Below are 115,343 nucleotides of genomic sequence, written 5' to 3'. Positions count from 1 at the left end.
GGAAGAAATGCGCGGTCAGGCGTCGGATTGAGTTTGGATGCACACCGAAGCGGCTTTGCACAGCAAAACTGCCCAACGAGTATGCAACCGATCTTTAACGGCAACTAATCTACTCCGATGGCCAGTCCGCATTTGCCTGGAACGTTGACCCAACCAATCATGGGGGCAGCGCTTCCAACCGAATGGGGATGAACATGGTCCGCCAAGTCCGATCACTCTCGATAGCGACCTCCGCTGCCTCTGTGGCCTTGGCGCTCGCCGAGCCGGCCTTCGGCGAAACAATCAAAATTGGTATCGGTACCCAGGACACCACGACCAACACCGTGACGACCGGGATCGTCATCCGCCAACTGCGCCTGCTGGAGAAGTTCCTTCCGACGGACGGCAAGTATGCCAACGTCAGGTTCGAACTCGAATGGCAAAACTTCACCTCTGGTCCACCCGTCACCAACGGCATGATGGCGAACAAGCTGCAATTCGGCGCCATGGGAGACTATCCGCTGGTCGTCAACGGGTTCACATTCCAGAACAATCCTGAAAGCAAGAGTCGCCTGATCGCGGTCGCGGCTTATAGCCTGTCCGGTTCCGGCAATGGCCTCGTCGTCCATAAGGACTCCCCGTATTACGAGCTCGCGGATCTCAAGGGTAAGCTGGTCAGCGTTCCCTTCGGATCGGCCGCCCATGGCATGGTTCTGAAGGCGATGCAGGACCGGGGGTATCCGGCGGACTTCTTCCAGCTGGTCAGTCAAAGTCCCGAAGTCGGTTCGACCAACCTCCAGGAGAAGAAGATCGACGGCCACGCCGACTTTGTCCCGTTCGCCGAGCTGCTGCCGTTTCGCGGATTTGCCCGCAAGATTTTCGACGGCGTGGAGACCAACCTGCCGACCTGGCACGGCGTCGTCGTCCGCACCGACTTCGCCGAAAAGTATCCCGAGGTCGTCCTCGCCTACACGAAAGCAATCATTGCCGCCAACCAGTGGCTTCGGGCCGATCCCAAACTGGCGGCAGAGAAGATCGCGGAGTGGACCGGCATCAACAAGGAAGTCGTCTACATCTTCCTCGGTCCGAGCGGCAACATGACGACCGATCCGACCATCAAGCCAGCCCTGATCGATGCGGCGGAAGTCGATGTCAAGGTGCTACAGAATCTTGGACGGATGAAGGAATTTGATCCGAAGAAATGGGTCGACGATTCCTTCATCCGCAAAGCCTATGCCGACATGAAACTGGACTACGACGCCCAGCTCGCCAGCACCACGAACTATGAGATTTCCGGCGACGACAAGTTCTGCAAGAAGCCGATTTCGGATCCGCGCAAGTCCGGCGAAGTGTGGGTCGAGGGTGAAGGCATCCTTCCGTTCAGCAGCGCCACCTGCACACTCGGCGCTTATGCCGAATTCAAGACCAAGGGAAAGAAGATCAACGTCGCCTACGTCTTCGACACGGCGCGCGGCATCAAATTGTTCGCCGACCAAGCCTTCTTTGCAGTCGCCGGCGGCGACATCACCCCATTCTTGCTGAAGAAGGACGCCGAGGCTTACGCAGCCAAGAACAGCGGCAAGGTCCTTAGTTTCGAAGAGGCGGTGAAGTCTGCCGTGAGCGGAGGCAGGACATGAGCAGCAGTCCTGCGCATGCGCTGCATCCAAAAGAGCACGAAGCACCCAAGGTTGCCGCCGAACCGCCGCCCGCCGCCGCGGCCGTCCGCGAGCCCGCAACCGTCGCGATCATCGCGCGCTGGTACCGGCTCAACAAGGGCCGCCTGCGGGCTGCGCTGATCGGGGCCGTATCCCTGGTCGCATTTCTGGTGGTCTGGCACCTCCTGACAAAATACCGAGTGGTGTTCTTCGTGCGCTTCACCAACGTGCCCTCGCCGCTCGATGTCTACAACAGTTCTACGAAGGCAATGCGCGACCCCAAGTTCCTGATGCACGTCCTCTTGAGCTGTCGCCGGATCATCTTCGGCTTCGCGTTGGCGAGCCTTATCGCGGTGCCGCTCGGTCTGATCATGGGCCGCTTCAAGCTGATCCATGAAGTGGTGTTTCCGGTTTCCGAAGTGCTTCGTCCGATCCCCGCCATCGCCTGGGTGCCGATGGCGATCATGCTGTGGCCAACAAACGAACAGAGCATCGTCTTCATTACCTTCCTCGGCTCGTTCTTTCCGATCCTGGTCAACACCCTGCACGGCATGGCGCTGGTCGATCCGGTTCTTGTTCGCGCCGCGCGATGCCTCGGGGCTAGGGAAACCTCGATCTTTCGCGAGGTGTATTTTCCCGCCTCGCTTCCGCACATCTTCACCGGGCTTACTGTCGGGATGGGCGTTGCGTGGGTTTCGCTGATCGCGGCCGAGATGATCTCCGGCCAATACGGGATCGGCTATTTCACCTGGGAGGCCTATTCGCTGGTCCAGTATGCCGACATCGCGCTCGGCATGATCGCGATCGGCGTACTCGGCCTGACGTCCAGCCTGCTGATCCGCTCCGCCGGAAGGCTTGCGATGCCGTGGGGACGCACATGAGTGTGATTGAGGCGACGGCCGCGGCCGGCCGCATTGAGGTCAAGAACTTCGCACTGAGCTACGAGACCATCGACGGGTCCGTGGCCGCCGTTACCGATACGCAGATCTACGTCAAGCCGGGCGAATTCGTCTCGATCGTCGGCCCGTCCGGCTGCGGCAAATCCACGTTGTTAAACGCGGTAGCGGGCTTCCTGAAGCCAACCGCGGGGATGGTCACGGTCGATGGCGAAGAGGTAAAGAGCCCGAGCGCCGAGCGTGGGATGGTCTTTCAACAATATTCGCTTTTTCCCTGGAAGACGGTCCGGGAAAACGTCGAATTCGGACTGAAGATGCGCGGCATGGATCGGTCCCGTCGCGAGAGAGCCGCGCGCACCTTGCTCGGACTCGCCGGCCTCGAAGCGTTCGAAAAGCACTATCCCGACCGTCTTTCCGGCGGCATGAAGCAACGCGTCGGCATTGTGCGCGCCCTAGCCACAGGGCCGAAAGTGCTTCTGCTCGATGAGCCCTTCGGCGCCCTGGATGCGCAGACTCGGGTCATCATGCAGCAAATCCTCACCAACATGTGGCAACGGCTGAAAATCTCGGTCTTGTTCGTGACCCACGACATCGACGAGGCGATTTTCCTTTCCGACCGCGTCTACTGCATGACAGCCCGGCCCGGCTCAATCAAAGCGGAAATTCCCATTCCGCTTGAGCGCCCTCGCCAGCAATCGATGATGATGTCGTCAGAATTCCTTGCTCTGAGACGCGGTCTGATGTCGTTGATCCGCGAGGAAAGCCTGAAAGCAATGGGAGGCGAAATCAGCGACCAAGGCTTGCAGGGGCTCAACATAAACCTGCACGGCCAATCCTTGGCCGACGTGCTTTGACCAACCAATTCTGAAAGGAAAACAGTCAGCGGAAGCGCGATATTCGTCCTTGCGCGGCGCTAGGGACGTCGGGATGTATGGCGCGCTGGCTCAAGCGTCAGACCAAATAGCGGTCCCCTTTTTCGATCGCGGCAGCCTCGAGAATCGCGGTGAACTTTGCGCAATAGTTTCATCGAGCGGCGTGTCGATGACGTCACCGTATGTACCCAAGAAGTCGCGGATTGGCTGATGGGATAGATTCTTGATCGCCTTGGCGATGTCCTCCTACCGACCGATTTTTTCCTAGTATTCTTCCTCGCACCAATTGTCTGGGTCTCGGCTCATGGAACGCTCGCTGGAGCGTGTAACCGGCTACAGTAGCACGTTACCCAGAGAGCAGCATCCCGATCGGCCACAGCGCCGGAGCCGGAAGCGAAGGTTCATGCAGAGACCGACGTCGTCCCGGAAAGGGAAACTGGGTAACCACACCAGTTTCGCACCAGAAACAACCTGAACGAACCAAGACAAACGCGATCGAAACCAAACAAAAGCACAGAAAAACCAACAAAGCTGATCGATATTCTGCCGCTCATAACGGTCTGGTTGCAGCTTCGAGTCCTGCCGGTGCGGGAGGGCGCTTAGTTGCTTTTATTGTGGGGCAGCGGCTTCATATTTGTGGGGTCATGCCCCTCAGGAGTTTATTCCGTGCCGCAAGCTATCTTATCCGCGCAGAGTCGACCTCTACGTTCGGCTGCCGAGTTAGCCTCCATCATCACAACCGTCTATGAGCGCATCGAAGGGGACCGGCACCGCAACTGTTGGATCTATGTGCGGCCCATAGAAGAAGCGCTGGCCGAGGCTGATGCCCTCCTACAGCGAGCGGAGGAGGGTGAAGTCCTGCCGCTCCTTGGCGTGCCATTCGGCGTCAAGGACAATATTGACGTTGAGGACATGCCGACGACAGCAGCCTGTCCGTCATTCGAATATGTGGCTGCGCAATCGGCTAGATGCGTCGAGAGATTAACGGCCGCAGGTGCGATCTGTCTTGGCAAAACCAACCTGGATCAATTCGCAACCGGACTGTCCGGCACCCGCTCCCCCTATGGCACCTGTTCCAGCGCTGCTAACGATCTGTACATTGCCGGCGGTTCGAGTTCCGGCTCGGCTGCTGCTGTAGCATCCGGCCATATTGCCTTCGCTCTCGGCACGGATACCGGCGGCTCGGGCCGGATTCCCGCAGGCTTCAATGGGATCGTTGGGATCAAGCCGACCGTCGGCCTCGTCTCATCCCGCGGGCTTGTGCCGAACTGTCCGACGCTCGATTGCCCCTCCATTTTCTGCAATTCCATTGCCGAAGGTCGAATTCTGCTCGAGCTGATCGAAGGATTCGACGACACCGATCCTTTTAGCCGCCAACGGATTGCCTCGTCCTCCCCATCTCCTCGCAAATTCCAGTTCGGCCAGGTCTCAGCTGGTCATCTGAATTCATTCGGCATGCCGGAATGCAATGACCTTTACACGCAGGCCTGCATGAGGCTTTCGGGACTGGGAGGCCAAGCCAGGCAAATTGACTTCTCGCCTTTCGCCGAAGCCGGTGAAATGCTCTTTTCAGGGCCTTGGATTGCCGAACGTCATGCGGCGATCAGCAAGCTCCTGGACATCGATCATGGCGAACTGCTTGACGTCATCCGCAACGTGCTGAGCGCAGCTGCCCGGTTTTCCGCAATAGATGCGTTCGCCGCGCAACATCGGCTTTTGAAGCTGCGACGCCAGATCCGATCGCTTTTCGAGGAGATCGATGTCCTGGTGGTACCGACCGCGCCACGCCCCTTCACGATCTCGGAGATGATGGAAGATCCCATCACGCTCAACAGCCGCCTCGGTTACTACTCCTATTTTGCCAATCTCGTGGACTTGTGCGCGGTGGCAGTTCCCAACGCAACGCTCGGCAACGGTATGCCGATGGGCATCACTTTGCTGGCGCCTGCGTGGCGTGACCATGCCCTTCTCGACCTTGCCGAGCGATGGCTGCCCGATGCGAAGGCCGGACTGTTCGATCTAAAAGTATATCCGCAGGCCGCGTCCTAGACGACTTCGAGATCGAGAGCGCGCAGATTGAGGATCACAATCAGGCCCCGGTGATAACGGATGACGCCCCTTGCTTGCATGCGGGAAAGCTGCACCGTCACCCATTGGCGGGTTGAGCCGATCAGATTGGCGAGATCACCATGCGTGAACGGGATCCCGATCACGATCTCGCGGCCCTGCTGCGAACCGTAGATTTTCGAGAGGAAGACCAACAGACGATGCAACCGCTCGGTCACCGAGCGGGTCCCCAGCATTTGCGCCATGGCCGAGTAGCATCGTGCTTTGAAGGCGAGCGCATCCAGCAGCGCGACCGCGATACTGGCCGATTGGAGCGCCAGCGCGCGCAGGGCCGCGCCGGGCAAGAACGTCACCTGGCTCCGCTCCACCGCAACCGAAGACCATACGTGGGCACCAGTACCGAACAGATCCGGGCCGCCGACGAAATTGCCGGCGAACCAGTAGGCCAGCGTCACCTCGCGTCCGGAAGGGGCCGCGTAGTAGCTGCGAATACGCCCCTCTTCGATCAGATAAATGCCGTTCTGCAGATCGCCCTGCCGCCAGACATGCTTGCCTGCCTGCAGGACCTCCTCGCGGCCGATCGCGAGGACACGACGCCGGTCAGCCTCACACAGCGGATCCAACAAGCTGGGTAGCGACCCGACCAGAGCATCCGATCCCGCCAGCATGATGCCGGTCGTATTCCTGAGGCTTGCCGCTGACATCTGCTCGCTCCCTTGCCGCCGCAAGGGAAAACCATTCAAGAGTCATGCCAGACCTGTCGTCAGGCGCTTATGTCCTGATCTCCATTTGCTCGAAGGCCCTGCGGCCTTCCGAGCGGATCAGATCGAGGCAATCTCGCTTGAGGGCGAGATAGGCAGCCTCCGCAACGATGGCGCTGGAGCGCGGTCGCGGCAGGCTCACCTGAAGATCTTTGAGGATGCGGCCTGGTCCCGCGCTCATGATCAGCACACGGTCAGAGAGAAGGATCGCTTCATCGATGTCGTGTGTGACGAAGACGATTGTTGCGTTTATCCGCTCGCGGAGCTCGAGCAGGTTGTCCTGCATGACCGCCCGGGTCTGCGCATCCAGCGCTCCGAAAGGCTCGTCCATCAACAGTACGCGCGGCTGATTAGCTAGGGCACGGGCAATCGCAACCCGCTGCTGCATGCCTCCCGATAGCGTGTGCGGATATGCCGACGCAAATTTGGTAAGTCCGATCATCGCGATGAGGTCGTCGGCAATCCGCAGCGCCTCCGCTTTCGACTTGCCTAGGGCGCGCGGCCCGTGCGCGATGTTCCGGCGCACCGATTTCCACGGAAACAGATGTGGCTGCTGGAAGACCATCCCGATCTCGGGCCGTGGCGCGAGCATTGCTTCGCCGGCTATCAGCACCTGGCCTTCGAACGGCCGCTCGAGGCCGGCCATCGCATTCAGGAGCGTGGACTTGCCGCAGCCGGATGGACCGACGATCGAGACGAATTCCCCCTGAGTTACCGCCAGGGATACGCGGTCGACCGCGATGACGTGTCCGCTCGGCACATCGAAGACGATGCTCAAATCCTCGACCCGGATGATCGCCTGACGCGCCGAGGCGGAAGGCGAGTGCGTATCCACGAGCCTGAGCGGCTGGTCTGGACAAAGCAAGCTCGGGATCATCGCCACCACACGGCACGTTCGGCAAGAATCGCGAAGGAACGGTCGGCGACGAAGGAAAGCAGCCCGAGAGCCGCCAACCCGCCCATGACCTGACCCGTTTGCATGTTCTGTTGCGCAATTTCGATACGGTAGACGATACCGGCGAACGATCCCGCCAACTCGGCGGCGACCAGCGTGTAGAAAGAGATACTCACCGCCGTCCGAAGACCGACTGTGACATAGGGCAGCGCGCCAAGAAGGACGATCTCCCACAGCATCTGCGGCTGCGGCGTGCCGAGCATCTGGGCGGCACGGATAAGTCCATGGTCGACTTTCTGCACCCCTATGTGGGTCGCGAGCCATACCGTGAAGAACACGCCCCATACGACCAGGAAAAGCTTGCCTGTCTCCGAGAGGCCAAACCAAAGGATGACGATCGGCACGAAGGCGATGGGAGGAATTGGACGCAGGATGTGAAACAAGGGTGAAAGCAGGCTAGACACCAGCCGGACCCGGCCAGTCAGGACGCCGAGCACGATCCCGCCCGCGGCCCCGACCGCAAATCCCCCGGCCACGCGCGAGAGGCTCGCCATCAGGTCTCCGAAAAATTGTCCGGTGCGGATCCATTCGAGAATGGCGACAGCGACGGTCGATGGCGGCGGAAACAGCACGGCGTTCACGATGCCGGAGCGCGCAATCAGCTCCCACACGCCTGTGAAGGCGGGCACGGAGAGGACGGCGACCAGTACGCTCAGCCGTGCGGTCGCGCTCGCACTGCTGCGTCCCCCAACGCTCACGGGCGCGAATCCAGTATGACGCGAGCTGGATCGAGCGCCTTCAGCGGCGCCGTCACCAAGACTTTCGAGAAATCGGGCATGCTCGCTCCAGGGGGATGATTGCCGGTCTCGAGCCGCCAGCCGGCATGGGTTTTAAGAGTCACGAGAAGCTTGTCGTCGAGGCGCACATGGTAAACATAGTCCGGCCAGATCGCAGCCAATTCATCGCGTTTCATTCCGGTCGCTGCGGCGATGACGTCGATCGCTTCATCCGGATGCGCCTTGAGCCAACCCTCGGCTTCGATGAGGGACGCCAGGAACTTACTGACGATCGCCGGGTTGGCCGCGAGGTAAGACTGCGTAACAACAATATTGAAGGTCTCTGAGTAGAGACCTTTGGTCTCAAGCGGGATCGCGCCTTCGCCAAGAGCCTTCTTCGCGTTCGCGACATGCGGCTCCCAGGTATCGAACGCGTCGATGCTGCCGGCCGCCATGGCGGGAAGCATCTCCTGCGGTCGTAGGTTGACGAGCGTCACGTCCTTCGACGTCAGGCCCGCCGCTTTCAACAGAACCGACGTGTAAACTTCGCTGCCGGTTCCGGCCGTAAAGCCGATTCGCTTTCCACGCAGATCGGCCTTCGTCTTGATCCCGGCAGAAGCCGCGGTCATGGTCTTGAGATCCGAATATTCCATCCCCGCCACGAAGGCGATTGGCTGTTGCGCCATCGCGGCCGCCGTGACCGGCGCCTCGGCGGTTGTCGCGATATCCGCCCCTCCCCCAAGCACCGTATCGAGGCACTGCTTCCCGCTGGTGAAATTGGAGACCGAGATGTCGAGCCCCTGCTTGGCGAAAATGCCCTTCGCACTGGCGACGATCGCCAGTCCGGAGATCGGCCCAAGATTCTGGGCGAGCCGCGCCTTCAGCAATTCTTCGGCTGTCGCGCGCTCAGGCGTCGCAAACAGAAAGCACGCAGATAGCACGAACACGGCAGAGCGAAGAGCGGTTGTTGATCGCATGCCAAACCCCTGTGTTGCGGGCGATCGGAGTGATCGACCGTGACGAGAGGGTCGTCTGAAGACCGGAGACAGTGAAGCAATTAATCGACAAGGCCCGTCGCTGACCAATTTTTGCGCAAGCAGACCAGCTTCTGACTGAGACGGGCCAATAAGTTCATCAAGCTGCCCACACCTTGGGCGCATCGCAACTGAGGCTGATTTATTCGGGCCCAGAACGGCCTCCGAAGAAATCGGTCTATTACACGTTGGCCTGCGGATGAGATCAAACACTCCCCGGACATCGATTTGAATCGCGCCGTAGTCCCAGCCATCGCGGTAGCAGTTGCCGGCTGCGGCAACGGCACCCTGCTGGCTTTCGTCGAGCCCTGATCCCGATTCAATCAGAACCGATCGGGCTTTCGATGCCGTTGCGTGCGCGGCGAAACCAGGCCCACGTCTGCCGCGTCACTGCGATGTAGCCCGGGCCTCGGTAGACGATCTGATCGGCGACGATCCGGTTCAGTTTCGGCAGCGCATGGAACGGAATCGAAGGATAGGCATGGTGCTCGACATGATAGGGCATGTTCCATGCAAACCAGCGCACGAACATGGCGGTATATGTGGTGCGCGTATTTTGGAAGGCGCTGCGCGTGCGATCGCAACCGGTGTGTTCGGCAAGGAGATACGGACGCAGAAACAATTGACCGACGATCACGGGGACGACCCAGATCCACAACAGGGTCAAGGTTTGCAGCGCGACCGATGCCAGCAGCAGCACGATGTAGCCCGCGAGATAGAGGCGCGCTTCCCTCACGACAATGTGGCGTTTGCTTTCCGGAATCCAGGGCGACGTGGCGTTGCCGGTCAACGCATGGCGAAGCATCAGCCGCGCCCGGAATGCTACCTGCCGCAAGCCGCTGTAGACGATCACCAGTTGCGCGTCCGAGGTCGGGATCGGAACTGACAGCAGTTCCGGATCCCTCTTTGGATCCTGCGTATAGCGATGATGATCCCAGTGGAACAAGCAGTAATATTCGTAAGGCAAGCCGACCGCGAACGAGGAGAGATGACCGAAGGCGAGATTAAGCGCGCGACTGCGAAACGCCGTCTTGTGGGCGGTCTCGTGTACCACCATGAACAGGAATGCGACAAAGTAACCTTGGACGACGACCAGCGGCAACGCCCAGACGATTCCGTATCGCCACGAGACCAGCCAGATCAGCGCGCCGACAACAACAATGACGCCGTAGTGGCTGGCCGCACGGACCAGACCTTGCCAATCGGACCGCACCGACAACTCGCGCAGCATGGCCGGAGTCAGCGGCTTCTCTCCGGTGGCAGTGATGGCATTGCTCATGATCGTAGTCGCCTCTTTCCGGGATCACGCACTTCACCGTGCTCGTGCGGACGCTGGAATTCGTCAAGCACAGACCGATCCTAGGGAGCGACGCCGCAATGCAGAAGCAATTAATTTACGCAACGAACGCGATCGAAATCAAACGAAAGCGCTGCAAAATCAACGAACGCGTCCTTTATCCTCCCGCTCATAACGGTCTGGTTGCAGGTTCAAGTCCCGCCGGGCCCTTAACCCACCCCCTCGCGCAAACGGCGGTTGTGCCGCCGCACACTTTAACGAAGGCGAACAGGCGCCGTTTCGAGGGCGTCGCGTCCCAGCGTGGAGTCTTTCAGTTCAACTGCTCACGATGGTCGTTCCTAGATTCTCTTTGATCTCTCAGTGCACACACCGTGCACACGCGATCATCCAACTATTTGAAATACTTCGACTCTCGCTCCAATCCATCATAGGCGCGACGGAAAATCGGTGATCCAACATATTGATTCTGCTGATTTTTCCTGCTGAGCCTGTATTCGGCTGATAAGGTCGTGTCTTGAATCTGATCTACAGCTTATTTGCCCATCATTCAAATGGCCGCGCCGATCCGATAGCCTCAGTCTGCCTCGGCTTTCGCGTTTGACAGGGATCTCGGCATTTATCTGATCCGAACCCAGGCGCCATTGCTTGCGGATGAGTTCACCGCGGCTTCGATGAACTTCACACCGGCAAGGCCATCCTCGACGGTCGGGAAGATCACCGCCGGATCCGGAGCCTGGCCGGCCTGTACTGCGCGGATGGCGCGTGCTGCCTCAGCATAGATCGTTGCGAAACCCTCGAGATAACCCTCGGGATGCCCCGATGGCACGCGGGTGATGCGGCCCGCCTCGACCAAGGCGCCGGCACCCCCGCGGGTCAGGAGTTGCTTGGGCTGCCCATAGCGGGTGAACCAGAGACAGTTCGGATTTTCCTGTACCCATTCGAGACCGCCCTTGGTCCCATAGACGCGCAGCGTCAGGCCGTTCTCATTGCCGACTGCGACCTGGCTCGCCCAAAGCATGCCTTTGGCACCTCCCTTCCACTTGAGGAGGATCTGGACGTCGTCATCGAGACGCCGACCGCTGACGAAGGTCGAGAGCTGGGCGAGCAGTTCATCAAGCTGAAGTCCAGTGACAAAGCAGGCGAGATTGTAGGCGTGTGTGCCGATGTCGCCGATGCATCCACCAGGGCCGGATCGGGTCGGGTCCGTGCGCCACGCAGCCTGCTTATGCCCGCTTGCTTCCAACCGCTCCGTCAACCAATCCTGCAGGTATTCGGCCTGGACGAGCCGGATCTCGCCGAGCTCGCCGTTCGCGACCATGGCGCGGGCCTGTCGGACCATGGGATAGCCCGTGTAGTTGTAGGTCACGGCGAAGACCTTGCCCGTCTTCCTGACCAGTTCGACCAATTCCTCTGCCTCGGCGACGGTCGTCGTCAGCGGTTTGTCGCAGATGACGTGGATGCCGGCTTCAAGGAAGGCCCTGGCGACCAGGCCGTGCAGGTGGTTGGGGGTCACGATCGAGACCACCTCGATGCCGTCGGGACGCGCGGCTTCCGCCTTCGCCATCTCTTCGAAGGAGCTATAGGCGCGGTCGTTGGCGATACCGAACTCCCTCGCCGAGGCCTTGGCTCGGACCGAATCCGACGCCAACGCGCCGGCCGTCAGCTCGAACTGATCGTCGATACGCGCAGCAGTGCGGTGGACGGCGCCAATGAAAGATCCTTGGCCGCCGCCAACCATCCCTAGCCGGATACGACCATGACCACCAGCTTCCCTGCTTGCCTCGATCGCCATTCTTCTTCCTCGCTCAGGAGATGCCAAGCATCTTGCGATTCATCTGCTCGTCGGTCCCGGAACCTGCGAAATCGTCGAAGGCTTTCTCCGTGATCCGAATGATATGTCTTTTGATGAACTCGGCGCCCTCGCGCGCGCCTTGCTCAGGATGCTTCAGCGCGCATTCCCATTCCATCACCGCCCAGCCGCCGTAACCGTACTGGGTAAGCTTGGAGAAGATCGCGCCGAAATCTACCTGACCATCGCCCAGTGAGCGGAAGCGGCCGGCACGATCGACCCAGCTCTGGAACCCGCCATAGACACCCTGGCGGCCCGTCGGGTTGAACTCCGCGTCCTTGACGTGGAAGGCCTTGATGCGTTGGTGATAGATATCGATGTAGTCGAGATAGTCGAGCTGCTGCAGCAGGAAGTGCGACGGGTCGTAGAGCAAGTTCGCCCGCGTGTGGCCATTCACCCGCTCGAGAAACATCTCATAGGAGACGCCGTCGTGCAGGTCCTCGCCCGGATGGATCTCATAAGCGAGATCAACGCCGTGCTCATCCGCATAGTCAAGGATCGGCCGCCAGCGTCTGGCGAGCTCGTCGAAGGCGGCCTCGATGAGGCCGGCCGGACGCTGCGGCCAGGGATAGACGTAGGGCCAGGCCAATGCGCCGGAGAAGGTCGCCTGCGCCGCGAGCCCGAGGCGTCTTGAGGCGCGGATTGCGCGCCTGATCTGGTCGACGGCCCACTCGGTGCGCGCCCTGGGATTGTCCCGCACCTCCGGCACGGCGAAGCCGTCGAATGCTGCGTCATAGGCCGGGTGAACCGCGACGAGCTGGCCCTGGAGATGGGTCGAGAGTTCGGTGATGGAAAGGCCGTGACCGGCTGCAATCCCCGTCACCTCATCGGCATAGTCCTGGGACTCCGAGGCCTTGTTGAGGTCGAAGAGTCGCCCGTCCCAGCTCGGGATCTGAATCCCCTTGTAGCCGAGCGAAGCGGCCCATGCACAGATCGTGCCGAAGGAGTTGAACGGCGCGGTGTCGGCAGCGAACTGAGCGAGGAATATCGCGGGTCCCTTGATCATCTTCATGAAATGCTCCTTCTCCCCTGGATGCTCCCGCAGCGCGTGCCTGCTGAGCTCGGATCTACCAACTCGAAAACCGCTCCGCGCACACATCGTGCGCACGCTGCCGTCTAGAGCATTGCGCTCCCGCTCCAATCCATCATGGGCTCAATTTGAGCTGGTTTCCGTCGAACAGCAACAACCGAGGCGCGCTCAATATGGATTCCAACCAAACGCCTGATCCCGGAATATTCTCGCGAAAAATGATCTCGCTGCGCGGTGTCGCCGGGCTTGGTCGCGCACTCGACGGCATCCTGCAAGCGACCCGCCTGCAGCGGGCGGTGCTGGCCGGCGGCGATACTTCCGGCCACGCGCTCCAGGCCATGGCCGTCTATGCTCTCAGTGCGATCGCGCCGCTGGTTTCCGGGGCGCCGCTTTGCCGTGCCGCATCGGACCGCGAGCACGCAAACCTCGAGATCGCGCTCAAGGGCGGACAGGCCGGCGGCGACGACCTGTTCTGCCTGGCGAGAGACGGCATGGCGATTTGAGCGGCTAGCTTGCGCCGGAAGCCGCCACTGACAGGAAGACTGCTTCTGACTCCATCGGTCAGTGCCTCTGCAGAAAGTCGGCACGAACCGGTGCAGCGCCTAACGGGGGCACGTCAAGACGCACCGCAATGCCCTCCAGCGCCGGGCTCGGCGCCGGATAAAGCTTCATCACCAGCGGGTCGTGCCCCGGAACGATATGGCTTTCGTCCGGCGCGAGCGCGATCAGTTTTTCGAAACCCTCCAGCATCTCTCCGATATGCAGAGCGGTCGTAAACGGCCGCCCGCTCGCCATGTTCTCGTAGAAATGGCTGACGTCGGAGGCAAGCACGACGAAGCCGCGGCGGGTCCTGACACGGACAAACTGAAGTCCGGCCGAATGGCCGCCTGCCGCGTGAATCGTCAGACCGGGAGCGATCTCGGCATCGCCATTGTAGAACAACACCCTGCGGGCATAGTTGAGACGCACAATCCCGCAGATATCCTCGACCTCGAAGGAATGCGACAGCCTTGGGTATCGCATGAAGCGACCGGTGGCGTAAGCCAGCTCGCGTTCCTGAAGATGGAAGCGCGCATTCGGAAACCGGTCGAAATTGCCAGCGTGGTCGTAATGCAAATGCGTGAGGATCACGTCCTGAACCGCGCCTGCATCAATACCGAACGCGCCGAGCGTCGCTACTGGACAACGCAGGAACGTTCGCTTTCGCCTCGCCGATACTTCCGCATTGAAGCCCGTGTCGATGACAAATGTGCGTCCCCCTGCTCTCGCCAGCCACATGAAGTAGTCCATCGGCATCGGGCCGTCGTGCGGGTCGCCGCCGATGAAATGATCGCTGCGCCGCGCATCGCGGGTCGCATAGCGGATGGCGAACAGTTCGTATTCCTGCTCAGCCATGCGTTCTCCCGATCTTTCGGCGCTTCATCACTTTGCGTCTACTTCATTGAATGCCTCGCGCGCGTTGCGGAAGGCGTCAATGCCGGCAGGCACGCCGCAATAAACCGCTACCTGCAGCAGAATTTCCTTGATCTCATCCTTGGTAAGGCCGTTCTTCAGCGCGCCCTTGACATGAAGCTTCAGCTCATGTGGCCGGTTCAGCGCGCCGAGCATGGCTAGATTGACAATGCTGCGGGTTCTCCGGTCCATTCCCGGCCGCGTCCACAGTGCGCCCCAGCAGAACTCGGTCGACCATTCGGCCATCGTGCGCGTGAATTCGTCCGCGCCCGCGATCGACCTGTTGACATAGTCCTCGCCGAGAACTTCCTTGCGGACCTTGAGGCCCTTTTCGAACAGTTCGCTTTTGCTCATGGATTGTCCTTTCGGGTTTGTAGGCACTACTGCTTGATGGATAGCGCGAGGCTTTCGTTGCGCGCACTTTGCAACAGACCGGTGATATCGTCGCATGTGTCGAGCTGCCAGACCGCCTCTATGATGCGTTCGGCATCCCAACTGCTGCCGCCAGTGCGCGCACCGTCACGCAGCTTGGCTTCGATGTCGCAATCTTCCAGCGGGTCGGCAAGGCCGCCTCGCGGAGACATCACGGTTTCGGAAATCGTCTCTCCCGACGCCAGACGGATGCTGACGCGCGCAGCACCATCAGGCATGGAGCTGTCGAGCTCCGCCCTCGCCTTCTCACGGAATTTTGCAATGTCCGGTCGGAACACCGCTTCTCGCGCAAATTCAGAGACCCCGGCGGCACCGATCAACAGCGCGCAGGCAACGCAATGATGAATGCTCACGCGCGCATCGCGCTCGTTCCGGACCGGCCGATCTCCGCGCGCAAGTAGCAGCGCAGACCCATGTACCGTCACTGCCTCGATCTGATCGATACGCTCGATGCGGCTACGGAGCGCAAGACAGGCGTCGATGACGGCATGAAACACGATGCCCGCCGGATAAGGTTTGTAGGTATTCATGGAGATTTGCCAAGTCTGACCGAGGCCGCCAAGCAGGCGTTCGAGATCGGGCTCATCACCCATCACCCGCGCCCAACCGAGCGGTCCCTCGATCGCCCGCGGCGCCGCCTCATATCCCTGCTGAGCGAGCAATGCCGCAAATAGCCCGTTGCGCGCTGCATTGCCAACGCTGACATTCTTCGCTGCGGTCGGAAGATTCTCGACAATGCCCGCCGATTGGCTCGCGGCAATGCCGATTGCATTGGCAATGCCGTCCACAGACAATCCGAGTAGTTTCGCACAGGCCGCCGCCGCGCCGAATATCCCGCACGTTGAGGTAATGTGCCAGCCGCGCGCATAATGGTGCGGAGACACCGCGTTGCCGATGCGGCACTCGACCTCCACTCCCAGGATGAACGCCGTCAATACCTCGCGGCCGGACAGCTTGCGTGCTTCCGCAAGAGCGAGTGCAGGAGCCGCAACCGGCGCTGCGGGATGGATGATGGTCTCGGGATGAGTGTCGTCGAAATCGAGCAGGTTCGCCGAGACCGCATTCACGAACGCCGCGCCCATCGCATCGAGCCGTTCGGTCCGGCCGATGATTGCCGAGGTCGCAGAGCCGCTGAATGGCGATAAGGTTCGCAAGGCGATGGTGACCGTCGGATCATAGGCCGAGCCGAGGGCCGTTGCGAAAAAATTCAGAATCGATCGCTTGGCCTCATGTTGCAGTGCCGCGACATCTGCCCATGACGTGGCAGCAACCAAGTCAGCCAGCGTCCGGCTGACGCTTGAAACTTCGCTTTGCGGCACTGGACGCATTCCTCGTTTTTCCGAACCTTAAGCCGACCTCCAGCCAACTGTCGACTCAAAATCTTCAGCTTGACAGATTGACTGACAATCTGAACAAATGTGACGGGTGGCGCCGAACCGGTGCTGCGACAGCAACGATCGAACAGCGACGACAAGTCGAACAACAACAGCGCGCTCGCCTTGAGAGACGCGCGACAGGGAGCAAACGATGGCGGGAGAGACGCTCGGCGTAATCGGCACGGGCCGCATGGGCGGACCTATGGCAGGGCGGCTGCTGGATGCCGGCTATTCGCTGGTCATCTACGATACCCAGAGCGAGGCGATGCAGCCGCTGCTCAGGCGCGGCGCGCAACAGGCCAAATCTCCCGCCGACGTCGCTTCGCGCGCAGAGATCGTGCTCGCCAGCCTGCCGACACCTGACATCGTGAAGGCGGTTGCACTCGGTGCCGACGGCATCAGCAGCGGCAATAGGGCGCGCATCGTGGTCGATTTGTCGACCACCGGCCCCGGCGCGGCCAAGCTGGTGGCGGAAGGCCTGAAGGCGCGGGGCATGACGCTGGTCGATGCGCCTGTCAGCGGCGGAATCAAGGGCGCTATCAACGGCACGCTCGCCGTGATGGTGTCATGCCCGCAGGGCACCTACGACACCGTGCAGCCGATCCTGAAGAATTTCGGCAAGCTGTTCTATACCGGCGACAAGCCCGGCGTGGCGCAGACGGCCAAGCTTGCCAACAATCTGATGGCGGCCGCCGCGCTGGTGATCACCTCGGAAGCGGTGGCGATGGGCGTCAAGGGCGGCGTCAACGCCAAGGTCCTGATCGACATCATCAATGCGAGCAGCGGCCGCAACAGCGCGTCCGAGGACAAATTTCCGCGCGCAGTGCTGCCCGGCACCTTCGATTTCGGATTTGCGACCGGGCTTTCCTACAAGGATGTGCGGCTGTGTGTCGACGAGGCCGAGGCGATGGGTGTGCCGATGGTCTGCGGCGCGGTGGTGCGCCAGATGCTTGCGATCACCAATGCCAAATATGGCGCGGCATCCGATTTCACATCGATCGCCAAGGTCGTCGAGGAATGGGCCGGCGTGCAAATGCGCGGCTGATCGGGAGCAGCGGGTGCGATGGTGATCGGCGTGACGGGATCCGGCAATGAACCGTTGGCACGGCGAATGGCGCATTCGGCGCTTGCCGTCGAGTTCGCGGATTTCAGTCCGGATGTGGTCGCGAAGGCCAAACTCTGCCTGATCGATTTCCTCTCCTGCGCATTTGAGGCCGGAGATCGTCCCTGGAGCCGACAGGCCATTGCTGCGGCCTGTCCTGTCAGCAGTGGCGCAACCATGATCGGAACCTCACTGCTTGCTTCCCCCGCGGATACGGCCTTTGCCAACGCGGTGATGGGGCACGGCCTGGTGCGCGAGGACATGCATGCGGCCAGCATCTCGCACCATGGTGTCGTGATCTGGCCGACCCTGCTCGCGCTCTCCGAACAGGCTCCCTTGCGCGGCACCACCCTGCTTGCCGCTGCGATCATCGGCTACGAGGCCGGCGCGCGCATTGGCCGCGCCTTGTTCAACTCCGACCTCGCCCGCCTGCACCGGCCAACCGGACTGGTGGCGCCGCTCGGTGCGGCGCTCGCTGGAAGCTTCGCGATTGGACTTTCCGAACAAGGCGCGACCAGCGCAATCGCGATCGCCGCCAACACCTCCAGCGGTCTCAACGAGTGGCCGCATGGCGGCGGCTCGGAAATGTACTTTCATCCCGGCTTCGCAGCCGCCAATGCGTTGAAAGCCATCGCCCTTGCGGCCGGCGGCGCTACTGCCTCGGAGACCATCCTGGAAGGCGAAGCCGGCCTGTTTGCCGCCTACCGGCGGCAACGCGCGCCTGACGATATTCAACTGTTCGCGGGCGGCGAGGCCGAGATCATGGCCGTCTACAACAAGCCGGCGCCGGCCTGCAATTTCGCGCAGACCGCATCGCAAGCCGCGCTCCGTGTCACGCATGAGCTTGCTGAAAGCCGATCGGTCGAGCGCATCATCATTCGCGCGCCTGATGCGGCGATTCGCTATCCCGGCTGCGATGCCAAAGGGCCCTACCGGAATGCGTTGCAGGCAAAGATGAGCATTCCGTTCAGTGTGGCGGCCACAATTGCCCGGGGCGAGATTGACGAAGAGAATTACGCATCCCTCGAGGATCCGGAAATTCTCCGCCTCATCGCCGCAACCGATCTTGAGAGTGACGCCGCCTTCACGGCCGCCTTCCCTGCCAAACAAGGCGCTGATGTCACCGTCCACCTGCGTGATGGCAAGACGATCCGGCACAGCCTTGCCGACGTCGTCGCCGCGAGCCCGGCGGAAATCCGCACCCGCTTTCGCGCCGCGGCGGCGCACGTGATCGGCGAGAATCGCGCACGTCGGCTGGAAGAGGCCATTGATGGTTGCGAGTGGCTTGGCGATGCCGGCGTCATCGCCGCGGCATGCCGACTGGAGCCGCCGGAGCTGATTTTGCGAACAGCGCCTTAAGCGAATGTCGGGGGAATCGTGAACCAGGAAACCAGCGTGGCAAGAACCGGGAGCGGCTGCTGATGGAGGGCTTTCTGCAAGCACTCACCGCCGGCCTGTTGATCGGGGCGGTCTATGGCCTGATGTGCGTAGGCCTTGGTCTGATCTTCGGCGTCATGCGCGTGATCAACTTCGCCCATGGCGACTTCATGATGCTCGGCATGTATGTCGCCTTCTATCTGTTCACCGCCGCCGGTGTTCAGGCGTTCTTCGGCAACGCCGTTGGACCATTTGTCGCAATCCTGCTCGCCGGCCCGGCCCTCGCGCTCTTCGGCTACTTCGTCCACCTCACCCTGATCTCCCACGTATCGGGCACGCGCACCGCCTCGCTCGAGGGCGAGGGCCATTATGCCCAGCTCATTCTCACGCTCGGCATCGCGCTGATCCTGCAGAACGGCGGCCTCATCATCTTCGGATCCGTGCTGGCCTCGATCCGCACGCCGCTCTCGAGTTCGGCCTGGGAGCTCGCTCTATTCTCCGACGTCAGCGTGTTCATCAACAAGGCGCGCGGCGTCGACGCCATCGTCTCGCTCGTGATCATGACATTACTCAGCCTTCTGATCACGCATTCGCGGATCGGCAAGTCGCTCCGCGCCGCCGCCGACAATCCGACCGCCGCGACCTATATGGGGATCGACGTCGACCGCGCGCACCGTGTCGCCTTTGCGCTCGGCTGCGGCATCACCGCGATCGCAGGCGGCCTGCTTGCCACCAACTACCCGTTCCATCCCTTCGTCGGCCTTGAGTATGTGATCGTGATGTATGCCGGCGTCGTGCTTGGCGGCATGGGCAGCATCATCGGCGCTTTCTGGGGCGGCATGACGATCGGCTTGGTCCAGCAGATGTCGACGCTGATCCTCCCCACGCAGCTTCAGAACGCGGCGATCTTTGTCGTCTTTCTCCTGATCATCTTCTTCCGCCCGCAGGGATTCTTCGGGCGCATGGTCGAGAGGACGTGACATGCACAAGTTCCGCTCGCTGCTGCCTGCAGTTCTCTTCACCATGGCCTATGCGCTGGTCTCGCTCAGCGTCACCAATTCCTATTACCAGTTGGTATTGACGCTGGTGCCGGTATGGGCCGTGTTCGGCCTGTCCTGGAATTTGCTCAGCGGCTACACCGGCCTGATCTCATTCGGCCACGCGGCCTTCTTCGGAATCGGCGCCTACACGACCGCCCTCGGCCAGATCTATTTCGATCTGTCCCCCTGGCTCTTGATTCCGGTCGCAGCGATGCTCGGCGGCATTGCCGGGCTTCTGATCGGCTTTCCGACTTTTCGGCTGCAGGGCCACTACTTCGCGTTGGCGATGCTCGCCTATCCGCTCGCCATCCTCTACGTCTTCGAGTGGCTCGGTTTCCAGGAAGTCACGCTTCCGATGAAACGCGATGCGCCAATCGCCTATATGCAGTTCGGCGATCCCCGGATCTACACGCTGTTGGCGCTGACCATCATGCTGGCCACGATCGTCCTGACGCGGATCATCGAGCAATCCCGCTTCGGCATGGCGCTGCTCGCCATCAAGCAGAACGAGGCGGCCGCCGAGGCCGCTGGCATCAATACGCTCGCCTGGAAGCTGCGGGCGATCACGCTGAGCGGCGCTATCGCTGCCGCGATTGGCGCCTTCTACGCGCAGGTCCTTCTGGTCGTGACCCCACAATCCGTGTTCGGCATGCTGGTGTCGGCACAGGCGCTCACCGTCGCCATGTTCGGCGGCGTCGGCACGGTATGGGGGCCGGTGATCGGTTCGGTCATCCTGATCCCGCTCGCCGAAACCCTGCACGCGGAGGCCGGTGCACGCTTTCCTGGCATCCAGGGCGTGATCTTCGGCTTCGCGATCATCTGCGTAATCCTGGTTGCCCCGGAGGGGCTGTTCTGGAAGCTGCGCGATCTCCTGCGCAAGCGGTTTGCAAGAGCGACGACCACAGAAGTAACTGCTGCGCCGCATACTGAGCAGCCGGGCACTGCTATTGTAACTCCCTTACCCGTCGCTCGGAAGCGCGCCACGTCCGAAGTCGTGCTCGAGGTACGCAATCTGTCACGCTCGTTCGGCGGCCTGAAGGCTGTTCAGAATGTCAGCTTCAAGCTGCACAAGAACGAGATTCTCGGCATCATCGGTCCAAACGGCGCCGGCAAGACGACACTGTTCAATCTCCTGAACGGTTTCCTGCGGCCTGACCAGGGCGAAGTACTGATCGACGGCCGCAACATGTCCGGCGAGCGGCCGCATACGATCTGCGAGGCCGGGATCGGTCGTACTTTCCAGGTCATGCGCCCGTTCCTACGTATGTCAATTCTCGACAATGTCGTGGTCGGCGCCTATGTGCGCGCGAAGACCGAGGACGAAGCGCGGAAGCTCGCTGCCGACGCCGTCGCACGCGTCGGCCTGTCTGACGTGGCCGATCGCGTCGCCGGCGAACTGTCGACCAAGGAATTGCGTCTAATGGAGCTCGCGCGCGCCCTTGCCGGCCAGCCGCGAATTTTGCTGCTCGATGAGACGCTCGCCGGCCTTGGCCATGGTGAGGCGGACGAAGTCGTCGCTGTCATTCAGCAGCTCGCCCGCGACGGTATCACGATCGCAATCATCGAGCATACGATGCAGGCGATGGTCCGTCTCGTCGACAGTTTTGTTGTTCTCGACCATGGCGCCGTCATCACAGAAGGAGAGCCGGAGGTGGTCACGCGCGATAACCGCGTAATCGAGGCCTATCTCGGCAAGAAGTGGGTGGCCCATGCTCCGCATTGACGGATTGAGCGCGGGCTACTCGGCCAAGCCCGTTCTGAACGGCATCTCGATCAATGTCGAGGCAGGCCAGTTCGTCGCGATCGTCGGGCCGAACGGCGCCGGCAAGACGACGCTGTTCAAGACCATTTCCGGCATCCTGCAGCCGAGCGGCGGCCAGATCGTGTTCGGCGAGGCCGACCTGCTGACGGTGCCGCCGGCGCAGCGCGCCCACCTCGGCATCGCCCATGTGCCCGAAGGCCGCCAGGTTTTTCCGTCGCTTACGGTGATGGAAAACCTGGAAATGGGCGCGATGACCGAAAGCGGCCGGCGCGACTGGAAACAGAATATCGAGCGCATCTTCGAATGGCTGCCGGTGCTTGCCGAGCGGCGCGGCCAGTTCGCCGGCACGCTGTCTGGCGGTCAACAGCAGATGCTGGCGATCGGCCGCGGCCTCGCCTCCTCGCCCAAGCTACTGATGCTGGACGAGCCATCGATGGGGCTCGCGCCGTCGACCGCGGACTTCATCTTTGAGCGGCTGATCGATATCCGCAAGCAATCTGGATTGACCATGTTGCTGGTCGAGCAACGCGTCGCGGAAGCGCTGGAATCCGCCGATCACGGCTACGTCCTCGAAGCCGGGCGGGTTGTGCTCGAGGGCAACAATGAAACGCTGCGCGCCGACGATCGAGTCCGCAAGGCCTATCTCGGCATGTGACAAGTTCCAAAAACAAGAAACAGGGAGAAGCAGGATGACCAAAAACACCCAAGGATTGACGCGCCGCACCGTGCTTTCGGGTGCCGCCGCTGTCGGCTTCTCAGGACTGGCCCATGCGCAGCAGCCGGCCGAGGTCAAAGTCGGACTGATCGTGCCGCTGTCCGGCATTTACACCCGTCCCGGCCAGGTGATGAAGATGGGCGCCGAGATGGGCATCGATCACATCAACAAGCAGGGCGGCATCAAGGCGCTCGGCGGCGCCAGGATGAAGCTCGTGGTGATCGATTGCGGCGACACCACCGAAAAGGCGAAGAACGCGGCACAGCGAATGGTGGCGCAAGAGACCGACCTCGTTGCCGCAACCGGTGCCTATCTCTCCTCCTTCACGCTTGCGGTGACCGAAGTCACCGAGCGCGCCGAATTGCCGGTGCTGACGCTTTCCTATTCGGACCTCCTGACCGAGCGTGGCTTCAAGTGCATTTTCCAGACCGCGGCTCCTGCTAGCCGGCAGTCCGAGCTCGGCTTGCCGACGCTGATGAAGCTTGCCGAATCCGCATCCGGCAAGCGGCCGAAGACCGTGGCGATGCTGATGGATAACACGGCGACTTCGATCGCGACAGCGAAGGCGCTGAAGGAAAAGCTGTTCGCGCAGGAAGGGCTGCAGCTCGTCGTCGAAGAAATCTGGACGCCGCCGCTATCGGATGCCACCCCGCTGATCCAGAAAGTCCGCTCCGCGCGGCCCGATCTGCTGCTGTTCATGCCGAACGCCGTATCCGACGCCAAGCTCGGGCTGGAGAAGATCAACGAGTTCGGCCTCGGCCAGGGCAAAATCCCGACCGTCTCCTTCAGCATCACGATCGCCGAGCCCGACATGCTGCAAAGCGTCAGCACCGAGGCCGTGCAGGGCATCATGACGATCGTCGCCAACTGGGGCTCGAAAGGCCAGGAAGAGCTGATCGCGGAGCTGAAGGCGAAGTACAAGGAGCCCTGGGCGACACAGAATGTCGTGTCGACCTATGGCGACATGTGGCTGATGAAGGAGGCGCTGGAGAAGGCCGGCAAGGCGGACCGCCTTGCCGTCGCGCAGGCATTCCGCACCATGGATGCCGGACTGTCGAAATATTACCCAGGCGGCCAGCTCAAGTTCGACGAGAAAGGTCGCCGCGTCGGCGCCGGCGTCGTCATCGTGCAATGGCAAAACGGCGTGCCGGTCACCGTTTATCCGCCCGAACTCGCACAGGCCGCACCGTTCTGGCCCAAGAAATCCTGACGAGAACATTTCATCACAATCGAGGGAGGATCGTCATGACTGGGGATATCTCGACCAAGGTGACCAGGCGAACATTGCTCGCAGGCGCATCCAGCGCACTGATTGCATCCCGCGCCTGGGCGCAGCAGCCTTCTGAGGTCAAGGTCGGCCTGTTAGTGCCGATATCAGGCATGTATGCGCGCCCCGGAACCGTGATGCGGCACGGTGCCGAAATGGCGATCGATCACATCAACGCCCAGGGCGGCATCAAAGCACTCGGCGGCGCCAAGATGAAGCTGGTGGTGCTCGACTCCGGCGACAGCACCGAGAAGGCCAAGAATGCCGCGCAGCGCATGGTCGCGCAGGAGGCAGATCTGGTGGCGGCGAGCGGAGCCTATCTCTCTTCCTTCACGCTCGCGGTTACCGAAGTTACCGAACGCGCCAATCTGCCCATCCTCACCCTCTCCTATTCCGATCTCATTACCGACCGCGGTTTCAAATACGTATTCCAGACCTCGGCGACCGCGGGCTCCCAGGCACGGCAGGCTCTGCCGCAGATTGTCAAGCTTGCCGAGAGCGCTTCCGGCAAGCGACCGAAAACGGTCGCGATCCTGACCGACAATACCGCTGCTTCGGTTGCCTCGGCCAAATCGATGCGCGAGGGCCTTCTGGCAGAGAACCAGCTCCAACTGATCGTCGACGAGACCTTTACACCTCCGCTCGCCGACGCCACGTCGCTAGTGCAGAAGATCCGCTCGGCCAAGCCCGACCTGCTGTTCTTCCTGCCGACCGTGATCTCCGATGCGAAACTGCTGCTCGAGAAGATGAACGAGTTCGGCCTCGGCCAAGGGAAGATCCCCACCATCTCCTTCGGAATCGCAATCGCCGAGCCAGACATGTTGCAGACCGTCAGCCCTGAGCTGCTGCAGGGCGTGTTGACCTGCGTCGCAAGCTGGGGCGCGAAAGGACATGAGGTTCTCATCACGGAACTCAAGGCACGCTACAAGGAGCCGTGGATGACACAGAATGCGATCTCCACCTATGGCGACATGTGGGTGATCAAGGAAGCGCTCGAGAAGGCCGGCAAGGCCGACCGCGTTGCGGTTGCCGAGGCGTTGCGCAGCATGGATGCCGGGCCCTCCAAGTACTACCCGCTCGGCGAGATCAAGTTTGACGAGAAGGGACGCCGCGTCGGTGCCGGCATGACCATCGTGCAGTGGCAATCGGGCGTGCCGGTCACGGTGTTCCCGCCGCAACTGGCGCTGGCGCAACCATTCTGGCCGAAGAGCTGACATCGCCGCAAGAAACGGAGAACAACATGGACAAGGCGACTTATGACCGCGGTCTCGAAATCCGCAAGAGCGTGCTCGGCAGCGAGTTCGTCGACCAGGCATTGGCATCGGCGGATGACTTCAACCGGCCGATGCAGGATCTGACGACAGAATATTGCTGGGGTTACGTCTGGAGCCGCGACGGCCTGACGCGAAAGACCCGCAGCTTTCTCAATCTCGCAATGCTCTGTGCACTCAATCGCCCGCACGAACTCAAGACGCATGTCCGCGGCGCGCTTGCTAATGGTGCTACCCGCGAGGAAATCCGCGAGGTCTTCATGCAGGTGGCGATCTATTGCGGCGTGCCCGCCGGCGTGGACGCGTTCCGCAACGCCAAGGAAGTCTTCGCCGAGCTTGACAAGAAGTAACCGGAATCGCAGCGCGATGTTGAAGGACAAATGGGCCCTCGTTACCGGAGCAGCCGCCGGCCTCGGTTTGGCCGTGGCGGAGAACCTGGCCGGCGCCGGGGCCAATATTGTCCTGCATGATCTTGTCGCGCCCAACGAGGCCGCCGATCGCCTCGTCGCGCGCTTTGGTGTCACCGTCATTGCCGCCGAAGCGGACTTGTCGCAGCGGCCCGTCATCGAGGCCATGATGGCGGACCTGCTCGGCCGCTGCGGCGCCATCGATATCCTCGTCAACAATGCCGTGGTCCGGCATTTCGCCGCCGTGGAGCATTTTCCGCCGGAGGAATGGGACCGCGCGCTGGCAGTGAACCTGTCCGCGCCCTTTCACCTGATCCGCCTTGCGCTGCCCGCCATGAAGCACCGCGGCTGGGGCCGCATCATCAACATGGCTTCGATCTATTCGACCCGAGCCGTCGAGGATCGCATCGACTATGTCACCACCAAAACGGCGATCCTTGGCATTACCCGCGCCGTCGCGCTGGAGACCGCGCGCACGGGGATCACCTGCAACGCGGTGGCGCCGGGCACGCTGCCGACACCCGCCATCCAGGGCAAGATCGCGTCCATCGCTACAAAGGCCGGCGAGAGCCTGGAAAGCGCCACCGAAAGCTATCTGGCCGAGCGCCAGCCGTCGCGCCGGTTCATCGGAATGGAGGCTGTCGGCGCCCTGGTGGCTTTCCTCTGCAGCGCCGCCGCGCAAGACATCACCGGGGCCAACCTGCCCATCGACGGAGGCTGGTCGATCACATGAGCAAACCTGTTTTTCAGGCCAAGCCGTCCCATCTACAAATTGCGGAAATGCTGATTCTGCCGGTAAATCGCTGGTGAGACCGGGATAGAACGAAGGCACCTCCCAAATGGATCGACGCGCTCAACTGCAGTCTACGCTTCGTATCGAAGATGTCCCGACCATCCGGGCGATGGTCGCACAGAAGCTGCGCGAGGCCATCATGTCCGGCACGCTGAAACCCGGTCAGCGGCTGGTCGAGCGCGAGCTTTGCGAAATGATGGGCGTCAGCCGTCCCTCGATTCGCGAGGCGTTGCGGCTTTTGGAGGCCGACGGGCTCGTCAACACGGTCCCGCACCGCGGCCCCGTCGTCAGCACGATCAGCCTCGAGGAAGCCAAGCAGCTCTACGCGGCACGGGCGGTACTGGAAGGATATGCGGGCCGGGAATGCGCCCGCCTCCACGATCCGGATGTGGTGCACCGAATCGGCAATGCGTTGACGCGGCTGAAGGCAGCCGCTTCCAAGCAGGACCTTGTTGGCTGCCTCGAGGCCAAAACCGATTTTTACGCAGCACTGATCGGCGGCTGCCGCAACAGTTTCGTCGAACGGATGCTCAAGCCGCTGCATGACAGGATCACCCTATTGCGGATCACCTCGATGTCGCAGCCGAAGCGGATCAATAAGAGCCTGCGTGAGGTGACCGCGATCTGGCGCGCAATCCAGAGCGGGGACGAGGAGCTCGCCGAACGCTGCTGCGTCGATCATGTCAAGGCCGCAGCGATGGCCGCCCTCGACATGATCCAGCGGATGTCGGGCAAGGAGAACTCGCTTCCCGACGAATAGGATAAGCGGATGTGAGGATGCAATGATGTTTCTAGTGCGATCGCTGGCGCTGTTTCTCCTGTTGTCTGCCCCGAACGCCATGGCGTCCGCGCAGGACTACCCCTCTCGCCCGATCACGATGGTCGTGCCCTTCTCTGCCGGTGGCCCCGGTGACGTTATCGCTCGAATTCTCGGAACTGCGATGAGCGCTACGCTCAAGCAGTCGTTTGTGATCGAAAACGTGGTCGGCGCCGGAGGCACGCTCGGCACCAATCGTGTCGCGAAGGCGCCGCCCGATGGCTATACGCTGCTCTTGATGCATGTCGGCCAGGCGACTGCTCCGGCCCTTTACGCCAAATTACCGTTCGATCCGGTCGGCGATTTCTCGATGATCGGCCTCGTCACCGATGTGCCGATGATCCTCGTGGCGCGGCCGAACTTTCCGGCAAAGGACCTGAACGAACTGGTCGCCCGAATCCGCAGCAATGGTGACAAGACGACATTTGGGAATGTCGGATTAGGCTCCGCTTCGCAGCTTTGCGGATTGATGTTCATGAGCACGACCGACACCAAGCTTACGTCGGTCTATTACAAGGGCGGCGGCCCTGCGCTGAATGACATCATCGCCGGTCATATCGATGTCTATTGCGATCCAGCTACCGGACCGACGCCCCATATCCAGTCCGGTACGATCAAGGGATACGCAATCACCAGCAAAAAGCGTGTTGCAACGCTGCCGAACGTGCCAACCGCCGCCGAAGCCGGCCTGCCCGCATTCGATGTCACCACGTGGTATGGTCTTTATGCGCCACGTGGCACACCGAAAGCCGTGGTCACCATGTTGGTCGCTGCACTGCAGACCGCGCTCAAGGAACCAGCGCTCGTCAGTCGCTTCGCCGAACTCAGCATGGCTCCGGTCGAAGAAGAGCGCGCGACCCCAGAAGCGCTCGAGTCCTTCCTCAGGGCGGAAGTCGACAAATGGGGGCGAATTATCAAGGCGGCCGGAATCGAACCTCAATAGAGTGCCCATCTACCGTCGCTGTCAGGACACGTCTGAGCAACGGGGCCAATGCCAGGATGACAGGCCGACTCCTGCCAGCATTCGCGGCCGCACTCGTGTGCAAGGCCCGCTGCTTGAAGGGAGCCGTGTTGATGCTAATGGCTGCTTCGAATGAGACCTAGTCCGGCCCTTCGGTCTCAGATCCGGCGCGACGGCGGTTAGGCACTTCGTTCAATAACCCGGCAAGTCGCAACCCTTCCAGAATTCCGTCCAGACGCTCCACACGTATCATCGCGGCAACCATCGAAACGGCGTCCTGCTGCTGGATCGTGAAATGTACATCAGGCAATTGCTCAGACATCGCTTCGAAGAATGTCTGCGTATTTGTGACGTGATCCCGGAGCGCGTGCGCCGCGTCCTGGGCAAGGTAAGTCGCGAGATCGCCCTCGGTCGTGCCGCCGAAATTGAAGTCATAGTGGGTACGCTCGCTTATCGATCGCCGAATCAGCTCGCTCTGCTGCTTTGCCTCCATGAAAAGCAGGAACACCGCATCCGGCAGATTTTCTCGCGGTACTTTCTTCAAATCAGCGATACGGGCGTAAATGGCCTTGCCGGCGCGCTTGTTCCGCTCGAATCGCGCCTGAGCCTCCTCGGCTTCATGATTGCGCCGAATCGCTTCTCGCCGCCTGCTTCCAAACATCTTGCGTCCTCCGGGGGTGCGATATAGTTCGGTTCTCGCACCCTAGGGAAGATCAAAAAATCACTTTAGCGGGTGCGAAGAGCTCGGCTGGATGCAGGATCGCGCCGGTCAGCAGTCCGAGACGCGCCGGGATCCCCGGGTGACCTTAGACGGTCGTGAGAATGTCAGAGATCCAGCCGCAGTCTTCCCTTCGGAGATGTCCCTGAAGAGCGCACTGCTCAGTGCGGCCAGGCGTCGCCCGGCCGCATAGCGCCGCATGCTGTCGAGCAGTCGAAAGCGAAGGCTCAGCCCCCCTCGAGGTTCTATGGTGAAAGGCTCTAGGCCTCGACAGGCGGGGCCGTCCTTGATCCTAGGCCTGTCACTCGCTTTAGAATTGCTTCCTGATCGACTTCGCCATTGTTGGACGTCCACGCGACGAACTGATCCGGCCGTACAAGCATTAGCGCCGCCTCGTAACGCGCACGTTCGCCGGTACGGCGGTCCTCGATCACCGTGAGGGGCACATTTAGCGCCTGCGCTGCCGTTGCAAACGCCTTCACCGCAGCATCATCAACATCTAACGCCAACAGCGTGAAGCCCTTTCCCAGTTCATCATAGACATTGCGCCCGCTCGACAATGATGCGGGAGCCAGATGATGCCCGGCCCGCGCCCTGAATGTATGTGCGCCGATCGCGCTGCAATCGGCGTCAGTGAGACCCCATACGATCGGCGAGCCCTCGTAATTTGGCTCGAATGCGTTGACTTCGGAGGCGGCACCCGAGCGGCGCGCGTCCCACATTCGTTCAAATGTGTCCTTGTTCAGCTCCGGACTGTACTCCGCCAGGAAGGACCTGTCCGTCTCAATAGCTTTCTCGATGAAATCCCGCGCCGTCGACTCGAAGACCGGCCTTCTCTCTTCATCGTAGGAATCAAGAAGTTTTTCTCCGCCCCATCCCTCAAACACGGCAGCGAGCTTCCAGCCGAGGTTCCTCGCGTCTTCCAGGCCAGTATTGACCCCATAGCCGCCGTAGGGCGGGTGGCTGTGAGCCGCATCGCCCGCGATGAAAATCCGCCCCTTCCGATAGGAATCTGCGATGGCAATCCGCAGCTCCCAAAAGCCGATGTGCTCGAACTCGACCTCAAATTCGGCGCCGACGGCGGAATGGAGGTATTCGCGAAAATTGAAGTTGTCTTTCGTCGTGCCTGACGGCACGGGCGCGTGGAAGAACCAGGTGGTTCCCAGATCGACACGTCCGAAGAACTTCCAGTAACCCTTGAGCTCGGGATCGAGAACGCTGTAGTAGGACTTGCCGGGGTAGCGCTCCAATAGTCGGTGCAGATCGTGCGACTTGAAGACCAGAAGCACCATGAGCCTGTCATGCTCTGAGCGGGTTTGACTGATACCCGCATGTTCTCTGACAAGCGAACGGCTGCCGTCGCAACCAACCACGTAGTCAGCCCTTAGTGTCCGGCGTTCGCCTCCTTCTCGCTCGGCGACCACGACATCGACGCCGCCGCTATCCTGGGCGACGCTTTCGGCGGTCCAACCGTACAGGGTCTGGATTGCGGGTATCTCGCTGGCGCGCCGGCGCAGAACGGCTTCCGTAGCGTATTGTGGCAACCTCTCATTATCAGTGAAGTAGAACGGCCGGACGAGTTCTCGCTGCATCCAATCATACGAATATTGGCCGAGAAGTGTTTTGTAGGCAGTCAGCCCGCCGATTCCGTATTCACGCGGAATTGTTCGGGCAGCCCGGAGCTGATCCTCGCTACCCCAGAAGTGGAAATGCTCCATGGTGCGCTGCGTAAGATTTTGACCCTTCGGAATGCGTTGCGGCTGCTTGTAGCGCTCGACGACGATGCATTTGATGCCTCTCTGACCAAGCTCGATGCCGAGTCCCATTCCGACGGGACCGCCACCAATAATAACAACAGGCTCGTTGCTCATCGGTGAAACCTTAGGCGTTGCTGCAGACGATTGTCGGCGACAGCCGTCATTCGACGGTTCTTCGGTGGTAATCGCTCAATGTACTCCCCATCGCTTTGTAAGGGACCCTTACCGCTTGACACCATGCGACCGGCTCCTCAATCTGCTAAAACATGAGCTTAATGTCCACTATGCGGACGTCGTCATCCAGTCAAGCCGAAGTGGCGTGAACCCGTATCGGACCCCGTCCAGTTCTTTCCGACGGCGAAAGCGCGGCGCGTTCGATCGATACCAAGGGAGCGATGGGATGGATGCGGAACGCACACAACATTCGCTTGGGTCAGGCGCTGACAGAAAAGCCGACCGAGAAAGCGGATCCGACTTTCTATCGGGTGCCGAGGCATTCCTTTCGCAATTGAAAGCAAGCGGGGTCGAGTATCTGTTCTCGAACGCGGGGACAGATTTTCCGCCCATCATCGAAGCCTTTGCCCGTGCGTCGACGACACAATTGTCGTTTCCCACACCACTTCTCGTGTCGCACGAAGCTGTTGCCATGGGTATGGCGCATGGCTTCTATCTCGTCACAGGTCGCCTCCAAGCCGTCATGGTTCACGTCAACGTTGGTCTTGCGAATGCGACCATGGGAATCATCAACGCCGCGTCAGATAACGTCCCGGTCATCGTCTGCTCAGGACGGACACCGATCACGGAGACAGGACGGGCCGGCAGCCGCACAACCCCGATCCACTGGGGGCAGGAAATGCGCGACCAGGCCGCGATGGTGAGGGAGATCGTCAAGTGGGACTATGAGCTGCGCTACGGAGACCAAGCCATTGATGTCGTTTCACGCGCCGTTTCACTGGCTACCAGCGATCCGCCGGGCCCGGTATATCTCAGCCTCCCGAGGGAAGCACTGGCGGAGGTCTCTACTTCCGATGTTCGAACCCGCAAGCCTGTTGCCGCAGAGTTAGGCCGGCCGCTCAAGGACGCTATCGAGAAAGCCGCAGAACTGCTTGCGAACGCGAAGTTTCCTCTCGTCATTGCGCAGCGAGGCACCGGTTCCGGCGACTTCGAGCCGCTATCAGAATTTGTGGATCGATATGCCTTGCCGACGTGCGAATTCTGGGCAACGCGTAACTCGCTTTCGACCAGCCATCCCATGCACCTTGGCCGGGATCCGACTGACTGGCTGCGCGGAGCCGACGTCGTGCTGGTGATGGACTCGATGGTGCCGTGGATTCCCGATCAGGTGGCGCCGCCCTCGGGCTGTAAAGCCATCGCGATCGGCTCCGATCCGCTGTTTTCCCGCGTTCCAATGCGGGGTTACCCTTTCGATGTCTTGCTGACGGGCAGCCCCGCAGAGGCGGTAAGGGCCCTCGACGAGGCGCTGGCCACGCACAAGGACCTGGACAGGGCGCAGATCAGCGAAAGGCGTCGTGGTGTCCATGCTCGCCGCGACGCCATCCGGCAGCAGATTCGAAGCCGGATTGAGGCAGGTAGCGGCTCGCCAATGAGTCCAGCCTGGGTGAGCCACTGCATTTCGCAAGCCAAAGCTCCTTCAGCGGTCGTATTTTCCGAGCTGGCGTGCGAGCCTGCCGCGATGACGTTCGAGAAGCCTCGAACCCTTTTTACCGTTCCACAAGCGGGTGGCCTTGGATGGGCGCTGCCGGCCGCCCTCGGCGCGCAGCTTGCTGATCCGATCAGCGAAGTCATTGCCTGCGTGGGCGATGGGTCATACATATTCTCGAACCCGGTCGCCTGCCATCATATGGCATCGGCACACCGCTTGCCCGTCCTCACCATCGTGTTCAATAACGGCATCTGGAACGCCGTCCGGCGCGCTACAGTCGGCATGTATCCGGACGGTGCGGCCGCTCAGGCGAACAAGATGCCGCTTACGTCGCTAGAACCGTCTCCCGACTGTTGCGGCATTGCGCGCGCGCACGGCGCATACGCCGAGCGGGTCGAGCAAGGCGAAGAATTGCCCGGCGCGCTGGAACGTGCGCTCGAACAGGTGCGGACCTCTCGGCTGCAAGCGTTGCTCGAGGTCATGGTGTCATACTGAAGGGGAACTTCCTTCCAAAGCCCTACGGCAGTCATCATTGATCGAGCTGAACATTCGCCGATTTGGCGACAGCGTTCCACGATTCTAGCTCCGACGTGATCCTCGCGGCGAACTCCTGCGATGTGCTGCTTGCCGCCTCCGTGGCGACGGTTCGCAGACGTTGGCGCACCTCGTCGTCCTGCATCACTTTGTGCACTTCGGCTTCAAGGCGAGCCGTGATGTCCTTCGGCGTGCCTTTGGGGGCGAACAGGCCCGACCAAAAGATGGCTTCGGCACCGGCAACATCCGCTTCTGCGACCGTCGGGACATCTGGTAGCTGCGGCAATCTGGCTGACGCTGTCACCGCCAAGGCACGAAGCTTACCGTCTTTAATTAGCGGCATGGCAGGCAGGGTGTCCGTCATCGCCGCGGTCACCTGCTTGGACAGAACCGCTACCACCGCATCATTGGTGCCTCGGTATGAAACGCGCTGCAGCGTAGCGCCGGTCTTGAGTTTCAGGAGTTCAAAGGCGAGCGTAAATGTTGGGGAGGCGCTTGCGTAATTTGCGCTGGACGAATTTTTCTTCGTCCATTCGATGAATTCAGGCAGCGACTTGAACGACGCATCCGCCGAGACGACCAACACGAGGGGGAAAGTCGCCAGTATGCTGATCGGCTCGAAATCGCGTTTGGTGTCATAGGGCGTTTGCGCCGAGACGGCTGGTCCTACGACCATCGCGCCGCTCGCGCCGACCATCAGCGTGTATCCGTCCGGCTCCTGGCTCTTGACGAAGCTTGCCGCAGTGGCCCCGCCCGCTCCTGGCTTATTCTCCACGATCACTGGTTGGCCAAGGGCTTTGTGCAATTTCTCCGCCAGCACCCGCGCCAAGATGTCGTTGCTGCCGCCGGGCGCAAAACCAACGACGAGGCGAACCGGCCGGTTTGGATAACCGGAGGACGCCTGCGGCTGAGCACTGGCAATCAACGGCGAAAAGGCGACGGCTACTGTTACGAGGCGCAGCAGCGCCCAGATGCGACGACATCCATTCATGGTGCTCTCCAAGTGTTGACCAGCGACCGCCATGCGAATGGTCGGCTGCGGTCAGTTTGCTGGCAGAACCGGCTTCTCAGTTATTCGCGCCTGTCGTTTCAGCCCGAACGGACCAGATCGCGCATCTTGGCTGACTGGCTCTGGAGAAACGCCGAGAAATCCGACGAGTCGAGATAGGCATCGACGCAAGAAATCTGCCGCACCCGCTCACGCACCATGGAATCAGCGAGTGAGGTCTTGATATGTTCAGACACCCGCACGACGATATCGTTCGGAATGCCCGCCGGCCCAAGCATGCCAAGCCAAGCTGAGACTTCGACGTTCGGCACACCCTGTTCTGCGAACGTTGGAATATCGGGGACAAAATCAACCCGCCGGGCCGACATGATCGCAAGCGGCACAACTTTTCCCGCCTTGATATGCGGATGCGCCGAGGTTAGGTCGACGGAGCACAGCGGGATTTGGCCGCCGAGAACGTCGGTCATGGCGGGAGCACTCCCGCGATAAGGCACATGAACAAGGTTTGCTTTGGTTGCTTTCTTAACAAGCTCGATCGCAAGATGCTGCGAGGAGTTCACGCCCGTCGAGCCGTAGGAAAACCCGTCCGTCTTTTGTTGTGAGCGATCGATCAGTTCCTTGAGCGATCTCACGCCGGCGCCCGGATTGGCAACCAGCACCAGGGGAATATCGACGAGCTTTGCGATTGGCGTTAGCTCGCGAAGAGGTTCGAAGTTCGCGCTAGCTTCGGGTACATGGGGATTGATAACGAGCGCACCCGTCGCCCCGATTCCAATTGTATGACCGTCGGCACTCGACCGCGCCAAAGCGATTAGTCCCGTGGTTCCCCCTGCTCCAGGCCGATTCTCAACAACAAAAGGCTGCCCAAGAAGCTGTGCGAGCTTTTCGCCCATGATACGCGCCACCCCATCACTGGACGCGCCGGGAGCGAACGGCGTGATGATCGTGACAGGACGAGAGGGAAAATGCTGACCATAGGCAATCGTCGGAGCAAGCAAGCCGGTTAGCAAAACCGTCCGACGCGAGATCGCGCTCATCCGTTTCTCTCCCTGTCGTTTCTTTGATGGCCGGCCTTGCGCCGGATGTGTCCATTGGATGGACATCGTGTTCATTGTGAAGGCTAGAGGGTCGGTTGCGGACCGTCAAGATGGTCCAACCCTGCTGGGAGGAACCTTTCGAAAACGGTTCGTTCGAGAGCTTGCCGCCCGCGGCGGCATCGATCCCAAGACACGCCTGCGGAAATACATCCGGCGGTTTGACCGGCGCTGAGACGGCCGGTACAAGGAACATCCATCAGTTCGTGACCGTCCGTGAAACGTAAGCCCGGAAAAGCCGCCTCATCTTCCGACGCGAACAGTGCAGTTCGTGAACGCCGCCGCGCGGAGAAGTCCGGCGGCGGCGAATCCCTGTCGACAGTCAGGGCTGTCGATCGAGCCATCGCGGTTTTGCAGTGCTTTACGGCCGAAACGCCCGTGATGAGCGTTCTCGAAATCCAGCGTCTCGTGGGACTGAGTCGACCGACCCTCTACCGGCTACTGCAAACCCTCGCAGGCACGGGGCTGATCACTGCCGAAGGCGATCCTCAACGCTTCAGACTCGGCCATGGCGTGATGCACCTCGCCCATGCGTGGCTATCTGGAATCAAGCTCATCGACGTGGCAAGACCAATCGTCGCGAGCCTTCGCGAAAAAACCGGCGAAACCGCCGCGCTGTTTGTTCTGCAGGACGACCATCGGATCTGCGTTCTCGAGCTAGAGAGCCATCATGTCTTGCATATTGCACGCGGCATTGGAGATAGAGGCGGCCTGGTCGTCGGGGCAACCGGCAAGGCCATCCTTGCCTTTCTTGACGAGGATAGGCAGACCGCAACGATCTGCAAGGCGCTCAGCAAGGCCCGGCAAAGTGAGTTCGTCAGCGCGCTGAAGGCCATTCGCGCCCAAGGATACGCAACGAGCCGAAGCGAAGTCATTCTTGGCGCGGTCGCGGTCGCCGCTCCCTTTTTCAATCACAACGGCGAGGTCACCGGATCGATTGGCGTTTTCGGGCCGACCGCACGCGTGAACGACGCTGACGTTCCGAAGATTGCCAGGTTAGTTGTGGATGCGGCCGGCACGCTTTCAACTCAGCTCGGATACAGACCAAAACGCTCTGGGATCGCAGCATCTGCGATTGAAAGTCCCCGCAAGGTTCGCCAGCAGCCATAGATAACTCGCTGCGAACATCAAGCTAACGAGCTAGAATCGTCGAACTAGAAAGTCGTCCGTGAACTCCCCAAGAGAAATCTTGACGGGAATCTCATCTTCCGCGCCCAATTCGATGATCTCGGATCCCGATTTGTTGTTGGCGGCGGCAAGAAGCTCAATACGTCGGGCGATCTCTTCAGCCTGCCAAGCATTGAGGCCCCAGCGGAAACTGCCCGGCCCATCGGGCCTTAGTCCGTAGTTGCCGGTGCTTCCTTGTTCCGGAACAAGAGTCAATTTCGCTTTCGAACGGGCAGCCGGCAGTTGCTCACCGATGTTGAGAGGTTTCTGCCTCTCGGCAAACATACGAAGGAGACCAGCTAACGCAGTCAGGTCTTCGCTCTCACCCAAAAACAGGAACAGCGGGTGGAAGTCACTTGGCAGGTAATCGAAACGCAGCATAGGTCGATCCCACAGCCCTCGACATTTTCAGGTCACATTCAAAAGCTTTGCAATATCCTGCGCGTGGCAGAGCTCAATGGCGCCCACCTCTGCAGGATTCCGCGGCACCTCGAGGTAGCGGACCTGAATCCACATGCCGTCTTCCATGTTCTCGAGAACCTCAGCGATCGTTCCATCTTCAAGCAAAAGGCGGTCGCCAGGTCTGAGGGTCAGCACATTGATCATTGCCGCCCCTTAGAAAAACACCGACAGGTTCTTTGCAAGGAGGACATTCTGGTCAAGGATGATCTCGCGCCGCGCAATCTTCCAGCCGTCATCCGTCATGCGAAGCACATCTGTGCGCTTCCCGACGAACATATATGTCTCGTACTCGACTCGGTTCTGATAGATCATGAAACAGCACCGCGTTTCGATCTCACGCGGATCGCCCAGGGATGGCAAGACTTTCTTGATCTGGACGTTACTCACCATATGGCAGACACGCGACAGCGGCTCCTCGGCGAAGTGAACGCCGGTCAGGATCTGGTCAACTCGTTTCGTCAGCGTCCACTTGTCCTCATCAAACCAGCTAATCCCGATTCCTGTGCGGGTATTCTCTCGCTCGCCATGCTGCCCGAATTTGACGTTGCGGCGGATCGGCATGAAATAGGAAATGTCGTCCGTAAGGAGATTGAGCCAGTCGCGAAACCGGCGCTCATCGAGCAGTTCAGCTTCCGCATAGAGGAATTCTTCGATATCCGCCCTGAGCCGATAGTAAGCATCGTTGCGCGGAAGTTCGGCGGATCCGGTCGGCGACGGGGCGTTGGTTTCAAGCACGGCGGCCATGCTGTTCTCCTTGAGGGCCTAGACGGTATGGGTCGCGGACTTCGCTGGTACGGGGCCGCCCTGATGGGCAAAGCAACCCACGTCGATGATTGTTCCGGAGATCGTCTCCGCCTCCGGCGATATCAGGAAGGCAACAACGTTGGCGACGTCTTCCCCATTCACGGAACGGCCGGCTGCGGTGCCGGGCGCGCCCTGACCGAACCGCGACGGATCGCCGCCCACCCGACCGAGACTCATTCCGGTTACAATGCCGCCGCCGCCAGGCACTACCGTGTTGACGCGAACACGATGGTGCAAGAAATCGTAGGCAGTCGCTGCCCCGAGCGCAACGAGCCCGCCCTTGCTCGCGCTGTAAACTGCCATGTTTGGCTTTCCCCAGCCGGCGCCCGAGCCTACGTTGATGATTGCACCACCGCCGGCCTTGACCATGTGCGGAAGCACCGCGCGGCTGCATAGATACGGCCCCTTCAAGTTCACGGCCATAATGCGATCGAACAAGGCCTCGTCGGTGTCGAGCACGGTGCCGAGCGGGCCAATTGCGGCATTGTTCACGAGCGCGTCGATTCGACCGTGCTTCTCCAGTGCTTTATCGACGACCCGGGTGACATCCTCTGCCCTGGAAACGTCTGCCTCCATCAGGACGGCCTGCAGACCGCGCTGTTCGAGTTCAGCCTTCAAGCTCGGAATAGCATTGGCAGCGGTGCTTGAAACCTGTGCTGTCTCAAGACCGAACGCCACCACCGAATGCCCGCGTGCTGCAAGACTGAGAGTGATGTCGCGGCCAATCCCGAAGGTCCCGCCCGTCACGATGACTACGCGCGATGGATTCACTCGGCTGCCCTCTGAGGTAAGTTTCCACCAACACCAAGGAGTTCATCCCAAGCGGCCCCTCTCAGGTACGACTTCCAGCGCGCGTAGTAGCCGCGCGCAATCTCCTCGGTAATCTGGAGACTGACAGTGCCACCGAGAGCATGATCTTTCGTCCAGGCGCCAAGCGACTGCTGATAGTTGAACGGATAGCGGCGAGCGACCGTCCCCATGCTGGCAGCGGTGGCATAGAGCCAGTTCTCCATGTCGTCCTGCTCGGTCATTCCGGCCGGACCCGAGTAGCGCATGTAGTAGCGACGCAGATAGTCCTTGGCCTCCTGCGGCGCATCAGCGTCGACCAGGAAGAACCGCCACCCCTCGGTGGAGGTCGGGCTGTGCGGGTGCCACGCACAAAGCCCTCGAGGCTGACGCCCATGATAGGACGTGTTGGGGAAAATCGTGCCGACGAATGGCAACAGCCTCGCCTGCTCTCCTAGCCGCCGTTTCCGCTCCTCGAAGCAGTGACGGAAATATTGCTCCAGCACCGGGTTATCGAGAAACGATTCGATATACTCATTCTCCTCAGGCTGAATCGCGCTGTGAACGCCATGTCCTTCCGGAAAGCTGATCCAAACGTGCTGCGCTTTTTCCAGCTCGTCGTCACGGCGCCCCTTCTTTCCTGCCGCGGCGCTCGGCCCAATGCCGATCAGATCGACCGAGCGGTGACTCGGGTTGTGGTAGGTATCGCCGAGGAAGTTCTCCGCGGCGAACTTCCAGTTCGCCGGGAAAATCCACTTGTGTACGCCGACCACCTCCGAACCCCCGCTCCGGCCGTCACGGCAATCAAGCGCCTGGTCGAGATGAATCTTCGCGTCGCCGAGATAGGTGATGAAATCGGGAGCATCCTTGTCCCAGGTAGCCCAGATCGTTCCCTTGTAGATTGCGAGCTTGGCAACCGAGACGAGCGAATTTGCCTCTCGATCAAGCCCCTCGTAGAGGGTTCTAAAATGCGGCACACCCTGAAGCTTGCCATCCGTTGTGTATGTCCAACTGTGATATGGGCAGGTAAAGAGCGAGGTATTCCCGGACTCGTAGCGGCACACTTTCATGCCGCGATGACGGCATGAATTGAGAAACGCGTGCACGATGCCCTGCTTGTCCCGGCACAGGATCACCGACTCCTCGCCCATCCGGGTTGTGTAGAAGTCGCCGGGTTTTGGGATGAGGCTCTCGTGTCCGATGAACAGCCAGGCACGCGTGAAGACTTTCTCCAATTCCTCCTTGTAGAGATCGGGATCAACGAAGATTTCGCGGCTGACGAAGCCCCTATCCGTATCAACGAGCTTATCCGGATCATCAAAACGGCTGTTCGGGGGCATGATCGTGTTCTCCACGTAGTTGGTCGAATGGGATCGGCACTATCGAGCTTAGCCGGCAGAACGAGGCTAGTCCGTCGAGAGCTTGGCGTCCGTGACGACACGGCTCCACTTCGCGAGGTCCTGAACAATGTTGCCCGCATATTTCTCCGGCGTTTCAGCAACGGGCCTCAATCCCTGTTTTGCCAATCTCTCCGCCACATCGGGGGACCGAAGAATTTCGCCGATCTCCGAATTGTAGCGGGCGACGACGGCAGGCGGCATGTCCGGGGGCCCGAGAACTCCGTAGCGGATATCCGCATCAAAGCCGGAGAACCCGAGCTCGTCCAACGTGGGTTGATCCGGAAGCTGAGGCGCTCGCGCTTTCGTCGCCACGGCAAGAATCCTTATCTTGTCCGACGCTAGCGGAAGCGCCACGTGAACCGGCAAGAACATCGCGCTGATATGGCCGCCAACAAGATTGGAGATCGCGCCGGCAGAGTCTCGAAACGGCACGTGCATCAAATCTATCTTTGCCGTGAGCTTGAAGAATTCCATCGCGAGATGGTGCGGTGTGCCGACTCCAGGCGAAGCATAGTTGATCTCTCCAGGACGACTCCTCGCGTACGCAACCAGCTCCTTGATTGAATTTGCCGGCACAGATGGATGAACGACGAGAGCAAGCGTCCCGACCGCGGCTTCAATGATGGGCGTGAAGCCCTTAACGGGGTCATAGATCACCGGTTTCGTTAGGCTGATATTGGCCGTGAACGGCGGGTCAGCAGTCATGACCAGCGTATGACCATCCGGCGTAGCGCGCGTGACCATTTGCGATCCAATGCCGCCGCTCGCGCCCGTCTTGTTGTCGACGATAACGGCCTGACCGAGCTTCGGCTGGAGCTTTTCAGCAATTATTCGCGCGATGATGTCGGGGCCGGTTCCGGGCGAAAACGGCACAACGATGGTGACGGATCGCCGCGACTCCTGCGCCATGCCCTGCGAGCTGGCCAGAACAGTGAACAGGGTCGCCAACAGACCCATGAGGGTTCGCCGCAACGACGACCGCCATGCCAAGCTGAATAGCGTTCGAGCGAAGTCATCGCGACAAGTTTCCAATGGACCCAGCGCCATCATCCCACGTCCTCGCGCTCTCCTAAGTTGTCCATCTGGTGGACATTGTGTTCAATTCTAGTGGCGCCAAAGAAGCGGGTCAAGTAGCCCGGCAGCGTTCGAAGGAACGGCTCAATGCAAGCCCGAGATGGCGGTGGAACTCGGAAAGGAATCGCGAATGAGCCAGAGCTTCGCCTCCTGCGAAGACGACTGAGCTATGATTGCATCGCTGACCAAATCTTGCTCCGGCCCGCGAGAAATGACGGCTTCCAATTTTTCGGACGGGTCGTCCTGGCCGGCCAGGCGCACGAGTACGTACCATTCGCGATCGAGCCTGATTGGAGGCACTGAGCCGAGAATCTGCCGGCAGACCCGATCAATCCCCATTCGGGGAAGCAGTTCGATCGCCGATAAGCGCCCGTCCGCAAGCTCGATCGCGAGGTCTGCGCACTCGCCGGCGGATTGCAAGGACTGCACCGCAAGGACCGCGGAGCGGCTCTCAATGTCCGCCGGGTGAAGCTTCAAGTGAGGCCGCCGCTACGATGCCGAGAATCCCCTCCCCGCCAATGAAGAGATGCCTGATATCAACGCCCGAGTTGTCCTTGCGCCAGACCGACAGCGTTTCCTCGGCACCACTCCCTGAAATCGATGGTCGCCGTATTCACGATTGGGGGGCGGAGATGAGGAGACCGGGCCGAGTGAGGTCGCCTTCAGTGTGCTCAACGTGTCCATGCGATTTCCTTCGAGGCCTTGCCGCCATTCCGTTCAATGTTCGGAGAGTGGACATCTGTCTCATGGCAACATAACGTCCTCGACGTTTGTCGAAGGGTACTGGAGTCGATTGAATGGAACAGACCGGCGGAGACGCTCTTGCGCGTCAACTCGCGTTGCAGGGTGTCACTGAAATCTTTGGTGTGCCGGGCGTTCAGCTCGACTGGGCTGTCGATGGGCTGCGCAAGATGCAGGACAGAATTCGCTACCTTGTGACGAAACACGAGCAAGCGGCCTCGTATATGGCCGACGGTTATGCTCGTTCAACGAACGGTATCGGCGTTTGTATGGTGGTACCGGGCCCCGGCATTCTAAACGCAATGGCGGGGCTCGCCACCGCCTATGCCTGCAATTCACGCGTACTCTGCATCGCCGGCGACATCCATTCGTCGGCGGTCGGGAAGGGACTTGGGCTGCTTCATGAGGTTCGCAGCCAATCGAAAATATTAGGCACGGTGACCAAGTGGACCGGACGTGCATCCCGCGCCGAGGATATCCCCAACCTGGTCAGGCAAGCATTTCAGCAACTAAAGAATGGACTCCCTCAGCCAGTCGGGATCGAGATCTCGCAGGATCTTTTGAGCACAACTGCCGATATATCGCTGGTCGATCCTGCGGAACCGACCGAGACAGATTCTGTTCCGTTTGCGGAGATCGAACGCGCCGCCGAGGCGCTTTCGACTTGCAGCTTTCCTGTACTGTATGTGGGGGGTGGCGCGATCGCAGCGGGCGCCTCCCTCGAACTGCAGGCCCTCGCTGAAAAACTTCAAATGCCGATCGTGATGGGCGAGAACGGCAAGGGCGCCGTATCTGACCGGCATCCCCTGGCATTCAACACGCTTGAAGGCCGCGAACTCTTTGCTCTAGCCGACGTAGTCCTCATCGTTGGCAGCCGCTTTGTCGATACTGCGATGGGCAAGCCGGCTTGGCCGCCCGATGACAAGACCTACATTTTCATCAACCTCGACGAAAACGCGTTCGGAGCGCCGCGACGGGCGGATATCGCGATAAAGGCCGACTGTCGGGCGGCGCTTGCCGCACTCGATGCGGGCTGCTCAAAACGCCACGCTTCCAACGTCGACTTTGGCAAGCTAAGGGCTTCCGCACGTGAGCAGATGCTCGGGATCGAACCCCAGGGGGCCTGGGTTCGGGCTCTCAGAGCGGGAATTCCCGATGATGGAGTGTTGGTGAACGAACTCACGCAAGTTGGTTATTTCGCGCGGCTGGCCTATCCGGTTTATCAGCCGCGCACCTTCCTTACACCCGGCTATCAAGGCACGCTTGGATACGGATTTCCGACCGCTCTCGGGGTCGCCGCTGCAAATCCCAAGCGCATGGTCGTGAGCATCGATGGCGATGGCGGGTTTGGCTGGGGACTACAGGAGCTGTCGACCGCGAGGAAGTACGATCTCAACGTGACGATTGTGGTCTTCAACGATGGTCACTTCGGAAATGTGCGCAAGATGCAGCAAGATCAGTTCGGAGAAGAATTCGGCGTTCAGCTATACAATCCCAGATATGACCGGCTCGCCGCCGCCTTCGACATTCCGTACAAGCTTGCTGAAGGGCCAGCCGATCTGGAGCGCCTCCTTGTCGCACGCCCTTCAGATCCCGGACCGATCTTGATCGAGGCCAAAGTCGGCCCCATGCCGAGTCCCTGGCATCTGCTTCGCCTGGTCCCCCCGCCCTTTGCCAATAGGTAGTCCCCTCATGCTGGCTGAAGCCGCATCGTTTGATGTACTTATCGTGGGGGCCGGTCCAGTCGGACTCACGCTGGCGCTCGATTTGGCTTCCCGCGGGATTGACGTCGCGATCCTCGAGAGACGCCCCGCTGGCGAACCGCCGAGCGTGAAATGCAATCACGTCTCCGCCCGCTCCATGGAGATCTTTCGGCGCCTCAAAGTTTCGCAGGATTTGCGAAATGCCGGATTGCCGGAGGACTATCCCAATGATGTCAGTTATCGTACAACGACGCTCGGCATCGAGATCGCAAGAATCAAGATCCCCGCCAGGAAGTACCGCTACTCCGACAAATCCGGACCTGATGGTTGGTGGCCTACTCCCGAACCGCCACACCGCATCAATCAGATATTCCTTGAGCCCATCCTGTTTCAGCGGGCAGCTAGCACGGATGGCATCACTATTTTCAGTGAAACTACCTATTCAGAATTCAGGGAAGATCAATCCGGTATAACTGCGTTTGCTACATCGTTATCTGGCGACGAGCGGCAATTCCGCGCAAAGTTCCTCGTTGGATGTGACGGTGGCAGTTCCGTGGTGCGTAAGCAGATTGGCGCCACGTTCAAAGGCGACCCGGTCGTTCAACGCGTTCAGTCTACGTACATAGAGGCGCCAGATCTTATCGGAAGGATGACGGTGCCGCCGGCTTGGGCAATGTTTTCACTCAACCCAAGGCGCAGCGGAAACGTGTATGCGATCGACGGCAAGGAGCGCTGGCTCGTTCATAACTATCTCAAGCCTGACGAAACTGACTTCGACAGTGTGGATCGGCACGCATCCATACGTCGCATTTTGGGCGTGGGCCCGGACTTTCAGTACACGGTACTCAAAAAGGAGGATTGGATCGGGCGAAGATTGGTCGCGGATCGATTCCGGCAAGGTCGCGCCTTCATATGCGGCGACGCCGGTCACATCTGGGTACCCTATGCAGGTTATGGCATGAACGCTGGAATCGCGGACGCCGAGAACCTGGCGTGGCTTCTTGCCGCGCATCTGAAGGGGTGGGCCAGCGATGCAATACTCGACGCCTACGAGGCCGAACGCATGCCTATCACGGCTCAAGTGTCTTACTTCGCCATGAACCACGCGCACGCGATGTTTGAGCAAAGAAGTGCCGTACCGGATGACATTGAGGCAAGCGGGCAGCGGGGCGACCAACTCAGGGAAGCCCTGGGCAAGGCCGCGTACGAGCTCAATGTTCAACAATACTGCTGCGCTGGCCTGAACTTCGGATATTTCTACGCCAACTCCCCCATCATCGCATATGACGGCGCAACAGCGCCGGAATACACGATGGGAAGCTTCACCCCCTCGACGGTGCCCGGGGCCCGACTGCCGCATTTCTGGCTATCGGAGGGCGAGTCTGTCTACGACAGGTTGGGTCCTTACTACACGCTGCTCCGATCGGATCCCAAGGTGGAGGTGACTCCCCTATTGAAAAGCGCGGAGGCGCACAACGTGCCGCTTGCGCTTCTCGACATTGGAGAACCATCTGAGCTGGATTACAAGCTGATTGTTGTTCGCTCTGACCGGCACGTCGCGTGGCGGTCCAATACATCGCCCGCAGATTCATCAGGCCTAATTAGAACGTTAGCGGCCAGCACTTAGTCAACGCATCTCGACCCGCTCCGCCGGCTCAGCCAAAATGGCGAACTCGATATCGCCTGATCGTTTCCCGACGTTGCGCGCTGCGGATCGGAGGTTAGCACTCCAGATGTGCTAAGACGCTCCGGCGGCGAGCCTTGTATCGATTTTAATGTGGGGGATCGCTTAGACGAGCTCGCGCGTGTAGTCGGTCTTCGGATTGTCGAACAGCGCCCGACTTCCCCCTGCTCGACGATCGCGCCATTGCGCAGTACGATCGTGCGCTCGCAGATCATGCGAACGACGTTCAGGTCATGGCTGACGAACAGCAAGGCCAGATTGTCCTCGCGCCGCAACCGGTCGAGGAGCTGCAGCACCACCGCCTGCGCGGAGACATCGAGCGCGGCCGTCGGTTCGTCCAACACCAGGAGGCGCGGCCGACAGGCGATGGCACGGGCGATACCGACGCGAGCCTTCTGGCCACCCGAGAGCTGGTGTGGGAAGCGCGGCAGCAGGTCCAACGGCAGTCCCACCCGCTGCGCGCATTCTTCCACCCGCTGCCGCAGGGCATCGTCCTCCCGCAGACCTCCAAGCCGCTTCAGCGGATGGGCAATGCAGTCAAAGGCGGTGAAGCGCGGATTTAGACTTTTGTTCGGGTCCTGGAAAACCATCTGGATGTCCTTGCGGAACGGCGAGCGGCGAAAATCCCGTGCCGGGACATGGCTGATCGATTGGCCGTCAAACACGATATCGCCTTCGCTCGGGTCGAAGGCTTGTGAGTGAATCTGCGTTGAACGCGGAACCAGGCAGATCGAGATTGACGACTTTCACAGTCGGTCTTAGTCGAACTTGATCATTAGAATTTTCCGTTCGCTGGGAGTCAATTCCGCCTCACCCTTGGATCACCAAGCGGGCCCGGCACTTCCGGCAGCGATTCGAGATGACACGCCACCCACTCGCCGTCTCCGGCCGACCGAAGCATCGGCTCCTCTGTGCGGCAGCGAGCGAACACGAATGGGCAGCGGGTATGGAAGCGGCATCCGCTGGGTGGATTGATCGGGCTCGGCACGTCGCCTTTGAGAATAATGGGATTGCGGTCGGCGCCGGGCTCCGGCAGCGGTACCGCCGAGAGCAACGCCTTGGTGTAGGGATGCTTCGGTGCCGTGAAGATCTGCCGTCTGGGCGCCATCTCAACGATCTTGCCGAGATACATGACTGCGACACGGCGCGTCATATGTTCGACGATAGCGAGGTCGTGGCTGATGAAGAGCAACGCGAGGCCGAACTCCTGCTGCAAGTCCTGCAGCAAATTGATGATCTGCGCCTTGACTGAAACGTCGAGCGCCGAAACTGCCTCATCGCAAACGATCAGTTCGGGTTCCGCGGCGAGTGCACGGGCGATGCCGATCCGCTGGCGTTGACCGCCTGAGAATTCGTGCGGTCGGCGGTTTAACGCATCATGCGGCAGGCGCACGGTATCCATCAGCGCCGCAACGCGTGCCTCGAGTTCGGCGGAAGATTTGGCGAGGCCGAAATTGCGGATTGGCTCGGCCAGGATATCGCGCACGCGCATCCGCGGATTGAGACTGGAGAACGGATCCTGGAATACCACCTGCACGCGGCGGCGCATGCTGCGCAGCGCTCCGGGTGAGAGATCGTCGATCCGCTGGCCGTCCAGCACCACCTGACCCGCCGTGATATCGAACAGTCGCAGGATGGCCCGGCCGACCGTCGACTTGCCGCAGCCGGACTCGCCTACGAGCGACAGGGTTTCGCCGCGCTCGACTTCGAAGGACACGCCGTCCACGGCATAGACCCAATTGGTTGTGCGGCTGAACAGCCCGCCACGGACCGGAAAATGCTTCTTGAGGTCGTTGACCTGGAGCAGCGCACTCATGCGGCAGCCGCTCCTTTAGACGCGTAATGGCAAGCAGTGAAGTGGCGGGGCGTCTTCTCCTCCAGACCCGGCGCGAATTCACGACAGAGATCTGTCGCGATAGGACATCGCCCCACAAAGACGCATCCCTCGATCCGCTGCTTGAGGCTCGGCACTTGCCCTGGGATTTCAGCGAGGCGGCGCGCTGCGCCCGTAAGGGAGGAGCCGAGCCTCGGCAACGCGCCAAGCAGGCCCTGCGTATAGGGATGGCGGGGGGAGCGGAACAGCTCAGCTACCGGCGCCTCCTCAACTTTGCGGCCGGCATACATGACCATGACGCGCTCGGCGATTTCCGCGACCACGCCGAGATCATGGGTGATCAGAACGATCGCCGCACCGACGCGGCGCTTGAGATCCAGCATCAGTTGCAGGATCTGCGCCTGGATCGTTACGTCCAGTGCCGTGGTCGGCTCGTCGGCGATCAGGAGCTTTGGGTTGCAGGCAAGCGCGATGGCGATCATCACGCGCTGGCGCATGCCGCCGGAAAGCTGATGCGGGTATTCGCGCACGCGCCGCGCCGGCTCCGGGATGCCGACCAATGCCAGCATCTCGACGGCGCGCGCCAGTGCCGCCTGCTTGTCGAGCCCTTGATGCATCCGCAGCGTCTCCCCGATCTGACGGCCGACGGTCAGCACCGGATTGAGGCTCGTCATCGGCTCCTGGAAAATCATCGAGATGTCGTTGCCGCGGATGGCGCGCATCTCATGCTCGGAGAGCTGCAGCAGATTCTTTCCCTGGAAGCGGATAGAGCCCGCGATTTTTCCGGGAGGCTCGGGGATCAGCCGCATGAGCGACATCGACGTGACCGACTTGCCGCAGCCGGATTCACCGACAATGGCCAGCGTCTCGCCTTCATCGACGTGGAATGAGACGCCGTCAACGGCGCGATTGACCCCCTCCGGGGTGCGGAAATGTGTCTGCAGGTTCTGAACGTCGAGCAACGCCATGCTCTACAGGCCCTTAGCCATTCGCGGATCGAGAGCATCACGCAGGCCGTCGCCGAGCAGGTTGACGGCGAGCACGGTCACAGACAGAAAGGCGGCGGGAAAGAACACGATGAACGGCTTTACCTGCCACAGCGCCCTGCCCTCGGCCATGATGTTGCCCCAGGATGGAATGGTAGGCGGCGTTCCGGCCCCGATGAAGGAGAGGATGGACTCCACAATCATGGCGCTGGCGCAGATATAAGTTGCCTGGACCAGCATCGGCGCAACCGTGTTGGGCAGGATGTGGCGCAAGATGATCATCGGCGTTCGCGTACCGGAGGCGACCGCAGCGTCCACATAGGGCTGCTCGCGCAGCGACAGCACCACACCGCGCACAAGGCGTGAAACGCGCGGGATTTCGGCGACGGTGATGGCAAGGATGACGTTGCCGACGCTGCCGCGCGTCAACGCCATCAGCGCGACGGCGAGCAGAATCGGCGGTATCGACATCAGCCCGTCCATGAAGCGCATCACGATGCCGTCTGCCCATCGCACGAAACCCGAGACGAGACCGATAGCAAGGCCGGCGAGCGAGGCACATAGCGCCACCGAAAGGCCTACGGTGAGCGAGACCCGTGCCCCATACAGAACGCGTGAATAGATGTCTCGGCCCAACGCGTCGGTGCCAAACCAGAAGTCTGCGGATGGCGCGCGCGTACGCTTGGCGGGAGCCAGCGCGGTCGGATCAACGGTCCCGAGATAGGGCGCGAAGATCCCGACCAATATGAGGCAGAGGAGTAAAGTGCAGCCGATCGCGACCGTCGGATGGTTGCGCAGGAAGCCGAGGACACCGCGCCGGACTTTCACCGACGGCAGCAGGTCCGGCAGTTGCGGCGCGACAACCAGGTCCGCCGGCAGGCGCGCTGTATTGGCGGTCGAAACGGTCAATAGCGGATCCTCGGATCAACCAGGGTGTAGGTGACGTCGACCATCAGATTGACCAGCACATAGAGAAAGCTGAACAACAGCACGATCCCCTGGATAACCGGATAGTCGCGGCGCAGAATCGCATCGATCGTCAGCCGTCCAAGACCCGGGATGGCGAACACGCTTTCAGTCACCACCGCGCCGCCGATGAGAAGCGCGATACCTATGCCGATTACCGTTACGATCGGAACGGCTGCGTTTTTCAGCGCATGAATGAACAGGATGCTATTCTGCCCCAAGCCCTTGGCGCGAGCGGTCCGGACATAATCCTGCTGCAGCACTTCCAGCATGGCGGCCCGGGTGATGCGCGCAATCAACGCGATGTAGACGCAGCCGAGCGCGACGGCGGGAAGGATCAGGTTCACCAGCCATGGCCAGAAGCCTTCGGCCAGTGGCGTATAACCCTGCACGGGAAGCCATTCGAGATGAAGCGCGAACACATAGGCCAGGATGTATCCGACAACAAAGACGGGAATCGAGAATCCGAACACGGCAAACGCCATGATGGTGCGATCCAGCCATGTTCCTGCCTTCCACGCCGCTACCACGCCGAGAGGTACGGCGATCAGAATCGTCAGCACGAGCGTCATCGCCATCAGCGAGAGCGTCGGCTCCAGGCGCTGCGCGATCAGCGAGCTGACCGGCAGGTTGGTGAAAATCGAGGTGCCGAGATCGCCATGCAGGATGCGCCAGACCCAGCTCCCGAACTGGATCAGAAACGGCCGGTCGAGGCCGAGGGCCTGGCGAATACGCTCCACGTCGGCAGGACTCGCCTGGTCACCGGCGATTACCGCGGCCGGATCGCCCGGCGCGATATAGAGCAGACTGAAGACGAACAGCGCGACGACCGCCATCACGGGCATGGTCGCGACAATTCTCCGGAGAATATACGAGATCATGTGAGCTCACCGCACCGTCATGCGGTCTTCGACACGCCCCAGAAGAAGGGCAAGGGCCCCTTCGCCACACCGGAGACGTTCTTGCGCCACGCGGTGTAGCTCAGGAAGAATCCGGTCGGCGCATAAATCACGTCTTCGAGCGCCGCCTTGTTGAGACGTTTGACCGCAGCCTTCTCCTCATCGAGAGTCTTGGCTTCGAACCATGCCGTGACTTCCTTTTCCACAGTCGTGCTGGTGGGCCAGCCAAACCACGCCTTGTCGCCATTGCCGCGAATGGCATTGTAGGCGGCGGGACTGATGCAGTCGGCGCCCGCGTGCCAGGTATGAAACATTTGCCAGCCTCCCTGGCCCGGCGGCGTCTTCTGGGCGCGGCGCGAACCGACCGTTCCCCAATCGGTTGCGACGAAATCGACATTCATGCCCATCTTCTTGAGCAGGTCCGCCGTGACATCGCCCTGCGCCTTGGTAATCGGCTGATCTTGCGCCACGACGCAGGTGACCGGCTGGTCTGTATAGCCGCTCTCGGCCAACAGCTTTTTCGCTGCCGCGATATCGCGCTTGCCCTTCAGGATCTCGCCGCCCTCCTCAGTGTAGAGCGGCGTATCCGGCGTGAAGAAGCCCGGCAGCGGTTTCCAGAGCGCGGTATCGTCTCCGACCAGCGCCCGCATGTAGTCCTCCTGGCTCAGCGCCGTGAGCAACGCACGTCGCGCCCTTACGTCATTGAAAGGCGGGTGCAGGTGGTTCATCCTGAAGGCACCGATGTTGCCGAGCGGATCGGCGATGTCGACGCTGATGTTGCGATTCTTCTTGAGCACCGGTACGAGATCGGGAATCGGATTCTCCCACCAATCGACCTCGCCGTTCTGCAACGCGGCCGCCGCGGTGGCAGGATCCGGGATCACCACCCATTCAATGCGGTCGATCAGCATTTGCTTGCCGCCGGCGAGCCAGGACGCCTTCTCCTGCCGCGGCACGTAATCGGAAAACTTCTCAAACACCGCCTTGGCGCCGGGCACCCACTCGCCTTTCGCGAACTTCATCGGGCCTGAGCCGATATATTCGGCGATCTGCTTGAATGGGTCGGTCTGGGCCATGCGCTCCGGCATGATGAAGGCACAAGGTGTGCTGTTCTTGCCCAGTGCCAGCATCATCTTCGGATAAGGCTGTTTCAGCACCCATTTGAAAGTCTTGTCGTCGACGGCGGTAAGCTCGTTCTGGATCGCCTTGATCATCTGGCCCATGGGATCGCGGACCGACCAGCGCGCGAGGCTCGCGACCACGTCTTTGCTCAGTACTGGCTCACCGTCATGAAATTTCAGTCCCGGCCGGAGGCGAAAGGTCCAGGTCAGACCGTCATCGGTTACTTCCTCGGACTCGACCATCTGGCGCTGCGGCTGCAGCGTGGCATCGAGGCCATAGAGAGTATCCCATACCATCGCGGCCGCGTTGCGCACCACATACTGGGTCCCCCAGATCGGATCGAAATTCGCGAGATTGGCCTGGGGCACAAAACGCAAGGTACGCGCCGCGGCGCCTTGGGAAAGCGCCGGCATCGAAAGCCCGCCGGTTGCCGCCAGGCTGCCTACCCCGGCTATTCCTTTCAACAGAGTCCTGCGATCCATAGAGCTCTCCCAGTCTCGAATTGTTGTGGCGGTTTTCTTCGGCCGAAGCTTCTGCCCCAATTGAGGCGAAACGGGGCAGTTAAACCGATGGCGATCAGCCCCCTTGTGCTTGCAAGCGGTATGCCAGCGCCCCGCTGAGATCGTCGGCCACGAACGGGGATGGGTTTTCGAGCAATGACATCGAGTTAGCCTGCGATCTGCTTGAATTTCGGCGATGGTTTCGGGTGCCACCAGCGGCCGCCAATCACGACGCCTTCGGATACGATCTTGCGGTCGCCGATCAGATGCTCGCCGACAACATCGACGTAGTCGAACTTACCTCGCGCGACCGAGAGCAAGGTGGCGTCTCCAACGCTTCCCGGCTTCAGGCTGCCAAGCTCGGGACGTCGTAGCGCCATCGCGGCATTGACGGTCGAAGCCGCGATCACATCCGGAAGCGGCATTCCCATGCACAGGAACTTGGACATGGTCGTCACCTGATCGAAGGCTGGGCCATCGATGCACAGGAGATGGACATCCGAAGAGATGGTGTCCGGATAAAAGCCGTTGGCGAGCATCGCCCGCGCGGTCCTGAAAGCAAATGAGCCTTTGCCGTGGCCAATGTCGAACAACACGCCGCGTTCGCGCGCCTCCAGCACCAGCTTTTTCACCGTGCCCTGGGCGGTGGCAGGCGTATTGGGAAACGGCCGGAACGCATGGGTAAGGACATCGCCTGGACGCAGTCGGGCGACCACCTCCTCGTAGCTAGGCGGTGGATGATCGATATGCGCCATCAGCGGCATGCCAACCTGCCCGGCGACCTCGAGCGCGATATCCAGCGGCGCGATCCCCGAGGTGCCGGAGGCGTGGAGCCCTACCCGCACCTTGATGCCGACAACGAGGTCGCGGTTGGCCTCTGCCACCGCGACTGCGTCGATCGGGTTCATCAGCCGCATCTCCTCGCTCTCGCCGACCATGACGCGATGCGAGAAGCCATAAATGCCGGCATGCGAGACATGCAGATAGGCGAGAATGCGGACCTCGCTGCGCTCAATCACATGCTTCCTAAAGCCTGCAAAATTACCCGGGCCGGCGCTGCCGGTATCGACTGCTGTCGTGACGCCGGAGGTGCGACAGAACTCTTCGGCGTCGATGCCAAGCGAGGTGCCGCCCCAATAGACGTGGGTGTGCAGGTCGATAAGCCCCGGAGAAACGATGTAGCCCGACACGTCGCGTACGTCGGTTCCTGGATCCGCCTTGATCTCGCTCCCGACCATGGCCACCTTGCCGCTGGCGAATGCAACATCCATGACTGCGTCGAGCTTCTGGGAGGGGTCTATCACCCGGCCGCCGCGCAGGATCAAATCGAAAGCCATCGTCAACCCCTAACATGACAGTGAAGAAAACGGCGAGAGCCGCCTGTCCAGTGAAGCGGATGGATAGACCAGCCGTCAACCATTGAAGGCCGCGTGCGCTTCCGGCGAATCCCAGATCTTGCCGATCGCTGCGGTTGCGGCCGATATTATCGCGGCCTCATCCCCATGAATGTACCGGCCGGCATCGATCAGCACGCGTCCGTCAAACCTGGTCAATATTGGCGCGGTTCGCGAGCGCGACCAGTCCGCGCCTCGGATCGAACAACGGTTGCAGATGCGGATGAGTCAAGTCGACGACAGTGAGATCGGCAGTTGCGCCCGGGGCGATCGCCCCGAGGTCCGGCCGCTTGATCAATGACGCCGCGGTTGCAGTGACCGACTCGATCAGGTCAGGTACGCTTGCCACGTCGGCGCGTCCGGACGCGATCTTCGAGATCATCGAAGCGGCGTTCAGTTCGCCGAGCAGATCCATGTTGTAGCCGTCGGTTGCGACCATCGTCCTGATGCCGTGCCCCTGGGATGGTGTTTCGAAACGGCTCCATCACCGTGGTGGCGCCGCCCTTCAACAACTGAAGTATGCCGAGCCGCGCGATCGCAAGTCGTTCCGCCGGCGACATAGAAGCCGACGCCGAGCGCGCGGGCGCGATCGAACAAGGGCTGCACAGCCGGATTCAGCATGCCGCGTTCGTAGTAATGATCGAGCGCCGCGCCCTCGATGAACCAGCGCGGGAAGAAAGTCGTGAACGCCAGCTCGGGAATACCACCAGGTTTGCGCCAGACGCGGCAGCCTGCTCAAGGAGCTTCAGCATCCGATCGAGCGTGTGCTCTCGCGTATCCGGCTTTTGCGTCGGCCCCATCTGGGCGGCGGCGCGACGGACACGGATCAAAATTCGCCTCCAATCTATGCGGGTTGCTGCCTCAATAGGCGGACGATCCCGACCAGAACTGCACGCAACTACAGGCGCCATTACGCAAATGCGCGACGCCAAATGCAATCACTCGTGCTATGATATTTTCGGTGAGACAATAACCCGTGCTTATATGAACTTGCGCCAACTCGAGATCCTGCGTGCGGTCATCCGCCACCGGACGACAGTCGCGGCCGCGGACGAACTGGCGCTATCGCAGCCGGCGCACCGTTTCAGCCGACTGTCGAAGTACGATACTGCAACACGGCCTGTGTGCTCGCGGCCGCCGGCGTGGGCGCTGCCGTCGTCGACCCGTTCTCGCCAAACCAGGGCGGCAGCCATGATCTCATCGTCCGGCCTTTTGCGCTAAACACTCGCGGTGGCCTACATGCTATGGTCGCAAGCAGAACCGCTGTCACGTCTGGCCAAGGCATTCCCGGACGAAGTCCGGCATGTGAGCCCGCTTTTGGGCCGGGAAGGTTTCTGACCCGACTCTCAACGGCGGGGCCAGAATTGCCGACATGTGGCTGGACATTGATGGTGAGGCAGATGGTCGACGTTTTGGCGCTGAGCTCCTCGGAACTCGATGAGCATTTCCTACGGCTGTCATTTGCGGTTGCCCGCCGCGCCGTCAGCCATGGCAATCATCCGTTCGGCGCGGTTCTGGTCGATCAGGGCCGCAATGTTTTGATCGAGACCGAAAATAGTTACATGCCGTCGCATGACAGCACCGCGCATGCCGAACGGCTGCTGGCCACACAGGCCTGTACGACGGTCGCGCCTGATATTTTGCGCAACGCCACGCTCTACTCGTCCGCCGAGCCCTGCGCGATGTGCGCCGGCGCGATCTACTGGGCCGGCATCGGCCGGGTCGTCTACGGCCTGAGCGAAGTTCGGCTGCGCCGTCTGACCGGCAACCACCCGCAGAACCCGACCCTCGATCTGCCCTGCCGCGCCGTATTCGGCAGCGGCCAGCGCCCGACGGAGGTGGTTGGGCCATTGCTGGAAGACGAGGCCGCCGCGGTGCATGAAGGCGTCTGGGGGAAGTAACCGCTTGCCGAAGGGTTATGCAGGGCTAACGCTTTTCCCCACTTACGCGCGCGCCCAAACTAGACCAATATTGAGGCACCCTCTTCTCCTACGCGTGACGACGAATGCCAGATTCGACGCCTGCCGTTCCGCACGGCGACCCCAAGCCACTGCTGCAGACCATTGGTTTGACAAAGCGCTACGGTGACTTTCTGGCGAACGACCGGATCGATCTCGATGTCTGGCCGCGGCAGATCCACGCCCTGCTCGGCGAGAACGGCGCAGGCAAATCCACCCTCGTCAAAGCCATCTATGGACTGATCCAGCCGAGCGATGGCGAAATGCGCTGGCAAGGCGACACAATGGTTCTCTCCGGACCGTCGGAAGCACGTAGCCGCGGCATCGGCATGGTGTTTCAGCATTTTTCGCTGTTCGACAACCTCACCGTCGCCGAAAACGTTGCGTTGGGTCTCGACGGCAGCGAATCCTTCAAAGATATGTCGGCACGTCTTGAGGAGGTATCCAGGGTTTACGGGCTTCCGCTCGATCCCCGGCGCGAGGTCTGGCAACTATCGGTGGGCGAGCGTCAGCGCATCGAGATCGTGCGCGCGCTGATGCAGAACCCGAAATTCCTGATCCTCGATGAGCCGACTGCCGTGCTGACGCCGCAGGAAGCCGACCAGCTCTTCACCGTGCTCGACCGCCTCAAGGCCGAAGGCCGCGCGATCCTCTACATCAGCCATAAGCTCGAAGAGGTAAAGCGGCTATGCGACACCGCCACCATCCTGCGCCTCGGCAAGAAGGTCTCGACCTGCAATCCCAGGAAGGAGACCGCGGCTTCGCTGGCCCGCCTGATGGTCGGCGGCGAGATCAAGGAGGTGAAGGTGGCTGCCAACCGCAAGACCACGGTGCCGCGCCTCGTGGTCAACGACCTCAGCCTCGAGCCCGGCGATCCGCACGGCGTCCGGCTTCAGCACATCTCCTTCGAACTCAAGGGTGGTGAAATCCTGGGCATCGCCGGCGTTGCCGGCAACGGTCAGGACGAGCTTTTTGCCGCCCTGTCGGGCGAGTGGCTGGCCCCGGACCCCGGCATGATCGTGATCGACGGAATCGCCGCGGGCCAACTTTCGATCACGCGACGGCGCCAGCTTGGCGCGGCGTTCGTGCCCGAAGAGCGGCTCGGCCACGGCACGGCGCCACGCATGAAATTGTCGGAGAATGCATTGCTGACTGGGCATGCCGCGAGCAACATGGTTCAGCATGGCTTCGTGAAAACCGCGGCGATGCTCAAAACCGTTGATCGCGCGACCGAAGCCTTCGACGTCCGCAAGGCCAACCGCGATCCCGAAGCTGCCAGTCTTTCGGGAGGCAACTTGCAAAAATTCATCGTCGGCCGGGAAATCCTGCGTAATCCGGCCGTGCTCGTCGTGAGCCAGCCGACCTGGGGCGTCGACGCCGGCGCTGCCGCCGTGATCCGGCAGGCGCTGCTCGACCTCGCCGCCGGTGGCGCCGCGGTCCTGGTCACGAGCCAGGACCTCGACGAACTCGCCGAAATAACCGACCGCATCGCCGTGATGTTCCATGGCCATTTGTCGGAGCCGGTGGCGACACAGGGTGCCAGCCGCGAGAAACTCGGCTTGTTGATGGGCGGCAGCAGTCTCGAGCAAGAGGAACCGGCACATGCATCTGGTGCTTGAAAGGCGCACCGAACAGTCGAGAACGATCGCGCTGGTCTCGCCGTTGATCGCCATTGGCCTGACGCTCGTGACCATGAGCATCCTCGTTGCGATCCTTGGAACAAATCCGATCTCTGCGCTCGGCGTTTACTTCATTGATCCATTAACCGATGGATATTCCCTGCAGGAGATCGCGGTGAAAGCGACGCCGCTGGTGATGATCGCCATCGGCCTCTCGCTCTGCTATCTCGCCAATGCCTGGAACATCGGCGCCGAGGGCCAATTCCTGATCGGCGCCGTCGCCGGAAGCTGGCTTGCGGTGAAAACACACGGCACCGACGCCGGACCCTGGGTGCTGCCGGCGATGCTCCTGCTCGGCGCAGCGGGCGGCGCGCTTTATTCGCTGATCCCGGCGATCTGCAAGGTCAGGTTCGCCGCCAGCGAGATCCTGACCAGCCTGATGCTGGTCTATGTCGCCGACCTTGTTCTCGACTATCTCGTGCGCGGTCCGTGGCGGGACCCGGCGGGCTTCAACTTTCCAACCACCGCAGCATTCGATCCGGTCGCGACGGTGCCGGTCCTGATTGAGGCTGGCCGCCTGCACCTCGGCGCTGTTATCGCGCTCGTTGTCGTGGCGGCCGGCATGGTGCTGCTCGGGAAGACCATCAAGGGCTTCGAAATCCGCGTCGTCGGCGCCGCTCCGCGTGCCGCGCGGTTCGGTGGCTTCAACTCCAACCAGTTGGTCCTTTTGACCTTCGCGATATCTGGCGCGCTGGCAGGCCTGGCCGGCATCATCGAGGTGGCCGGACCAGTCGGAAATCTGCGGCCCGGCATCTCGCCGGGCTACGGCTTCACCGCGATCATCGTCGCATTTCTGGGGCGGCTGAACCCGGTTGGAATACTAATTGCAGGTCTTTTCCTTGCACTCACCTTCATTGGCGGCGAGCAGGCCCAGATCGCAATGAAAATTCCGCTGGACGTAACCAAGGTATTTCAGGGGATTCTGCTGTTCTACGTGCTCGCTTGTGACTCCCTCATTCTGTACCGCTTCCGGTTGATTTTCGCATCGCCAAAGGTGTCCCGTGGGGCTGCTTGAAGCAATCAGTCTTGCCGTGCTCGCGGCATCGACGCCGCTGCTGATCGCCGCTACCGGCGAATTGGTGGCCGAACGTGCCGGCGTCCTCAACCTCGGCGTTGAGGGCATGATGATCGTGGGAGCGGCTTGCGGATTCGGCGGCGCCTGGCTCACCGGCTCAACCATGATCGGCGCCCTTTGCGGGATCGCCGCTGGCACGTTGCTCTCGCTGATCTTCGCCATGATGACGTTGGGCCTGGCAGTCAACCAGGTGGCGACGGGTCTCGCACTCACGATCCTTGGCGTCGGCCTGTCCGGCCTGATCGGCGCCCGCTTCGTCGGCGAACGGATAGCGACGGCCCCGCATCTTCACATCCCGGGCCTCACCGACATTCCGCTGGTCGGACGCATTCTGTTCGGCGAGGACGCCTTCGTCTATTTCTCGCTGGCGCTGGTCGTCGGCGTCTGGTGGTTTCTCTACCGGACGCGGGCCGGATTGGTGTTGCGGGCCGTCGGTGACAATCATGCTTCGGCGCACGCGCTGGGACATCCGGTACTCCGGATACGACTGTTCGCCGTCATGTTTGGCGGCGCATGCGCGGGGCTGGCCGGCGCATATCTTCCCCTCGCCTACACGCCGTTCTTCATTCCGGGCATGACGGCCGGGCGCGGCTGGATCGCGCTCGCGCTGGTCGTGTTCGCGTCATGGCGGCCAGTCCGTCTCGTGATCGGCGCGTATCTGTTCGGCGCGGTCACCATCCTGCAGCTTCACGCACAGGGTTGGGGCGTCGGGATTCCATCGCAGTTCATGTCGGCATTGCCGTATCTCGCAACAATCATCGTCCTGGTTCTGATTTCGCGGGCGCGAACCGGGGGCTCGACCACACCCGCAGCTCTGGGCACGGTTTTCGTACCCGATCGATAAACATGGTCGAAACGCGCGATGGGGCGTGCGCGCTTCGGCAGTGACTGGCTACCCCTTTTACGAACCGGAGAAACCCATGAGGAAAATTCTCATCGCGACCACAGCGGCGATGCTCGCCGCCGGCGTAAGTCTGGTCGGCGCTTCCGCTGCCGAAAAGCTCAAGGTCGGCTTTATCTATATCGGTCCGATCGGCGATCTCGGCTGGACCTACCAGCACGATTTGGGCCGTCTGGCCGTGGTCAAGGAATTCGGCGACAAGGTCGAAACGACGTATCTCGAAAATGTCAGCGAAGGGCCGGATTCGGAACGTTCAATCGAGCAATTGGCGCGTGCCGGCAACAAGCTGATCTTCACGACTTCGTTCGGTTACATGGATCCGACGCTGAAGGTCGCGAAGAAATATCCCAACGTGCATTTCGAGCACGCGACCGGCTACAAGCGCGACAAGAACGTGTCGACCTATTCCGGCCGGTTCTATGAAGGTCGCTATATCCAGGGCATCATTGCCGCCAAAATGTCGAAGGCTGGCGTGCTCGGGTATGTTGCTTCGTTCCCGATTCCGGAGGTCATTTCGGGCATCAACGCCACGATGCTGGGCGCGCAAACGATCAACCCCAACATCAAGGTCAAGATCATCTGGGCCAACACCTGGTTCGATCCCGGCAAGGAAGCCGACGCGGCCAAGGCACTCTTGGATCAGGGGGCCGACATCATCATGCAGCACACCGACAGCCCGGCGCCGATGCAGATCGCGTCGGAGCGCGGCAAGCTGGCGTTCGGCCAGGATTCCGAGATGATCAAGTTCGGACCGAAGTCGCAGCTCACCTCGATCATCGACAATTGGGGACCCTACTACATCGAGCGGGTCAGGGCCGAACTCGAAGGCACCTGGAAGTCGGAAGATTTCTGGGGCGGTCTGAAGACGAAAATGGTCGTCATGGCGCCCTACACCAACATGCCCGACGACGTAAAGAAGCTGGCGATGGAAACGGAAGCAGCCATCACCGAAGGCAAGCTGCACGCGTTCAAGTGCCCGGTCTTCGCACAGGATGGCAAGGAAGTAGAATGCAAGGGCGGCACTCACCTCGATGACGGCCAAATCCTTGGCATGAACTTCTACGTCAAGGGCGTCGACGACAAGATCCCCGGCAAATAAGGGGGGACCAGCGCGAACAGGGGTTGGGGCGGCAGCGCCCGAACCCTCATCCCGCATGCATGGTGCGCGCCGCTGCACTGTGACGGCGGATCAGGTCGGCCACATCCAGTCCGGGGATTGCACCGTCGACCACCACCCAGTTTCCGCCGACCATGACCCGGTCGGCGCGGTGCGCGCCGCACAGAACCAGCGCGGCCAGCGGATCGCCATGGCCGGAGAAGCGCAACTCGTCGAGCTTGAACAGCGCGAGATCGGCGGCTTGCCCGACTGCGATCTCGCCGAGCTCGGGACGGCCGATGCAAGCCGCCGATCCCTTGGTGGCCCAGCGCAGCGCATCCTTGTGGCTGACGCGGCCGACGCCGTAGCGCGCGCGCTGCAACAGGAACGCGGCGCGGACTTCCTGCATCAGATTGGATTCATCGTTCGAAGCCGAGCCGTCGACGCCGAGGCCGATCGGAACCCCGGCCTCCTCCATCTCGCAGACCGGGCAGCAGCCGGATGCCAGAACCTGGTTGCTGCAGGCGCAATGGCTGATGGCCGTCCTGGCCCGGCCCAGCCGCTTCATCTCGTCCGGATTGAAAAAGATGCCGTGGGCCAGCCAGGTCCGCGCGTTGAGCCAACCACATTGCTCGAGATAATCCAGCGGACGACAGCGATACATCTGCTCGCAGAATTTGTTCTCGTCCTCGGTTTCGGCGAGATGGGTATGCAAACGAACGTCTAGCCTGTCCGCCAGCGCTGCGGTTGCGCGCATCAACGAGGTCGTTACCGAAAACGGCGAGCATGGCGCTAGCGCGATCTGCACCATGGCGTCCTCGCCGCGCTGGTGATGCTTTGCCACGACGCGCTCGCAATCGTCCAGGATCGTATCCTCGTCCTGAACCACGACATCGGGTGGCAAGCCTCCGTCCTTCTGCGACAGGTTCATCGATCCGCGCGTCAACAGCACGCGGATGCCTAGCCGGCCGGCAGCGGCAACTTCGATATCGACGGCGTCCTCGAGCCCGGCTGGAAATACATAGTGATGGTCCGTCGTGGTGGTGCAGCCCGACAACAACAATTCGGACATCGCTACGGTGGCGCCGAGGTGAAGGGATTCCGGCGTCAGCCGCGCCCAGACCGGATAAAGCGCCTGCAGCCACGGGAACAGTTCGCGGTCGAGCGCCGCCGGCAGCGACCGGGTCAACGTCTGGTAAAAATGATGATGGGTGTTGATCAAGCCCGGCAACACAACGTGCGCGCCGGCGGCAAATATGGAAGTATTGGCAGTTGCCGGTTCCCGGCCGCGCGGCACCAACTCGACGATCCTGCCGCCGCGAACCACAATGCCGCGTTCTGCGCCCTCGGCCAGAATGGAGAGAGGATCCCTGATCCATGTCGCCTGTGCTTGGTCCATGATCCCACTTTCTTTCGAACGAGGCGCCGTTAGCAAACGCCGCTTCGACACTGCACAGACCGTCCCAACGGCATTGGCAATTGGCGCTGGTCTTGCAAGGCTTCATAATCGGAGATGCATCCGGTTGAAAGCGTTAGCGTATCAATGGACCTGAACACCATAACCGCGGTTGCGCGTCCCAGGAGCCGGGATCAATTGCCCGTTTGGACGGCAGGCGACGCTTGGCTTGCGGGCGGCACCTGGCTGTTCTCCGAACCGCAGGCCCATCTGCGCAGGCTGATCGATCTTGCCGCCCTGGAATGGCCGGCGCTGACCGTCAACGAGGCCGGGCTGTCGATCTCGGCGACCTGCACGGTTGCACAGCTTGATGCGCTGGCCTGCCCAACGGAATGGGTCGCCTCACCCCTGATCGGCCAATGCTGCCGGGCGTTTCTCGCCTCCTTCAAGATTTGGAAGACCGCAACCGTCGGCGGCAATATCTGCATGTCGCTGCCGGCCGGGCCCATGATCTCGCTGACGTCGGCACTCGACGGCATCTGTGCGATCTGGCCGGCCAATGGCGGCGAACGCAGGATCGCGGTGGCGGACTTCGTCACCGGCGATGGACGCAACTTGCTCGAGCCCGGCGATCTGCTGCGACAGATCGATATTCCGCTCGCGGCATTGAAGCGGCGGTCGGCATTTCGCCAGATATCGCTGACGCCGGTTGGCCGTTCGGCGGCGTTGCTGATCGGCAGCGTTACCAACGAGGGTGCATTGGCGCTGACGGTCACGGCGTCGACCGCCAGACCCGTGCCGCTCTCTTTTGACCGCATTCCGGCAGCGGAAGAGCTGCGCAAGGCTATCCTGCAACGCATCCCCGATGATCTCTATCACGCCGACGTTCACGGCAAGCCCGAGTGGCGCAAGCACATGACACTGCGGCTAGCCGAAGAAATCCGCCGCGAATTGCAGACGTTGCCATGAGTTTCGAGATCAATGGCAGATCATTCGCGCAATCCCCGCAGGCCGGACAGTGTCTGCGGACGTTCTTGCGCGAGCTAGGTCATTTCGGCGTCAAGAAGGGCTGCGATGCCGGCGATTGCGGCACTTGCACCGTGCTTCTCGACGGCGAGCCCGTGCATAGCTGCCTGATCCCGGCCTTCCGCGCCGATGGCCATGCCATCACCACCATCGAAGGCTTCGCGCCGGATGGCGGCATTGATCCCATGCAACAAGCGTTTCTGGATGCGCAGGGCTTTCAGTGCGGGTTCTGCACCGCGGGCATGATCCTGACCTGCGCGTCGCTAAACCAGGCGCAACGTCGGGATCTCGGCGCCGCGCTGAAAGGGAATATCTGCCGCTGCACCGGCTATCGGCCGATCGAGGACGCGCTCAACGGCAAGACCAATATCGAAGACGCCGCCGCAGGCCACGCATTCGGCCGCAGCATTCCCGCCCCTGCCGGCCCAGAGGTCGTAAGCGGCACGGCGCGCTATACCTTCGACACGGTGATCGAAGGTCTGCTGCACATCAAGATGCTGCGCTCGCCGCACCCACACGCAAAAATAATCGCGATCGACACCAGCGCGGCGCTCTCCATTCCCGGTGTCCATACGGTGCTCACCTTCGAGGACGCTCCGGATCGCCTGTTCTCGACCGCGCGGCACGAGTGGGACTGGATGGACCCGGACGATACGCGCGTGCTCGACAATGTCGTCCGCTTCATTGGCCAGAAGGTCGCGGCTGTCATCGCCGACACTGAGGCTGCCGCTGAGGAAGGGTGCCGGCGCCTGGAGGTCGCGTATGAGATCCTGCCCGCGCTGATCGATCCCGTTGAGGCGATCGCACCGGGTGCGCCGGTGATCCATGGCGACAAGACAGTGGAGCATCGCGTTACCAACGCCCGACGCAATATCGTTGCGGAAACCCACGGTGAATTCGGCGATGTCGCCAAAGCGCTGGCAGAGGCGGCGGCAACTTATGAAGGCACGTTCACCACCCAGCGGGTCCAGCACGCCGCGCTGGAGACCCATGGCGGCCTTGCCTGGATCGATGCCGACGGTGTCCTGACCGTTCGCTCGAGCACGCAGGTGCCTTTCCTGACGCGGCGCACATTGTCGGACCTCTTCAATCTGCCGCTCGATAAGATCCGGGTGTTTTGCGAGCGCGTCGGCGGAGGCTTTGGCGGCAAGCAGGAAATGTTCGTTGAGGACATTCTGGCGCTGGCGGCACTCAAGACCGGACGGCCAGTCAAGTTCGAGCTCACCCGCGAGGAACAATTCATCTCGACTTCGACGCGCCATCCGATGCGCGTCGCCGTCAAAGCGGGTGCCAACAAGGATGGCAGGCTGACGGCGCTGCAGCTCGACGTGCTCTCCAACACCGGGGCCTATGGCAATCATGCCGGCCCGGTGCTGTTTCATTCCGTCGCCGAGAGTCTCGGCGTCTATAACTGCCCGAACAAGAAAGTCGACGCCGTCGCCGCCTATACCAATACGGTACCCTCAGGCGCGTTCCGCGGTTACGGCCTGCCGCAGACCTTGATTGCGGTGGAAGCCGCGATCGACGAACTGGCAAAACAGCTCGGTATCAGTCCTTTCGACATGCGCCGACGCAATGTGGTCAAACCCGGGGAGTCCATGCTGTCGCCGCCGGGCTCGAAATATCATGATGTGATTTACGGCTCTTACGGTCTTGACCAATGCCTCGACCTGGTCGAGCGCGCGATGGCCGTGCAAACGCCGACGCCTCCGCTTTCCGCGGACTGGCTGACCGGCGACGGCATTGCGCTGACCATGATCGACACCGTGCCACCAGCCGGCCATTTCGCCGACTGCAAAATTTCGCTGCGGGCTGACGGCGGCTTTGACCTCACGGTCGGAACGGCGGAATTTGGCAACGGCACCTCGACCGTGCATTTGCAGATCGCGGCCACTACGTTGGCGACGACGGTCGAGCGTATTCGCCTGACACAATCCGACACCGCCCATGGCGGCCACGACACCGGCGCTTACGGCAGTGCCGGTACCTTCGTCGCCGGACGCGCCACGCAGCTAGCCGCCGAGGCGCTGGCCGATCAGCTCAAGAATTTCGCAGCATCGCTGATCGGCGAAAATAAGGATGCGTGCTCGCTCGACGGTGACGCGGTAGTCTGCGCCGGCCGCCGTACCTCCTACGCCGCGATCGCCGCTTCAGCGCAGGCGCTCGGCAAGATTTTCACGGCAACCGGCAGTTCGGCAGGCACGCCACGGTCGGTCGCCTTCAATGTCCAAGGCTTCCGGGTCGCCGTAAATAAAGCCACCGGAGAGATCAAAATTCTGAAAAGCGTGCATGCCGCCGATGCCGGCAGCGTCGCCAACCCGATGCAGTGCCGCGGACAGATCGAAGGCGGCGTCGCGCAGTCGCTGGGGGCCGCGCTTTATGAGGAAATGGTCATCGACGAGGACGGCCGCGTGGTCAATCCCAAGTTCCGCGACTACCACGTGCCGTCCTTTGCCGATATTCCCCGCACCGAGGTGCTGTTTGCAGACACGTGGGATACGCTCGGACCAATGGGTGCGAAATCGATGAGCGAAAGCCCCTATAATCCGGTCGCTGCCGCACTCGGGAATGCCATTGCCGACGCCACCGGCATTCGCTTTACCGATGTGCCGTTCAAGCCCGACCGGCTGCATCCGCGCCTGCACGAGAAGTATGGAAGCTAGCTAGAGGTCCTTTTCGGCAAGTTTGCGAAACTCATCAGGCACTGAACGAGAAATGCCCAGCATTACCGAACCGTATCCGATCGCATCGCGCCCGAAGCGATCGCGGATCTTGTCGACGGCACAGTCCGCCGCCCAACGCGCGATGCCCAGTCTGCTGCCGGGACGGCGCGATTCATCTTGAAGGCCGAGCGGAAGCTCCAGCTCCAGATCCCAATGCTTCTCGAGGTGCGACACGGAGATCGCCAGCAGCGAGATGATCTTCTCATTCGGGTGGTCCGCGAGGACCGCGCGCACCAGTTCCTCGGCAAGCTCTGCGAGGATTACGGTCGCGGAGATCGGCGCATCGAGCGTTACCGAGCGCGTAACGGAGTTCAGGTCGGCAAAGCGAACGCGGACCGTCACCGTTCGTCCAGGCCTGCATGTCGCCCGGAGCCGAGTGGCAATGCGGTCCGCAAGGTGAAGCAGGGTCGGTCGAATGATCCGCTCTTCGGCCGGTTTCCTGCCAATTGCCGATTGCGCACCCGCCGATCGGGCCCGGCCGCCAGATCTAATGCGCCGCGGATCGCGATTCCACGCGAGGTTTGCGAGTTTCTCCCCTGCCGCAGGACCGAGCAACCGCTCCAGCGACCACCCGGGTGTTGCTGCAAGCTGCCCAATGGTCAGCACGCCGATCTCGGCCAGCCGCGCCTTCGTGACCGGCCCCACTCCCCACATCAACTCGACGGACAGCCGGTGAAGGAATTCAAGTTCGCCTTCAGGATCGACAACCACAAGCCCGTCGGGCTTGGCCACCTGCGAGGCGATTTTCGCCAAATGTTTGGTGCGCGCCACGCCTACCGAGATGGGGAGGCCAAGCTCGGCGCGCACGCGCTGGCGGATTGCCTTCGCAATTTCGGCGGGCATGCCAAAAAGATGGGTGCAGCCTGCAACGTCCGCGAAGGCCTCGTCGATGGAAATCCGTTCCACGAGGGGTGTGAAGTCGCCGATCACTTTGATCGCGGCGTCGCCTAATCGTTGGTATTCCGCAAAATGTCCGCCGACAAAAATGATCTGGGGACAGAGGTTGCGCGCTTGTCGTCCCGGCATACCCCCACGCACGCCGAAGGCCTTGGCTTCGTAGGAAGCGGCCAGCACAACCCCGCCACCGACAGCGACGGGTTTGCCGCGCAATGAAGGATCGAGCAGTTGCTCGACCGAGGCATAAAAGGCGTCCAGGTCTGCATGAAGGATCGTGGCCGCCGTTGCCATCCCGACCGTTCACCTGCAAATCTGAAGTTCGATGCTGCGCCTTCCACGGCACATCTCGTGAGAACAGAATAAGAACATTAGGCAAGCCCGTCAACCCGGAAATTCGCAGGCCGAAGGCCCGTATCCACGGCTTCGTCATCACGATGATCAAGAGCCGAGGCGATATCCATCCACCGCCAGCGCGGGGAAACTGATGGCTTCGCCATAGGGCGACATGCGGTACGCATGGAAGAACAGTTCGACCAGTCGCCCTCGCTTGCCCGCGAGGGAAAAGATGTATTCCGGCAACTCCGCTTCCATCTCGGCAATCAGGACCTTCGCGATGCGGTCAACGCGGCTCGAGCCATGCTCCCAGCCAAAGCCGACGCCGAGCTTGTTGGCTACTGCCTCCAGCATCCCTTCCCGCGTATTGACGACGATCGCAGGCGTCGGGCGCAGCCCGGCCAGCCGAAAGGCTTTGTCCACCGTGCGCTGCGCCGAGGAGTCGCGGGAGCGAAACACCAGCGGGTGATCCATCAGGTTCGCAATCGCAACCGGCGCCTGGCTGGCCAGTGCGTAGGCCGGATGGCACATTGCCACTACGCGCTGCTGGATGCAGGCTTCGCGGCGAAAACGGCCGTCGTCGGGGACTTCGGGCAACACGGCAACATCGACCCGCTGATCCACCACCCCGGCGACAATCGTGGACCAGCTCCCGATCTCAATGCTGATCTGGACCTTCGGGAACAGCTTTCGAAAGGTCGCAATCAGCAACATGCCGGGCATGGCGTTCCCAAGCCCAACGCGCAACTCACCGCCCGACAATTCGTCACGCTGCTGCAGGATCGCGAGCGCTTCGGCTTCGATCGATTGCACCTTGTTGGTCGCAGCATAGAGCCTGCGACAAAGCGTCGTCGCAATCAGCGTGTGTCCGTGGCGGTCGAACAACGCCACCTCGTATTCGGCCTCCAGCTCGCGCACGAGCTGGGCCACCGCCGGCTGCGAAACTCCTAGCCGGCGTGCTGCCGCGGCAAATGTGCCGGTCTCGAATACCGCATTGACCGCGCGCACGCGGGACCAAGTCAACGCCACAGCGCACATTCCCAGGTTGCGGCCGACGTTCCGACGTTTCAAACATGGCCAAAAGGACTTCTTGGGTCCAGCATAAGATTGGCCTTTGAACGTTATGTGACTGTCAGACCGTCCGCCTAACCCTGTGCGCAACGCAATGCAGCCCGGCACACGGGGACAGGTACGGGAAATGGCGCGGATTGAACTCACCGGCATCCGAAAGTCCTTCGACGCCACCGAAGTGCTCAAAGGCATCGATCTCACCATCGAAAATGGCGAATTCCTTTCGCTGGTCGGGCCCTCGGGCTGCGGCAAGTCGACCCTGTTGCGTGTCATCGCCGGCCTTGAGCCGCAGAGCGCGGGCCAGGTGACGATCGACGGCAGCATCGTGGATGGCATCCGTCCGAGCGCGCGCAATCTTGCGATGGTGTTCCAGTCCTATGCGCTCTATCCGCACTTGAGCGCCTTCGACAACATGGCGGTGCCGCTGCGCATGCGCCGTCTGTCGACCGTCGAGCGCCTGCCACTGCTCGGTTCGCTATTGCCCAGCCGACGCCGCCGGGAGCGGAGCATTCGCGCAGATATCGAGAAGGTCGCGGTGCAGCTTGAAATCTCCCACCTCTTGCAGCGCAAGCCCGCACAACTGTCGGGCGGTCAGCGCCAGCGCGTCGCAGTCGGGCGCGCCATGGTGCGCCAGCCCGAGGCATTCCTGTTCGACGAGCCGCTTTCGAACCTCGACGCCAAATTGCGCGTTCACATGCGCGCCGAGTTGGCGGAGCTGCACCGCAGCCTGAGAAGCACCTTCATTTACGTGACGCACGACCAAGCCGAGGCGATGACCATGTCGAGCCGGCTTGCCGTGATGATCAGCGGCGAGCTGGTGCAGGTCGGCAGGCCTGCCGAGATCTACGATAATCCTCGTGACATCAGGGTCGCCGAGTTCGTCGGCAGCCCAAAAATCAACGTGATGCCGGGCCGAATCCGCGACGACGGCCGGATCGAGGTTCTTGGCAACATCCTTCGGCTGACCAGCTCCCAGCCGCCGGGCAACTGCCGCATCGGAGTCCGCTCGGAGCGGATCGAGCTCGGCAGTGGCCCCTTCTCGGGCGACGTAATCCATGTCGAGAACATGGGTGCGGAGGCTTTCGTGCATCTCAGCCTGAACGGCACCGATATGCGGCTGATCGCCCGTGTCAATGACGTCAGGCGGCTACCCGATATCGGAAGCCACGTCCCCTTCAACTTCGCGGCCGACGCGGTGCTGGCCTTCAACAGCGCGGGCCAACGCATCGCCGTCACGGCGGAGCAGGCCGAGCGGATCAGGGAACGCGCCGTTGTCTGACAGCGCGGCCACCATATCCGTGCGTATTCCGGTTCGGGCGACGGCGCAGCGCCGCAGCCGCCCGTCCTTAACACCCTATGCGCTGGTGGCGCCCGCGCTGACACTAATGCTGATGATGCTGCTCGGTCCGCTGGCCGGCGTGATCGCGCTTTCCTTTACCGACTATCAGCTCGGCGCGCCGAGCCTGTCCTGGATCGGGCTTGCAAACTACCATGAGATGTTCGCCGACAAGGTGTTCTGGATCTCGCTGCGCAACACGCTCGTTTATGTCGGCATCGTGGTTCCTGGCGCGGTCACCGCGGGCCTTGCGATCGCGCTGCTGATCCAGAGCGGCACCAGCCTGCGCAGCCTCTATCGCACCATTTACTTCCTGCCGGTCATGGCGACGCTGATCGCGATGGCCGTGGTGTGGGAGTTCATGCTGCACCCGCAGTTCGGGCTGGTGAACGGAGTGTTGCGTGAGGTCGGCATTAGTGGCCCGAGCTGGTTGCAGGGCCGCAGCACGGCGCTCTATGCGCTGTGCGCGATCGGCATCTGGCAGGCGGCGGGCTTCAATATGGTGCTGTTCCTGGCTGGACTGGTTTCGATCCCGAAGCAGCTCTATGAAGCCGCCGAGATCGACGGCGCTTCCAGCGCCTGGGCACGCTTCCGACTTGTGACTTGGCCGCTGCTGCGGCCAGTGACTACCTTCGTGGTCGTGATATCGGGCATCCGCTCCTTCCAGGTATTCGACACCGTGCATGTGCTGACCAAGGGCGGACCGTCGAAATCCTCCGAGGTGCTGATCCACACAATGTACACGGAAGGATTCGAATTCTTCCGCTCCGGCTACGCCGCGGCGCTCGCCGTGGTGTTCCTGACCTTCATCCTGCTGCTCACGCTCATCAAGTCGAGGCTCGCCGACCGCGGCGCGCAATACGCATGACGGGATCTGCGAAAATCTCGCTCTGGTCGGTGGTCCGCCACATCCTGCTGATCGCCGGCGCGATCGTAATCCTGCTGCCGTTTGTCTGGATGATTTCCACGGCGTCGAAGCCGCCATCGGAAGTGTTTTCCAGCGAGCTGCGCCTCATTCCCCGGGATTTCGCGCTGTGGGAGAATTTGCGGACGGCGTTCGCGAAGGCCAATCTCTGGCGCTTCCTGCTTAACGGCGTGATCGTTACGATCTCGATCTTCGTCCTCCAGGTGCTGGTCGCGTTGCCGGCGGCCTATGCTCTGGCAAAATTGCGCTTCATCGGCCGCAACGCGCTGTTTGCGCTGGTGCTGTTCGGCATCCTGATTCCGCCGCAGGCGACCGCCATTCCGGTGTTCCTGCTGTTGCACAAGCTCGGGATACTCGACAGCTACGCCGCGCTGGTGCTGCCCTTCACCATTTCCGTGTTCGGCATCTTCCTGATGCGCCAGTTCTTCCGCAACGTGCCCGACGATCTCGTGGATGCGGCGCGGATCGACGGCATCTCCGAGTTCGGCATCGTCTGGCGGGTGATGCTGCCGGCGGCGATCCCGGCTGTGACCGCCTTCGGCATCTTCTCCGTGGTGGCGCACTGGAACGACTATTTCTGGCCGCTGATCGTGCTCAACAGCGAGCATTTGCGCACTCCGCCGCTGGCGGTGGCGCATTTCCGCAATGCCGAGGCCGGCACCGATTATGGGGCGCTGATGGCCGCCGCGATGGTGGTCGTCGCGCCGCTGCTGGTCGCCTTCCTGTTCGCCCAGCGCCGCTTTGTCGAGGGCATCGCACTCACCGGAATCAAGTAACGCGTCATCTCAAACAGAGGGGGAGTTTTCAATGCTGAAATCGTGGATCGCGGCGGCCGCGCTGTCGCTGGCGGCAAGTGCGTCGCTCGCACAGACGCAGACCGAAATCATGATGCAATATCCTTATCCGGAGCTCTTCACCGAGACCCACAAGAAGATCTCGGAGGAATTTGCGAAGGTTCAGCCGAACATCAAGGTCACGATGCGCGCCCCGTATGAATCCTATGAGGACGGCACGCAAAAAGTCCTGCGCGAGGCCGTCACCAACCAGATGCCCGACGTCAGCTTCCAGGGTCTCAACCGCATCCGCGTGCTGGTCGACAAGAACATTCCGGCCCAACTCGACGACTACATCGCGGCCGAGAAGGATTTCGACAAGCAGGGATTTCACCAGGCGATGTTCGATATCGGCACGGCGAGCGGCAAGGTCTATGCCCTGCCCTTCGCGATCTCGCTGCCGATCGTCTATGTCAACCTCGACCTGGTGAAGCAGGCCGGCGGCGATCCCGCCAACCTGCCGAAAACCTGGGATGAGCTGATCGCGCTGGCAAGGAAGATCAAGGCCCTCGGCAACGACATCAACGGCGTTACCTATGCCTGGGACATCACCGGCAACTGGCTGTGGCAAGCGCCGGTGTTCTCGCGCGGCGGCACCATGCTTAACGCGGATGAGACCCGTGTCGCGTTCAACGGACCGGAGGGACAATTCGCGATGCGCATCCTAGCCCGCCTTGTGACCGAGGGCGGCATGCCCAATCTCGATCAACCCGCGATGCGCGCAGCCTTCGCCGCCGGAAAGACGGGCTTCCACGTCACCTCGACGTCCGACCTGAACAAGGTCACGCAGATGGTCGCCGGCAAGTTCGCGCTGAAGACTCACACGTTTCCCGACGTCGTGTCGCCGAACGGCCGTCTGCCGGCAGGCGGCAACGTCGTCCTCATCCTGTCGAAGGACAAGGCGAAGCGCGATGCAGCCTGGGAGGTGGTGAAGTTCTGGACCGGGCCGAAGGGCGCGGCCATCATGGCGGAGACCACCGGCTACATGCCCCCGAACAAGCTCGCCAACGAGGTCTATCTCAAGGACTTCTACGTCAAGAACCCGAACAACTACACAGCCGTCAGCCAGCTCGCGCTGCTCACCAAATGGTATGCCTTCCCCGGCGACAATGGGCTGAAGATCACCGACGTGATCAAGGATCACCTCAACTCGATCGTCACAGGCGCGCGGGCGAAGGAGCCGGATGCCGTGCTGGCCGACATGGCGGCCGATGTGCAGAAGCTGCTGCCGAAGACCACCGGCATGGCCCGCTGAGTTGATACGATGAAATTCGTTGTCCTCACCGATACTCACTTTGTCGCGCGCGGGCGCAAGATCTACGGCCTCGATCCGGTCGAACGGCTCGCGGCTGCGGTCGGCTGCATCAACCGCGACCATCGCGACATCGCCTTCGTCATCATCACCGGCGACCTCGCCCATTGGGGCGAGGACGCGGCTTACGAAAATCTCGCCGACGTGCTCTCCCGGCTCAACGCACCGACTATCCTGCTGATGGGCAATCACGATCGGCGCGAAGCCTTCGCACGCTACTTTCCCGGCGTGAAGCGCGATGCCAACGGGTTCGTGCAAGCCATGCAGGTGTTCGACGAGGCGACGATCGTCACGCTGGACACGTTGAACGAGGCTGCGCCCAATCATGAGGGGCTGCTCTGTGCCGACCGCCTCGACTACCTCGAGCATGCGTTGCGGTCTGCGCCGACCGACCGGCCGCTGCTACTGTTCCAGCACCATCCGCCCCTCGATACCGGCTTGCGCTATATGGACACCATCCGGCTTGCCAATCCCGAGGCGGAATGGGAAGTGATCGCGCGGACCAGGCGACCGGACTATTTGTTCATGGGCCATCTGCATCGGCCGATCGCAGGTCTCTGGAACGGCATCCCCTTCCACATCCAGCGTGCGCTCGCGCATCAGGTTGCGTTCGATCTCGAGAGCGAAGGCCACATACCTGGCTCGCACGAGGCGCCGGACTATTCCCACGTCAGCGTGACAGGCGGGCAGATCGTGATCCACCAATGCTCGTTCCTCTACGCCGGCCCGCGCTTCTCGCTGCACGACAAGGCCGCGCTCGACGGCATGCTCGACTGACGCGCAGTCTCGCCTTACTCTGTAGGCTTCGATCGCCCACGCGATAGTTCGGCATTCAACCGTGATAGGCGAACAGCTCGATTGGATCGCTGAAACCACGCACCGGATATTCGCCGACGCGTTCGAGTTCGAATTCGCTTTCGACAATCTCGGCGAACGCGCGCGAGAGCAGCACCGTTCTTCCCAACTGTTTGGTGAGAGCTTCGAGTCGCGACGCCATGTTGACCGCGGGACCGATCACGGTGAAGTCGAGCCGGGTGCGCGACCCGATATTGCCGTACATAACGTCTCCGACGTGGACGCCGATGCCGTAATTTAGCGGCGCACGAGCGGTGTCGCTGTTCCTTTCATTCAGAGCCGCCATGGCCTGTCTGGCTTCGGCCACGGCATGCAGCAGATTTGCGCAGGCGGTGGGCTGGCTGAGCGGAAAAATAGCAAGCAACCCGTCGCCCATGAACTTCAATATTTCCCCGCCATGCCGCACGATCGGCTCCGACATCGCATCGAAATAGCCGTTCAGAAGATCAATGACGTCATCGCGCGGCCAGTTATCGGAGATCCTGGTGAAATCGCGCAGATCGCAGATCATGATCGCGGCGCGTACCGTTGTCCCGCTTCCGCGCCTGGTGGCGCCGGCCAGAATGAGCTCGCCGGCATGGGACCCGACATAGGTTTCCAGCAGGGTTCGCGCCAGCCGGTTCTTGACACGGATCTCGCTGACCAGCGCCAGCACCGGCAACAGTTTCAACAGGCCGGCGATGTGCGCCTCGTCGAAACCACCGGTGCGGTCGGTGGCAAAGGTCACGATATGCCGCTTGCCGAGCGTATGGTACAGCGGCCACGCCACATAGTCGGTGAGGCCTTTCGCCCGCATGTCGTCAAAGACGGCGTGCGTGCGGCCCAGTGACGGGTCCCGTTCGAGATTCTCGCGCACTTCGGCGGCACCGTCATGGATTTCGTTGGCCGGACTGCCGATGTATTCGGATCGCTCCCTGACATCGTAGTCGACCCTCGCGATTTCTGCCTCGCGCATCCCGTCGACCCACATGATCCGGGCGCCAAGCCATTGCGGATGGTGGATCAATATATGAAGCGACGCCCGCTTGACAGGCACGCCCGCTCGCTGGAGGCGAAAGCACAGCTCAGCGAAAATGTTGTCGATGAAACGCTCATCGCGCGTCTCATTGGTCAGCCAATGCAAAACGTCGCTGTCAGAAGGCGCGGTGACGTGATCGGTTTTTGGCAGCATGTCCATATCTTGCTCCTGAGCGGTGAGCTCGAATCCGCGCTACAGGACAGGTTCGTTCCCGCTCGACGGCGTCAATGGAGGCCGCCGCAATCCTGTGCGCATCAGGTTGTCGGCGGTTGCCACCTGTCTCGCGCGAGAGAAGACGCAGCGATAGCACCGCCACCTCGCATTCAACCCATCCTAGCATAGGCATCATTCGACGCCATGTCCTGCAGCGAATGGGCGATCTTTCGGGAACAGCGGCTGTAAGCGATTGCTCCGCCGACAAGATCGACCTAACGTGCAGTAAAAGAAACCGGGTGGAAGCACAATGGCACTCATCAGGACAACCGAGACCGGACTCTACCGGATCCCCCTGCCCGTTACCCTCTCCGACAGCACGCACGGCCAACTCACAGCCTTCGAACTGGTGACTTGCCGTATCCGCGATTCCGATGGAGCGGAAGGTGTCGGATATACATACACTGTCGGCCGCAATGGCGGCGCGATTGCCGACATTCTCCGGCGGGAGATCCCTGAACTGATCGAGGGCCGCGACGCCGATGACACCGAGGCCGTCTGGCATCACGTCTGGTGGGGCTTGCATTACGGCGGGCGCGGCGGACCAGCGGTGCTTGCGCTTTCGGCGCTCGATATCGCCCTGTGGGACCTGAAGTCCCGCCGCGCCAATCTGCCGTTGTTTCGCATGCTCGGCGGCTTCGACGCCCGCATACCCTGCTACGCCGGCGGCATCGACCTTGACCTCTCCGTCGAGCGGCTTTTGAAACAGACTGACGACAATCTCGCCAGGGGCTTTCGTGCGATCAAGATGAAGGTTGGGCGCCCCGATCTCGCATCCGACGTTGCGCGCGTGCAGGCGATGCGCAAACATCTTGGCGACGGCTTTCCGCTGATGGCGGACGCCAACATGAAATGGACGGTCGAGGAAGCCATCCGCGCGGCGCGCGCGTTGCAACGCTACGATCTCACCTGGCTCGAAGAACCGATCACGCCCGACGATATTGCCGGTCACGTCCGCATCATGGCAGCCGGCGGCGTTCCGATTGCGGCCGGCGAAAACCTGCGCTCGCTCTGGGAGTTCAAGAACTATATCTCGGCTGGTGCGGTGTCCTATCCCGAACCCGACGCCACAAATTGCGGCGGGGTTACAGCCTTCATGAAGATCGCGCGGCTGGCAGAAGCCTTCAATCTGCCCGTGACCAGCCACGGCGCACATGACGTGACCGTCCATTTGCTCGCGGCCTGTCCGAACCGCTCCTATCTCGAGGCACACGGATTTGGACTCGAAAGGTACATCGAGCACCCGCTTGTCCTGAATGAAGGTATGGCATTGGCGCCGATGCGGCCTGGCCACGGCATCGCATTCGACTGGAACGGTTTGGTCCAGCTCGCGCAGTAGCAGAAAAATCTAGCCGGGCAACGCCTGCCGAGCGCCTGCGCCTTCCCGCAAGCCTCAGAACGGCTGCCGGGAAGGTTTGGCAACGCCGCCAGGGCGGCCCAGCTTTCGTCCAAATAGAATGCAAAGACAACACGTTGTGAACTCGATCCGGCGCGCTTTTCTGATAGCGTTCTCAAGCGCCCGTCTCGTCGCGCAGTCCTGCAAAAAAGACAAATATTTGGACAGGAGGGTGGCTGCACACGAAAATTCAAAGCAAATCGTACGATTCAGCCTGCAGTTTCCAGGCAAGGCCGGCTCTGCGCCGGCCATTGCGATCAAACTCGTAAAGCACGGCGTTGAGCGGCTAGGAAAAATGTTCGCGCTCGCGTCAACAAGACATCGGCAGCTTATGAAGAGCGAGGAACGATCATGATCAAGGTGAAGATCAATAGCCAGGAGCATAGCTGGGACGGCGACCCGGATCTTCCACTACTCTGGTTTCTGCGCGATGAGGCCGGCTTGACCGGCACGAAATACGGCTGCGGTCAGGCTTTGTGCGGTGCATGCACCGTGATCGTCGACAAGCAGGCCGTTCGCGCCTGCATCACCTCGGTTTCCGATGTGGTCGGCCGGGAGGTCACGACGATCGAAGGCCTTCATCCCACTGGAGATCACGCGGTTCAGAAGGCCTGGCGTCAGCTCAATGTCCCGCAATGCGGTTTTTGCCAGGTTGGCCAGATCATGCAGGCCGCGGCGCTGCTGATGGAAAATCCAAAGCCCAACCACGACCAGATACGCGAAGCAATGGCAGGTAACATCTGCCGCTGCGGCTGCTATCAGCGCATCGAAAACGCGGTCCACCTCGCTTCGACGGGGGTCTGATCATGAACATTCTTACCAATCCCAAAAAGCTCCGTGGCTTTGAGCGATACGTCAAGGTCGACAACGTTTCACGCCGCAGCATTCTGAAGGGGCTCGGGCTGGCCGGCGGTTTCGTTTTGGCCGCCCCCGTGATGTCGCGCCCCAGCCTTGCCGCGTACCAAACCGGCGCGGACAAGATGCCGCATGGTACCGTGGTGGACCCCCGCGTGTTCGTCTCAATCGCACCGGACGGCATGGTCACGATCATCGCCCACCGCGCCGAGATGGGAACCGGCGTTCGCACCAGCCTGCCAATGATCGTTGCCGAAGAAATGGAGGCCGACTGGTCGCGCGTTCGCGTCCAGCAGGCGCATGGCGACGAGGTCAAGTTCGGCAACCAGGACACCGACGGATCGCGCAGCACGCGTCACTACCTGATGCCGATGCGTCAGATCGGCGCTTCGGCCCGCACCATGCTCGAAGCCGCAGCTGCAAAGCGCTGGGGGGTGCCGGCGACCGAGGTGAAAGCGGTCAATCACGAGGTCGTCCACAGTGCCAGCGGACGCCGGATAGGCTTTGGCGATCTGGCAGCGGATGCCGCCAAGGAATCGGTTCCGAGCGTCGAAGGCCTGAAGCTGAAGGAGCCGAAGGATTTCCGATATCTCGGCAAGGGTCAGATCAGCATGGTCGACCTTCGCGATATCACGGTGGGAGCCGCGCGTTACGGTGCCGACGTCCGCCTGCCCGGCATGAAATATGCCGTCATTGCCCGGCCGCCGGTGACCGGCGGCAAGGTCGCCTCGTTTGACGGCGCGGAAGCGATGAAGGTTTCCGGCGTCGAGAAGGTCATGGAGGTGAAGGGCTGGCCATGGCCGTCAAAATTCCAGCCGCTCGGCGGGGTCGCGGTGATCGCGCGCAACACCGGCGCCGCAATCAAGGGCCGCGATGCGCTGAAGATCGTCTGGGACGATGGCGCCAACGGCAAATACGACTCGGTCACCTACCGGACCCAGCTCGAGGAGGCGGCCCGCAAGCCCGGCCTCGTGGTGCGCAAGGAGGGTGACGTCGAAGCCGCCTTGAAGGGCGCCGACAAGGTGATCGTCGGTGAGTACTATTTGCCGCATCTCGCCCATGCCGCCATGGAGCCGCCGGCTGCGGTCGCCGACGTCAAGGGCGACAAGGCGGAGATCTGGGGACCGGTGCAAAGCGCGGGCGGAACGCGCGAGGACGTCGCCAAGACGCTCGGCATTCCTGAGGAGAACGTCACTGTCAACGTCACCCTGCTCGGCGGCGGCTTCGGGCGCAAGTCGAAGTGCGATTTCGCCATCGAAGCGGCCCTGCTCTCAAAGGAGCTCGGCGCTCCCGTCAAGGTGCAGTGGACGCGGGAGGACGATATTCGCAACGGCTTCCTGCACACCGTCTCGGTGGAACGCATCGAGGCCGGTCTCGACAAGAGCGGCAAGGTCACGGCGTGGCGGCATCGCAGCGTAGCACCGAGCATCGCCTCGACATTTGCCGCCAATACGGTGCATCAGGCGCCGTTTGAACTCGGCATGGGGCTCGTCGATATGCCCTTCGAGATCGCCAACGTGCAGTGCGAGAATCCGGCAGCAGCCGCGCATACCCGCATCGGCTGGTTCCGCTCGGTGTCGAACATTCCGCGCGCCTTCGCGGTACAGTCGATGGTGGCCGAACTCGCAAACGCCACCAAACGCGATCCAAAGGACATGCTGCTGGAGCTGATCGGCTCTCCCCGGATGGTCAAGCTCGATTCGGTGAAAGATCTCTGGAACTATGGCGAGCCCTATGACAGCTATCCGATCGACACCGGGCGTCTTCGCACGGTCGTCGAACTGGTCGCGGACAAGGGCGGCTGGGGGCGATCCGTCCCCAAAGGTCACGGGCTCGGCATTGCCGCGCATCGCAGCTTCGTCAGCTATATCGCGACGATCGTCGAGGTGGCCGTTGACGACAAGGGCAAGCTCACCGTACCCCGGGTCGACACCGCAATCGATTGCGGAACCTACGTCAATCCGGAGCGGATCCAGTCGCAAATCGAGGGAGCCGCGATCATGGGCCTGAGCCTTGCCAAACATGGCTCGATTACCTTCAAGGACGGCAAGGTACAGCAGGGTAACTTTGACGACTTCCCGTTGCTCCGGATCGATGAATCCCCCTTGGTCACCAATGTCTACATCGTACCGCCCGGTCCTGACACGCCACCGAGCGGCGTCGGTGAGCCGGGCGTGCCGCCCTTTGCGCCGGCGCTCATCAACGCGATCTTCGCCGCGACCGGCAAGCGCATCCGCGCGCTGCCGATCGGCAAGCAGCTTGAAGCGTGAGGCGGAACGGGGGATCGTCCAGATCGTTTCATTGATCTGGAACAGGAGACGGATCAATGAAACCTAATCCAACGGCGCTCGCGTTATCGCTATTGGTGGGCGCCCTTCTTTTGAACGCGCAGGCGGCGAGCGGGCAGGCAAACCCGCCGCCTGCCACCGCCACACGGCCGGCCAAGAATCCCGCCGAGCAAAGCTCTATGCCCAGCAATGCTCCGTCGGCCACGACGACCCAGACCACGGGGGAAGCCAGCCGCGATCCGACGGTGAAGAAGATGAATGAGGATGAGAAAGCGAAGGTCGAGACGAAGGGCAAATAGATGCGGAAGCGGCGGACCGCCGCTTCTCGCATCGAGGCTTCACCCGGCTAATTTATTTCTTGACGGCGAACACCCAAACCACGCCGCCCTGTGGCACGTTGTTTTCCACCCCGACGTTCTGGGTGACAAGCGCATCCTGGATGCGTTGCGCGTCGACGCCCCAGCCGGACTGGATCGCAATGTATTGCGTGCCGTCGACCTCATAGGAAACTGGCATGCCCATGATGCCGGAGTTGGTCTTCTGCTCCCATAATAGTTCGCCGCTCTTGGCGTCGAAGGCGCGGAAGTAGCGATCGTTGGTGCCGCCGACAAAGACGAGATCGCCCGCAGTCGCCAGCACCGAACCGAACAATTGCGACTTCGGGAAGTTGTGCGACCAGACTTTCTTGCCGGTTGCGGGATCCCAAGCCTGCAATTCGCCAATGTGTTTCGCGCCGGGACGTAGTGTCAGACCGATGTCCTCCGGCTTGGTGCCAAGCCAGAGCTGGCCTGGGACCAGCGGCACCTTCTCGCCGGAGAAGCCGCCGCAGGTGTTCTCGTTGGCCGGAACGTAGACATATTTGGTCTTCTGGCTGTAGGCCGCCGAGGGCCAGTCCTTGCCGCCCCACAGCGAGGGGCAGAACTCGACTCGCTTGCCAACCACCGGCTTATGCGCGGGATCGACAATCGGCTTGCCGGTCTCCGGTTCAATGCCTTTCCAGACATCGGTGTGAACGTAGGGCCAGCCGGCGACATAGCTGATCTTGTCCGGCTTGCGCTCCAGGACCCAGAAGATCGCGTTCCGTCCGGGGTGAATCAGGCTCTTGACGGTCCGGCCATCCCTTTGCACGTCGACCAGCATCGGCGCCTCCACCTCGTCCCAATCCCAGGAGTCGTTCTGATGGTATTGGAAATGTGTCTTGATCTTGCCAGTCTCGGGATCGAGGCCGAGTACGGAGGTCGTGTAGAGGTTGTCACCGGGGTGAGCGTCCCCGGGCCACGGCGCAGCATTGCCGACGCCCCAATAAATGGTCTTGGTATCCTTGTCGTAGTTGCCGGTCATCCAGGCCGATCCGCCGCCGGTCTTCCAATCGTCGCCCGTCCAGGTCTCACTGCCGGGTTCACCTGGCGCTGGGATGGTGAAGGTGCGCCACAATTCCTTGCCGCTGTTGGCGTCATAGGCCACCACGTAGCCACGGACGCCGAACTCGCCGCCGGAGCCGCCGACGATGACCTTACCGTCGATGACCAGGGGCATCAGCGTGAGATACTGACCCTTCTTGTAGTCCTGGACTTTGGTGTCCCAGAGCACCTTGCCCGTCTTCGCGTCGAGCGCAACCAGGTGATCATCGGTCGTGGCGAGATAGAGCTTGTCCTGCCACAGGCCGACGCCGCGGTTAGTCGGATGCAGCTGGAACAAATCTTCCGGTAGCTGCCGCTTGTAGCGCCAATATTCTTCGCCGGTCTTGGCATTCAGCGCGATCACCTGGCCCATCGGTGTGGTGACGAACATCACACCGTTGTTGACGATCGGCGGCGCCTCATGGCCCTCGATGACGCCGGTGGAGAAGGTCCACACGGGGGTGAGATTCTTGACGTTGGAGGTGTTGATCTGCTCGAGCGGACTGTAGCCCTGCCCGTCATAGGTCCGCCGATACAGCATCCAGTTGCCGGGTTCGGGATTTTCCAGACGGGCTTGCGTCACCGGGCTGTAATTTTCGATCGGTCCGGCGACAGCAGCGGTTGAAATAAGGGTTGTGCACGCAACACAACACGATAATAGCCATTGCTTTCTGGTCATGGACGTCATCTCCCTACCTCTTTCTCTCTGCCCATCCCTGGTGGTGCTGGGGCATGGGAATCCGATGCGACCGCGCCATCACCCTGGTTGAGCACCTACCTTTCCAACGAATGTTGCAGCTATGGTGAGCGAGCCGTCGGCTATTGCCAGCGGCAGTGCCGGCAGACGCCGGGGTGCGGGCCCGAACACGACTTGCGCGCCTTCCCGCGGATTGAATTCGGAATTGTGACAGAAGCACTTGAGAACGTCTTTGTCGCCCGTCTCGGACTTCAGCCAGCCAGTGACAGAACATCCGGCGTGAGTACAGATGGCCGAATAGGCTGCGATGCCCTCAGCAGAGCGCGAGCGGGTCTCCTCATCCATTTCGCCGGGATCAAGCCTTATGATCAGGATCTCGTTCAACCGCGAGCCGTTGCGGATGACCGAAGTCTTGGGGTCCTTTGGCCAGGCGTGTAGCGGCGGTTCGCCGAGCTTCACGTCATCGGGCCCGATGACGGCGCCGACGCGCTCGCCTTCGGAGACAACAAGGAGATCGCCCTTCTTCGGCCGGTCGCTGCTGCCGGGCTGATCTTCTTGTGCCGCAGCGAACCTCCGCCCCGTCAGAAACGCTCCGGTGGCGAGCGTCGTCAAAAGAAGCGAGCGTCGCGTCTGCTTCGGACACCGCATTTGTCTTCTCCAGCTCCGCTATGAGCCTGGATCTCAGTCGGGTGTAAGCTCGGCGCTTGACGGCAAGGGTATTCTCCGCGTCAAGAAGAGTACGCTCAGTCGCGCTACACCTCCAGAAGGCTCAGCGCGGCTTTTCACCGCTGCCTGTCGCCCCGGTCGAGGTGCCCGTGGCTGAGCCCGTTGTCGGCGGAACGTCAGTCTTTCCAGGGGCGCGGGCGGCAGCACCGGGTTTTTCCTGCTCGCCGACATACCCCGACTCACCGGACTGGCGAGTCTTGGCGCCCTTGTCAGCCTCCTCCTGCATTTGTGGGTTTGGTGCCGGCTGCTGCTGCTGCGCCAGCACCGGCAGGGTGATCATGACTCCGCTCGCGACAAGCATCGCGATCATTGTGGTTCGCATGGAAGTCCTCCCCATCGTAGCGTTACTTATAGTAATACCAACGCGCCGGCTCGCGATGGTTTCCTAGTTCATCCTCCTATTTTCACGAAGAGATGCGGCAAGGCGCGCAGCCGCGCAGTGACAAAAAGGCGCCGAACATTAATTCGGCGCCCTTTTCTCATCTTGAGTCGATATCGAGTGACGTCCGCCAATCACTTCCTGACGGCGAACACCCAGACAACGCCGCCCTGCGGCACGTTGTTCTCGATGCCGACATTGTTCTGGGTTGCCAGAGCATCTTGGATGCGTTGCCCGTCAACGCCCCATCCGGACTGCACCGCGATATACTGCGTGCCGTCCACTTCGTAAGCGACCGGCATGCCCATGATGCCGGAGTTGGTCTTTTGCTCCCACAGTAGTTCGCCCGTCTTCGCGTGAAACGCACGGAACATCCGGTCATTGGTGCCGCCGACCAATACCAGGTCGCCGGCGGTCGCCGTCACCGAGCCGAACAGCTGCGACTTGGGGAAGTTGTGCGACCAAACCTTCTTGCCCGTCGCGGGATCCCATGCCTGCAGTTCGCCAAAATGCGTGGCGCCGGGCCGGACCTTCAGCCCGATATCTTCCGGCTTGGTCCCGAGCCAGAGCTGGCCTGGCACCAACGGCACTTTTTCGCCGGTAAAACCGCCGCAGAAATTGTCGTTGGCGGGAACGTAGACGAGGCGGGTGTTCTGGCTGTAGGCCGCCGACGGCCAGTCCTTGCCACCCCACAATGACGGACAGAATTCGACGCGCTTGCCCATCACCGGTTTGTGGGCCGGATCGACGATAGGCCGGCCTGTCTCGGGTTCAATGCCTTTCCAGACGTCGGTATGAACAAAAGGCCAGCCAGCCACATAGCTGATCTTGTCCGGCTTGCGCTCGAGCACCCAGAATATCGCGTTGCGGCCAGGATGGATCAGACTCTTGAAGGTGCGACCGTCTCGCTGCAGGTCGACCAGCATCGGCGCATCCACCTCGTCCCAGTCCCAGGCGTCATTCTGATGATACTGGAAATGGGTTTTGATCTTGCCGGTGTCCGGGTCGAGCGCCAGTACCGAGGTGGTGTAGAGGTTATCGCCGGGGTGAGTATCTCCCGGCCACGGCGCCGCGTTACCGACGCCCCAATAGATCGTCCTCGTCTCGGGATCGTAGTTGCCCGTCATCCACGCCGATCCGCCACCCGACTTCCAGTCGTCGCCGGTCCATGTTTCATGGCCCGGCTCGCCCGGACCCGGTATGGTGAAGGTTCGCCATAATTCCTTGCCCGTATCGGCGTCGAACGCTACGACATAGCCGCGCACTCCGAACTCGCCGCCCGAGCCGCCGACGATCACCTTGCCGTCGACCACCAGCGGCATCAGGGTCAGGTATTGCCCCTTCTTGTAATCCTGGACCTTGGTATCCCAGAGCACTTTTCCAGTCTTGGCATCGAGTGCCACGACGTGATCGTCCGTCGTCGCCAGATACAGCTTGTCCTGCCACAAGCCGACTCCGCGATTCGTTGGGTGCAGTTGGAAGAGATCGTCGGGAAGCTGCCGCTTGTATCGCCAATACTCATCACCCGTCTTGGCGTTGAGCGCGATCACCTGGCCCTGCGGGGTTGTGATGAACATAACGCCATTGTTGACGATGGGAGGGGACTCGTGCCCTTCCACCACGCCGGTCGAGAACGTCCACACCGGCACCATGTCTTTGACGTTCGAAGTGTTGATCTGGTTAAGCGGGCTGTATCCCTGTCCGTCGTAAGTCCGGCGATAAAGCATCCAGTTGCCGGGTTCCGGATTCTTGAGGCGGTCGGCGGTCACCGCGCTGTAATTCTCGATCGGGCCCGCGCTGGCGGTAATTGAGAAAAGGCATGTTGACGCGAGCAAGCTCGGCAACAGCCATTGCTTCATGGTCATAGACGCTACCTCCCTGTTTGTCTTCTTCATCTCTTTTTAGTTGTGCGCATCCGACGCAGGCCGCGATCACCCTCCTTGCTGAGCTCCTGCTTTTCCGACGAATGTTCCAGCCACCGTGAGCGCGCCGTCAACCATCGCCAAGGGAAGTGCTGCGAGGCGCCGCGGCGCCGGTCCAAACACCACCTGCGCGCTTTGCCGGGGATCGAACTCGGAATTGTGGCAAACGCATTTAAGAACGTCTTTTTCGCCCTGCGCTGCCTTTACCCAGGCCGTGATGGGGCAGCCGGCGTGGGAACAAATCGCCGAGTAGGCAACGATGCCGTCCGCCGAGCGCGGGCGCGTGTCGTCATCTAGTTCGGCCGGATCGAGCTTGACGATCACGACCTCATTCAACCGCGAACCTTTGCGGACCACCGAGGTCTTGGGATCCTTTGGCCAAGCGCGCACGGGTGGTCCGCCGGGTTTCAGGTCCTGCGGCTTGATCACTTCACCCGCCTGATCCCCTTCGGCAAAGACCAGCAGGTCCGCTTTTTGAGGTCGCAGATCGCTTCCCGGGCCATCTTCCTCGGCGGCGGCCGATCGAGGCGCCGAAGCGTGCACCGCAGTAGCGAAGGCCGTCAGGATGATCGTGCGCCGTGTCTGATCTGAAGGCGATGACATTTTCGTCTCGCTTCTGCACTGATGCCATAGGGGTGATGGCGAATGCGCGAAAGTTTGACAAACTGAAAGGCTGAACTCGGCCAAAAAGAGGCGGCGGACAAATTTTGTGACATGCTGTCTCCATCTTTCTCCACTGCGCTCTAGATTTGCCTGACGCAGTCGCAGCAATTGCATGATGTCGGCACGCCCTCGTCGCAGACATTGGCACGCGCTTCCTACGCGTCTTCCGCATTCACAATAGCTCTGGAAACCATCGCCCTCGTTGTGGGGAAGGGGAACACAAGGAGGATGGCTCATGCGAACCTCAGTTCCCGCGATGACGGTCGCTTTTGGAACCGCCCTCGCCGTACCGGCACTGGCTCAGCAGTCCACGACGGCGCCTGGCCAGCAGCAGATACAATCTGACAAACAGATGCAGGAGGAAGCCGATAAGGGAATCAAGACGCGCGATTCCGGACACTCAGGACTTGTGAGCGAACAGGAAAGGCCGGGCGCTTCCGCGGATCCGCCCGGGCGCCTAATCCGAGCAGCGGCCAGACGACGGGGTCGGGCGCTGTTGGCGGTCAAGGGTCGGAGACTGGTCGCAGCCCTCGCTAGCTCGGAGTTTCAGCGCGACAGCACGAAGACATGCGGCTTCGCCGTCGCATGGCGAAACTCTTCGGCGCGTCGCGCGGCCGTCCGAGCGGCCGGCGTCACGCCGCCAGAATCGTTTCCGGCGCCGCCGCAGGCAAATTCTGGCTCTCGGCGACCGCCCGGTTGGTGATCTGTCCGCGGTGCACGTTGAGTCCCGCGCGCAGATGCGGATCCTCGACCAGCGCGCGAATGCCCTTTTCGGCCAGCGCCAGGCCGAACGGCAGGGTGGCATTGTTGAGCGCGTGGCTGGACGTCACTGGCACCGCGCCCGGCATGTTGGCGACGCAATAATGCACGATCTCGTCGACGAGGTAGGTCGGCGTCTGATGGGTGGTCGGCCGCGAGGTCTCGAAGCAGCCGCCCTGGTCGATCGCGACGTCGACCAGCACCGCGCGGCGCTTCATGCGCGAGAGCAACTCGCGCGAGACGAGTTTTGGCGCGCTGGCGCCCGGCACCAACACGGCGCCGATCACGACGTCGGCCCCGATCACCTCCTCCTCGATCGCCTCAAGCGTCGCGTAGCGGGTGCGAACGCGTCCCTGGAACATCTCGTCGAGAACACGCAGACGCGGCAGCGAACGGTCCAGGATAGCGATATCGGCACCGAGACCGGCGGCCATTCGCGCCGCATGCGTGCCGACTACGCCGCCGCCGATTACCGCGATCCGGCTCGGCGCCACGCCGGGCACGCCGCCGATCAGCTTGCCCATGCCGTCCGCCGACTTTCGCAGGGCGGCCCCCGCGGCCTCGATCGCCAGCCGTCCCGCCACTTCGCTCATCGGCGCCAGCAGGGGCAGCCCGCCATGGGCATCCGTCACCGTCTCGTAGGCGATCGCGGTGCAGCCCGATGCGAGAAGCCCTCCGGTCTGCGCCACGTCCGGCGCCAGGTGCAAATAAGTGAAAAGAATCTGATTTTCGCGAAGCTGGCGCCATTCGCTCGCTTGCGGCTCCTTGACCTTGACCACCATGTCGGCGGTCGCGAAGATTTCCGCGGCCGTATCCACGATCGCAGCACCAGCCGAACGGTACACATCGTCGCTTGCCCCGACGGCGTCCCCGGCGCCCTGCTCGACGATCACCTCGTGCCCCCGCGTCACATATTCCCGCACTGAAGCCGGCGTCAGGCCGACGCGATATTCCTCGACCTTGATTTCCTTGGGCACCCCGATCCGCATGCGTTTTGCTCCTTCTTCCGAGGTTGTCCGGCTGAGGAGAAAATTACGCCCGAACAAACACCGCTTCTCTGCGAATTGCGGCTTGCCGGAAGTATTTTGCGCATATACCCTGCGCTTCAGCTGCATAAATTAGTGATTTATAGCGTGGCTGAGCTGGATCGTATTGATTTGCGGATTCTCACGGAATTGCTCGCGGATGCCCGGGCGAGCCAGATCGAGCTGGCTGAAAAGGTCGGGCTGTCGCCAACGGCCTGCGCGCGCCGTATCCGGCAACTCGAGGAAGGCGGGATCATCAGGGGCTATCGCGCCGATCTCGAGCCGACCGCGCTCGGGCTTGTCACGACCGTCGTCGTCACCATCACGCTGGAAAAACAGAGCGAGGATTACCTGGCCGCGTTCGAAGCAGCGATCGCCCGCTGCCCGGATGTCGTGTCCTGCCACCTGATGTCGGGCAGTGACGACTATCATCTGCAGGTGATCGCGCGTGACATCGCCGACTTCGAGCGCATCCACAAGCAGCATCTTTCACGAATGCCGGGGGTCGCGCGCATCCATTCGAGCTTTGCGATGCGCGAGGTGGTGCGCAGGGCCATCCCTGAAACCGCCTTGCGGCGCTAGTCCTTTAGGTCAGCTCAACGCGATCGCCGGCGCGCAGCCGCCCATCCTTGCCTCACTAGCGCCGTGGTAACGCGCGGCCATGGCCTGCGCGATCTCCGCCATCTTCTCGCGCAACTCGGCCGGCTTCAGCACCTCTGCCTCGGCACCGAAACGCAACAGTTCGGTGGCCGCGTGCCATGCCGTCTTTCCGACCGGCAGCACGGCGATGCGCCAGCCGGCGGCATCAGCCGCGTCTTCGAGACGCATGCGCGCCTTCACATAAGGCGGGCTCAAGGCGTTGAGCAGTTTGACGCCAAACGGCGACAGCCGCAGTGTGACGGTGTTTGGATGGAGTTCGGCTTCAAGCCGCAGCGTCGCGGCCTGCCAATACGCGGTAAGGTCGAAATCGGCAGGACGGACGAAATTCTCATCCAGAACGCTGCAATCCAGGATCCGAGCAACACGATAGGTGCGCACGCTACCGTCGACGCTGCCGGCGAGATACCAACTGCCGCCCTTCAGGACGAGACCGAGCGGCCCGACGCGGCGCTGCTTTTCCGCCCTCCAGCTCCGATAGCGGATCTTGATCAGCCTGTCGCGCAACAGTGCTCCGGCAATCGGGCGCAGTGCACGGGCTCTTCCGATTCGCCGAACCAGTTCGGCGCGTCCAGATGAAAGCGCTCCTGCATTCGGCCGGCGTTTTCGCGCAAGTTGGCCGGCAACGCCGCCATCAGCTTGTTCTGCGCGGCCATCATCGCAGCATCGAGGCCGAGCGCGGCCGCTGGACCTGGCAGTCCCGCCATGAACAGCGCTTCGGCCTCCGGCGGCGACAATCCGTTCAGCCTCACGCGATAGCCATCGAGCAGGCGGTAGCCGCCTTCCGCGCCGCGTTCCGCGTAGACCGGGATGCCGGCGGCCGCGAGCGCATCGATGTCGCGATAGATGGTGCGCACCGACACCTCGCAGGCTTCCGCAAGTTCGGGCGCAGTAATTCGTCCCCTGGCCTGCAGGGTGGTGAGGATTGACAGCAATCGGCTCGCGCGCATGCCCCCTTAAATCATACCTGACACAGGATGTCAGGTATGGTCAGGCATAGAAGTGTTCGTGACCAAAGAAGGAGATCTGCCGATGACCAAATCCGACCGCATCACCCTTTATTATTCGCCGCAGACGCGCGCCACGGGCACGCGGGTGTTGCTGGAGGAGCTGGGGGCTCCCTACGATCTCCACGTTCTGAATATGAAGGCGGGCGAGCAGCGCCAGCCCGCCTATCTCGCCGTCAATCCGCTCGGAAAAGTCCCGGCGATCCGTCACGGCGAGGCGCTGGTGACCGAGCAGGTCGCGATTTACATCTATCTTGCCGACCTGTTTCCCGAAGCCGGCCTGACCCCTGCGCTCGACGATGCCAGGCGCGGGCCGTATCTGCGCTGGATCGCCTATTATGGCGCGTCCTTCGAGCCTGCATTGATCGACAAGTTCATGAACCATGAGCCGGCGCCGGTGACGCAATCGCCCTACTCCGACTACGAGTCCATGCTCGGAGCGCTCGAGGCGCAGCTTTGCAGGGGACCCTACCTGCTCGGTGACCACATGACCGCAGCCGACATTCTCTGGGGCATTGCCTTCAGCTGGACGATGATGTTCGGGCTCGTGCCGAAGAAAGACGTGTTCGCGCGCTACGCTGAGCGCATCACCTCGCGCCCCGCCTTCCAGCGCATCAACGCGGCGGACGATGAGATGGCCGGCCGGCATGCCGCGGCTGCCGGCGTGTGACGTGCTGAGGACGAAGTTTCTTCACATGCCGATTGCTTGATTGCCTGCCAGCAATGCTATGGATTCTGCGGCGCCAGGACGATGCGCCATTCGGTGCGGTGGCTGATTTTCGCGACTGCGGATCTTACTGCAGTCGCGAATCCCAGCCGAGTCAATGAAAGCAACTAGTTTTCAGCGGCTTCCCTCCCTCTCGCGAACACCCGGCTCGCGAGCACGTCAGACGCTTCGATCGACCTGATATCGTCCACCGTCATGACATGATCGAGATCGGCGACCAGGCGATTGGCCTGGCGCAACCGCAAGCGATCCAGTGCATTGCGGATTGAGCGCGCGTTGGAGAACAGCGGCTGGCTCTTTCGCAACGCAATGTAGCGGATGAACTCCGCGCGCGCATCCCGGCTGAATTTATAATTCATCTCGCGCAACATCAGCTCGGCGATCTCAAGCAACTCTCCGTCGGCATAGTCAGGAAAATCGATATGATGGGCGATCCGTGACCGGAACCCTGGATTGCTCGCGAAAAACTTGTCCATGCGATCGCCATAGCCGGCCAGGATCACCACCAGATCGTCACGCTGCGATTCCATCACCTGCAGCAGGATCTCGATCGCTTCCTGGCCGTAGTCGCGCTCGTTGTCCGGCCGGTATAGATAGTAGGCTTCGTCGATGAACAGCACGCCGCCCATCGCCTTCTTCAGTATCTCCTTGGTCTTCGGCGCGGTGTGGCCGATATATTGTCCAACCAGTTCGTCGCGCGTCACCGACACCACCTGGCCGCGACGTACATAGCCGAGCCTGTGCAGGATGCTGGCGATCCGCAGCGCCACCGTAGTCTTGCCGGTTCCGGGGTTGCCCGTGAACGACATATGCAGCGTCGGGGCTTCCGAAGTCAGGCCCATGCGCTTGCGGATGCGTTCGATCAGCAACAGCGAAGCAATCTCGCGAATTCGCGTCTTGACCGGCTTCAGACCGATCAGCTCGCGATCGAGTTGCGCAAGGACATCCTCTATGCCGACGGCTTCGAGTTCCTCACGAATGCTTACAGTTTCAGTCGTCGTTGGCGCATCCAAATCCATCTGCCGAACCCTCAGCGCGCCTTGCGCATATTTCGGAGAACAAAAGCTCCGTCGCCGCTTCCACAGCGACGGAGCAGTAAGTCCGGCGAACGCAGAAGCGATCAGGGAGAACTCGTCCGCCGGACCTAGGAGTTGTTCAACCGTAGCGCCGCCCTTCGGGGCGGTCGACGGCATAGGATGTCGTGGTGTACCGTACGCTGCGGCCGGCCACCTCATGACGTTCGAGGCGGAAGCCGGGCTCGTCCTTGGGCCGGTTGACGATGAACGACAGCCGCAGCGACTCCCAGCCATGACTGGAATCGTAGGCCGACATGCGGATATATCGGTCGCCATAGACCTTGCGGCATTCATTGAGCTCCATCATGACGCCAGCGGCATCGCGCAGATCGAACATCGGCAAGCCCCACATATCCCAGAAACTGTTGCGCGGGTGCGGGTCGTCGGTGAATTCGATGTTCACCGCCCAGCCGTTGCCAAGGCAGTATTGCACCTGCCGCGTGATCTGATCGTCGGTGAGATCAGGCAGAAACGAAAAGCATCCCTGAGTGATACGCATGATCTGGCTCCTTACATTGCGACGCTGGCGGTCGGCACATAGTCCGGCGTGTCTGTCGATTCGTAGTTGAAGGTGACGTCTTTCCAGACCTCGAGCGCTGCCTTCAGCGGCGTGCAGGTTGCCGCCGCCTTGGCGAGAATCTCGGGCCCCTCGTGCACGTAGTCGCGACCTTCGTTGCGCGCGAGAATCATCGCTTCCAGCGCCACCCGGTTGGCGGTGGCACCCGCCTGGATACCCATCGGATGGCCGATGGTGCCGCCGCCGAACTGCAGCACGACATCCTCGCCGAGATGGTCCAGTAATTGGTGCATCTGGCCGGCATGGATGCCGCCCGATGCGACGGGCATCACCTTGTTGAGGCTCGCCCAATGCTGGTCGAAGAACACGCCGTGCTGGAGCCGTGTCGGGTTAAAGTCTTCGCGGCAGATGTCGTAATAGCCGCGCGTGGTCGCTGGATCACCTTCCAGCTTGCCGACCACCGTGCCGGCATGAATGTGATCCACGCCAGCGAGCCGCATCCATTTCGCAATGACACGGAACGAAACGCCGTGACTGCGCTGCCTTGTGTAGGTGGAATGCCCTGCCCGGTGCAGATGCAGGATCATGTCGTTCCGCCGCGCCCATTTCGCCATCGACTGGATCGCGGTGTAACCGATCACGAGGTCGATCATGATGATGACCGAACCTAGTTCCTTGGCGAACTCGGCGCGCTCGTACATATCCTCCATGGTGCCTGCAGTGACGTTGAGATACGTGCCCTTGATCTCTCCGGAGGCAGCCTGCGCCTTGTTGACAGCCTCCATGCAATACAGAAACCGCTCGCGCCAGTGCATGAACGGCTGCGAGTTGATGTTCTCGTCGTCCTTGGTGAAGTCGAGCCCGCCCTTGAGCGCCTCATACACCACGCGGCCGTAGTTGCGACCGGACAGGCCGAGTTTCGGCTTCACGGTCGCGCCAAGCAATGGACGCCCGAACTTGTCCATGCGTTCGCGCTCGACGACAATGCCGGTGGCCGGTCCCTGGAATGTCTTGACGTAGGCAACCGGCAGCCGCATGTCCTCCAGCCGCAACGCCTTGAGCGGCTTGAACCCGAACACGTTGCCGATGATCGAAGCCGAGAGGTTCGCAATCGAACCCGGCTCGAACAAATCGAGATCGTAGGCGATGTAGGCAAAATACTGTCCCGGCGCGTTCGGCACGGGATCGACGCGGAAGCATTTGGCGCGATACTTTTCCGCCGCGGTCAGCCGATCGGTCCATACCACCGTCCAGGTCGCGGTCGAGGATTCGCCGGCGACTGCCGCCGAGGCCTCGATCGGATCGACCCCGTCCTGCGGCGTAACGCGGAACAGGGCGATGATGTCGGTATCCTTGGGCTCGTAGTCGGGCTCCCAATAGCCCATCTTCTTGTATTCGAGGACGCCGGATTTGTAGCGATCCCTGCCACGAATGGTCATTGAGTGCATGTTCATGTCGGTCTCCTTGGCTGTTGTGCGGCGACTGGCCGGGATCGAACTCGTCTTCAGCTCATTCGGCGGCATCGGCCATCCCTCCAATGCGTGGATCGAGTGCGCCGGAGCGGTAGCGCCTGGCCATTTCGGCCAGTGGAATGACCTTGATTTGCGACGCGTGGCCCGCGGTACCGAATTGCTCGAACCGGTCGCGGCAAAGGTCGCGCAACGCATCCATTGCTGGCTTGAGGAACTTGCGCGGATCGAACTCGTTTCTGCTTTGCGTTGCGACTTTGCGGAATGCCGCTGCCATCGCCAAGCGGCAATCGGTGTCGATATTGACCTTGCGGACTCCGTGTCTGATGCCGCGGGCGATTTCCTCGACCGGCACCCCCCAGGTCTGCGGCATCTCGCCGCCGAATGCATTGAAGGCGTCCTGCAGCGGCTGCGGCACCGACGATGAGCCGTGCATCACCAGATGCGTGTTAGGGAGCCGGCGATGGATTTCTTCCACCACCCTCATGGCAAGGATGTCGCCATCCGGCTTGCGCGAGAATTTATACGCGCCATGCGAGGTGCCCATCGCAATCGCCAGTGCGTCAACCTTGGTGGCACGAACAAAATCGACGGCCTGATCCGGATCGGTCAGCAGTTGATCGTGGCTGACCTTGCCTTCGACGCCATGGCCGTCCTCCTGCTCGCCGCCGCCATGTTCGAGTGAGCCCAGCACGCCGAGCTCTCCCTCGACCGAGGCGCCGATCCAGTGTGCCATCTCGACGACACGGCGGGTAATCTCGACATTGTAGTCGTATTCCGCCGCAGTCTTGGCATCCGCCTTCAGCGAACCGTCCATCATGACGGACGTGAAGCCGTGCTGGAGCGCGGTAGCGCAGGTCGATTCCTCGTTGCCATGGTCCTGATGCAGGCAGAGCGGAATCTGCGGATGCATCTTCTCCAGCGCGTCGATCATCTTCGACAGCATGATGTCGTTGGCATAGGAACGCGCGCCCCGCGAGGCCTGGATGATCACGGGGGCATCGACGGCCGCCGCCGCTTCCATGATCGCGAGCCCCTGCTCCATGTTGTTGATGTTGAATGCCGGCACGCCGTAGCCATGCTCGGCGGCATGGTCCAGCAATTGCCTCAACGTAATTCTGGCCATTGGCGCCTCCTTTGGTTCTTTCGACGTTGCGTCCGGCGTCAAGCGATGCGAGCGAGGCAACGCATGGCGGCGGTCGCAACCGCCTCCGGCGTGATGCCGAACTCGCGATAGAGCGTTTCGGCCGGCGCAGACGCTCCGAAGCCGGTCATGCCGACGAACTCGCTGCTATCGCCAAGCCAGCGCGCCCAGTCGCCTTCGACCGCGGCCTCGACGCCGACCCGCGGAACGCGTCCGAGAACGGCGGTCCGGTATTCGCAGGGCTGCTTGAGAAACAGCTCAAAGCACGGCGCCGAGACGACCGCGGCGCGGACATGGTCTTTCTCCAGCAACCTGGCCGCATCGAGCGCGATCGATACCTCGGAGCCCGTTGCGATCAAAGTGACGTCACGGCCGTCCTCCGGCTCGACGACGACATAGGCGCCAAGCGCGACCAAATTGGTTTCGCTAGCGTCGTCGCGAAACGCCGGCAGCGCCTGTCGCGACAGGCAGAGCACCGACGGGCTTGTGTCCGCGCGCAATGCGCAATCCCAGGCCTCCGCCGTCTCGACCGCGTCGGCCGGGCGGAATACCAGCAGGTTCGGAATCGCCCGCAGCGAGACCAGATGCTCGACCGGCTGATGCGTCGGTCCGTCTTCGCCGAGGCCGATCGAGTCATGTGTCATCACATGGATCACGCGGATCCCCATCAATGCAGCCAGCCGGATCGCAGGACGGCTGTAGTCGGCAAAGCTGAGAAACGTGCCACCATAGGGGATGAAGCCGCCATGCAATGCGACACCATTCATCGCAGCAGCCATGGCATGCTCGCGGACACCGTAATGGATATAGCTGCCATCGAGGGACTCGGGCCGCACCGGTTGTTGCGTCTTGGCGCGCGTCAGGTTCGAATGGGTCAGGTCGGCCGAGCCACCCAGGAGATTGGGCAGCGCTTCGGCGATCGCATCGATCACCAGTTGCGACGCCTGCCGGGTGGCGATCTTCGGCCGTTCGCTGCCGAACCGCGTCCGTAGCCGCGCCATGACGTCGGCATAGATGCAGGGCAAATTCCGGTTCAGCGCATCATGAAACGGCGATCGTCCCGTCGAATTGACGCGCCGGCTCCGTTCGATCCAGGCGCGCCGCGCAAAATGACCCTGCGCGCCTATTTCGCGCCACGCTTCGATGACGGCTTCCGGAACCTGGAACGGCGCATGCGGCCAGTTCAGCGTACCGCGTGTTCTCTCGACTTCGTCAGCACCGAGCGGCGCGCCATGCGCCTTTTCGGTGCCCTGACGGTTCGGTGAACCGAAGCCGATCACGGTGCGGCAAGCAATCAGGGATGGCCAGTCATTGTGCCGGGCGCGCCGGATCGCTGCGGCAATCGCTTCGGGGTCATGGCCGTCGATCCGGATCGCCGACCAGCCGGAGGCCTTGAAGCGCGCAAGCTGGTCGTCCGAGCATGACAACGAGGTCGATCCGTCAATCGAGATTTCGTTGTCGTCGTAAAGCACGATCAAGCGGCCGAGCTTGAGATGTCCGGCCAGCGAAATCGCTTCCTGGCTGATGCCCTCCATCAGACAACCATCGCCGGCGATCACATAGGTATAGTGATCGACGAGATCGTCGCCGAAGCGCGCATTCATCAGCCGCTCCGCCAGCGCCATGCCGACTGCGGTGGCAATGCCCTGCCCCAGCGGGCCAGTCGTCGTCTCGATACCCGGCGTATGTCCGTACTCGGGGTGGCCCGGCGTCTTCGATCCCCATTGCCTGAACGCCTTCAATTCGTCCGCCGTCACGCCCTTGTAGCCGGTCAAATACAATAGCGCATACAGCAGCATCGAGCCGTGACCGGCCGACAGCACGAACCGGTCGCGATCCGGCCACGCCGGATCGGCGGCATCGAATTTGAGGAAGCGCGAAAACAGCACCGTGGCAACGTCGGCCATGCCCATCGGCATACCGGGATGACCGGATTTCGCGCTCTCGACGGCGTCGATTGCCAGAAAGCGGATCGCGTTCGCCATTTCGGCATGCGAAACGGCTGAATGGTCGGCAACGCGCGACAGAGCTGCTATATCGGTCATATCATGCGCCTCTTACGTTCCATCAGTTGCAGGATCAGCGGGGTGAGGATGAGCTGCATCGCCAGGTCGAGCTTCGAGCCGTGGATCACGATCGAATTGGCGCGCGACATGAAGCTGTTTGGAATCATCGACAGCAGATAGGGAAAATCGATGCCACGCGGATTTTTCAGGCGGATCACCACCATCGATTCGTCCGGCGTCGGTATCCAGCGTGCGATGAAGGGATTCGACGTATCGACCGTCGGCACCCGCTGGAAATTGATGTCGGTCTCGGTGAACTGCGGACAGATGTAGTTCACGTAATCCGGCATTCGCCGCAGGATGGTGTCGGTCACTGCCTCTGCGGTGTAACCGCGGTCGCGACGGTCGCGATGCAGCTTTTGGATCCATTCCAGATTGATGACGGGCACGACGCCGATCTTGAGATCGGCATGCTGGGCGATGTTGACCTTGTCGGTGACGACAGCGCCATGCAGGCCTTCATAGAACAATAGGTCGGAATTTTCCGGCAGCGGCGCCCACGCGGTAAAGGTGCCCGGTTTTGCACCGTACAGCCTTGCTTCTTCCTCATCGTGGACGTAGTGCCGGGTGGTGCCGGTCCCGGACTCGCCATAGTCGCGGAACAGTTTTTCCAACTCCTCGAACAGGTTGGTTTCCGGGCTGAAATGGCTGAAATGCTTGTTGCCGCGCTCAGCCTCCTCCGCCATTTTCGCGCGCATCTCAAAGCGGTTATAGCGATGGAAGGCGTCGCCCTCGACATAGGCGGCGGCGACGTTCTCACGGCGGAAGATGTTCTCAAACGTCTTCTTCACCGAGGTCGTGCCGGCGCCGGATGAACCCGTAATCGATATGATCGGATAGCTGCGTGACATATGCTCTTCCCGATCAGCGAAACAGGCCGCGCCTGGCGAACAGCGGCGCGTCACTGTTGTCGAACATCGGTTCAACGGCCTCGTGCATCGCGGTGACATCGCGGACGCCGCGCACCGATCCCATGATCAACGGTACCCGCTGATGCGGCGTTCTCGCCGACAGTTCGAGAATGCGCCGGCGGCCGGTGGTCGCGGCTCCGCCCGCCCACTCCATCACCAGCGCCATCGGATGCGCCTCGTACAGCAGGCGAAGACGTCCCTCGCGATAGGCTGGGCGTGCATCCGCCGGGTACAGGAACACGCCGCCGCGGACCAGAATGCGGAGCGCCTCCGCAACCAGCGAGCCAATCCAACGCATGTTGAAATCGGCGGCGCAACTGCCGTTGGTGCCGGCAAGGCATTCGTCGATATAGGTGCGCACCGGTCCGTGCCAGTGTCGGCGGTTCGACGCGTTGATGGCAAATTCGGGCGTGTCGGGGGCTATCCTGACGCGGCGCGCGATCAGCAGGAATTCCCGGGCGCGCCTGTCCAGAATGAAGATATCGACGCGCTCGTCGAACGCCAGGACCAGCGTCGTCTGCGGGCCGTAGACCACGAAGCCTGCCGCACACTGCGCCGTGCCAGGTTCGAAGAAGGTGGAGATGATGTCGTTGCTCCGCAGACGAATCGAAAAGATCGTTCCGACCGAGATGTTGTTTTGGAGGTTGGCAGACCCGTCCAGCGGATCGATCGCGACGCAGAGCGAAGCCTCGGCATTGAATACTTCCGGCAATTCCGATTCCTCGGACAGGACAGCCGCGACCGGGGTCTTGCGTAGCGCCGCACGCATGATCGCATCTGCTGCGAGATCGATATCCCGCTGAAAGTCGCCGTCGGAATTGACGCCGTCGGTTTTCCCGGTAATCCCCGCCAACGGTCCGTCCATAATGAGTTCGGCAAGGTCGATCGCTGCAACGGCGATCGTCTCAATCACGGCGGACACCGCGGGGCCGTTCGGCGTCTCTGATCCCGTATGGTCGAGATGCGAGCACAAGGTCACTCGTGCGCCCATGGCCGTTCCTCAAGTGGCGCCCGCTTCGGGGCGATTGCAACGCTTCATGCCGATCGGCAGTGCGCGCCTAACAACAACCCAATTTGCAAAATTAGTGAAATTTTCTTATCTTTGGCTTTGCCAAAGTTTTCCTTATGTCTTGGGCAGACCATGCCAAACAGGTTTCCGCGGGAATTGACCATTCGCCAGTTGCGCGCGCTGGCCGCCGTTCACAGCGACCGTTCGGTTACCGCGGCCGCCAAGCGGCTGCACCTGACGCAGCCGGCGGTCACGTTGCAGATCCGCAATCTGCAGGACCTTGCAGGCCTGCCCCTGATCCAGCGCAGCAATGACGGCATGCTGCTGACCGACGCAGGACGCGAGGTGCTGGCGCTTTCGGAGCGCATTGAAGCGGCGATCGCGGATTGCCAAACCTCGCTCGAGATGATCGCAGGGAAGACGGCGGGGCGCATCTCGATCGGTGCGGTCAGCACTGCGAAATATTTCGTGCCTTTCATGATCTCGGGATTCTCGAAACGGCATCCGAACATCGATGTCACGCTCTCGATCGGAAACCGCCAGGAGATCGGCACGGCGCTACGCGGTTACGATCTCGACTTCGCGATCATGGGCCGACCGCCGGCCGACATCGACATGGACGTTCACCCGATCGGCGATCATCCGCACGTCATTATCGCGCCGACCAGCCATCGCCTGGCGCGTAAATCCCGCATCGCGCTGAGCGACCTCGCCAACGAGACGTTCCTGATGCGCGAACCCGGTTCGGGGACCCGGGGCCTGATGGAGCAATTGTTCGAGACGGCAAGGATTCGGCCGAACATCGGCATGGCGATGAGCAGCAACGAGACGATCAAGCAGGCGGTGATCGCCGGACTTGGAATTGCGTTTATTTCTGCGCATACGGTCGCCACCGAACTCGACGAGCGACGGCTGGTGACGCTGGATGTGGTCGGCCTCCCCGTTGTACGGCAATGGTTCGTTCTCTCCCGAAAGGACAAGATCCTGCTGCCGCCGGCGCGCGCCATGCTGGAATTCCTCAGCGCCCGCGGCGCGCAATTCCTGCCGCGAACCCACGGCAGAATCAGACTCACCCGGACGTCGGTGCGCGCCAGACGGCGGTGACGTGATGGGCCTACGCGGATGTACAGGTTGACATCCTGCCAGCTTCTCCAAATACTTGACGGAAAAGCCCGGACAAACCAGTCCCCGGCGACAAAGGGAGGACGTGATGCCGACTTCACGCAGAACGCTGCTGAAGACTTCTGCGGCTGCCGCCGCTGCATTCACCTTCGATTGGACCCGCGCACAGGCACAAGCCGAGACGGTACGCATCGGCCTGATCTATGATCTGACCGGCCCCTTTGCCGCCGGCGGGTCCGTCGCCTCCTCGATCGGCGCGCAGATCGCCATCGACCTCGTCAACGAGAAAGGCGGCATCGGCGGCAAGTACAAGGTTGCCCCTGTCGCCGCCGATTCCCAGAGCAAGCCGGATGTCGCGATCAATGAGGCCAATCGCCTGATCGACCAGGAGAAGATCGACATCATCAACGGCGTCTATGCGAGTTCACACGCCGTCCCGCTCGCGGCCAAGGTCGAGCAGCAAAAGAAGATCCTCTGGATCACGACTGCAGTTTCGACTGCTGTGTTCAAGGACAAGAACCTGCAATACGTGTTTCGCGCGCAGATCCATTCCGACCAGTATGGCCAGGCTTTTGCGAGCTTCATCGGCGAGCACGCCAAAGCGAAGCTCGGCACGGAGCCCAAGGACGTCAAGGTTGCGCTGATTCACGAGGATGGCCCATATGGCGTCGGCGTTGCCGCTGCCGACGAGGCCTATGCGAAGGAAGCCGGCCTGCAGGTCGTGCTCAAGGAAGGCTATTCCGCGTCCGCTCCCGACCTCTCGGTTCTGGTAACCAAGATCAAGCGGGCCCGGGCCGACGTGATTTCGCACGCCGGCTACAATCCTGACATCACCCTGTTCCTGCGCCAGGCGCGCGAGAACGGACTCAAGTTCAAAATGCTGTTCGGCGCCGGCGCGGGCTACAGCCAGCTCGACAAGCTGCGCGCAACATTCGGCGCGGATATCGACAATTTCTGCAACATCGATCCGGTCCCGGCGCAGTTGCTCGACCCTGCGAAACTCGCGCCCGGGATCGGCGATCTCACCAAGATCATGGTCGCGCGCTACAAGGAGAAAACCAACGCGACCGACGTTCCGCCGCACTGCTCGATGGGCTTCAACCAGACCTGGATTCTGCTCAACAACGTGCTGCCGGTGGCAAAGGAGAAATACGGCGGTTTCGACCCCGAAGCGGTTCGCAAGGCGGCGCTCGACGTGGATATCCCGCCGGGTGGCACCATTCAGGGCTATGGCGTCAAATTCTATCGGCCCGGTACACCGCTCTCCGGCCAGAACGAGCGCTCGACCCCCGTGGTGATGCAGAATGCCGGCGAGCATATTTCGGTGGTCTGGCCGACCAACATCAGGACGCAGGATCCAGTGTTCCCGCTGCCGAAATCGTCGGTGTATGCGGCCTAGCGCTTTCGGGCTTCATCCTTCGAGACGCGCGCGTTGCGCGCTCCTCAGGATGAGGTCTCGCAGCGCGCAAGCTGCCAGACCCTCTGATGAGGAGCGCGGCGACGCCGCGCGTCTCGAACCATGAGGCCACCGGCGACGTACCTCACAGCGTCACCCTCCTACCCTCCTCCGCAGCCCAATAGCCGGCGTAGTTGACCTTGATGGTCTCAAAGGCCAGCGCCAGATCCGAAAGCGGTTGCCGGCCGGTGGCAACGCATTCCATGAAATCCTGGATTTCCTGCGTATAGCCGCGCGTCCATTCTTCCTCGAGGCAGATGTATTGCCAGCCGGTCTTCCGGTCGACCTTCTCGGTAATGTAGACGCTTGCGAGCTTCTCTTCGCTGGTCTGATAGCTCATCATGTGCGTATTCGGCGTGATGTTGGCGAACAGCGCGCCGCCGCTGGTATAGGTTTCGATCAGGTTGCGCACTCCGCCCGCGATCATGTCGCCGGAAAAAACGGTCGCCTTGGTGCCGTCGGAGAAGGTAACCGTCAGCACGCCCCAGTCCTCAACGTCGACGGGATTTGACTTGATGACGCCGCGTTCGTCCGGGCGCAGGCATGCCGCAACGTTGCCGACATCGCAGGTCACTCCGGCAACCGCGATGGTTTCGTCTCGCGCCTTCGCCTCGACCTGTTTGAGATAGAGCACGGCCGAAAGCGGATGGCATCCCATCCTTATCAGCGAGCCGCCGCCGGTCATCGCCCATTGCGCGGCGTGCGCGGCATGCGAACCGGAGTGGCTCTCCTCCCCCTTCATGAAAAGGATCTTGTCCTTGGTGGCCTTGAGGATCTCCGCGGTCTTGGTTACCGCCGGCGCGTAGATCCAGTCCTCCGCATACATGAAGAGCCTACCGGTCTTGTTGATCGCCGCGCGGGTCTCTTCCATTTCTTCCAGCACCCGCTCATACATCCATGCCTTCGGCACATGTCTTCCGATCGGCAGCTCGTCACCCTCGCGCCCGAAATAGCCGGCGAACGGTTTTTCGCAGATCACATGTTTGCCGGCCTGCATGGCATCGACGATCATCGACGCATGCAGATTGGGCGGCGTGCAGATGTCGATGACATCAATATCGGCGTCGGCGATCAGGTCGCGGAAGCTGCGATATACCGTCGGGATCTGGTGGCGACGGGCAAATTCGACGACATGATCGCCTCTCGCCGCTACCGCCCGGACTTCGATATTCACGCCGTAAACCCGGCGGTAGGCGTGCATGTGCAACTCGGACACAAAGCCGCATCCGGCCAGACCGATCCTGATTTTCGCCATTGCGGAGCGTCTCCCGGCTATCGTTGGCCAAGGCCGTATTGCTGGCGCGGCCCGAGGCTAGCTTCGGCCGACACCCTTGCGGCGCATCAACGCGGCGAAGAGATCTGCAATTCCGAACTGCCAGGGCTCGCAATCGCCGCTGTGGCGCATGCGATTGGTCAGCCGGCCAAGTTTCGGCGTGGCGACCGTCACCAGATCGCCTTCGACGTGCGTGAACCCCTGTCCCTTCGCGAAACGGTCCTGGATCGGAGCGAACATCGTACCGAGGAACAGCACGAAGCCGTCGGGATATTGGTGGTTCTCGTTGATGGTCTGCCCGACGATGTCGGCCGGGTCCCGGCTGATCTGGGTCAGCGAGGACGCGCCGTGCAGCACGAACCCCTCGGGCCCCCTCACCTTTAGCGAGATGTCCATCTTCCTGACGTCGTCGAGCGTGAAGTCCGCGTCGAAGAACCGCACGAACGGTCCGATGGCGCAGGACGCGTTGTTGTCCTTTGCCTTGGACAGGAGCAGCGCCGAGCGTCCCTCGAAGTCGCGCAAATTGACGTCGTTGCCAAGCGTGGCGCCGACGATACGGCCGTCGCTCGTCACCACCAGCACCACCTCGGGCTCCGGATTATTCCAGGTCGATTTCGGATGCAGGCCCGCGTCCACGCATGTGCCGACCGCCGAGAGGACCGGTGCCTTGGTAAACACCTCGGCGTCCGGCCCGATGCCGACCTCGAGATACTGGCTCCAGGCATTCTGGGAAACCAGCACGTCCTTCACATGCTGCGCTTCGGCCGACCCCGGCTTCAGTTGCGACAGATCGGTACCGACGATCCGCGTCACCTCGGCCCGGATCGCCGCCGCCGAATCCGGGTTACCCCGCGCCCGCTCCTCGATCACCCGCTCCAGCATCGAGATCGCGAAGGTGACGCCGGCTGCCTTGATCACCTGCAGGTCGATCGGCGCCAGCAGCCATGGCTTGGTCGGGTCACGGCCATCCGGCGGCGTGTTGTTCAGGAGGTCTTGCAGCGCGCCGACCCGCTCGCCAGGCGCGGCACGCAACGCTTGGGCCGGATCGGCCGCGGCGGCAAGCTGGCTGGCGGTTGGAAAGTCGTCGGTGACGTCGAACACACCATCCTGGCGGATCGCAACCACCGACGGGCCGGCGAGATCGGGACGCCAGATCCGGCCCATCAGCGCGGCGCCGGCGAAATCGTCAGGCAGAATGAAGGCGGCGTCGGTGGCGATCGGCATCGTAGGAATCCTCGCAAGGTGGCATCTGTGCGGTCGGGCGACCCCGTGCATAGAAGGGAACCGCGCGACCGGTCAACACCCACCACCGACCATATCGCGGCGCAACATGCACAATCAGACAATGGTCAAGTGAAGCGGATTACACGCGCTGCCTCGCCGCGAATGGCGAGGCGAAGGGCATGGAGCGCGGAGGACTTGGCGCAGGACTTGGATCGCAGCAATTGCGCGAAAGGTAAGGCCGGAGAGCGCCGTCTCACGGCGGCTGCGCGGTCCCGTTGCCGGCAGGCGTTTTCACCTACGCAACGGAGGAATGGCGCAATTGGGAGCACCGATGGCCGAGGCCATCGGTGCGCGGTCGGGCGCGGAAGATCGGACCTGCGCCTGTCTTTGAGACGCCTCGTCAAGCCGCCCTTTCAGGCCGCTTTGGCCTTGCTCTTTGCCACGTGGCTCGAGATCGCATCCATCAAGGGCGGCGACAGACAGTCATAGGGCTCCAGTCCGAGCTCTTTGAGCCGGGCCCTGATTCCAGCCATCTCGCCGGGCTGGACGCCAGACTCCAGCACGGACGACACGAACGCGGCAAACCCCGGCGCGGCCCATCCGCCTTCCTGGAACAGTTCGGGATGGATGAAGTCGAGGCCGTAGAAGGGATGCCCCGTGTTCTCGATCCGGCCGTACATGTGCGTGCCACAGGCCTTACAGGCATAGCGCTGGATCGCCGCGGCGGAGTCGACAATCTGCAGCTTGTCGCCATTTTCGAGCACTTTCACATTGTCGCGCGGGACGACGGCGACGACCGAGAAAATTGCTCCCTCGGGCTTCCAGCATTTGGTGCAGCCGCAGGCGTGGTTGTGAGCGACGTCGCCTTTGATGGCGACCTTGACCGGCCTGTCCGTGCATTTGCAGACAAGGGTACCGCCGGCGAAATTGCCCGTCCCCTGCTTTACGCCGCTGTCGACCAATGGGTGGATATGAACAGTCATGGGCCTATCCTCCTGTGTTTGACGTTCCTTTATTCAGAACACGACTACCGAGCGGATCGACTTGCCCTGGTGCATGAGATCGAATCCCCGGTTGATCTCTTCCAGCTTGAGCACATGCGTGATCATCGGATCGATCTCGATCTTTCCGTTCATGTACCAGTCGACGATCTTCGGCACGTCGGTGCGGCCGCGCGCGCCGCCGAATGCCGTTCCCTTCCAGACACGGCCGGTCACGAGCTGGAACGGCCTGGTGGCGATTTCCTTGCCCGACTCCGCAACCCCGATCACCACGGAGACGCCCCAGCCGCGATGACAGGCTTCGAGCGCCTGCCGCATCACGGTGGTATTGCCGGTGCAGTCGAAGGTGAAGTCGGCTCCGCCATCGGTGAGCCCGACCAGATGCTGGACGATGTCGCTGACCTTGGTCGGGTTGACGAAATGGGTCATGCCGAAACGGCGACCCCAGTCTTCCTTGGCATCGTTGATGTCAACGCCGACGATCTTGTCGGCACCCACCATCTTCGCGCCCTGGATGACGTTGAGCCCGATGCCGCCGAGACCGAAGACGACGACGTTGGCACCCGGCGTCACCTTGGCGGTATTGACCACGGCGCCAACGCCCGTCGTCACCCCGCAGCCGATATAGCAGCTCTTGTCGAAGGGCGCGTCCTCGCGAATCTTTGCCACCGCAATTTCCGGCAGCACGGTGAAGTTCGAGAAGGTCGAACAGCCCATATAATGGTAGATCGTCTTGCCCTGATAGCTGAACCGCGAGGTGCCGTCCGGCATCACCCCCTTGCCCTGGGTCGCGCGGATCGCGGTGCAAAGATTGGTCTTGCCGCTCAGGCAGCTCTTACACTGGCGACATTCCGGCGTGTAGAGTGGAATCACGTGATCGCCTGGCTTGACCGACGTTACGCCCGCTCCGACTTCGCGGACGATGCCTGCACCCTCATGGCCGAGAATCGAAGGAAAGATTCCTTCGCTGTCGAATCCATCGAGCGTGTAAGCGTCGGTGTGGCAGATTCCGGTCGCCTTTATCTCGACCAGAACCTCACCTGCCTTCGGCCCTTCAAGATCGAGTTCGACGATTTCAAGAGGCTTCTTTGCCTCAAAAGCGACAGCAGCGCGGGTCTTCATCTTAGGCTCCACATTCTCTTTTCAAGCCGCTGCACCAGGGCATTGAAACGCACAGCGCGGGTGTTCGGCATGATCATTTGGCTCCCATGCAGGCTTTTTCCGCCTCAGTGTAGGCGTCGGGTTTGTCTTCACGCTTGCCAGGCCGCACGCGACCGACCGCGTCATATGCGCGGGCCCGCAGGTAGACGTAGAGGTCGTCCATGTAGCAGGCGACATTCGGATTATCGCCGAACGCCGGCATCACGCTCTCCTGCGCGGTATTGACGTTCTTGCGGCCGCTCGCGACCACTCCGAGGAAATCGCCGTAGCTCATCGTCTTGAGCGACTGCTGCAATGCCGGCGCGTAGGTCGATCCCATCCCGTCAGGACCGTGGCAGACATGGCATTCGGAGTGATAGCGACGGTATCCGGAATAGGTGTACCAATCGACCGTCCCGTCGGCCGCGACCTTGAAGGTCGGATTCCCCTCCTTGTCGAGATATTTGCCATCCTCGGACTTGACGGCGGCCGGATCGGTCGCCTCCGCAAAAGCAGTTCCTCCCGGCGCCGCCAGCATGAGAGTGGCCGCAATCAACCAAATTGTACGCAAGAGCTCATCCTCGATATTCGATCTAGACTAACCGGCGCGTGGAGCAAGCCACGCGCCGGACGAGGTGGTCCTGCTTTACTGCGGCAGCGCAAACACGGTGAGCGTGCCGCCCAGCGCGGTATAGTTGCTCAGCGCGGCGTAGCCACCGACGGCGCCCAGGCCCGCAGTCGGATCGGTCAGGCCTGCGGCAAGGCCGATACCCGCCCAGCCACCGACGCCGGACAGCACAGCCACGTACTGCCTGCCGCCCTGCTCATAGGTCGTGACGTTGCCGATGATACCGGAGGGAGTCTTGAACTTGTAGAGTTCCTTGCCGGTCTTGGCGTCGACCGCCTTCAGATAGCCTTCAAGCGTTCCGTAGAACACTACGCCGCCGGCCGTCGCGAGCGCTCCCGACCACACCGAGAACTGCTCCTTGTTCGACCAGACGATCTTGCCGGTCTTGTTGTCCCAGGCGATGAAGTTGCCCATATGGCTTTCGCCTGGAGGCGGATACATCGACAGCGTCGCACCGACATAAGGCTGACCGGCGGTGTAGCTCACCTTGAACGGCTCATAGTCCATGCAGACGTGGTTCGTCGGCACATAGAACAGTTGGGTGTCGGGCGAATAGGCCGCCGGCTGCTCATCCTTGGTGCCGAGCGCGGCCGGGCAGATACCCTTGGTGTTCTTGTCCTCGCCACCCTTTTCGGTCGAGTACTGATCGACGACCTTGGGACGTCCGTAGGTCGGCGAGCTCTTGTTCATGTCGACGCCGGTGGTCCAGTTCACCTTCGGATCATACTTCTCGGCGACCAGGAGTTCGCCGGTTGCACGGTCCATCGTGTAAGCCAAACCGTTGCGATCGAAATGCGTCAGCAGCTTGCGGTCTTGGCCGTTGATCTGCTGGTCGCTGAGGATCATTTCGTTGACGCCGTCATAGTCCCACTCATCATGGGGCGTCATCTGATAGACCCACTTGGCCTTTCCGTCGTCGGGATTGCGCGCGAAGATGGTCATTGACCACTTATTGTCGCCCGGACGCTGTTTCGGATTCCAGGTCGAGGGGTTACCGGAGCCGTAATAGACGAGGTTCAGGCTCGGGTCATAGGACATCCAACCCCATGTGCAGCCGCCACCAATCTTCCACTGGTCGCCCTGCCAGGTCTTGACGCTCGAGTCCTTGCCGACCGGCTTGCCGTGCTCGGTGGTCTTGTCCGGATCGAACAAGATCTGATCGTCCGGCCCTTCAGAGAACGCGCGCCACACCTGCTTGCCACTCTTCAGGTCATAGGCCGTGACATGGCACTGCACGCCGAATTCGCCGCCGGAAATGCCGATCAGAACCTTGTCCTTGACGACGAGCGGCGCGGAGGTGCCGGTGGCGCCCTTGCCGGGATCCCCATTCTTGGTGCTCCACACAACCTGGCCGGTCTTGGCATCGAGCGCGACCAGCGTTGTGTCTGCCTGGTGCAGGAATATCTTGCCGTCGCCATAGGCCACGCCGCGATTGACCGTATCGCAGCACATCACCGGAATGACGTTTGGATCCTGCTTCGGCTCATACTTCCAGACGATCTTGTTGTCCTGCGAAAGGTCAAGAGCATAGACCTTGTTAGGGAACGGGGTATGGACATACATGATGTTGCCGATGATAAGCGGTCCGCCCTCATGGCCGCGCAGCACGCCGGTCGAGAAGGTCCAGGCGACCTGGAGCTTGCCGACGTTGGATGCGTTGATCTGGTTAAGCTTCGAGTAGCGCGTATTGGCGTAGTCGCCGGCCGGCTGCACCCAATCCTTTGGGTTCTGCGACATCTTGATCAGTTCTTCGTTGGCGTATGCGACGCCGACGACGAATGTCGCCATAGCGCCAAGACAGGTCGCGGATAGCACCTTGCGCATAATGGTTTCCTCCAGGTACGAGTTTTGGGTTTCCGCCGAAACGGCCCATTTCTTCCATTGTTGGTCCTTCTTCCTATCCCGTTCCGAAATAGGAAACTTGCCCAAGAGTGAAGCGCGTTTGCTCAATAGCGAAACTCAATTGAATTTTTTAATTTCAGGTCCTGTACGACGTTCTGACTCTGCCGCGATGCTGCGAAGCATCATTTCATGGGCATGTCCCACGGTTTCGCTGGGCGATTCCGGCCGAGGTTTCCCTTGACGCCGCCAAAACTAAGTTGGAGGATTGTCAAAGGGATATTGGGAAGAATCTGCGCAACTTCCCTGACGACTGCCTAAATTGGGTCCAAATGTCGCGACCATCTGACGGACGTCGAGGCAGAGGTTGCAGCCCGTTCTCAAATCGGTGGCTGGGCAATGTCTGATATAGTTCGTTCACTCAGCACTTCTGGGTTGGCGCCGAAAAAGCAGATCCAAACTTGGTCAGATGCCCTGACCGATCTCTGTGGCCAGTTTGATGTCGATCCGTTGGAAGGTACCTCGCTCGAGGGCCGGATAAATTACACCACCGTCTCGCAGTTGAAACTGTGCCAGATCGAAGCAAGCCAGCATCGCATCGCCCATACGGTCTCAAGCACAAAGCTGAGCGAACATCCCTACGTCAAGATTCTTTTCCAGACCTACGGCATCTCGCATTTTGAACAGGCCGGCCGTCGCATGGACATCATGCCTGGCGACTGCCTCGCCTATGACGTCTCCTGTCCGCACACGATCGTCAGCCCCTCATTGACCCGTCACGAGGTCGTGATCGTCCCAAAGGAGTTGCTTCACGAACGTGGTTTTCGCACCGCGAAGATGTTGCCGTGCAAGCTCTCCGCGCGTAACGGCACCGGCCGCATCGCCTACGACTTCGTGCACACCGCGTTTGACGAAGCGAACAGGTTGTCGCCCTACAACGCTATCGGCGTCGCCGATTCGCTGATCGATCTCTTGCTGTTGCCGCTGCGCGAGGCCGACACGATGTTCGATCGCGTCGGTCCCGAAGCGATGTACATTCGCGCTCAAGCGTTTATCCGCGAGCATTTGCGCGACCCGGAGCTGTGCATCGATCAGATCTCGGCGGCGCTGGGCTGCACCAAGCGCTATCTGCACATGCTGTTCAGCGACAAGGGCATGACCGTTAGCGATTATATCTGGCGGGCGAGACTGCTGCACTGCCGGCAAGAGCTGGAGACGCAGCACGGAAAAACGATTACGGACGTCGCATTTTCCTGGGGCTTTTCCAGTTCGTCGCACTTCAGCCGCGTGTTCCGGAAGCATTTCGGGGTCGTTCCGTCTGCGATTCACAAGGCGCATGCGGTCGATCCGTCGCTCGACGCTTCCTGAACGGAATACCGGCCAGCCGATATTCTGCCGCGCATCGTCGCAGAGACGCCCTCTCCTGCAATCAAGCTCTGGCGCTAGAAGGTTGCCTTCAGGCCCGCGTAAAAGGCGCGCGGCCGCGCCGGGCTGACCGAGCGCGGATCGGTAAAATCCGCCCCGCCATTGGTGAAATTGGGCACGTCACTGGTATCGAAGAATGTTCCGTAAGTCGCATAGCGCTTATCGAAGACATTATCGACGCGGCCGTAGATCTGGAACATCTTGTTGATCTGATACGCGGCGTGCAGGTTGAAAACCGAGTATCCTGGCAGCCTCGCCGCCTGATTGGATTCATCGCCAACAAAATACTGGCTGCCGACGAACAACGCGTCACCGCCGATTTTGAACGCCTCGGTGACCGAATAATCAATGCCGAATTTGACCCGGTTGCGCGGGATCGCCGGAATCCGGTTGCCCGGAAGCACCTGGATGATGCCGTCGACGGCGAACGGGCTGTGAGAGTTGACCTGCAGGGCATCGAGGAAGCGCGCATCCACCAGGGCATAGCTGGCATAGAGTTGCAGCGTCTTCGACGTCAGATTGAGCTGGGCCTCGATACCCTGGCGCCGCGTGCTACCCACGTTCTGGAAGTAGCCAAAGCCCGGCAGCTCGCTGGGAAGCGCCAGGATGTCATCGGCATTGGTTGCGCGAAACGCGCCGACCTTCCACCCGAGCGTTCCGATATTCAGCTCCCTGGTGCCGCGGAATCCCGCCTCGACGGTACGGGAGACGACCTGCTTCAGCGGCGGATCCGCGATCAGGAAGGCCCCGATGATACAGGGACGCGCAGGATCGGCGCATGCGAGCTCCAATGGGGTCGGCGCGCGATTGGCTTCAGAATATCCGGCATAGGCGGTCAGTTCGGGCGTAATCTTGTAGGTACCACCGATCATCGGATTGAAGCGGCTGAACGTATGACTGCCATTAAGATCGGTGCCGATCAGATCTTGAAGGTTGACGCTTGCAAAATTGAACCGGCCGCCGCCTGAGATTGAGAATTTGTCCGTCACGTCAAACGTGTCGAGCGCATAGAGGCCGGTGTAGCGGTTGGTCGCCCGAAGCGAGACTGGACCGATCGAAATCGGCGCGCCGGATGGGCCGAGGAATATGCCGCTGCCGCTGACAACGTAGTTAGGACCGATCGTGCCCAATTCCGCGCTGGCACCGAAACGGGTGACGCCGGAGTCGAAGCTGGTACCGACCATGAACTGGTTATTGTGTCCGAACAACTGGTCGGTGTTGGTCGCCTGCAGGGTTGCCCCGGTCGTCGTCGAACGGGTCGTCGTCCGATCGATCTGCCCCAGCACTGCGGTGTCGGGGAACGGATTTGCTAGCTGAACTCCGTTGAGCCCGTTGGCCGGCGCTCCCGGTGCTGCGTCCTCGTTGAAGCAAAGCAGCCCCGCATCGGCGGCACATGGCTCCGTCTCGGTAGGGTTTCCGTCCACCGTCTTCTGACGGAACGCGCGGACGCGCGCCGAGCCTTCGATCGTCCAGGTCGGCGTCACATCGACCTTTCCGCTCAGATTGGCGTAGGCAACGCGGTTGTCGTGGGTCTGCGGCGTCGTGTACGTCGCCCCCCAATATTTCTGGAGCAGCTCGACCGGCACCGCCGCTGTCGCCCCGAAATTGTTCTTGGCGACGCCCACGTTGAGGTGAAATTCGCTGCTGTCGGTCCGGTAACCGACGTCGCCGTAAAACCGGCGGATCGCCGACTCCGAAAAATTGCGGTAGCCGTTGTCGCGCACGCCTTCGAGCGCGCCGTAGACGGAAACATTATCGATCTGCTTGCCATACTGCGCCGAACTCTGGATGCGTCCGAACGAGCCGCCCATCGTGTTGATTTCGCCGCCGTGATAGTTGAAGCCGTCCTTCATCTGCACGTTGACGGCGCCACCCAGCGCATTGAGGCCGAACGCGGGATTGTTGGTGACGACCGTGACCGACCTGATCGCGGCAGTCGGAATCAGGTCCCAATTGACGGTGTCGCCGAACGCTTCGTTAATACGTACTCCGTTCTGGTAAACCGCCAGGCCCTGGGGAGTACCGGCGACCGGAGATGCGACAAAACCGCGAAACTGGATGTCCGGCTGAAATGAATTTCCGGTCGTATCGCTGATGATGATACCCGGCACCTGCTGCTGTAATGTATCCGCGATGTTCAGCGACCCAGTGCGCGCGATCTGCCCGGCCCCGACGGCATTGACCGCTGCCGCTACCTTGTCGACATCCGTTCCCGAGCCGACCGTCGGCGTAGGCGCGGTCGGATAGACATAGACCCTGCGCATATTTCTTGTGGCCGCCCGGGCTGCACCCCGGCTGCGGGCCGGTTTGGCGCTCGTCGCAGGAGCGACGACCTCGATGGCGGGCAAGACCTCGCTATCGCTGGATGCAGTCTGAGCCTCGGCACGATCGATCGCGGGAATCAGGCATAGCGAGATTGTCCCGATTACCAGTACGCGCGCGCCCATATGCCCACCCCACCTACATACCGGCCGCATTGTCCCCTGCCGGTTGGATGCAGATAGTAGTGAGAAGGCAACGAGCCGCGCTAGCCGCAAAAGGTCGGAATCCCCGCGTGCATTCCTCCCGAACAGACCGGGAAAAATTCCCGCATGCCCTGCGCGATCGCTCAAGCGTGCGATCCGTGGGGAACGACCGCCTCCACCGTGACCCCGCCGTTGCCGGATACGACATTCAGCGTACCGCCCAATGCCAGTATTCTCTCGCGCATGCCGATCAGGCCAAAACCGAGCTTGTGATCCGGCGCCAGGCCACGGCCGTTGTCGCTGACGCGCACCAGGGCGCTGCCGCGATTTCCGTCCGTTCCCGCGGCCTGTTCGACCGTAACGCTGACCGAGGTCGCATCGGCGTGCCGGAAGGCGTTCGTCAGGGCTTCCTGGACGATGCGGTAGACTGTCAAGTCCGCGACGTCTCCGGTCCCGCCGGGCGCACAGGCAATGTTTGCGTCGATGGTGACGTCCGGACGCGACTCACGCCACAGGCGCAAGAGGACGCCAAGTGCCTCGCGAAGCCCAAGCTCCGCGAGGCCGACCGGCCGCAGCTTCTCCAGTATCCGGCGGTTGAACTGCTGCAGCGCGTTGATCTGCTCCATGATGGCGGCGGCATGCTTGCGCAGTGCATCCACAGCGGGCGCACGCCCGTCTTCCGAAAGCCGCATCAGGGCGCCAGTGTGGGCTCGCAGCGTAAAGAGATACGGCCCAAACTCGTCATGCAGTTCGCGCGCGATCTCCTTGCGTTCCACGTCCTGCAGCGAGACCGTGCGTTCGGCGAGCCGCCGCTTGTCCTCGACGGCCTCGCCGAGGGTACCAGCAAGATGGTTCAGCTTGGCACAGATGGCCGCCAGTTCGGGCGCGCCGCCGGGCTCGACACGTGCCCCATATTGCCCAGCCTCGATGTTTGCCATGGTCTGCGAAAGCGCCTGTAGCGGCGCCAGCGCACGGCCAACCACCATCATCGTCACCAGAAAGAGCGCGATGGCGAGGGTGGAACCGACCGCAAGCTGGGTCACGATGCCATCCCAAATCTCGGCCGTTTCATCGTTCGGATGCGAGGTGATCAGGAGCGACTGCGGCTTTCCGTGGATCGTGATCGGTACGCTCACGGTCGTCGTTGCCGGATGAACGAGCGCGATGAACCATGCCGGCGGCGACCGCGCCGCATCGTCGCCGTTGCCGGGGCGTTCGCCCATGGCAGCATCACCCTGCCGTGTGATACTGACGTGCCGCAGCCGGCTGAGGTCGCGAACGATCTGGTTCAGTCGCGCATCCGGGTCCGGCGCTTCGTTGAGGCTGGGGACGATCGTCTCCACAAATTCGCGCGCCAGCCGTATGACGCTTTGATCTTCGGCCCGAACACGCGGCGCCGCCTCCACCACCAGCCGCGCAATATTGATCGCCAACCCAAGCGTCAGACCCAGCGCCAGCAGCAAATTGATCCGTCCGCGCAACGATAATTTCTGCCACATGACGTTTGCCCCAATCGCGTCGCAATCTGTCCCCGTTGAGAGGACCGTTGACAGTAGAAAAACCGACGATCAGATTGAAGCGTACAGCAATCTCGCGGATGTTGCATGGCGGCCTGGCGCCGGTGCAGCGTGACGCGATGCAACAACGGGACGGAAAGCAGCTCGGGGATCGATGCAATGCGTGTTCTGATCGTCGACGATCATCCCATCGTTGCTTCCGGCTGCCGTACCGTGTTTGCCGACGAGCCGGAGGTCGTGCTACTGGAGGCGGCCGATGCGGAAAGTGGCGAGCGCGTGTTCGTCGCTGAACGCCCCGACATCTGCGTGATCGATATCAACCTGCCGACCGTGTCGGGGTTCGAATTGGCGCGGCGTATTCTTGCGCGCGCTGCCTCCGCACGAATCATCATGTTCAGCATGAACGACGATCCGGTCTTCGCCGCACGCGCCATCGAGATCGGCGCCAAGGGCTATGTTGCCAAGACAGGCGATCCGCAGGATCTGGTCGAAGCCATCCGTGAAGTCGGCAAGGGCGGAGTTTACTTGCCCTCCGCGATCGCGCGCAGCATCGCGTTCGCCGGACCTGCATTCGCCCGCAGCCCGCTTTCCAAACTCACGTCGCGGGAGATGGAAATCCTGCGCCTGCTCAGCGCCGGCAAGAGCCTTTCCGAGATCGCGTGGCTGGTTCATTCCTCGTACAAGACCGTTGCCAACACATCATCGATCATGCGCCAGAAGCTCGGCGTGCGAACTTCCGCCGAGCTGGTGCGTTTGGCAATCGAAAGCGGTGTGGCGTGACGACGCGCCCCCGGTAGGAGTTGCAAGACATGACCATGCAGACTGTTTCGCTGAACAAATCCTATGGCGGAACACAGGGTGTCTATCGACACGCCAGCCGCGAAACCCAGACCGACATGACCTTTTCGGTCTATGTCCCGCCACACGCCGGCGGCGCCAGGCTGCCGGCGGTCTGGTATCTCTCCGGCTTGACCTGCACCCATGCCAACGTGACCGAAAAGGGCGAATTCCGCAGCGCCTGTGCCGAACTTGGACTGATCTTCATTGCGCCCGATACCAGCCCGCGTGGCGAAGGCGTGCCCGGCGATCCAGCCAATGCCTATGATTTCGGGCTTGGCGCCGGCTTCTACGTCGATGCGACGCAGGAGCCGTTCGCCCGCAATTACCGTATGTGGAGCTATGTTACGGAAGAACTGCCGAAGCTGGTCACCGAAAACTTTCCCGTCGACGCGAATCGGCAATCCATCCTTGGCCACTCCATGGGCGGTCACGGCGCGCTGACAGTCGCGCTGCGCAATCCCGACCGCTATCGCGCGGCCAGTGCATTTGCGCCGATCGTTGCTCCCTCGCAGGTGCCATGGGGCATCAAGGCGCTCGGCGGCTATCTCGGCAATAACAGGCAGGCATGGCGCAAGCACGATGGGGTGGCCCTGATTGAGGATGGTGCCAGATTGTCCGACCTACTGGTCGACTACGGCGATGCCGATAACTTTCTGACGGAACAGCTCCGCCCGGAGCTGCTGCAAGCCGCCTGCGAGAAAGCCAAAATCCCCCTCACCTTGCGCCGGCAGCCCGGCTACGACCATAGCTACTACTTCATCTCAACCTTCATGGCCGACCATTTGCGCTGGCACGCCGAGCGGCTGAAGGGCTGAAGCGGCGTGATGCCGCCCCAACGGAGAATTGGGTTGCAAGCCAAGACAATTCGGTCATGGTTCAAGCCGAGAGCTTTCCACGCGGCGGCGTGAAGAAGGCCTGTCAGGGAGGAGCCATGATCCGATGGTTGGTCGCCGTGATCGGCTTGAGCATCGCGGCTACCTCCGTGCGCGCGGCCGACGCACCGGAGATCGGCATTGGCTACCTCGGCCGCGCCGGCGTCAAGGCGAAATTATCCCTTGTCGAACTGCCGGCCGAAAACGACGGGTTCGCGGGTGCGCGCCTTGCCATCGAGGATAACAACACCACGGGCAAGTTTCTCAATCAGCGCTTCACGCTGGAAGAAGTCCGGCTGAAGGACAATGAGGACGCTGCGAAGGCTGCGGCGATGCTTGCCGAGCGCACCAGCTTTATCATCGCCGATCTTTCGGCGGACGATCTCTTGAAGGCGGCCGACGCAGTCCGCGATCGCGGAACGCTGCTGTTGAATGCCGGCGCCATCGACGATCGGTTGCGCGAGCAGGACTGTCGGGCCAACGTCATCCATATCGCGCCGACGCGCTCGATGCTCGCGGATGCGCTGGCCCAGTATCTGGTCTGGAAGCAGTGGAAGCGCTGGCTGTTCGTCGTCGGCTCGCATGATCAGGACAAACTGTATGCCGACGCCTTGCGCCGCGCGGCGACGCGCTTCGGCGCCAAGATCGTTCAGGAACGAACTTTTGAGGATACCGGCGGCGCCCGCCGCACTGATAGCGGCGTCACCTTGGTCCAGCGGCAGATGCCGGTTTTCACCCAGCAGGCGCCGGCCTATGACGTCCTCGTTGCAGCCGACGAAAGCGAGGTGTTCGCGTCCTACCTGCCCTACCGCACCTGGGATCCGCGGCCGGTCGCAGGCTCCGCGGGACTGGTTGCGACCAGTTGGCACGCCGCACAGGATCAGTGGGGCGCAATCCAGATCCAGAACCGGTTTGTAAAACTGAACTCACGCCATATGACGGCATTGGACATGCAAGCCTGGACGGCAGCGCGCATGATCGGTGAAGCGACGTCGCGCACGAAGTCCGGCGAGCCAAAGGCCGTCTCGGATTTCCTGAAAGGGCCCGACTTTTCCGTTGCCGCGTTCAAGGGCCGGCGGCTCACGCTGCGGGACTGGAATCTGCAGCTTCGTCAGCCGATCCTGCTCGTCGACGGACGCATGGTGGTCTCGGTTTCACCGCAGGAGGGGTTCCTGCATCAAGTGTCGGAACTCGACACGCTTGGGGTCGATCGGCCGGAAACCAAATGCAAGCTGCATTGAAGGAGGATGGATTGCGTATGTGGCGTCATTGCCTGCTTTCCGGATTGGTTGCCTGGCTCGCGACGGCGGCCCCCGCTTCGGCCTTCATCGCCTATGTCTCCAACGAGAAGAGCAACACCGTATCGGTGATCGATACGAACAATTGGACGGTCACCAAGACCATCAAAGTCGGGCAAAGGCCGCGCGGCATCGAGTTCACGAGGGATGGCAAGTTTGTATTTGTCGCCGTCGGCGACGACGACAGCATTCAGGTGATCGACGTTGCCAAACAGGAAGTCGTGGACACCCTGCCCTCCGGCCCAGACCCCGAACTGTTCGCCCTCGATGCGGACGGCAAGATCCTTTACGTCGCCAACGAGAACGACAACACGGTGACCATCATCGACGTCGAGAAGCGCAGCCGTCTCGGCGAGATCCAGGTGGGGGTCGAGCCGGAGGGCATGGCCATCAGCCCGGACGGCAAGATCCTGATCAATACGTCCGAGACCACCAACATGGCGCATTTCATCGACACCACGACGCGCCAGATCGTTGCCAACATCCTGGTCGATGCGCGCCCCCGCTTCGCCGAGTTCAAGCGTGACAATTCCGAAGTGTGGGTATCGTCGGAGATCGGCGGCACGGTTTCGGTGATCGATCCGGCCAAGCGCGAGGTGACCAAGAAGATTACATTCGAGATTCCGGGCTTGCGGAGCGAAGCCATCCAGCCGGTCGGCATCGGCATGACCAAGGACGGCAAAACCGCTTTCGTCGCACTCGGGCCGGCCAACCGCATCGCCGTCGTCGATGCCACCACCCACAAGGTCACCAAATATCTTTTGGTCGGCCAGCGCGTCTGGCACATGGCATTCACACCGGACGAGAAATATCTGCTGGTTACCAATGGCGTATCGAACGACGTCTCGGTGATCGACGTCGCCGCGCAGAAGGTCATCAAGACGATCCAGGTCGGCGAGCTGCCCTGGGGAATAACGATTGCACAGCCATGACGGCCGCTGACGCATTTTCCGCCGGTATCTCCTCCCGGCCCGAGGCCGCGGAAGCGCCTGCCTTGTCGATCGACGGCGTCAGCCATTCCTATGGGCCGCGACAGGCGCTGATCGATGTCGACTTCAGCGTCGCACCGGCACGGTTCACGGCGCTGCTTGGCCTGAACGGCGCCGGCAAGAGCACGTTGTTTTCGCTGATCACGCGGCTTTTCGGGATTCAGCGCGGGCATATCGGCATTTTCGGCCACGATATTGCCCAAGCACCTGGCGAAGCGCTGCGATTGCTCGGCGTGGTGTTTCAGCCCCGCACGCTCGATCTCGACCTCTCGGTGACGCAGAATCTACTGTATCACGCCGCCCTGCACGGCATCGGCCGGCGCGATGCCCGTACGCGAAGCGGCGAGGTGCTGGCGCGCATCGGCTTGGCCGACCGCGCCGGCAGCAAGGTGCGCGACCTCTCCGGTGGCCAGATGCGGCGACTGGAGATCGCACGGGCGCTGCTGCACCGGCCGCGACTTCTCCTGCTTGACGAAGCCACCGTCGGCCTCGACGTCAAAGCGCGCGCCGACATCCTCAACCATGTCCGCCAGCTCGTTTCCGAACAGGGAATAAGCGTGCTGTGGGCGACGCACCTGTTCGACGAGATCGGTGCGAGCGACGATCTCGTTGTGCTGCACCAGGGCCGGGTATTGGCCCGGGGCAAGGTGACGCAGGTGATCGCCGACGCCGGCGGCAGCGATATCAATACGGCTTTCATGCGGCTGACCGGCTCCACCGCGCAGAACGGGAGC

Annotated in this window: 99 protein-coding genes and 5 pseudogenes (2 of these 104 only partly in view); 48 read left to right on the top strand and 56 right to left on the bottom strand. The window is 61.5% G+C overall.

Going from position 1 to position 115,343, the window contains the following annotated elements; genetic code table 11:
- The 5 genes from HCN50_RS06645 to atzF all read left to right on the top strand — a co-directional run.
- A protein-coding gene (locus HCN50_RS06645) for a Crp/Fnr family transcriptional regulator (protein WP_171708829.1) crosses the window boundary here: on the top strand, window positions 1-31 show its end. It extends 746 nt beyond the left edge of the window; 31 of the gene's 777 nt are visible here — the last part of the coding sequence; its start codon lies beyond the left edge, outside the window; its stop codon occupies window positions 29-31.
- 163 nt (window positions 32-194) lie between these two features.
- Window positions 195-1,616 (top strand): ABC transporter substrate-binding protein, encoded by a 1,422-nt coding sequence (locus HCN50_RS06640; RefSeq protein ID WP_171708828.1) that lies wholly within the window; start codon window positions 195-197, stop codon window positions 1,614-1,616.
- Window positions 1,613-2,515, top strand: coding sequence for an ABC transporter permease (locus tag HCN50_RS06635; RefSeq protein ID WP_171708827.1), 903 nt, complete (start codon window positions 1,613-1,615; stop codon window positions 2,513-2,515). The genes HCN50_RS06640 and HCN50_RS06635 overlap by 4 nt, the downstream gene beginning before the upstream one ends.
- Window positions 2,512-3,384: an ABC transporter ATP-binding protein gene (locus HCN50_RS06630; RefSeq protein ID WP_171708826.1), complete on the top strand. Its 873-nt coding sequence runs from the start codon at window positions 2,512-2,514 to the stop codon at window positions 3,382-3,384. The genes HCN50_RS06635 and HCN50_RS06630 overlap by 4 nt, the downstream gene beginning before the upstream one ends.
- 684 nt (window positions 3,385-4,068) lie before the next feature.
- The gene (gene atzF / locus HCN50_RS06625) at window positions 4,069-5,451 is read left to right on the top strand and encodes an allophanate hydrolase (RefSeq protein WP_171708825.1); all 1,383 of its coding nucleotides are present in this window, start codon (window positions 4,069-4,071) and stop codon (window positions 5,449-5,451) included.
- On the opposite strand, the gene HCN50_RS06620 is transcribed toward atzF, so the two are convergent.
- The 7 genes from HCN50_RS06620 to HCN50_RS06590 all read right to left on the bottom strand — a co-directional run bounded on the left by HCN50_RS06620 (window position 5,448) and on the right by HCN50_RS06590 (window position 13,093).
- Entirely contained in the window at window positions 5,448-6,173 is a 726-nt protein-coding gene (locus HCN50_RS06620) for a Crp/Fnr family transcriptional regulator (RefSeq protein ID WP_171708824.1), read from the bottom strand. The genes atzF and HCN50_RS06620 overlap by 4 nt on opposite strands.
- A 67-nt stretch (window positions 6,174-6,240) precedes the next feature.
- The gene (locus HCN50_RS06615; RefSeq protein WP_376700255.1) at window positions 6,241-7,116 is read right to left on the bottom strand and encodes an ABC transporter ATP-binding protein; all 876 of its coding nucleotides are present in this window, start codon (window positions 7,114-7,116) and stop codon (window positions 6,241-6,243) included.
- The gene (locus HCN50_RS06610; RefSeq protein ID WP_311967266.1) at window positions 7,104-7,883 is read right to left on the bottom strand and encodes an ABC transporter permease; all 780 of its coding nucleotides are present in this window, start codon (window positions 7,881-7,883) and stop codon (window positions 7,104-7,106) included. Before HCN50_RS06610 ends, HCN50_RS06615 begins: the two co-directional genes overlap by 13 nt.
- Complete coding sequence (locus tag HCN50_RS06605; RefSeq protein ID WP_235976802.1) at window positions 7,880-8,788, bottom strand: NrtA/SsuA/CpmA family ABC transporter substrate-binding protein; 909 nt, start codon at window positions 8,786-8,788, stop codon at window positions 7,880-7,882. The genes HCN50_RS06610 and HCN50_RS06605 overlap by 4 nt, the downstream gene beginning before the upstream one ends.
- 466 nt (window positions 8,789-9,254) lie before the next feature.
- Entirely contained in the window at window positions 9,255-10,214 is a 960-nt protein-coding gene (locus HCN50_RS06600) for a fatty acid desaturase (protein ID WP_171708822.1), read from the bottom strand.
- A 634-nt stretch (window positions 10,215-10,848) separates the two neighbouring features.
- A complete protein-coding gene (locus HCN50_RS06595) occupies window positions 10,849-12,024 on the bottom strand; it encodes a Gfo/Idh/MocA family protein (protein ID WP_171708821.1) in 1,176 nt (391 codons plus the stop codon).
- Between the two features lie 13 nt (window positions 12,025-12,037).
- Complete coding sequence (locus tag HCN50_RS06590; RefSeq protein WP_171708820.1) at window positions 12,038-13,093, bottom strand: sugar phosphate isomerase/epimerase family protein; 1,056 nt, start codon at window positions 13,091-13,093, stop codon at window positions 12,038-12,040.
- A gap of 191 nt (window positions 13,094-13,284) precedes the next feature.
- Here HCN50_RS06590 and HCN50_RS06585 point away from each other — a divergent pair, with 191 nt between their 5' ends.
- The gene (locus HCN50_RS06585) at window positions 13,285-13,614 is read left to right on the top strand and encodes a nucleotide-binding domain containing protein (protein ID WP_171708819.1); all 330 of its coding nucleotides are present in this window, start codon (window positions 13,285-13,287) and stop codon (window positions 13,612-13,614) included.
- A 58-nt stretch (window positions 13,615-13,672) separates the two neighbouring features.
- Here HCN50_RS06585 and HCN50_RS06580 read toward each other — a convergent pair whose 3' ends face one another.
- The 3 genes from HCN50_RS06580 to HCN50_RS06570 are packed head-to-tail and all read right to left on the bottom strand — an operon-like array spanning window position 13,673 to window position 16,314.
- Window positions 13,673-14,506 (bottom strand): N-acyl homoserine lactonase family protein, encoded by an 834-nt coding sequence (locus tag HCN50_RS06580; protein ID WP_171708818.1) that lies wholly within the window; start codon window positions 14,504-14,506, stop codon window positions 13,673-13,675.
- Window positions 14,507-14,533: 27 nt separating this feature from the next.
- Window positions 14,534-14,917 (bottom strand): carboxymuconolactone decarboxylase family protein, encoded by a 384-nt coding sequence (locus HCN50_RS06575; RefSeq protein ID WP_171708817.1) that lies wholly within the window; start codon window positions 14,915-14,917, stop codon window positions 14,534-14,536.
- Between the two features lie 26 nt (window positions 14,918-14,943).
- On the bottom strand, window positions 14,944-16,314 hold the full coding sequence (locus HCN50_RS06570; protein ID WP_311967261.1) for an MmgE/PrpD family protein: 1,371 nt from the start codon (window positions 16,312-16,314) through the stop codon (window positions 14,944-14,946).
- 208 nt (window positions 16,315-16,522) lie between these two features.
- On the opposite strand from HCN50_RS06570, the gene HCN50_RS06565 reads away from it, so the two are divergent.
- The 11 genes from HCN50_RS06565 to HCN50_RS06515 all read left to right on the top strand — a co-directional run bounded on the left by HCN50_RS06565 (window position 16,523) and on the right by HCN50_RS06515 (window position 27,865).
- Window positions 16,523-17,416 (top strand): NAD(P)-dependent oxidoreductase, encoded by an 894-nt coding sequence (locus HCN50_RS06565; protein WP_171708815.1) that lies wholly within the window; start codon window positions 16,523-16,525, stop codon window positions 17,414-17,416.
- Window positions 17,417-17,434: 18 nt separating this feature from the next.
- Window positions 17,435-18,832: an MmgE/PrpD family protein gene (locus HCN50_RS06560; protein ID WP_171708814.1), complete on the top strand. Its 1,398-nt coding sequence runs from the start codon at window positions 17,435-17,437 to the stop codon at window positions 18,830-18,832.
- A 62-nt stretch (window positions 18,833-18,894) separates the two neighbouring features.
- Window positions 18,895-19,830 (top strand): branched-chain amino acid ABC transporter permease, encoded by a 936-nt coding sequence (locus HCN50_RS06555; RefSeq protein WP_171708813.1) that lies wholly within the window; start codon window positions 18,895-18,897, stop codon window positions 19,828-19,830.
- Window position 19,831: 1 nt separating this feature from the next.
- Window positions 19,832-21,613, top strand: a complete 1,782-nt coding sequence (locus HCN50_RS06550) for a branched-chain amino acid ABC transporter ATP-binding protein/permease (protein WP_171708812.1) — start codon at window positions 19,832-19,834, stop codon at window positions 21,611-21,613.
- Window positions 21,600-22,307, top strand: coding sequence for an ABC transporter ATP-binding protein (locus HCN50_RS06545; protein ID WP_171708811.1), 708 nt, complete (start codon window positions 21,600-21,602; stop codon window positions 22,305-22,307). Before HCN50_RS06550 ends, HCN50_RS06545 begins: the two co-directional genes overlap by 14 nt.
- A gap of 34 nt (window positions 22,308-22,341) precedes the next feature.
- Window positions 22,342-23,577: an ABC transporter substrate-binding protein gene (locus HCN50_RS06540; protein ID WP_171708810.1), complete on the top strand. Its 1,236-nt coding sequence runs from the start codon at window positions 22,342-22,344 to the stop codon at window positions 23,575-23,577.
- A 35-nt stretch (window positions 23,578-23,612) separates the two neighbouring features.
- Entirely contained in the window at window positions 23,613-24,848 is a 1,236-nt protein-coding gene (locus HCN50_RS06535) for an ABC transporter substrate-binding protein (protein WP_171708809.1), read from the top strand.
- Window positions 24,849-24,874: 26 nt separating this feature from the next.
- Window positions 24,875-25,255 (top strand): carboxymuconolactone decarboxylase family protein, encoded by a 381-nt coding sequence (locus HCN50_RS06530; protein ID WP_171708808.1) that lies wholly within the window; start codon window positions 24,875-24,877, stop codon window positions 25,253-25,255.
- A gap of 16 nt (window positions 25,256-25,271) precedes the next feature.
- Window positions 25,272-26,045: an SDR family oxidoreductase gene (locus tag HCN50_RS06525; protein WP_171708807.1), complete on the top strand. Its 774-nt coding sequence runs from the start codon at window positions 25,272-25,274 to the stop codon at window positions 26,043-26,045.
- A 106-nt stretch (window positions 26,046-26,151) separates the two neighbouring features.
- A complete protein-coding gene (locus tag HCN50_RS06520) occupies window positions 26,152-26,865 on the top strand; it encodes a GntR family transcriptional regulator (protein ID WP_171708806.1) in 714 nt (237 codons plus the stop codon).
- Window positions 26,866-26,887: 22 nt separating this feature from the next.
- Window positions 26,888-27,865 carry a tripartite tricarboxylate transporter substrate-binding protein gene (locus tag HCN50_RS06515; RefSeq protein WP_171708805.1) on the top strand — a complete coding sequence of 326 codons (978 nt, stop codon included), beginning with the start codon at window positions 26,888-26,890 and terminating at the stop codon, window positions 27,863-27,865.
- Between the two features lie 157 nt (window positions 27,866-28,022).
- Here HCN50_RS06515 and HCN50_RS06510 read toward each other — a convergent pair whose 3' ends face one another.
- The gene (locus HCN50_RS06510; protein WP_171708804.1) at window positions 28,023-28,544 is read right to left on the bottom strand and encodes a hypothetical protein; all 522 of its coding nucleotides are present in this window, start codon (window positions 28,542-28,544) and stop codon (window positions 28,023-28,025) included.
- Window positions 28,545-28,861: 317 nt separating this feature from the next.
- Complete coding sequence (locus HCN50_RS06505; RefSeq protein WP_171708803.1) at window positions 28,862-30,472, bottom strand: FAD-dependent monooxygenase; 1,611 nt, start codon at window positions 30,470-30,472, stop codon at window positions 28,862-28,864.
- Between the two features lie 286 nt (window positions 30,473-30,758).
- Here HCN50_RS06505 and HCN50_RS06500 point away from each other — a divergent pair, with 286 nt between their 5' ends.
- Window positions 30,759-32,516, top strand: a complete 1,758-nt coding sequence (locus tag HCN50_RS06500) for a thiamine pyrophosphate-requiring protein (RefSeq protein ID WP_171708802.1) — start codon at window positions 30,759-30,761, stop codon at window positions 32,514-32,516.
- 34 nt (window positions 32,517-32,550) lie between these two features.
- Here HCN50_RS06500 and HCN50_RS06495 read toward each other — a convergent pair whose 3' ends face one another.
- Together HCN50_RS06495 and HCN50_RS06490 are read right to left on the bottom strand one after the other, a co-directional pair.
- Window positions 32,551-33,546: a Bug family tripartite tricarboxylate transporter substrate binding protein gene (locus tag HCN50_RS06495; RefSeq protein WP_171708801.1), complete on the bottom strand. Its 996-nt coding sequence runs from the start codon at window positions 33,544-33,546 to the stop codon at window positions 32,551-32,553.
- 98 nt (window positions 33,547-33,644) lie between these two features.
- Window positions 33,645-34,601 carry a Bug family tripartite tricarboxylate transporter substrate binding protein gene (locus HCN50_RS06490; RefSeq protein ID WP_171708800.1) on the bottom strand — a complete coding sequence of 319 codons (957 nt, stop codon included), beginning with the start codon at window positions 34,599-34,601 and terminating at the stop codon, window positions 33,645-33,647.
- Window positions 34,602-34,874: 273 nt separating this feature from the next.
- Here HCN50_RS06490 and HCN50_RS06485 point away from each other — a divergent pair, with 273 nt between their 5' ends.
- Complete coding sequence (locus tag HCN50_RS06485; RefSeq protein WP_311967237.1) at window positions 34,875-35,768, top strand: IclR family transcriptional regulator; 894 nt, start codon at window positions 34,875-34,877, stop codon at window positions 35,766-35,768.
- A 30-nt stretch (window positions 35,769-35,798) separates the two neighbouring features.
- On the opposite strand, the gene HCN50_RS06480 is transcribed toward HCN50_RS06485, so the two are convergent.
- From HCN50_RS06480 to HCN50_RS06450, 7 genes are all read right to left on the bottom strand, one after another.
- A complete protein-coding gene (locus tag HCN50_RS06480) occupies window positions 35,799-36,206 on the bottom strand; it encodes a hypothetical protein (protein ID WP_171708799.1) in 408 nt (135 codons plus the stop codon).
- Window positions 36,207-36,233: 27 nt separating this feature from the next.
- Window positions 36,234-36,431, bottom strand: coding sequence for a hypothetical protein (locus tag HCN50_RS06475; protein ID WP_235976800.1), 198 nt, complete (start codon window positions 36,429-36,431; stop codon window positions 36,234-36,236).
- Window positions 36,432-36,440: 9 nt separating this feature from the next.
- Entirely contained in the window at window positions 36,441-37,031 is a 591-nt protein-coding gene (locus HCN50_RS06470) for a 3-phenylpropionate/cinnamic acid dioxygenase subunit beta (protein ID WP_171708798.1), read from the bottom strand.
- Between the two features lie 18 nt (window positions 37,032-37,049).
- Window positions 37,050-37,838 (bottom strand): SDR family NAD(P)-dependent oxidoreductase, encoded by a 789-nt coding sequence (locus HCN50_RS06465; RefSeq protein ID WP_311967232.1) that lies wholly within the window; start codon window positions 37,836-37,838, stop codon window positions 37,050-37,052.
- Window positions 37,839-37,858: 20 nt separating this feature from the next.
- On the bottom strand, window positions 37,859-39,217 hold the full coding sequence (locus HCN50_RS06460; protein ID WP_171708796.1) for an aromatic ring-hydroxylating oxygenase subunit alpha: 1,359 nt from the start codon (window positions 39,215-39,217) through the stop codon (window positions 37,859-37,861).
- A gap of 66 nt (window positions 39,218-39,283) precedes the next feature.
- On the bottom strand, window positions 39,284-40,234 hold the full coding sequence (locus HCN50_RS06455; protein ID WP_171708795.1) for a Bug family tripartite tricarboxylate transporter substrate binding protein: 951 nt from the start codon (window positions 40,232-40,234) through the stop codon (window positions 39,284-39,286).
- 201 nt (window positions 40,235-40,435) lie between these two features.
- On the bottom strand, window positions 40,436-40,828 hold the full coding sequence (locus tag HCN50_RS06450; protein WP_171708794.1) for an FAD-linked oxidase C-terminal domain-containing protein: 393 nt from the start codon (window positions 40,826-40,828) through the stop codon (window positions 40,436-40,438).
- A gap of 320 nt (window positions 40,829-41,148) precedes the next feature.
- Here HCN50_RS06450 and HCN50_RS06445 point away from each other — a divergent pair, with 320 nt between their 5' ends.
- Both HCN50_RS06445 and HCN50_RS06440 read left to right on the top strand, forming a co-directional pair.
- Entirely contained in the window at window positions 41,149-42,777 is a 1,629-nt protein-coding gene (locus HCN50_RS06445; RefSeq protein WP_171708793.1) for a thiamine pyrophosphate-binding protein, read from the top strand.
- A gap of 7 nt (window positions 42,778-42,784) precedes the next feature.
- Window positions 42,785-44,422, top strand: a complete 1,638-nt coding sequence (locus tag HCN50_RS06440) for an FAD-dependent oxidoreductase (protein ID WP_171708792.1) — start codon at window positions 42,785-42,787, stop codon at window positions 44,420-44,422.
- A gap of 162 nt (window positions 44,423-44,584) precedes the next feature.
- On the opposite strand, the pseudogene HCN50_RS06435 reads toward HCN50_RS06440, so the two are convergent.
- The 9 genes and pseudogenes from HCN50_RS06435 to HCN50_RS33445 form a co-directional block, all read right to left on the bottom strand.
- Window positions 44,585-45,165, bottom strand: a pseudogene (locus HCN50_RS06435) (ABC transporter ATP-binding protein); the annotation flags it as partial.
- 113 nt (window positions 45,166-45,278) lie between these two features.
- Window positions 45,279-46,295, bottom strand: coding sequence for an ABC transporter ATP-binding protein (locus tag HCN50_RS06430; RefSeq protein WP_171708791.1), 1,017 nt, complete (start codon window positions 46,293-46,295; stop codon window positions 45,279-45,281).
- On the bottom strand, window positions 46,292-47,281 hold the full coding sequence (locus tag HCN50_RS06425; RefSeq protein ID WP_171708790.1) for an ABC transporter ATP-binding protein: 990 nt from the start codon (window positions 47,279-47,281) through the stop codon (window positions 46,292-46,294). The genes HCN50_RS06430 and HCN50_RS06425 overlap by 4 nt, the downstream gene beginning before the upstream one ends.
- Before the next feature lie 3 nt (window positions 47,282-47,284).
- Window positions 47,285-48,208 (bottom strand): ABC transporter permease, encoded by a 924-nt coding sequence (locus HCN50_RS06420; protein ID WP_171708789.1) that lies wholly within the window; start codon window positions 48,206-48,208, stop codon window positions 47,285-47,287.
- On the bottom strand, window positions 48,205-49,146 hold the full coding sequence (locus tag HCN50_RS06415; protein WP_171708788.1) for an ABC transporter permease: 942 nt from the start codon (window positions 49,144-49,146) through the stop codon (window positions 48,205-48,207). The genes HCN50_RS06420 and HCN50_RS06415 overlap by 4 nt, the downstream gene beginning before the upstream one ends.
- Before the next feature lie 17 nt (window positions 49,147-49,163).
- A complete protein-coding gene (locus HCN50_RS06410; RefSeq protein ID WP_171708787.1) occupies window positions 49,164-50,768 on the bottom strand; it encodes an ABC transporter substrate-binding protein in 1,605 nt (534 codons plus the stop codon).
- A 185-nt stretch (window positions 50,769-50,953) separates the two neighbouring features.
- Window positions 50,954-52,123: an amidohydrolase/deacetylase family metallohydrolase gene (locus HCN50_RS06405; protein ID WP_171708786.1), complete on the bottom strand. Its 1,170-nt coding sequence runs from the start codon at window positions 52,121-52,123 to the stop codon at window positions 50,954-50,956.
- Between the two features lie 75 nt (window positions 52,124-52,198).
- Window positions 52,199-52,634: pseudogene (locus HCN50_RS34430) on the bottom strand (amidohydrolase family protein); the annotation flags it as partial.
- Window positions 52,635-52,735: 101 nt separating this feature from the next.
- Window positions 52,736-52,980: pseudogene (locus HCN50_RS33445) on the bottom strand (nitrilase-related carbon-nitrogen hydrolase); the annotation flags it as partial.
- A 270-nt stretch (window positions 52,981-53,250) separates the two neighbouring features.
- Between HCN50_RS33445 and HCN50_RS33440 the strand changes: the two are divergent.
- From HCN50_RS33440 to HCN50_RS06375, 6 genes and pseudogenes are all read left to right on the top strand, one after another.
- A pseudogene (locus HCN50_RS33440) lies at window positions 53,251-53,518 on the top strand (type 2 periplasmic-binding domain-containing protein); the annotation flags it as partial.
- 62 nt (window positions 53,519-53,580) lie between these two features.
- Window positions 53,581-54,081, top strand: a complete 501-nt coding sequence (locus tag HCN50_RS06395; protein WP_171708785.1) for a nucleoside deaminase — start codon at window positions 53,581-53,583, stop codon at window positions 54,079-54,081.
- 104 nt (window positions 54,082-54,185) lie between these two features.
- Window positions 54,186-55,757: an ABC transporter ATP-binding protein gene (locus HCN50_RS06390; protein WP_171708784.1), complete on the top strand. Its 1,572-nt coding sequence runs from the start codon at window positions 54,186-54,188 to the stop codon at window positions 55,755-55,757.
- The gene (locus HCN50_RS06385) at window positions 55,741-56,832 is read left to right on the top strand and encodes an ABC transporter permease (protein WP_171708783.1); all 1,092 of its coding nucleotides are present in this window, start codon (window positions 55,741-55,743) and stop codon (window positions 56,830-56,832) included. The genes HCN50_RS06390 and HCN50_RS06385 overlap by 17 nt, the downstream gene beginning before the upstream one ends.
- Window positions 56,819-57,736, top strand: a complete 918-nt coding sequence (locus tag HCN50_RS06380; protein ID WP_171708782.1) for an ABC transporter permease — start codon at window positions 56,819-56,821, stop codon at window positions 57,734-57,736. Before HCN50_RS06385 ends, HCN50_RS06380 begins: the two co-directional genes overlap by 14 nt.
- A 76-nt stretch (window positions 57,737-57,812) precedes the next feature.
- Entirely contained in the window at window positions 57,813-58,892 is a 1,080-nt protein-coding gene (locus tag HCN50_RS06375; RefSeq protein ID WP_171708781.1) for a BMP family ABC transporter substrate-binding protein, read from the top strand.
- 46 nt (window positions 58,893-58,938) lie between these two features.
- On the opposite strand, the gene HCN50_RS06370 is transcribed toward HCN50_RS06375, so the two are convergent.
- Window positions 58,939-60,288, bottom strand: a complete 1,350-nt coding sequence (locus tag HCN50_RS06370) for an 8-oxoguanine deaminase (RefSeq protein WP_171708780.1) — start codon at window positions 60,286-60,288, stop codon at window positions 58,939-58,941.
- Between the two features lie 144 nt (window positions 60,289-60,432).
- Here HCN50_RS06370 and HCN50_RS06365 point away from each other — a divergent pair, with 144 nt between their 5' ends.
- A complete protein-coding gene (locus HCN50_RS06365; RefSeq protein ID WP_171708779.1) occupies window positions 60,433-61,254 on the top strand; it encodes an FAD binding domain-containing protein in 822 nt (273 codons plus the stop codon).
- Window positions 61,251-63,974 (top strand): molybdopterin-dependent oxidoreductase, encoded by a 2,724-nt coding sequence (locus HCN50_RS06360; protein ID WP_171708778.1) that lies wholly within the window; start codon window positions 61,251-61,253, stop codon window positions 63,972-63,974. Before HCN50_RS06365 ends, HCN50_RS06360 begins: the two co-directional genes overlap by 4 nt.
- On the opposite strand, the gene dinB is transcribed toward HCN50_RS06360, so the two are convergent.
- Window positions 63,975-65,222, bottom strand: coding sequence for a DNA polymerase IV (gene dinB / locus HCN50_RS06355; RefSeq protein ID WP_171708777.1), 1,248 nt, complete (start codon window positions 65,220-65,222; stop codon window positions 63,975-63,977).
- Between the two features lie 147 nt (window positions 65,223-65,369).
- Entirely contained in the window at window positions 65,370-66,302 is a 933-nt protein-coding gene (locus HCN50_RS06350; RefSeq protein ID WP_210264836.1) for a LysR family transcriptional regulator, read from the bottom strand.
- Window positions 66,303-66,462: 160 nt separating this feature from the next.
- Here HCN50_RS06350 and HCN50_RS06345 point away from each other — a divergent pair, with 160 nt between their 5' ends.
- The 5 genes from HCN50_RS06345 to HCN50_RS06325 are packed head-to-tail and all read left to right on the top strand — an operon-like array spanning window position 66,463 to window position 71,518.
- Window positions 66,463-67,614, top strand: a complete 1,152-nt coding sequence (locus HCN50_RS06345; RefSeq protein WP_171708775.1) for an ABC transporter ATP-binding protein — start codon at window positions 66,463-66,465, stop codon at window positions 67,612-67,614.
- Window positions 67,607-68,539, top strand: coding sequence for a carbohydrate ABC transporter permease (locus HCN50_RS06340; RefSeq protein WP_235976798.1), 933 nt, complete (start codon window positions 67,607-67,609; stop codon window positions 68,537-68,539). Before HCN50_RS06345 ends, HCN50_RS06340 begins: the two co-directional genes overlap by 8 nt.
- The gene (locus HCN50_RS06335) at window positions 68,536-69,372 is read left to right on the top strand and encodes a carbohydrate ABC transporter permease (protein WP_171708774.1); all 837 of its coding nucleotides are present in this window, start codon (window positions 68,536-68,538) and stop codon (window positions 69,370-69,372) included. The genes HCN50_RS06340 and HCN50_RS06335 overlap by 4 nt, the downstream gene beginning before the upstream one ends.
- Window positions 69,373-69,403: 31 nt before the next feature.
- Window positions 69,404-70,684 (top strand): ABC transporter substrate-binding protein, encoded by a 1,281-nt coding sequence (locus HCN50_RS06330; protein ID WP_171708773.1) that lies wholly within the window; start codon window positions 69,404-69,406, stop codon window positions 70,682-70,684.
- Between the two features lie 9 nt (window positions 70,685-70,693).
- The gene (locus HCN50_RS06325) at window positions 70,694-71,518 is read left to right on the top strand and encodes a phosphodiesterase (protein WP_171708772.1); all 825 of its coding nucleotides are present in this window, start codon (window positions 70,694-70,696) and stop codon (window positions 71,516-71,518) included.
- A gap of 55 nt (window positions 71,519-71,573) precedes the next feature.
- Here the strand turns inward: HCN50_RS06325 and HCN50_RS06320 are convergent, their stop codons facing one another.
- Window positions 71,574-72,767 carry an adenylate/guanylate cyclase domain-containing protein gene (locus HCN50_RS06320; RefSeq protein WP_171709188.1) on the bottom strand — a complete coding sequence of 398 codons (1,194 nt, stop codon included), beginning with the start codon at window positions 72,765-72,767 and terminating at the stop codon, window positions 71,574-71,576.
- A gap of 310 nt (window positions 72,768-73,077) precedes the next feature.
- Here HCN50_RS06320 and HCN50_RS06315 point away from each other — a divergent pair, with 310 nt between their 5' ends.
- The 4 genes from HCN50_RS06315 to HCN50_RS06300 all read left to right on the top strand — a co-directional run bounded on the left by HCN50_RS06315 (window position 73,078) and on the right by HCN50_RS06300 (window position 77,665).
- On the top strand, window positions 73,078-74,166 hold the full coding sequence (locus HCN50_RS06315; protein WP_171708771.1) for a mandelate racemase/muconate lactonizing enzyme family protein: 1,089 nt from the start codon (window positions 73,078-73,080) through the stop codon (window positions 74,164-74,166).
- A 408-nt stretch (window positions 74,167-74,574) separates the two neighbouring features.
- Window positions 74,575-75,027: a (2Fe-2S)-binding protein gene (locus tag HCN50_RS06310; RefSeq protein WP_171708770.1), complete on the top strand. Its 453-nt coding sequence runs from the start codon at window positions 74,575-74,577 to the stop codon at window positions 75,025-75,027.
- Window positions 75,028-75,029: 2 nt separating this feature from the next.
- Window positions 75,030-77,348, top strand: coding sequence for a xanthine dehydrogenase family protein molybdopterin-binding subunit (locus tag HCN50_RS06305; RefSeq protein ID WP_171708769.1), 2,319 nt, complete (start codon window positions 75,030-75,032; stop codon window positions 77,346-77,348).
- A 56-nt stretch (window positions 77,349-77,404) separates the two neighbouring features.
- Window positions 77,405-77,665: a hypothetical protein gene (locus tag HCN50_RS06300; RefSeq protein WP_171708768.1), complete on the top strand. Its 261-nt coding sequence runs from the start codon at window positions 77,405-77,407 to the stop codon at window positions 77,663-77,665.
- A gap of 52 nt (window positions 77,666-77,717) precedes the next feature.
- On the opposite strand, the gene HCN50_RS06295 is transcribed toward HCN50_RS06300, so the two are convergent.
- The 6 genes from HCN50_RS06295 to ald all read right to left on the bottom strand — a co-directional run bounded on the left by HCN50_RS06295 (window position 77,718) and on the right by ald (window position 84,901).
- Window positions 77,718-79,445 carry a methanol/ethanol family PQQ-dependent dehydrogenase gene (locus HCN50_RS06295; protein ID WP_171708767.1) on the bottom strand — a complete coding sequence of 576 codons (1,728 nt, stop codon included), beginning with the start codon at window positions 79,443-79,445 and terminating at the stop codon, window positions 77,718-77,720.
- Between the two features lie 78 nt (window positions 79,446-79,523).
- Window positions 79,524-80,111, bottom strand: a complete 588-nt coding sequence (locus HCN50_RS06290; RefSeq protein ID WP_171708766.1) for a QcrA and Rieske domain-containing protein — start codon at window positions 80,109-80,111, stop codon at window positions 79,524-79,526.
- Between the two features lie 121 nt (window positions 80,112-80,232).
- On the bottom strand, window positions 80,233-80,511 hold the full coding sequence (locus tag HCN50_RS06285; protein ID WP_171708765.1) for a hypothetical protein: 279 nt from the start codon (window positions 80,509-80,511) through the stop codon (window positions 80,233-80,235).
- 191 nt (window positions 80,512-80,702) lie between these two features.
- The gene (locus tag HCN50_RS06280) at window positions 80,703-82,433 is read right to left on the bottom strand and encodes a methanol/ethanol family PQQ-dependent dehydrogenase (RefSeq protein WP_171708764.1); all 1,731 of its coding nucleotides are present in this window, start codon (window positions 82,431-82,433) and stop codon (window positions 80,703-80,705) included.
- Between the two features lie 66 nt (window positions 82,434-82,499).
- Window positions 82,500-83,093 (bottom strand): QcrA and Rieske domain-containing protein, encoded by a 594-nt coding sequence (locus HCN50_RS06275; protein ID WP_171709187.1) that lies wholly within the window; start codon window positions 83,091-83,093, stop codon window positions 82,500-82,502.
- A 692-nt stretch (window positions 83,094-83,785) separates the two neighbouring features.
- Window positions 83,786-84,901 (bottom strand): alanine dehydrogenase, encoded by a 1,116-nt coding sequence (ald, locus tag HCN50_RS06270; RefSeq protein ID WP_171708763.1) that lies wholly within the window; start codon window positions 84,899-84,901, stop codon window positions 83,786-83,788.
- A gap of 144 nt (window positions 84,902-85,045) precedes the next feature.
- Here ald and HCN50_RS06265 point away from each other — a divergent pair, with 144 nt between their 5' ends.
- The gene (locus HCN50_RS06265; protein WP_171708762.1) at window positions 85,046-85,519 is read left to right on the top strand and encodes an Lrp/AsnC family transcriptional regulator; all 474 of its coding nucleotides are present in this window, start codon (window positions 85,046-85,048) and stop codon (window positions 85,517-85,519) included.
- A 9-nt stretch (window positions 85,520-85,528) separates the two neighbouring features.
- On the opposite strand, the pseudogene HCN50_RS06260 reads toward HCN50_RS06265, so the two are convergent.
- Window positions 85,529-86,544 (bottom strand): annotated as a pseudogene (locus HCN50_RS06260) (helix-turn-helix transcriptional regulator).
- A gap of 82 nt (window positions 86,545-86,626) precedes the next feature.
- On the opposite strand from HCN50_RS06260, the gene HCN50_RS06255 reads away from it, so the two are divergent.
- A complete protein-coding gene (locus HCN50_RS06255) occupies window positions 86,627-87,271 on the top strand; it encodes a glutathione S-transferase family protein (RefSeq protein ID WP_171708761.1) in 645 nt (214 codons plus the stop codon).
- A gap of 164 nt (window positions 87,272-87,435) precedes the next feature.
- Here HCN50_RS06255 and cbbX read toward each other — a convergent pair whose 3' ends face one another.
- From cbbX to HCN50_RS06220, 7 genes are all read right to left on the bottom strand, one after another.
- A complete protein-coding gene (cbbX, locus tag HCN50_RS06250; protein WP_171708760.1) occupies window positions 87,436-88,347 on the bottom strand; it encodes a CbbX protein in 912 nt (303 codons plus the stop codon).
- 136 nt (window positions 88,348-88,483) lie between these two features.
- Complete coding sequence (locus tag HCN50_RS06245) at window positions 88,484-88,903, bottom strand: ribulose bisphosphate carboxylase small subunit (RefSeq protein ID WP_171708759.1); 420 nt, start codon at window positions 88,901-88,903, stop codon at window positions 88,484-88,486.
- Between the two features lie 11 nt (window positions 88,904-88,914).
- Window positions 88,915-90,375, bottom strand: a complete 1,461-nt coding sequence (locus tag HCN50_RS06240) for a form I ribulose bisphosphate carboxylase large subunit (protein ID WP_171708758.1) — start codon at window positions 90,373-90,375, stop codon at window positions 88,915-88,917.
- Window positions 90,376-90,430: 55 nt separating this feature from the next.
- Window positions 90,431-91,516 (bottom strand): class II fructose-bisphosphate aldolase, encoded by a 1,086-nt coding sequence (gene fba, locus HCN50_RS06235; RefSeq protein WP_171708757.1) that lies wholly within the window; start codon window positions 91,514-91,516, stop codon window positions 90,431-90,433.
- Window positions 91,517-91,554: 38 nt separating this feature from the next.
- Window positions 91,555-93,579, bottom strand: a complete 2,025-nt coding sequence (gene tkt / locus HCN50_RS06230) for a transketolase (RefSeq protein ID WP_171708756.1) — start codon at window positions 93,577-93,579, stop codon at window positions 91,555-91,557.
- A complete protein-coding gene (locus HCN50_RS06225; protein ID WP_171708755.1) occupies window positions 93,576-94,451 on the bottom strand; it encodes a phosphoribulokinase in 876 nt (291 codons plus the stop codon). Before HCN50_RS06225 ends, tkt begins: the two co-directional genes overlap by 4 nt.
- 13 nt (window positions 94,452-94,464) lie before the next feature.
- A complete protein-coding gene (locus tag HCN50_RS06220) occupies window positions 94,465-95,502 on the bottom strand; it encodes a class 1 fructose-bisphosphatase (RefSeq protein ID WP_171708754.1) in 1,038 nt (345 codons plus the stop codon).
- A 150-nt stretch (window positions 95,503-95,652) separates the two neighbouring features.
- Between HCN50_RS06220 and HCN50_RS06215 the strand changes: the two genes are divergently transcribed.
- Window positions 95,653-96,624: a LysR family transcriptional regulator gene (locus tag HCN50_RS06215; RefSeq protein ID WP_171708753.1), complete on the top strand. Its 972-nt coding sequence runs from the start codon at window positions 95,653-95,655 to the stop codon at window positions 96,622-96,624.
- A gap of 106 nt (window positions 96,625-96,730) precedes the next feature.
- On the top strand, window positions 96,731-98,041 hold the full coding sequence (locus HCN50_RS06210) for an ABC transporter substrate-binding protein (RefSeq protein ID WP_171708752.1): 1,311 nt from the start codon (window positions 96,731-96,733) through the stop codon (window positions 98,039-98,041).
- Window positions 98,042-98,183: 142 nt separating this feature from the next.
- Here HCN50_RS06210 and HCN50_RS06205 read toward each other — a convergent pair whose 3' ends face one another.
- The 6 genes from HCN50_RS06205 to xoxF5 form a co-directional block, all read right to left on the bottom strand.
- Window positions 98,184-99,353, bottom strand: coding sequence for a Gfo/Idh/MocA family protein (locus tag HCN50_RS06205; RefSeq protein WP_171708751.1), 1,170 nt, complete (start codon window positions 99,351-99,353; stop codon window positions 98,184-98,186).
- A gap of 57 nt (window positions 99,354-99,410) precedes the next feature.
- Window positions 99,411-100,595 carry a fumarylacetoacetate hydrolase family protein gene (locus HCN50_RS06200; protein WP_171708750.1) on the bottom strand — a complete coding sequence of 395 codons (1,185 nt, stop codon included), beginning with the start codon at window positions 100,593-100,595 and terminating at the stop codon, window positions 99,411-99,413.
- A 413-nt stretch (window positions 100,596-101,008) separates the two neighbouring features.
- The gene (gfa, locus tag HCN50_RS06195) at window positions 101,009-101,578 is read right to left on the bottom strand and encodes an S-(hydroxymethyl)glutathione synthase (RefSeq protein WP_171708749.1); all 570 of its coding nucleotides are present in this window, start codon (window positions 101,576-101,578) and stop codon (window positions 101,009-101,011) included.
- 33 nt (window positions 101,579-101,611) lie between these two features.
- Complete coding sequence (locus HCN50_RS06190; RefSeq protein ID WP_171708748.1) at window positions 101,612-102,718, bottom strand: S-(hydroxymethyl)glutathione dehydrogenase/class III alcohol dehydrogenase; 1,107 nt, start codon at window positions 102,716-102,718, stop codon at window positions 101,612-101,614.
- A gap of 73 nt (window positions 102,719-102,791) precedes the next feature.
- Entirely contained in the window at window positions 102,792-103,274 is a 483-nt protein-coding gene (locus HCN50_RS06185) for a c-type cytochrome, methanol metabolism-related (RefSeq protein ID WP_171709186.1), read from the bottom strand.
- A gap of 108 nt (window positions 103,275-103,382) precedes the next feature.
- On the bottom strand, window positions 103,383-105,188 hold the full coding sequence (gene xoxF5, locus HCN50_RS06180; protein WP_171708747.1) for a lanthanide-dependent methanol dehydrogenase XoxF5: 1,806 nt from the start codon (window positions 105,186-105,188) through the stop codon (window positions 103,383-103,385).
- Between the two features lie 414 nt (window positions 105,189-105,602).
- Here xoxF5 and HCN50_RS06175 point away from each other — a divergent pair, with 414 nt between their 5' ends.
- Entirely contained in the window at window positions 105,603-106,571 is a 969-nt protein-coding gene (locus tag HCN50_RS06175) for a helix-turn-helix domain-containing protein (protein ID WP_171708746.1), read from the top strand.
- A gap of 74 nt (window positions 106,572-106,645) precedes the next feature.
- Here the strand turns inward: HCN50_RS06175 and HCN50_RS06170 are convergent, their stop codons facing one another.
- Both HCN50_RS06170 and HCN50_RS06165 read right to left on the bottom strand, forming a co-directional pair.
- Window positions 106,646-109,075: a TonB-dependent receptor gene (locus tag HCN50_RS06170; protein WP_171708745.1), complete on the bottom strand. Its 2,430-nt coding sequence runs from the start codon at window positions 109,073-109,075 to the stop codon at window positions 106,646-106,648.
- 161 nt (window positions 109,076-109,236) lie between these two features.
- A complete protein-coding gene (locus tag HCN50_RS06165) occupies window positions 109,237-110,592 on the bottom strand; it encodes an ATP-binding protein (RefSeq protein ID WP_171708744.1) in 1,356 nt (451 codons plus the stop codon).
- Window positions 110,593-110,769: 177 nt separating this feature from the next.
- Here HCN50_RS06165 and HCN50_RS06160 point away from each other — a divergent pair, with 177 nt between their 5' ends.
- The 5 genes from HCN50_RS06160 to pedB form a co-directional block, all read left to right on the top strand.
- Window positions 110,770-111,390: a response regulator transcription factor gene (locus HCN50_RS06160; protein WP_171708743.1), complete on the top strand. Its 621-nt coding sequence runs from the start codon at window positions 110,770-110,772 to the stop codon at window positions 111,388-111,390.
- Between the two features lie 29 nt (window positions 111,391-111,419).
- Window positions 111,420-112,265 (top strand): S-formylglutathione hydrolase, encoded by an 846-nt coding sequence (gene fghA / locus HCN50_RS06155; protein ID WP_171708742.1) that lies wholly within the window; start codon window positions 111,420-111,422, stop codon window positions 112,263-112,265.
- Window positions 112,266-112,381: 116 nt separating this feature from the next.
- Complete coding sequence (gene pedA1, locus HCN50_RS06150; RefSeq protein WP_171708741.1) at window positions 112,382-113,563, top strand: lanthanide ABC transporter ABC transporter substrate-binding protein PedA1; 1,182 nt, start codon at window positions 112,382-112,384, stop codon at window positions 113,561-113,563.
- The gene (locus HCN50_RS06145; RefSeq protein ID WP_171708740.1) at window positions 113,548-114,552 is read left to right on the top strand and encodes a YVTN family beta-propeller repeat protein; all 1,005 of its coding nucleotides are present in this window, start codon (window positions 113,548-113,550) and stop codon (window positions 114,550-114,552) included. Before pedA1 ends, HCN50_RS06145 begins: the two co-directional genes overlap by 16 nt.
- Window positions 114,549-115,343, top strand: partial view of a lanthanide ABC transporter ATP-binding protein PedB/LutE gene (pedB, locus tag HCN50_RS06140; RefSeq protein WP_171708739.1) — the 5' portion only. Its footprint extends 12 nt past the window's final position; 795 of the gene's 807 nt are visible here — the first part of the coding sequence; it begins with the start codon at window positions 114,549-114,551; its stop codon lies beyond the right edge, outside the window. Before HCN50_RS06145 ends, pedB begins: the two co-directional genes overlap by 4 nt.

The organism is Bradyrhizobium archetypum, from assembly GCF_013114835.1.
Taxonomy (GTDB): Bacteria; Pseudomonadota; Alphaproteobacteria; order Rhizobiales; family Xanthobacteraceae; genus Bradyrhizobium; species Bradyrhizobium archetypum.
Note: the sequence above shows the minus strand (reverse complement) of the source record. Positions and strands in the feature narration are given on the sequence as shown.

Coding starts and splice junctions, on each gene's coding strand:
- HCN50_RS06375 (WP_171708781.1), top strand. CDS start 57,813: ATGAGGAAAATTCTCATCGCGACCACAGCGGCGATGCTCGCCGCCGGC.
- HCN50_RS06350 (WP_210264836.1), bottom strand. CDS start 66,302: ATGTGCGCTGTGGCGTTGACTTGGTCCCGCGTGCGCGCGGTCAATGCG.
- ald (WP_171708763.1), bottom strand. CDS start 84,901: ATGCGGATCGGGGTGCCCAAGGAAATCAAGGTCGAGGAATATCGCGTC.
- HCN50_RS06335 (WP_171708774.1), top strand. CDS start 68,536: ATGACGGGATCTGCGAAAATCTCGCTCTGGTCGGTGGTCCGCCACATC.
- HCN50_RS06225 (WP_171708755.1), bottom strand. CDS start 94,451: ATGTCACGCAGCTATCCGATCATATCGATTACGGGTTCATCCGGCGCC.
- HCN50_RS06525 (WP_171708807.1), top strand. CDS start 25,272: ATGTTGAAGGACAAATGGGCCCTCGTTACCGGAGCAGCCGCCGGCCTC.
- HCN50_RS06330 (WP_171708773.1), top strand. CDS start 69,404: ATGCTGAAATCGTGGATCGCGGCGGCCGCGCTGTCGCTGGCGGCAAGT.
- HCN50_RS06455 (WP_171708795.1), bottom strand. CDS start 40,234: ATGGGTCTGTTGGCGACCCTGTTCACTGTTCTGGCCAGCTCGCAGGGC.
- tkt (WP_171708756.1), bottom strand. CDS start 93,579: ATGACCGATATAGCAGCTCTGTCGCGCGTTGCCGACCATTCAGCCGTT.
- HCN50_RS06490 (WP_171708800.1), bottom strand. CDS start 34,601: ATGAGCGCGATCTCGCGTCGGACGGTTTTGCTAACCGGCTTGCTTGCT.
- HCN50_RS06145 (WP_171708740.1), top strand. CDS start 113,548: ATGCAAGCTGCATTGAAGGAGGATGGATTGCGTATGTGGCGTCATTGC.
- HCN50_RS06430 (WP_171708791.1), bottom strand. CDS start 46,295: ATGAGTGCGCTGCTCCAGGTCAACGACCTCAAGAAGCATTTTCCGGTC.
- HCN50_RS06200 (WP_171708750.1), bottom strand. CDS start 100,595: ATGCCGATCGCCACCGACGCCGCCTTCATTCTGCCTGACGATTTCGCC.
- HCN50_RS06635 (WP_171708827.1), top strand. CDS start 1,613: ATGAGCAGCAGTCCTGCGCATGCGCTGCATCCAAAAGAGCACGAAGCA.
- HCN50_RS06520 (WP_171708806.1), top strand. CDS start 26,152: ATGGATCGACGCGCTCAACTGCAGTCTACGCTTCGTATCGAAGATGTC.
- gfa (WP_171708749.1), bottom strand. CDS start 101,578: ATGACTGTTCATATCCACCCATTGGTCGACAGCGGCGTAAAGCAGGGG.
- HCN50_RS06370 (WP_171708780.1), bottom strand. CDS start 60,288: ATGGACCAAGCACAGGCGACATGGATCAGGGATCCTCTCTCCATTCTG.
- HCN50_RS06630 (WP_171708826.1), top strand. CDS start 2,512: ATGAGTGTGATTGAGGCGACGGCCGCGGCCGGCCGCATTGAGGTCAAG.
- HCN50_RS06280 (WP_171708764.1), bottom strand. CDS start 82,433: ATGACCATGAAGCAATGGCTGTTGCCGAGCTTGCTCGCGTCAACATGC.
- HCN50_RS06390 (WP_171708784.1), top strand. CDS start 54,186: ATGCCAGATTCGACGCCTGCCGTTCCGCACGGCGACCCCAAGCCACTG.
- HCN50_RS06510 (WP_171708804.1), bottom strand. CDS start 28,544: ATGTTTGGAAGCAGGCGGCGAGAAGCGATTCGGCGCAATCATGAAGCC.
- HCN50_RS06300 (WP_171708768.1), top strand. CDS start 77,405: ATGAAACCTAATCCAACGGCGCTCGCGTTATCGCTATTGGTGGGCGCC.
- HCN50_RS06295 (WP_171708767.1), bottom strand. CDS start 79,445: ATGACCAGAAAGCAATGGCTATTATCGTGTTGTGTTGCGTGCACAACC.
- HCN50_RS06565 (WP_171708815.1), top strand. CDS start 16,523: ATGGCGGGAGAGACGCTCGGCGTAATCGGCACGGGCCGCATGGGCGGA.
- HCN50_RS06210 (WP_171708752.1), top strand. CDS start 96,731: ATGCCGACTTCACGCAGAACGCTGCTGAAGACTTCTGCGGCTGCCGCC.
- HCN50_RS06540 (WP_171708810.1), top strand. CDS start 22,342: ATGACCAAAAACACCCAAGGATTGACGCGCCGCACCGTGCTTTCGGGT.
- HCN50_RS06170 (WP_171708745.1), bottom strand. CDS start 109,075: ATGGGCGCGCGCGTACTGGTAATCGGGACAATCTCGCTATGCCTGATT.
- HCN50_RS06590 (WP_171708820.1), bottom strand. CDS start 13,093: ATGAAGATGATCAAGGGACCCGCGATATTCCTCGCTCAGTTCGCTGCC.
- HCN50_RS06385 (WP_171708783.1), top strand. CDS start 55,741: ATGCATCTGGTGCTTGAAAGGCGCACCGAACAGTCGAGAACGATCGCG.
- HCN50_RS06405 (WP_171708786.1), bottom strand. CDS start 52,123: ATGGCTTTCGATTTGATCCTGCGCGGCGGCCGGGTGATAGACCCCTCC.
- dinB (WP_171708777.1), bottom strand. CDS start 65,222: ATGGCAACGGCGGCCACGATCCTTCATGCAGACCTGGACGCCTTTTAT.
- HCN50_RS06425 (WP_171708790.1), bottom strand. CDS start 47,281: ATGGCGTTGCTCGACGTTCAGAACCTGCAGACACATTTCCGCACCCCG.
- HCN50_RS06215 (WP_171708753.1), top strand. CDS start 95,653: ATGCCAAACAGGTTTCCGCGGGAATTGACCATTCGCCAGTTGCGCGCG.
- HCN50_RS06580 (WP_171708818.1), bottom strand. CDS start 14,506: ATGGCTGAGCAGGAATACGAACTGTTCGCCATCCGCTATGCGACCCGC.
- HCN50_RS06475 (WP_235976800.1), bottom strand. CDS start 36,431: ATGATCAATGTGCTGACCCTCAGACCTGGCGACCGCCTTTTGCTTGAA.
- HCN50_RS06365 (WP_171708779.1), top strand. CDS start 60,433: ATGGACCTGAACACCATAACCGCGGTTGCGCGTCCCAGGAGCCGGGAT.
- HCN50_RS06535 (WP_171708809.1), top strand. CDS start 23,613: ATGACTGGGGATATCTCGACCAAGGTGACCAGGCGAACATTGCTCGCA.
- HCN50_RS06595 (WP_171708821.1), bottom strand. CDS start 12,024: ATGGCGATCGAGGCAAGCAGGGAAGCTGGTGGTCATGGTCGTATCCGG.
- HCN50_RS06220 (WP_171708754.1), bottom strand. CDS start 95,502: ATGGGCGCACGAGTGACCTTGTGCTCGCATCTCGACCATACGGGATCA.
- HCN50_RS06410 (WP_171708787.1), bottom strand. CDS start 50,768: ATGGATCGCAGGACTCTGTTGAAAGGAATAGCCGGGGTAGGCAGCCTG.
- HCN50_RS06640 (WP_171708828.1), top strand. CDS start 195: ATGGTCCGCCAAGTCCGATCACTCTCGATAGCGACCTCCGCTGCCTCT.
- HCN50_RS06600 (WP_171708822.1), bottom strand. CDS start 10,214: ATGAGCAATGCCATCACTGCCACCGGAGAGAAGCCGCTGACTCCGGCC.
- HCN50_RS06515 (WP_171708805.1), top strand. CDS start 26,888: ATGATGTTTCTAGTGCGATCGCTGGCGCTGTTTCTCCTGTTGTCTGCC.
- HCN50_RS06575 (WP_171708817.1), bottom strand. CDS start 14,917: ATGAGCAAAAGCGAACTGTTCGAAAAGGGCCTCAAGGTCCGCAAGGAA.
- HCN50_RS06290 (WP_171708766.1), bottom strand. CDS start 80,111: ATGCGGTGTCCGAAGCAGACGCGACGCTCGCTTCTTTTGACGACGCTC.
- HCN50_RS06345 (WP_171708775.1), top strand. CDS start 66,463: ATGGCGCGGATTGAACTCACCGGCATCCGAAAGTCCTTCGACGCCACC.
- HCN50_RS06415 (WP_171708788.1), bottom strand. CDS start 49,146: ATGATCTCGTATATTCTCCGGAGAATTGTCGCGACCATGCCCGTGATG.
- HCN50_RS06320 (WP_171709188.1), bottom strand. CDS start 72,767: ATGCTGCCAAAAACCGATCACGTCACCGCGCCTTCTGACAGCGACGTT.
- HCN50_RS06275 (WP_171709187.1), bottom strand. CDS start 83,093: ATGTCATCGCCTTCAGATCAGACACGGCGCACGATCATCCTGACGGCC.
- HCN50_RS06550 (WP_171708812.1), top strand. CDS start 19,832: ATGCACAAGTTCCGCTCGCTGCTGCCTGCAGTTCTCTTCACCATGGCC.
- HCN50_RS06495 (WP_171708801.1), bottom strand. CDS start 33,546: ATGAATGGATGTCGTCGCATCTGGGCGCTGCTGCGCCTCGTAACAGTA.
- HCN50_RS06560 (WP_171708814.1), top strand. CDS start 17,435: ATGGTGATCGGCGTGACGGGATCCGGCAATGAACCGTTGGCACGGCGA.
- HCN50_RS06620 (WP_171708824.1), bottom strand. CDS start 6,173: ATGTCAGCGGCAAGCCTCAGGAATACGACCGGCATCATGCTGGCGGGA.
- HCN50_RS06245 (WP_171708759.1), bottom strand. CDS start 88,903: ATGCGTATCACTCAGGGATGCTTTTCGTTTCTGCCTGATCTCACCGAC.
- HCN50_RS06190 (WP_171708748.1), bottom strand. CDS start 102,718: ATGAAGACCCGCGCTGCTGTCGCTTTTGAGGCAAAGAAGCCTCTTGAA.
- HCN50_RS06545 (WP_171708811.1), top strand. CDS start 21,600: ATGCTCCGCATTGACGGATTGAGCGCGGGCTACTCGGCCAAGCCCGTT.
- HCN50_RS06175 (WP_171708746.1), top strand. CDS start 105,603: ATGTCTGATATAGTTCGTTCACTCAGCACTTCTGGGTTGGCGCCGAAA.
- fba (WP_171708757.1), bottom strand. CDS start 91,516: ATGGCCAGAATTACGTTGAGGCAATTGCTGGACCATGCCGCCGAGCAT.
- HCN50_RS06310 (WP_171708770.1), top strand. CDS start 74,575: ATGATCAAGGTGAAGATCAATAGCCAGGAGCATAGCTGGGACGGCGAC.
- HCN50_RS06240 (WP_171708758.1), bottom strand. CDS start 90,375: ATGAACATGCACTCAATGACCATTCGTGGCAGGGATCGCTACAAATCC.
- pedA1 (WP_171708741.1), top strand. CDS start 112,382: ATGATCCGATGGTTGGTCGCCGTGATCGGCTTGAGCATCGCGGCTACC.
- HCN50_RS06440 (WP_171708792.1), top strand. CDS start 42,785: ATGCTGGCTGAAGCCGCATCGTTTGATGTACTTATCGTGGGGGCCGGT.
- HCN50_RS06555 (WP_171708813.1), top strand. CDS start 18,895: ATGGAGGGCTTTCTGCAAGCACTCACCGCCGGCCTGTTGATCGGGGCG.
- HCN50_RS06585 (WP_171708819.1), top strand. CDS start 13,285: ATGGATTCCAACCAAACGCCTGATCCCGGAATATTCTCGCGAAAAATG.
- HCN50_RS06505 (WP_171708803.1), bottom strand. CDS start 30,472: ATGAGCAACGAGCCTGTTGTTATTATTGGTGGCGGTCCCGTCGGAATG.
- HCN50_RS06255 (WP_171708761.1), top strand. CDS start 86,627: ATGACCAAATCCGACCGCATCACCCTTTATTATTCGCCGCAGACGCGC.
- HCN50_RS06325 (WP_171708772.1), top strand. CDS start 70,694: ATGAAATTCGTTGTCCTCACCGATACTCACTTTGTCGCGCGCGGGCGC.
- HCN50_RS06445 (WP_171708793.1), top strand. CDS start 41,149: ATGGAACAGACCGGCGGAGACGCTCTTGCGCGTCAACTCGCGTTGCAG.
- HCN50_RS06530 (WP_171708808.1), top strand. CDS start 24,875: ATGGACAAGGCGACTTATGACCGCGGTCTCGAAATCCGCAAGAGCGTG.
- HCN50_RS06315 (WP_171708771.1), top strand. CDS start 73,078: ATGGCACTCATCAGGACAACCGAGACCGGACTCTACCGGATCCCCCTG.
- HCN50_RS06460 (WP_171708796.1), bottom strand. CDS start 39,217: ATGCCCCCGAACAGCCGTTTTGATGATCCGGATAAGCTCGTTGATACG.
- HCN50_RS06500 (WP_171708802.1), top strand. CDS start 30,759: ATGGATGCGGAACGCACACAACATTCGCTTGGGTCAGGCGCTGACAGA.
- HCN50_RS06285 (WP_171708765.1), bottom strand. CDS start 80,511: ATGCGAACCACAATGATCGCGATGCTTGTCGCGAGCGGAGTCATGATC.
- HCN50_RS06480 (WP_171708799.1), bottom strand. CDS start 36,206: ATGCTGCGTTTCGATTACCTGCCAAGTGACTTCCACCCGCTGTTCCTG.
- fghA (WP_171708742.1), top strand. CDS start 111,420: ATGACCATGCAGACTGTTTCGCTGAACAAATCCTATGGCGGAACACAG.
- HCN50_RS06305 (WP_171708769.1), top strand. CDS start 75,030: ATGAACATTCTTACCAATCCCAAAAAGCTCCGTGGCTTTGAGCGATAC.
- HCN50_RS06470 (WP_171708798.1), bottom strand. CDS start 37,031: ATGGCCGCCGTGCTTGAAACCAACGCCCCGTCGCCGACCGGATCCGCC.
- HCN50_RS06185 (WP_171709186.1), bottom strand. CDS start 103,274: ATGCTGGCGGCGCCGGGAGGAACTGCTTTTGCGGAGGCGACCGATCCG.
- HCN50_RS06395 (WP_171708785.1), top strand. CDS start 53,581: ATGGTCGACGTTTTGGCGCTGAGCTCCTCGGAACTCGATGAGCATTTC.
- HCN50_RS06160 (WP_171708743.1), top strand. CDS start 110,770: ATGCGTGTTCTGATCGTCGACGATCATCCCATCGTTGCTTCCGGCTGC.
- cbbX (WP_171708760.1), bottom strand. CDS start 88,347: ATGGATTTGGATGCGCCAACGACGACTGAAACTGTAAGCATTCGTGAG.
- xoxF5 (WP_171708747.1), bottom strand. CDS start 105,188: ATGCGCAAGGTGCTATCCGCGACCTGTCTTGGCGCTATGGCGACATTC.
- HCN50_RS06205 (WP_171708751.1), bottom strand. CDS start 99,353: ATGGCGAAAATCAGGATCGGTCTGGCCGGATGCGGCTTTGTGTCCGAG.
- HCN50_RS06360 (WP_171708778.1), top strand. CDS start 61,251: ATGAGTTTCGAGATCAATGGCAGATCATTCGCGCAATCCCCGCAGGCC.
- HCN50_RS06165 (WP_171708744.1), bottom strand. CDS start 110,592: ATGTGGCAGAAATTATCGTTGCGCGGACGGATCAATTTGCTGCTGGCG.